Consider the following 111,551-nt stretch of genomic DNA (forward strand, 5'->3'; position numbering starts at 1 on the left):
TCTAACGAGCATCAGATTGCGGTGTGTGAAGACGAAAATGAACCGAAAGTTCGACGCTCACAAAACACCGAAAGCTGTCACATACCCAATTTGCTGAAGCGAGGCATAAGCCACGATTCAGTACCCGAATTTCTTGACGACCATAGAGCATTGGAACCACCTGATCCCATCCCGAACTCAGCAGTGAAACGATGCATCGCCGATGGTAGTGTGGGGTTTCCCCATGTGAGAGTAGGTCATCGTCAAGATTAAATTCCGAAACCCCATTTGCGAAAGCAGATGGGGTTTTGTTTTGGGCGGTCGAAAACGTTGGCACCGCAAATCCCCCGACAAATTTGCACAGTTATTTCTGAACCAGACCACTAGAATAGGCACCTAACCTTTTTTAGAGTCCGAGCCCTACTTATGCCCGATCCGGTTGATGCCCTTGAGGTATCAGATTTACCACTGGACGACCTGGTGGCATGCCATGAGTGCGACTTGCTGATGCGCAAACCAGTGCTCGCCCTCGGCGAAAAAGCCCAATGCCCGCGTTGCGGTTACGAGCTGTACGCTCACCGCCACAACGTCGTTGAGCGAAGCCTCGCCTTGGTGCTGGCGGCGTTGCTGTTGTACATTCCCGCGAACTTTTTGCCGATCATGCAGCTCAATCTACTTGGGCAGTCCTCTGAAGACACCGTGTGGAGTGGCGTCGTCGCTCTGTTTGATACCGGCATGCAAGGCGTCGCCGCTGTCGTCTTCTTGTGCAGCATGGGCATTCCCTTGCTCAAGCTACTTTGCCAATTGGCAGTCTTGCTTAGTATTCGCTGGAACATCGGCCGCAGTTATGGACTGTTGTTGTACCGCATTTACCATCACATGAAAGACTGGGGGATGTTGGAGGTCTATCTGATGGGCGTACTGGTGGCTATCGTTAAACTCGCCGACATGGCTGCCATCACGGTGGGCCTCGGTCTTGCCTGTTTTGTAAGCTTATTAATGGTTCAGGTGCTGCTTGAGGTGGTGATGTCGCCCCACCAGATCTGGCAGGCGTTGTCAGGGGAGGATGACCATGCGGGCGATTGATGCAGGCATTCTGATTTGTACCGAATGCCACGAGTTGAACAAACAAGACGCTGATAGCGACGAGCAACTCTGCACGCGCTGCGGTGCACTGATCCATGCGCGCCGCCCCAATAGCCTCACACGCACTTGGGCGTTGCTGATCACTGCGGCGATTTTGTACATCCCCGCTAATCTGCTTCCCATCATGACGATCAATTCCTTGGGGCAGGGGGATCCGAGTACCATCATGGCCGGCGTGATCCAACTGGTGCAGCACGGCATGTTCCCTATCGCTGCCGTGGTGTTTATCGCCAGTATCCTGGTGCCCACGTTCAAGCTGGTCGGCATAGGTCTGCTACTGTTCTCGGTGCAGCGTCACCAACCGCTCTCCGCGCGACAACGTATTGTGATGTACCGTTTTATCGAATTCATTGGCCGTTGGTCCATGCTGGATATCTTCGTGATCGCCATCCTGGTGGCGGTTGTAAACTTTGGGCGGCTTGCCAGTGTCGAGGCCAATCTCGGTGCTGCAGCGTTCGCCAGTGTGGTGATCTTGACGATGCTTGCCGCAGTAACTTTTGATCCCCGACTGATTTGGGATAACACGGAGTCGGACGACGACCATGAGTGATTTGCCTAAAGCTAAAACCCGCCCCGCCTCCAATTGGTCGGCTATTTGGGTACTGCCCCTGATTGCCCTCATCATCGGTGGATGGCTGGGATGGCGTGCCTATTCCCAACAGGGCATCGATATTCAGGTGCGCTTTGAAAGCGGCGAAGGCATCCAGGTCAACAAGACCGAAGTGGTCTACAAAGGCATGCCGGTGGGTAAGGTCAAGGCCCTGGCCTTGGACGACGAAGGCAACAATCGCGGGGTGATCGCCACCATCGAGATGAACAAGGACGTCGAACAATACCTCAAGACCAACACGCGCTTCTGGCTGGTCAAGCCGAGTGTCAGCCTTGCCGGTATCACCGGCCTGGAAACCCTGGTGTCAGGTAACTACATCGCCGCCAGCCCAGGCGACGGTGAACCGACGCGCAAATTCAAGGCGCTCTCCGAAGAGCCGCCTTTGTCCGACGCCAAACCGGGCCTGCATCTGACCGTCAAAGCCGACCGCCTTGGCTCGCTCAACCGTGGCAGTCCGGTGTTCTACAAACAGATCCAAGTTGGCCAAGTCAAAAGCTACCTGCTCTCTGAAGACCAGAGCACGGTCGAGATCAAGGTCTACATCGAACCGACCTATGCCAGCTTGGTGCGCAAACACACACGTTTCTGGAACGCCAGTGGCATCAGCATCGACGCCAACCTTTCCGGTGTAAAGGTGCGCAGCGAATCACTTTCCAGCATCGTTGCTGGGGGCATCGCTTTCGCCACGCCGGAGAACCGCAAGGACAGCCCGCCGACTGATCCGAGCCTGCCCTTCCGTTTGTACGAAGATTTCGACGCCGCCGCAGCCGGCATCAGGGTCAAGGTCAAGCTCACCGACTTCGAAGGCCTTCAGGCGGGGCGCACCCCTGTCATGTACAAAGGCATCCAGGTCGGCAGCCTGAAAACCCTGAAGATCAACCCAGACCTTTCCAGTGCCAACGCGGAACTGACACTAGATCCCCTGGCCGAAGATTATCTGGTACAGGACACGCAATTCTGGGTCGTCAAGCCGTCTATTTCCCTGGCAGGAATCACTGGGCTTGAAGCCTTGGTCAAGGGTAACTACATCGCCATTCGCCCAGGAGATAAAGGGACCCCACCACAACGCGAGTACGTTGCCCGCGCCAAGGCACCGCCTTTGGACCTGCGTTCCCCTGGCCTGCACATGGTGCTGTTCACCGATAACCTCGGCTCCCTGGATGTCGGCAGCCCCATCCTCTACAAACAGGTCAAGGTCGGCTCGGTACAGAGCTACCAGTTCTCACGCAAGAACAAGCAATTGGTGATCGGCGTCCACATCGAGAAGGAATACGAAAATCTGGTCAACGGCTCGACGCGCTTTTGGAATGCCAGCGGCGTCACCCTGACCGGTGGCCTCACCGGTGGAATCCAGGTCAAGAGTGAATCCCTGGCTAGCCTGATGGCCGGTGGTATCGCCTTCGAAACCCCAGAGCAGAACGTGCCGCTGAAAAAACGCATCCCGCGTTTCCGTCTGTTTGCCGACCGTGAGGCCGCCAACCAGCACGGCACCCTGGTGACCATCAAGGTCGACCGCGCCGACGGTATGCGCCCTGGCACGCCTGTGCGTTTCAAGGGCCTGGACGTGGGCAAGATTGAAAGTGTCGATCTCAGCGCCGACATGCAGTCAGTACTGCTCAGCGCCCGTATCACCCAGGTGGCAGACCGCATTGCACGCGTTGGTAGCCAATTCTGGGTAGTCAAGCCTGAGCTGGGCCTGATGAAAACGTCCAACCTGGAAACCCTGGTCACCGGGCAATACATTGAAGTCCAACCCGCGACGAAAAATGCCGGCCCACAAAAGAGTTTCGTCGCGCTGGATCAACCGCCAGAAGCAGTGCATCAGGAAGCTGGCTTGAGCCTGACCCTCAGCGCCGCGCGCCGTGGTTCGCTGAAAGAAGGTGTACCGGTCACTTACCGTGAAGTCACCGTTGGCAAGGTGACCGGCTACGAATTGGGTCAGACCGCAGACCGCGTATTGATCCATATCCTGATCGAGCCTAAATATGCACCACTGGTGCGAGGCGGTAGCCGCTTCTGGAATACCAGTGGGTTTGGCCTCGACTTCGGTCTATTCAAAGGCGCTACTGTGCGTACTGAATCCTTGGAGACGTTGGTTGCCGGTGGCATCGCCTTCGCGACACCGGACGGCGAGCGCATGGGTAATGCCGCTAGGCCACAACAAACCTTCCCGCTGTTCGACAAGTTTGAAGATGAATGGCTGACCTGGGCGCCTAAAATCCCACTCGGCAAATAAACTGAGTTGCGGTTATCGCGGGCAAGCCCGGTTCCCACATTGGAATGCCTATCTCTGTGGGAGCCGGGCTTGCCCGCGATAGGGGCCTTAAAATCACTACACATTTCATGCGCAAAAAAAGGCCGCGATCTGGAAGATCGCGGCCTTTTGCATTTCAGCGAAACAAATCAGACCTCATCCAACTCCGGCTCATCCGCCTGCACATTCATCGTCGCTTTCACCACATCGTGGCGACGGATGTACTTCCAGTCCGCCTCATCGATATAGATCCCGTTCGGTCCGCTGCCACCTTCCAGGTCGATCGCCACCTGGGCTGACACCTGCGGCTTAACACTGGCCAGGATCGGCACAAAACCCAGCTGCAAGCTGGTCTCCAGCAAGGCTGCCTGGTTCTTCTCATCAATGTCCGCCGCCTCGTCGAGGTAGTACGGCAAGCGCACGCGTCCGGCCTGGTCGCGGTCCATCAAGTGCAGCAACAAGTACATGTTGGTCAGCGCCTTGATGGTCATGGTGGTGCCGTTGGACGCGGCACCATCGATGTCGGTATGGATCACCGGCTGGCCATGCACCTTGGTGATCTCGAACGCCAGTTCGAACAAGTCCTTAAGGCCCAACTGGTTATGGTTGGCAGCTACCAGGCGAGCCAGGTATTCCTTGGCTTCTTCGTTCTTGTTGTCCTGCTCGGCACTTTGGCTCAGATCGAACACCGACAGTGTCTCGCCTTCTTCATACTGGCCCGCACTGTGGATGATCTGGTCGATGTGCTTGAGCGCTTCCTTGTTCGGCGCCAGCACGATGCGGAAGCTTTGCAGGTTGGAGACCTGGCGTTTGTTGATCTCACGGTTGAACAACGCCAGTTGGTGTTCAAGGCTGTCATAGTCGCTACGGATATTGCGCAGGGTCCGCGCAATGTCGGTGACCGCCGCACGACGAGCCTTGCCCAGCGTCAGTGCTTCGTCGGTACGGTGCGCATAGGCGTTGATCAGCAGCTGCAGGCGACGCTCAACGTCATCCTCGCTGTCGAACTTGGCCACGCCCTTGAGGCGTACCTGGGCGTACAGCGCCTCGATCTGGCCATCGGCGCGCAACAGACCTTGCCAGCTGTCCTGATAGTCATTGAGCAGTGGCAGCAGATTGTCCATGGAGTCATCGACCGGGTCCATGAACGGCGTGCCGAACGGCAAGTCTGCCGGCAGCAACTGGCGACGGCGCAGCGCGTCATCCAGTGTGCGTTGCTTGGCTTCCATATCGCCGATCTGACGGCCCACCAGTTGCAGCTTGGCCGACAGTTGCTGAACGCGCTCGGTGAACGCATCGCTGGAGCGCTTCAGTTCATCCTGCGCCGCTTCCATCTGCGCCAGGTTTTCCAGCTTCTCGCCTTCTTCTGCGCTCAGGGTTTGCGCGCGGCGGAAATCTTCCAGGGCTTTTTGCGCATCCAGTACCTGCTGGTACAACGCTTCGGTCTGGGTTTTGCTCGCGGCGCGGTCAGAGGCTACGGCTTGTTGGGTTTTCAGTTGCTTGAGTTCTTTCTCCAGGCGTTCTTTCTGGTCGCGCAACGCCGCGCGGTCTGCCAAGGCTTGCAACGCCGGCGGTTCAATATGAGAGATGTCGATGGACAGCCCTGGCACTTCAAAGCGCTCGCCCTTGAAGCCATCGAGGATCTGCTCCAGGGATTTGACCCACTGGCCATCCTCGTCCAGGGTGATTCCGTGCTCGCCCAACGGCAGGCTGAACAACGAACTGTTGAACAGGCGCATCAGACGCTCGACGTCCTGCTGTGAGAATTCCTCCCGCAGCTTGGCGTAGCTGTTGTTGTCGGCGTGATCGAGCTGCTGCTTGACCGACTTCAGGCGCTTTTCCAGGTCGCGCAGACGCTCGTCCAGATCTTCTGCGCTGAACTGTCGGGACTGCGCAAGGGCGCCCGCCAATTCATCGTGGGCATCCTTGGCCGCCAGCAACTGCTGCTCCAGCACTTTCACGTCATCCACCAGAGCAAAGCGATGCTTGAGCACCGACAGCTCGCCCAACCAACGCTGAATACCACTGATCTCACGCTCCAGGCGCATCAACTCCTGGGTGCCGCCGCGCTGGTCGTTCTGCAGCGCGTCCTGCTCATTACGGTAGTGCTCGGCCTGAATGGTCAGCTCTTCCTTGCGCGCACTGGCGTAGTCCGACCAGGTGCCAAGCAACGAATCGAGCAATGGCGACAGACGATGCAGTTTGCCGCGCAACACATCGCGCTGGCGAACGCCATTGGACAGGGCCTCGACTAATGGCCCTGCGGCCACCAGCGAGTTGTAATCCTGCTCCATGCGTCTTACATCGCGGAACGCTTCTTCGCACGCGGCGATGTAATCCACGCTGCCGGACCGCAGGCTATGTTCAAACGCATCGAGGAACAGCTGCTTGAGCTTGGCCGCGGTGATTTCGCGCATATGCAGCAGGTTGATAAACAGCGCTCGGAAGGTCTTCAGGCTCTGCTCACTGGTAGAGCGCAGGGGAATCAGCGTGAGGTCCAGCGGGATCGACGTGTGGCCGCCCACCAGCAAACGACGCAGTTCATCCGGCTTGAGTTCGTAGGCTTTCAGGCCTTCGCGCTCAAGGTTGGTGAACAGCTCTTTCTGACGCAGGCACGTGTCGTTCTTCTGGTAGTGAGCCAAATCCAGCTTGCCTGCATAGGCAAAGAACTGGTGACCGAAACCACCGCCCGGGCCGCGTCCGACCACGCCGATCACGTGCGGGCCGTGGGGCAGCGAGACTTCCACCAGGATGTAGCTGGTGTCGGTGGCAAAGTAGAAGCGCCGCGATTGTTCCAGGGTGTACTTGCCGAAACTCATGTCCGACATGCGCGCCAGGATTGGGAACTGCAAGGCGTTGATCGACGCGGATTTACCCAGGTTGTTCGCGCCATACACCGACAGCGGTTCTTCCAGCGGGAACAAACCCAGGCTGTAACCGGCAGTGTTCAATAGGGCGAAGCGGCGGATGCCGTAGCGTTCCTTACTCATGCGTCGGTCTCCTGTTCTTCGGCAATGGCGCGGGCCAGGGCGTCTTCTTCGCTTTCGTCCGCAAAGTCACTCAAGTCCAGCGGGTCATCGGTTTTCAGCAATTTCTCATCACTGTCTTCGTCGATGATCACCGGTGCCGGCAGCGGCAACACGCTGTGCACGCTGGCCGCGAGATCACGGTCTTGCTGCACCGACAGGCACACATCAAGGAAACGGTGCATGGGCGGCAGGAAGCGATAGATACCGTTGTCTTCGCTGGCAAAACCCAGCTGGGTCATGCGGCGCATGATTTTTTCTTCGAGTTCTTCCTGGGTTTGCACTTCGGCCTGGATAAACAGGTCGCGGTACTTCTCCAGCAGCGACGGCAGTTCATCACGGCCCAGGCTGCCACCATCGAGCACGGCAATCGGGTCGCGGCCCTGGTCGGCCAGGTGCTCGACGATGATGAAGGTAAACAAAGCCAGGCGCTGGGCGGTCTTGTTCACCTGCGCGGCGGCCACGGCGGTGTCCGGCACGAAGTAGTAGAAGCCACGGGTATCGCACACCAGTTCAAAGCCCAGGGCCTTGAACAGCGTGCGGTACTGGTCCTGGAAGTTCGACAGTTGCGCGTACAGCTCCGGGTCGCGGCGGCTGACGTGATAACCCTTGAACAGCTCGCGAAAGATCGGCGCCAGTTGGGACAGTTCGGATAGATCAAGATGCATGGGGTGTACTCGCAGAGTGCTCGGCGGCGTCGGATCCGGCCGGGAGCAGGGCGAAGGAGCGCAGGCTGACCTGGTGCTCGGTTGTGTGGTACTCGCGGCGTTCCAGGCGTTCGCGCTTGAAGCGTTTTTCGCGGGACAGGCGTGAGAACCAGTACAGCAATTCGTCGGTGGCGCCGTCCGGTTCCTGCTCCAGCAGCCAGGTCATCAGGTCCGGCATCGGCAGCGCGTCTTCGCAGCGCTCGAGCATCTCCTTGACCGTGCGCGGCGCGCGCTGGGCGTCGCCCTTGTGGGACTTGTGCGCCTTGGGGAACCGTGCCGGTTTCGGCTCGAAATTCGCCAGGGCATACACATACGCCTCGACCTGGCTGGCACTGCCGAGAAAGGTACTTTGCGGTCGGGTAAACATCGGCATCGCCGCTTGCGGCACCGCGTCCAGGCCCTTGCGGCGAATCGCCGACAACGCCAGCGCCGCGCCACGGGTCACGGCGTTGTGCCGGCGCGCTTCTTCACGCAGCGGCAGCAGCAGTTCCCTCGCATGACGTAGAGTCAGTTGGGCGCTGGTCTGCATTTCGAGGATGCGTGCGTGGGTACGCAGCAACATGTCATCGTCCACCAGGTGGCCGAGTCGTTGCTGCTCGGTGAGCATGCGCAGCAGCACATTTTCCACCTTGCGCACGCCTTGTTCGAAGGCGCCATCGGCGTTCACCAGTTGGATCATCGGTTCGACGTATTCGTCCCAGGTCGCCAGGACTTCGGCGTAACGCTGGCGCAACGGGATCTGCCGGTCGCTGGTCTTGGCCCGGTCGGCCACGGCGGCGAGGGCCTGTTCGTCATTGGCGAGCTTTTTCAGCACGTCCCGCACGCGCATGTCGAGCAGGCGCAGTTGGCGGGCGAGGTCGTGGCCATCACGGATGTCGAAGGCGTCCTGGATATAACCGGCCAGGCGCTCGAGGTGGCGCAGGTAGGCTTCGATTTCCAGGCACAGGCCAAGCCGGTGCTCCTTGCGAAGATAAGCCAGGAAGTCATGGATCTGTGCGTTGAGCTCGAAACGGTTCGGGCTCTTGGCGACAGGCACCAGGATGTCCAGGCGAATCCACACGTCCAACAGGCTGGTAATGTCCTGTGGCGTGCTGTCCAGTTGTTGGGCCGCCAATTGCGCGCGCAACTCGCCAAGGCTCAAGGTGCCTTGGTCGAAGTGTTCGCACAGTGGCTCAAGCAGGGCCCAGTGTTCGGCGAGGGCGCGCAAGACGCGCTTGGGTTCGATCATCGGAATGGCCGGCTGGTTGGCGATTAAAAGTCGCGATTGTACTGCATCGGACGCGGGATTTATCCACAGCCGGTCAGTGCGCAGTGGGCGATTGTTGCCGAACAGCGGTAGAATCCCCGCTCTTTAGTTATCCACAAGTGGCCGAGCTGTGCTTATCGAGTCCCGACGTCGCGCTTACTTGACCGCCATGCAGGTGGTCAACTGGCTGCCCCGCACCGAACTGCCGTTTGCCGCGCCCTCGCGGCCGGAGCTGTTGCAGGCGCTTGAGCCCTATGAGGCGTTCGAGTCGTCGGGCGAGGAGGCGGCCGCGCCGGTGGCGGTGGTCAAGCCTGCACCTGAAACGCGCCCGGTCGTTGAGCGGGCGAAGGTCGAAGTACCGCGGCCGTCACCGGTGACCAAGGCAGCCAAGGTCGTGGAAGAGGTAGCCCCGGTGGTCAAGGCCCCGGTGGTGCCACCACCGCGTTTCGCCCTGCAATTGCTGCGGGCCGGACGCTGCCTGCTGCTGGTCGAGTTGCCTACCGGCGAACGCTTCCAGACCCGCGACCCCGCCTACATGCTGCTCAAGGACATGCTGCGCGCCGCCGGCTTGCCCGACAGCCCGCAAATCGTCGGGGACCCGGTGCGCTGGCCGCTGCTGGTGCGCGGCAACATGGACCAGGGTCCGGAAGCGGCTCGGGATTTTGTGCAAGGTTTTGTGTCGGCACGCCTGGAAGACGAACCCTGCGTGTGCCTGTGGCTGATCGGCCTGCCTGCGGTGCGCTTTGCCGGCGAAGCCAATGCCGAAGCCTGGTACCGCGAACTGCAGGTCGAAGGCCTGGGCTCGGTGTGGGCCCTGCCGGGCCTGGAATTATTAATGGAAGAGCCACAGCGTAAGGCTGATGTCTGGCAAGCCATGCGCCGGCTGATGGCGCGCTGGAAAACAACCGATGAGTGAGGCTTTATCCTTTCGCCCGATGACCGAGGCTGACCTCGACGCCGTGCTGAAAATCGAATACGCGGCGTTCAGCCACCCCTGGACCCGTGGGATCTTTCTCGACGGGCTGGGCAAATACCAGATCTGGTTGATGTTTGAAGGTGAACAGCAAGTAGGACATGGGGTGGTGCAGATCATCCTTGATGAGGCGCACCTGCTGAACATCACCGTCAAGCCGGAAAACCAGGGCCGAGGCCTTGGCCTGGCGCTGTTGGAACACCTGATGTCCCGCGCCTACGCCGCCAGTGCGCGTGAGTGCTTCCTGGAAGTGCGCGACAGCAATACCGGCGCGTTCCGCCTGTATGAGCGTTATGGCTTCAACGAAATCGGCCGTCGGCGGGATTACTACCCCGCCGTGGGTGGCCGCGAAGATGCGGTCGTCATGGCTTGCACGCTGGTCGACTAAACGACACGCCCTTGTAGGAGCCCGGCTTGCCGGCGATGGCGATCTTGAGAGCGCTATCGCCGGCACGCCGGGCTCCTACAGGTCGGGGTTAATAGTCTGGGCGAAGGTGAATCAGGGTTTACCGTCTATCGGGTCGATATCCGCCAGTTCGGCCTCATCCAACCCAGTACCCCCGCCAATTTCATCTTCATCGACGATGCTCAGGTCGTAATCCGCCGGGTTATCCTCGCCTTCTTCCCGGGCATCGCGCGCACCATCCTCACGGATCAACGTTTCCGGGCTTAAATCATCATCCGTCGGCTCGTGATCATCTGTGGACGCGCCGGTTAGACCTGCTTCACGCACCCGTTCGTCGGGCATTCGGTGTTCACGTTCGCGACGAGGGATCTCATCGCCGATCTCCGCCGTCGGTTCCTCTTCGTCAAAATCCAGTTCGCGCATCGAGCCCATGCGGTCCTCATTGTCATCTATGGGTTCAGGCTGCGTAGCGCCGTAGGGACGTCGTGATTCAGTCATGGCTAATCCTCATACTGTGGGGCTTATAGTGTGTGGACAGGCTGCGCGGCCCAAAGATTCAAGCTAATTCACGCTTGTTATTCACCGGCAGGGCGTGACCTGGACGTGGGGTTGTCAGTCACAAAACTGCGCATCATTCCTGAGGCTTTCCCTGATGAACGAACTACAAGACCTGCTTGATAACAACGAACGCTGGGCGGACGCGATCAAACAGGAAGATCCCGAATTCTTCGCCAAGCTCGCCCGCCAGCAAACCCCGGAATACCTGTGGATCGGCTGTTCCGACGCCCGCGTGCCGGCAAACGAGATCGTGGGCATGCTGCCGGGTGACCTGTTTGTGCACCGCAACGTGGCCAACGTGGTGCTGCACACCGACCTCAATTGCCTGTCGGTGATCCAGTACGCAGTGGACGTGCTCAAGGTCAAACACATCCTCGTTACCGGCCACTATGGCTGCGGTGGCGTGCGCGCCTCGATGCAGGACCGCCAATTCGGCCTGATCGACGGCTGGCTGCGCACCATTCGCGACCTCTATTACGAAAACCGTGACGTGCTGGCCCAGTTGCCGACCGAAGAAGAGCGCGTCGACCGTATGTGCGAGCTGAACGTGATCCAGCAAGTGGCCAACGTCGGCCACACCAGCATTGTGCAAAATGCCTGGCACCGTGGGCAGAGCCTGTCGATCCATGGCTGCATCTACGGCATCAAGGATGGGCGCTGGAAGAGCTTGAACACCACGATCAGTGGTTTCGAGCAGTTGCCGCCGCAGTATCGCCTGCGTCCGTTGGGTGACGCCTAAGGGCGTTTGCGCTCACGCCACTGGGCCATGAACGCCTGGCCCTCGGCGTTCAGCAGCTCGTCGTGACCGGTAATCCAGCCTCGGCAGTTCAGCTCTCCGCATTGGCATGCGAACTGCCGGAACAGCACGTCTTCGGTCATGGCGTAATCCATGGTCAGCAGCTCGCCTGGGTGGATTTCACACAGGGCCCAGACCTCCAGATAGTGCAGGTCGAGAAACACATTCGGTTTGCATGAATGTGAAAACAGGCCACTGAACCAACAGTCGTAGAGGTGGGTACGCGACGATAGCTGCAACGTGTGCAGGCGTCGCTCGCTCAGGGCGTAGCCGGAGACTTTGGCGATGCACACACGGCTGTCAAAGGCCGTGCGTGCCCTGATTCCGACCCCCACGCCTTCAATGTTCAGCACCACTTCGAATTTCTCGCTCGAAGGGTAGCCCTTACCGAGCGTGGGCTTGAACGGGTAGAGACAGTCGCTCACAGCAGTTTCAGCCTTATCCTTGGCCTGAGTTTTCATGACTCTCCTGGTTTAGGCTGCATCGACTTGCGGGTGGTGTCTGACTACCAGTCTTGCAGCTGATGGGCGCCGCCCCAGACTCGCTGAAGATGGGGCCGATTTCTACTGTCAATGTTGACAGTAGAAATCGGTCTTTTTGTACGAACTACAGCGCCGGGGCCGCAATGGTTGGGGTGGGGGCGGCATTCTTGAGTTGTTTCAACTGCGTCTTGATGGCGGGCGTGGCGCATTTCGCGTTCGCATCCTCCGGGGACAAGTTGCGCACCGAGGTGTAGAACAATTCACAGGTCTGCTCCTTGCGTGTGACCTGCCACGTATTCATGCACGCCTTGAGCAACACGTTCGGATCACTCGCGGGTTTCTGACCCATTCCGGCCTGCCAGCAGGCGGCGCTCAGGTCTTGCCCCATCACCTTCAAGCCGGCCTCGTCGGCTTTCTGTTCATTACCGTCGTAGGTGTCGGGGCTTGCGGCATACCAGATGTAGCTTGGATGGTTGGCGCCCAGCACTGACACGCTCTTGCCTGCCGTCGGGCTGATCTGCGCCAGGCCCAGCACTCCCACGGTCTGGCCGTACTGCTGCTTGATCCAGTTTCGCACCGGTGCGCCAAACGCCACCATCGGCAATGCGCCTTTGGAGGGCAGGCTCAGTTCCTGGACCATGCGTGTCTGGTAGTCGGTGAAGTAGCTGTAGACGGTTTCCAGGTCCTTGCCCGCGTTGGAGGGCGCGGCGATGGGGGCGATATCGATGATGGTCTGGTAAGCCGGCGTTTCGGTGGCCGGGATGCCATTGTCCGTGAGCAGGGTGGCCCAGCGGTCGGTGGTGGCGGATTCCAGATAGTCCTGGGCCTGGGTCAGCGAGTAATCCGGCGGGAAGTGCAGCAGTTCGATGCTCTTGCGGTTTTCCAGGGCCATGCCTAATGGCAGGAACAAGTACCAGTTGTAGGCCCATTTGCCGTCAGTGTTGAGTTTGTTGGCGCCTTGGTAGGCCAGGTCGGCGGTATTGAGCAGCGTGGTCAGGGGGTGACCGTAACTGTCAGGCACACCGCTGAAGGTCGCTGAGACCTGCCCGTCATGGGTCTTGACGCTGACTTTAGCGCGGCTGTAGCCATCCCGTTGCAGGCTCTGGTTCAAATAATGTTCAGCCGTCTGCTCCAGCGTCCATGGCCGAAAGCAGATCACATTGCAATTGTTGGGGAAGGCGAACAGTTGGGTCACGCGTTGCGTACTCCCCAATGGCACCTCGATGTCGGCCTGTACGACCGCACTCGCCATCAGTGCGGCCAGGGTGAAGGACAACCTGGTCGGTTTAAACATTGTTGTTTCCTTGTCAGCGAAAGCCCGTCTGCGCGGGGTGAAAGCCCACCTCCACACAGTAGCGGTTGACCAGGAAAACCGCGTGTTAAATCGCCAGGCGTGTCGCTATTGGATAAGAAAACCTACAGGCTGAACTGTAACGCGTTGCTCAAGTCGCCCATGGGTTTCTGGCCACGGGCGGTCATCGCGTCGTCCCGCTGTTTGAGGCCGTCCAATGTCTCCAACTGGAATACGCGGGTGATCAAGCGCAGGATCGACGCCGTGTCGTACACCGTATGGTCCACCGTGCCTTTGCGCGCGAATGGCGACACCACAATCGCCGGAACCCGCGTGCCAGGGCCCCAGCGGTCGCCCTTGGGCGGTGCCACGTGGTCCCACCAACCACCGTTTTCATCGACGGTGACCACCACCACCATGTTTTTCCACTGTGGGCTCTCTTGCAGCACCTTCAAGGCACGGGCGATATGGCGGTCGCCCGAGGCCACGTCGGCGTAGCCAGCATGCATATTCAGGTTGCCCTGAGGCTTGTAGAAGGTCACAGCGGGCAGTTTGCCGGCTTGGGCGTCGGCGAAGAACTTGTTGGTGCTGGACTCATCACCCAAACCGCCATCGCGCAGGCGCTTGTCACGCTCGGCGCGATTCTCCGGGCCTTGCTGCTTGAAGTAATTGAATGGCTGGTGGTGATACTGGAAGTTAGGAATCTTCGGGATACCGCCCGAATCCTTGAACTGCTCCAAGGTGGCTTGCCAAGCACCGGCATACCAGGCCCAGTCGACATTCTTTTTCGAGAGTTTGTCGCCGATGTGTTCGTGGGTTTGCGGAACCAGCACGTTGGGCAGGTCGGGTTTGGAGTAATCTGGGTTTTCCGGGTCGCGGATCCAGGTCGGCCAGTAAGGCGGCGCCAGGGTGTTCACGCCGTAACCGTCCGGGGTCAACGCACTAGGGCCGAACTGTGGCGGGCCGGTCATCGCGCTGGCCGGGGACTTGTCCAACGGCTTGAGGCGCGGGTCGGTTGGGTCATCGCTTTGCAGCGTGGCGATCTGCGCCTTAGCCACCGATTGCGCGGCATTCGGGTAAAACGGCGCGGTGGCGCTGATCAGGTACTGATGGTTGAGGAACGAGCCACCAAATGCCCCCTGGAAGAAGTTGTCGCAGAGTACAAACTCCTTGGCCACGTCCCACAGGCGCAGGGAATAACGGCTCTGGGCGTAATGACCCATCACCAGGCCGCCCGAGTCGGCCCAGGCGACGAAGTTGTCGTTCTTGCCGCCGTTGATCTGCATCTGGTTCTGGTAGAACACGTGCCACAAGTCCCGGGTGACCAGGCTCAGGGGCAGGTCTTCCGCGTTCGGGCCCTTAAGCGCGAACGGTGCGTTAGGCAGGTTTTCCTGGAATTGCACTTCGCTGGGGTAGGTCACCCCGTCCACCGTTTGCGGCCCGACTTGCAGCACGCCACCCCAGGCCGGTGGCAGGGTGGTCAGCGGGCTGCCGTCGCGATCGCGTTGCTGTGTGTCGGCGGCGGACAGTGCTGACAGCGGTTTCTCCACCCCCGGGAAATCTGCAAACAGATTGTTGAAGCTGCGGTTCTCGGCATAGATCACCACCACGGTTTTCACCTGATCGTGCAGTGCCTTGTCTAACTCTTGCGACGTGAGCGGACGTGCAACCGGTTTGCCCGGCGCTTCGCTGGTGTTGCCGCAGGCACTTAACGTCGCGCCGACCCCCAACACCGCTGCGCCTCCCAGGAAGCGCCGGCGGCTGGTGTCGACCGGCGGCTGGGCTGCGGAATCGGGGGAAGGGCGGTCTTCGTGCTCGTCACTCATTGCGGGGGAGTCCTTGGCGAAATGTTGCAAGATATTTCGCAGGACGGTAGCAATGCAATGTGACGGAACGAAGACAGTGATTTCACAGCAGACGCAGTGCCAGTTGGCTGCCGGCGCGCAAGTACTCCACTTGGGCCGTCACCGCATCCTTGACGATGGCCTCGCCCGTGTCGGTCAGCTTGGCCTTCTTTGCATCGATGACACTGGTCTGCAACAACTGCATCGCCACGTCGATCGATTTCTGGAACGCGGTGATGTTGTTATGCAGGCCGAACTCCTTGATCACGGCGGCCATGCGGCGGTCGGCGTCGTCGCGCAATGTTCGGTATTCAGGAACCGAAACCTTGTCGTCCTTGTAGATATCAGTGATCAGTTCTTCCAGCGATTTGGAGAGGGGCGTCATCGGATTTTCCTTGGTGTCAGGTGAGGAGAAAGCCGAGACAGGTTAATCAAAGGCATTGGCGGGAGGAGTCAGGAAGGGCCATCCATCTGAGTGAGATAAGACCACGCGTTTGGTCAGAGAGTTGGCTTTTATCTTGTCGATTGTATTCAGGGCCAGGTGTTTTATATGCATGTGTCTACCGGCGACCTGCACTGCTAGACGGGTTAGATACTGGCTGCCATTGAGGTGAACCGTGAAACCTTCAACCGCCCTTGACCTACAGCGAGCCGCCGTCAGAGAGGTGGTAGGACGCTTTCGCATCTCAAACCCAAGAGTATTCGGGTCTGTGTTGCTCGGGACCGACCAAGAGGGCAGTGATCTGGATTTGTTGGTCGATGCTCCGCCGGGAACGACCCTTTTTGATCTTGGCGGGCTGCAGGTCGAGCTTGAGGATCTACTTGGGGTCAATGTGGACTTGCTGACGCCTGCTGATTTGCCGTTGAAGTTTCGCTCGAAAGTGTTGGCAGAGGCGCGGCCAGTACCCGGATTTTGCGGCAGCTCACTCACAAGTGCCATGGCGTAGCATGCGCGGAATGCGCAACCGAATCGCCCACGGTTACTTCGATATTAACCTTGATGTGGTTTGGAACACGATCCAGAGCGCTTTACCTGATTTATTGGAGCGTCTTCCCGTCGCAGCTGTATGAAGCACCCGTTGCAACAACAGGTGCTTCATCCGTTGATCAAGGCATGACCGGCGGCAAATACTTCAACGTCGTTCCCAGCGCCCACAGCAAGAACAACACCAGCGGTGTGTGCACCAGCAACTGCACGAACGAAAACCCGATCAAATCCCGCGCCTTCAACCCCAGCACTCCCAGCAACGGCAGCATATAGAACGGGTTGATCAGGTTCGGCAGCGCTTCGGCGGCGTTGTAGATCTGCACCGCCCAGCCCAGGTGGTACTGCAGGTCATTGGCGACTTGCATCACGTAGGGCGCTTCGATAATCCACTTGCCGCCGCCCGACGGAATGAAGAAACCGAGCACCGCCGAGTAAACGCCCATCAGCAGCGCGTAGGTGTCGTGGGAGGCGATGGACGTGAAGAAGGTCGAGATGTGATGTGCCAGAGTCTGGCCGTCACCGCCTTTGACGACGGTCATCAGCGCGGCAATCGAGCCGTACAGCGGGAACTGGATCAGCACGCCGGTGGTGGTCGGCACTGCACGGGCCACCGCATCGAGGAAGCTGCGCGGGCGCCAGTGCAGCAGGGCGCCGGCCATGATGAACAGGAAGTTGTAGGTGTTCAGCCCCGAGATTGCACTGATCGCCGGCTTGGTCGAAAACTCATGGAACAGCCAACCCGCCGCCAGCAATGCCAGGAGAATGGTCAGCAACGGGCTGTGCTCCAGCCACTCTCCGGGGCGAGTCGGTGCTTGTATCTTGGGCAAGTTGAACGCCGGGTCGACGCCGCAGGCCTTGGCATCACGCGCGCTGTTCGGGCCGGGGGCGGTGGCGTAGGCGATGATCAGCGAGACCACGATCAATGCCAGCAGCAGCACGCCGGATTGCCACAGGAAGATGGTGTCGGTGAACGGGATCACACCGGTGATCGACAGGATCGACGGCGGCAGGCTGGCCGGGTTGGCCTGCAACTGCGCGGCCGACGACGACAACCCCAACGCCCACACGGCGCCCAGCCCCAGATACGCCGCCGCACCGGCTGCGCGGTAATCCATCTTCAAATCCGTACGACGCGCCAGCGCCCGTACCAGCAAGCCGCCGAATACCAGGGACAGGCCCCAGTTCAGCAAGGAGGCGACCATCGAGATCAACGCCACCCAGGCCACGGCGGAGCGGCCGTTCTTGGGGATACGCGCCAGGCGGTCGATCAGTTTCACCGCGGGCGGCGAGCTGGCCACCACATACCCCCCGATCACCACAAAGGCCATCTGCATGGTGAAGGGGATCAGGCTCCAGAACCCGTCACCGAACGCTTTGGCGGCTTCGCTTGGCGCGGCGCCCATGCCCAGGGTCGCCACGGCGACGATGATCACGGCAAGTGCCGCAAACACCCAGGAGTCGGGAAACCAGCGTTCGGCGAAGTTGGAGCAACGCAGGGCAAATCGGGCATAGCGGCTTTCTTCGATAGCGTCGGCCACGAGTCTTTCCTCTTATAGTTATTAGGGTGCAGGCAATTTTCCGGCATGTTCCGCTACAGCCATTGATATGGGAATGCAGTTATCTTCATCGATCAATGAGGAAAACAAATATATCTGCCGCGATTGCCATCATTGGGCTCAGCTCATAACCTGCACGCCATTTTGTTTGTCTGCCGAGCCTCTACATGACTGCCACCTTTCCTACACAGGCGCAGCGTTTTTCCCGCTCCGACTACAAAACCCTGAGCCTGGCCGCCTTGGGCGGTGCCCTGGAAATCTACGACTTCATCATCTTCGTGTTTTTCGCGCTGACCTTGAGCCAACTGTTCTTCCCGCCGGAAATGCCCGAGTGGCTGCGCCTGCTGCAAAGTTTCGGCATTTTCGTCACCGGATACCTGGCGCGCCCGCTGGGCGGCATCCTGATGGCGCACTTCGCCGATCACCTTGGACGCAAGCGCGTGTTCAGCCTGAGCATCCTGATGATGGCGCTGCCCTGCCTGCTGATCGGGATCATGCCAACCTACGCGCAAATCGGTTATTTCGCGCCCCTGATCCTGCTGGCGCTGCGCGTGCTGCAAGGCGCCGCCGTGGGCGGTGAAGTACCCAGCGCCTGGACCTTTGTCGCTGAACACGCGCCGACCCACCATCGTGGTTACGCCCTGGGCTTCCTGCAAGCTGGCCTGACCTTCGGCTACCTGCTCGGTGCACTGACGGCGACCCTGCTGGCGCAAGTCTTCACCCCGGCCGAAATCCTCGACTACGCCTGGCGCTTTCCCTTCCTGCTCGGTGGTGTGTTCGGCGTGATTGGCGTGTGGTTGCGTCGCTGGCTCAGCGAGACCCCGGTGTTCCTCGAAATGCAGGCCCGCCGCCAGGCCGCCGCCGAACTCCCCCTGCGCACCGTGTTGCGTGACCACCGCGCCGTGTTGTTACCGGCAATGATCCTCACCTGCGTGCTCACCTCCGCCGTGGTGGTGCTGGTGGTCATCACCCCGACCATGATGCAGAAAACCTTCGGCATGAGCCCTAGCCACACGTTCGCCTTGAGCGCCCTAGGTATCGTGTTCCTCAATATCGGTTGTGTGCTGGCGGGCTTGCTGGTCGACCGTATCGGCGCCTGGCGCGCGGTGCTGGTCTACAGCCTGTTGCTGCCGGTGGGGATTGCGGTCCTGTACGCCAGCCTGATCAGCGGCGGTATCTGGCTGGGTGCGGCGTATGCCGTTGCGGGCCTGAGTTGTGGCGTGGTGGGCGCGGTGCCGTCGGTGATGGTCGGCCTGTTTCCAGCGCAGGTGCGGGTGTCGGGGATTTCCTTCACCTACAACATTGCCTACGCGCTATGGGCGAGTACCACGCCGTTGTTGCTGATTGCGCTGATGCCGACCAGCCCGTGGATTTGCGTGGGGTATTGCGTGGTGATGGGGGCGGTAGGGGTGGGGAGTGTGGCGCTGTTTGGTAAGCGCCACAGCTTGGCTGCCTAGGCTTTAAGTCAAGAAGTGCCAGAGCAGTAGCGTTCCGACTAGACCAACGACTGAAACAATGGTCTGCAACACCGACCACACCCAGATCGTCTGTTTCAACTGCAAGCCAAAGTACTCACGCACCATCCAGAACCCGGCGTCGTTGACGTGGCAGAAGAACACCGAACCGGCGCCGATTGCCAGGGCTACCAGCGAACTCTGTGTCGCCGCCAGCCCCGCCATCATCGGTGCGAGGATGCCGGCGGTCGTCGTCGTGGCGACGGTGGCCGACCCGGTTGCCTGGCGCAAGGCCACGGCGATCAACCAGGCCAGCAGCAGGTAGGGCATGTGCGCGCCTTCGGCGACCTTGCTGATGGTCTGGCTCACGCCAGCATCCAACAGGGTTTGCTTGAGACCACCACCGGCGCCGATGGTCAGCAGCAACACGGCGATGGGCGCGAGCGCCTTGCGCAGGGTGTTGCCGACCTCGGCGCGCGGCATGCCGGCGGCCCAGCCCAGGCAGATCACGGCGGCGATCACGGCCAGGCCGAGGGCGATCAGCGGTTCGCCAAGGAATTTCAAGGTCAGGCCGACGGTGCTTTCAGCCGGCAGCGCGACCTTGGCCAAGGTGCTGCCCAGCATCAGAATCACCGGCAGCAGAATGATCAACAACGACACACCAAAGCTCGGCTGGCGCGGCGCCTTGGGCGGTGCGCTGAACAGTGCGCCGATGTCGGCAGGCTCATCTACATGCAGGCGCTTGGATAGCCAGTTGCCGTAGATCGGGCCCGCCAGGATCACTGCTGGCACCGCCAGGCAGAAGCCCAGCAACATGGTCAGGCCCAGGTCGGCGTGCAACGCGCCCACCGCAATCAGTGGCCCCGGATGCGGTGGCATCAGGGCGTGCAACGTGGTCATACCCGCCAGTGCCGGGATGGCGATTTTCAGCAACGGCTGGTTCGAACGTTTAGCCATCACAAAGATGATCGGTACCATCATCACCAGGCCCACTTCGAAAAACAGCGGCAGGCCGATCACCATGGCGACCAACGCCATCACCCAGGGCAATGACTTGCCCTTGCCCAACCCGAGCAAGGTAGTGGCGATGCGGTCGGCTGCACCGGATTCCGCCATCAGCGCGCCGAGCATCGAGCCCAGGGCGATGATGATCCCGGCTTCACCGAGGATGGCTCCGGCGCCTTTACTGAATGCCTTGGCCACTTCTTCCGGCGGCAGGCCGGCGCCGACACCGGCGATAAACGTGCCGATCAGGATCGACAGGAACGGCGGTAATTTGGTCGCACTGATCAGCACGATGATGCTGGCGATGGCCAGCAGTACACAGAGCATAAGGCGGGTGTCGTGGACCATCCACGCGGCAGTCGATAACTCCAAAACAGGACTCCTTATCGAACAGGTTGGAAAAATTGTTTCTTTTTGTTTCCTGTTCGAAAAGCATACCTGATAGAACCGTTGCAGAGCGCTCGTGTACGATTTTGGTGCTCTAAAAATAACGGTGGGCTGGCGTGCAGATGACAACTTTGCAAGGCATGCCAATGTTTTTGCGCCAGGGCTCTATCTTTGTAGGCGCCGGCTTGCCGGCGATGGCGTCCGTAAGCTCGACGCCTACCGTCAACATCACTATCGCCGGCAAGCCGGCTCCTACAACAGATCAGGAGCACTCCGCATGAGCGCAGGACACGACCACGCCCAAGTACGCGCCGGCCACGAACGCAAGCTATGGATCGCCTTGGGCCTGACCGGCAGCTTCATGATTGCCGAAGTGATCGGGGCCTTCGTCACCGGCAGCCTGGCGCTGTTATCCGATGCCGCGCACATGATGACCGACGCCCTGGCCCTGGCGATTTCCCTGGTGGCCATCCAGATTGCCAAGCGCCCGGCCGACCGCAAGCGCACCTTCGGCTATGCGCGGTTCGAGATCCTGGCCGCAGCGTTCAATGCATTGCTGTTGTTCGCCGTGGCGTTCTACATCCTGTATGAGGCGTACCAACGGTTACAGGCGCCCGCTGAAATCCAGTCCACCGGCATGCTGTTGATTGCTGTGCTGGGGCTGATCGTCAACCTGATCTCCATGCGCCTGCTCAGCGCGGCCAGCGGCGAGAGCCTCAACGTCAAGGGCGCTTACCTGGAAGTGTGGAGTGACATGCTCGGTTCCATCGGCGTGATTATTGCGGCGGTGTTGATCATGTTCACCGGCTGGGGCTGGGTCGACTCGTTGGTCGCGGCGGCCATCGGTTTCTGGGTGTTGCCACGCACCTGGACGTTGCTCAAGGAGAGCATGAACGTGCTGCTGCAAGGCGTGCCGGACGGCGTGGATATCGACCAGATCGAACAGAGCATTCGCAGCGTGCCGGGGGTCAAGGACGTGCATGACCTGCACATCTGGGCCCTGACCAGCGGCAAAAATGTGTTGAGTACTCACTTGGTCGCCGATGCGGCCCAGGGCTCCGAGCAACAGATTCTGCGACGAGTGACGGCATTACTGCATGAACAATTCGATATTTCCCACGCCACTATTCAGGTCGAAGGGGAGGGCTTCCAGCATGACGAGCATGACGAAGTGCATGCCTGATCCTGGCTAACGGATTTGTAATGTTCTGCCCACCGCCCTGATAAGTACCGAACGCTACATTGCCCCCGCTGGGAAACCTCAGCGACTTCATGGGCGTGGAACTTTCGTTATGGCACTTTCGGTTAGAACACTGTTGGGGGCGGCGGCATTGTGGGCTGCCGCATGCGCTGCCCAGGCACAAACCCTCACCCTCGACTCGGCCCTGCAAACTGCCTTCGCCAACAACCCGGACCTGGCGGCCGCGCAATGGGAGATCGACATTGCCCAGGGTGGTCGTCAGCAAGCGGGGTTGATCCCCAATCCGGTGGCCTCATGGGATGTGGAGGACACTCGCCGTGACTCCCGCACCACCAGCATCAAGATCAGCCAGGCCCTGGAGCTGGGCGGCAAACGGGGGGCGCGCATCGATGTGGCGTCCCGCGTCCAGGACGCCGCCGCGTTGACCTTGGAACAGCGTCGCAACACCCTGCGCGCCGAAGTCATCGACAACTACTACGGCGCTCTGCGTGCCCAGGAACGCCTCGACCTGGCGCAGCGTTCCATGGCCGTGGCCGAACGGGGCTTGGTCGTCGCCAACGGTCGGGTGACAGCAGGCAAAGCCTCGCCGGTGGAAGTCACAAGAGCCCAAGTGCAAGTTTCGGAGATTCGCCTGGAACTTGACCGCGCGCAAATTGGCCTTGCCGATGCCTACCGTCGCCTGGCCGCCAGCACGGGCAGCGCCGCGCCGAACTTCCAGGCTGTCGCCACACAAAACCTGTCCGCACCGACCGTGCCGTCAGCCACCCAGTTGCTGGCGCGCCTTGAGCAGACCGCCGAGTTGCGCCTGGCCGAACTGAGCATCCTGCAAAACGAAGCCAGCGTTGGCCTGGAAAAAGCCCAGCGCATTCCCGATCTCGACGTGTCCATCGGCAGCCAGTACGACGCCAGCGTGCGTGAGCGGGTGAACCTGGTGGGGGTGTCGATGCCAATCCCGTTGTTCAACCGCAATCAGGGCAACGTTCTCGCCGCCACTCGTCGTGCCGACCAGGCTCGCGATCTGCGTAACGCCACCGAGTTGCGCCTGCGTACCGAAACCCGCCAGGCCCTCGACCTGTGGCAGTCCGCGAATACCGAAGTGCGCGCGTTCAATCAGCAGATCCTGCCCGCCGCCCAAAGCGCGGTGGACAGCGCCACCCGCGGTTTTGAAATGGGCAAGTTCGGCTTTCTCGACGTGCTGGATGCCCAGCGCACCCTGATCGCGGCGCGCACGCAGTACCTCACCGCCACCGCCCAGGCCACTGACGCCTGGGTGCGTATCGAACGGATTTACGGCGACCTCGCCCGCTTTTGATTTCCTTTGGAGTCCTCTATGAACAACAGACACGGCGTGGCACTCGCCGTCGCCTTGAGCCTGATGCTGTCCGGTTTTGCGAAGGCCGATGAAGAAGGCGAACTCGAACTCACCGAACAGCAGATCCAGGCCGCCGGCATTCAAATCGCTGAGGCTCAACCGCGTTCGGTCAGCACCTTGCTGGTGCTGCCGGGCGAGGTACGTTTCGACGAGGACCGTACCTCCCACATCGTCCCGCGCACGGCGGGTGTGGTGGAGTCGGTGAAGGTCAACCTCGGTCAGTCGGTGAAGAAGGGCGAGCTGTTGGCGGTGATCGCCAGCCAGCAGATTTCCGATCAGCGCAGCGAGTTGGCGGCCAGCGAGCGGCGGGTCGAGCTGGCGCGCACCACCTTGCAGCGCGAACGCCAATTGTGGCAGGACAAAATCTCCGCCGAGCAGGATTACCTGCTGGCGCGCCAAACCCTGCAAGAAGCCGAAATCGCCCTGAACAATGCGCGACAAAAGATGACCGCTCTCAGTGGCAGTGCTGTGCTGGTCGGTGGCAATCGTTATGAATTGCGTGCGCCGTTCGCCGGCGTGGTGGTGGAAAAACACCTGGGTGTCGGTGAAGTCGTGAGTGAGACGACTAACGCCTTCATCCTCTCGGACCTGTCCCAGGTGTGGGTCACGTTCGGTGTGTTTCCCAAGGACTTGAACAAGGTCCGGGTCGGCAAACCGGTCAAGGTCAGCTCCACCGAAATGGGCACTGAAGTCCAGGGGACGGTGGCGTATGTAGGCAATTTGCTCGGTGAGCAAACCCGCACCGCGACGGTGCGCATCAGTGTGCCCAACCCTGACGACGCCTGGCGTCCTGGTCTGTTTGTCAGCGTGCAACTGGCCGCCGACACGTTCCAGGCCAAGGTCACCGTCCCTCAGGAGGCGATCCAGACCGTCGAGGACAAGCCCTCGGTGTTCGTGCGCACCGAGCACGGTTTTGTCACCCGTCACCTGGAGCTTGGCGCGAGTGAAAACGGCTACGTCGAAGTACGCCAGGGCCTCGACGCTGGCGCACAGGTGGCCACCGTTGGCAGCTTCATTCTCAAGTCCGAACTGGGCAAAGGCTCGGCCGAACACGCCCATTGATTCCGCGAGTGATTTCCCATGTTTGAGCGCCTTATCCAATTTGCCATCGAGCAGCGCATCATCGTGCTGTTGGCGGTGCTGTTGATGGCCGGTGTCGGCATCGCCAGCTATCAGAAACTGCCCATCGACGCGGTGCCCGACATCACCAACGTGCAGGTGCAGATCAACTCGGCGGCGGCCGGGTATTCACCGTTGGAGACCGAGCAGCGCATCACCTTTCCCATTGAAACCGCCATGGCGGGCTTGCCCGGTTTGCAGCAGACCCGTTCGCTGTCGCGGTCCGGTTTGTCCCAGGTCACGGTAATCTTCAAGGATGGCACGGACCTGTTCTTCGCCCGTCAATTGGTCAATGAGCGCCTGCAAGTCGCCCGTGAGCAATTGCCTCTAGGCATCGAGACGGCAATGGGGCCGATTTCCACCGGGTTGGGGGAAATATTCCTATGGACTGTCGAGTCCAAGGACGGCGCGCTCAAGGACGACGGCACGCCTTACACCCCAACGGATTTGCGGGTGATCCAGGACTGGATCATCAAACCGCAACTGCGCAACGTGCCCGGCGTGGCCGAGATCAACACCATCGGCGGCTTCGCCAAGGAATACCAGATTGCGCCCGATCCCAAGCGCCTGGCCGCCTACAACCTGACCTTGAATGACCTGGTCACGGCGCTGGAACGCAATAACGCCAACGTCGGCGCCGGCTATATCGAGCGCAGCGGCGAGCAACTGCTGATCCGTGCGCCGGGGCAATTGGCGTCCATCGACGACATCGCCAATATCGTCATCACCAGCTCGGACGGCACGCCGATTCGCGTGCGCAACGTGGCCCAGGTCGAGATCGGCCGTGAGCTGCGTACCGGCGCCGCCACCGAAAATGGCCGCGAAGTGGTGCTGGGCACGGTGTTTATGTTGATCGGCGAAAACAGCCGCAGCGTGTCCCAGGCCGTGGCGAAGAAACTCGAAGAGATCAACCGTTCGCTGCCCGAAGGCGTGGTCGCCGTCACCGTCTACGACCGCACCAACCTCGTCGAAAAGGCCATCGCCACCGTAAAGAAAAACCTCTTCGAAGGTGCGCTGCTGGTGGTGGCAGTGCTGTTCCTGTTCCTCGGTAACATCCGTGCCGCGCTGATCACCGCGATGGTGATTCCCCTGGCGATGCTGTTCACCTTCACCGGCATGTTCACCAACAAAGTCAGCGCCAACCTGATGAGTCTCGGCGCGCTGGACTTCGGCATCATCGTCGACGGTGCGGTGGTGATCGTCGAGAACGCCATTCGCCGCTTGGCTCACGCACAGCAGCGTCACGGGCGACTGTTGACGCGCAGCGAGCGCCTGCACGAAGTGTTCGCCGCCGCCAAGGAAGCAAGGCGAGCGCTGATCTTCGGGCAACTGATCATCATGGTGGTGTACCTGCCGATCTTCGCCCTCACCGGCGTGGCCGGGAAGATGTTCCACCCCATGGCGTTTACCGTGGTGATTGCCTTGTTGGGTGCGATGATTCTGTCGGTGACCTTTGTACCGGCGGCGATTGCGCTGTTCGTCACCGGCAAGGTCAAGGAAGAAGAAAATATCGTCATGCGCAGCGCGCGTCGGATCTATGCGCCAGTGCTGGATTGGGTGATGGCGCGTCGGCCGCTGGTGTTCGGCTTGGCCGTGCTGACCATCGTCGCTTCGGGTGTAGTCGCTAGCCGCATGGGCAGCGAATTTATCCCCAGCCTCAGCGAAGGCGACTTTGCCCAGCAGGCCCTGCGCGTGCCCGGCACCAGCCTGACGCAATCGGTGCAGATGCAGCAGCAGTTGGAAAAAATCTTGATGGCCCAGGTGCCGGAAATCGAGCGGGTATTCGCGCGCACCGGCACTGCGGAAATTGCTTCGGATCCGATGCCACCGAACATTTCCGACAGCTACGTGATGCTCAAACCCAAGGACGAATGGCCGGATCCCAAGAAGTCCCGCGAAACCCTGATCGCTGATATCCAGCGCGCCAGTGCGATTGTGCCGGGCAGTGCGTACGAGTTGTCGCAGCCGATCCAGTTGCGTTTCAACGAGCTGATTTCCGGCGTGCGCAGCGATGTGGCGGTGAAGGTGTTTGGCGATGACATGGACGTGCTCAACAAGACCGCCGGGGAAATTGCCGAGACGCTGAAAAAGCTCAATGGCGCCTCGGAAGTCAAGGTTGAGCAAACCTCCGGCCTGCCGGTGCTGACCATCAATATCGACCGCGACAAGGCCGCGCGATTTGGCCTGAACGTGGGGGATGTGCAGGACACCATCGCCGTCGCCGTCGGAGGGCGTCAGGCCGGTACGTTGTACGAAGGCGACCGGCGTTTCGACATGGTCGTGCGTTTGTCCGACGCGCTGCGTACCGATATCGATGGGCTGTCGCGGCTGTTGATTCCGGTGCCGGGTAATGCGTCTGGCCAGTTGGGTTTCATTGCGTTATCTCAGGTGGCGAGCCTGGACCTGGTGCTCGGCCCGAACCAGATCAGCCGAGAGAACGGCAAGCGCCTGGTGATCGTCAGCGCCAACGTGCGTGGGCGGGATATCGGCTCGTTCGTGGAAGAGGCTGAGGCGGCGATTCTCGCCCAGGTGAAGGTCCCGGCGGGTTACTGGACCACCTGGGGCGGCCAGTTCGAACAGTTGAAGGAAGCGTCCGAGCGCTTGCGCATCGTGGTACCTGTGGCGCTGCTGCTGGTGTTCGGGCTGTTGTTCATGATGTTCAACAACCTCAAGGACGGCCTGCTGGTGTTCACCGGCATTCCGTTCGCCTTGACCGGTGGGATCATGGCGATATGGCTGCGGGATATTCCGCTGTCGATCTCGGCGGGTGTGGGTTTTATTGCCTTGTCCGGCGTGGCGGTGTTGAACGGCCTGGTGATGATCGCGTTCATCCGCAACCTGCGCGAGGAAGGGCGCTCGCTGTCAATGGCGATCAATGAGGGCGCGCTGACCCGGCTGCGCCCGGTGTTGATGACGGCGTTGGTGGCGTCCCTCGGGTTTATCCCCATGGCGCTCGCCACCGGCACCGGCGCCGAAGTGCAGCGGCCCCTGGCGACGGTGGTGATCGGCGGGATTATTTCCTCTACGTTGCTGACCTTGCTGGTGCTGCCGGCGTTGTATCAGTGGGCGCATCGCAAGGAAGAGGAAACACCAGGCTGAACCGTGTAAACCGGCCCGGCTGGCTGCTGACGTCGGCGTGCCCCTGATGCAGGCGCATGATCGACTGCACAATTGCCAGCCCAAGGCCGGTGCCGCCTTCAGCACGGGCGCGGCTGTTGTCGGCGCGGTAGAAACGTTCGAACAGGTGCGGCAGGTGATGAGCTTCGATACCCCGCCCCGGGTTGCCCACCGACAGCGACACGCTCTGGTCGTAGCTTTCCACCAGCAGCAAAACACTGGAAGCCTCGGGGGTATGGCGAATGGCATTGGACAGCAGGTTGGAAATGGCGCGCTGGATCATCAGGCGATCCCCCATCACCCAGGCGTCGCCGCGCAGGCTCAGGGTAATGTGTTTGTCCTCGGCGCTAAGGGCGAACAGCTCCATCACCCGCTGTGCTTCCTGTGCCAGTGACACCGGGGCAAACCCGGCGCGCGCGGCGGGGTGGCTGACCTGGGCGAGGAACAGCATGTCCGAGACAATCCGCGACAGGCGCTCCATTTCCTCGGTGCAGGATTCTAGGCCGGCTTTGTATTCCTCCGAAGGCCGCTCGCGGGACAAGGTCACCTGGGCCTTGCCCATCAGGTTGGTCAAGGGCGCGCGCAGTTCGTGGGCCAGGTCGTCGGAGAACTGCGACAGTTGCTGCACCCCGGCGTCGAGGCGATGCAGCATAACGTTGATGCCCTCGGCCAACTCGCCTAGCTCCTTGGGCAGGTTGTCCAGGGACAGGCGATGGGTCAGGTCCTGGGTCGTGACCTTGGCCGCCACGCGGCTGAACTGTTGCAACGGCGCGAGCCCGCGCTGCACCAGCCACCAGGCGCCCATGCCGATCAGGATCAGCAACATCGGCAGGGCGATCACCGTGGAGCGCAGGTAGGCACTGAGCAACGCCTCATCATCGGAACGGTCCAGCGACAGCAGCACGCGTACATATTCGCCGCCTTGCAAGGGCATCAGGCGCGTCGCACTGAGGATGCGATTGCCCTGGCCGTCGACCCAGTTCAAGTAGGCCAGGTTTTTGCCGGTGGGCACGTCGAGCAGCAGCGGTTGCTGGGGCTTGGCGCCGACGCTGAGCAGTACTGGCGCATCGGGCCGTGCGCCGAGGATGGTCAGGTAGATGTTGTCGTGGCCCATCACCAGGTCCAGCAGTGAATGAGGGCGGTTAGTGATGCGGTGTTCATCGAGGCCCTGGTTGAGGGTATGGGCCAGTTGTTCCATTTTGTTTTCCAGGCCCTTGCGTGCCAGCTTGTCCAGTTCATGGGTCAGGGCCAGGTACGCCAGGCTCGCCAGCAGCACCACCAACCCCGCGCCCATCAGGCTCACCGTCAGCCCCAGGCGCATCGACAGGCTGCTGGTCTTCATGGGCGCGCCTCCAGCACATAGCCCACGCCGCGAATGGTATGGATCAACTTCACCTCGCTCTGGTCATCGACCTTGCCGCGCAGACGGCTGATGGAGACTTCCACCACATTGGTGTCGCAGTCGAAGTTCATGTCCCAGACCAGCGAGATGATCTGCGTGCGGGTCATCACCTCACCGGCCTGGCGCATCAGTACGTGCAGCAGGGCGAATTCCTTGGTGGTCAGGTCAATCCGACGATTGCCGCGATAGGCGCGGTGTCGGCGGGGGTCCAGTTCCAGATCCGAGACGCGCAGCACGTCTGGCAACGGGATGTGCTCGCTGCGCCGCAACAAAGTGCGCACGCGGGCCAGCAGTTCGGGAAATTCGAAGGGCTTGACCAGGTAATCATCGGCGCCCATGTCCAGGCCCTTGATCTTGTCGGCCAGCCGCCCGCGCGCGGTGAGCATCATCACGCGCTGGTTGCCGTCGCGGCGCAGTTGCTCAAGCACTTCCCAACCGTCGGTGTTGGGCAAGTTGACATCGAGGATCACCAATTCATAACTGTGTTGCCTGGCCAGGTGCAGGCCATCAATGCCGCTGGCGGCGCAATCGACGACATAGCCACTTTCGGTCAGGCCTTGCTGCAGGTAGTCAGCGGTTTTCTGTTCGTCCTCAACCACAAGGATACGCATGGGGGGTTACCTTCAAAGAAAACGAAAAGGGGCATGGCCTCATGGCGAGGCTGAGTAATCTGTAGGAAAACTCTGAAGCGTGAAGTAGCTTTAGGGTCAAGCCGCGTCAGACGAGTGCGACGATTCGTCACTGACTCTGCGCACAAAAAAAACGCCCCAAGCGGGGCGCAAAAAGTTCATCTCTGTTCCAAAGGAGCTACACAAAAGCCGCAGAGATGAGTTGTGTTCGATGTGCAGTGTAAAAAGTGCAACTTAACGAGAAGGTGAGGCCAATATTACAGTTCTGACAGACTTCAACTTGTAAACAGATGTAGGCCATCGGCAAGTGAATGTAATGGACATCCCTTAAAGCACTGCAATGGGATACTCGACAATCAACCGAACTTCTTCCAGGTCCGACTCAAATGCACTAGAGCGCACTGTCGCCTGGCGCAGTCGCAGCGATAAGTCTTTCAAGCTGCCTTCCTGCACCACGTATTTGGCTTCGATGTCCCGCTCCCAGCGGCGTTGGTCGGTGAGCGGGTTGCCAGCCGCATCGCGACGCATGTACACCGCGTTGGCGTTGCTGTAGTCAGCGCCGCTGCCTTTGCCGTAGCGGGTCATGAACGACAGGCCGGGAATGCCGAACGCCTGCATGTCCAGGTCGTAGCGCACCATCCACGAACGCTCCTTGGGCGAGTTGAAGTCGCTGTACTGGATCGAGTTGTTGAGGAAGATCGAGTCCGACTGGCGCAGGTAGTCGAAGTCGTCATCGCCATTGTTGCGTTGGTGCGAGACGGCCAGGCTGTGGGCGCCGACCTTCACCCCGAGCCTGGCGCTCCAGATGTCGTTGTCGAACTCGCCCAGCAGCTTCTTACCTTCGTCCACTGCCTTGTAGTAGTTGAAGTCACCGAACAGCGAGACGTCATCATTGAGTGGATAACTGGCGGTGCTGCCGACGTAGTACTGGTTCCAGGCGTCTTTCAGGCGGCTGCTGTAGAGGCTGAAACCAAGGTTTTTGTTGACGGTGTAGTCGCCGCCGAAATAGCCGATCCAGGGCGAGTCGACCGGGCCCGCGTAGAAGGTGGCAAACCCCTTGTCCATGCCGCTTTGCGTCGGCTGGCTCATGCCGCTCAAGTGTCCGCCCTGCAAGCTAAGGCCCTCAAGACTGGTGTTTTGTGCGGTGACGCCGCGAAAGCTTTCCGGCAAAACGCGTGAGTCACCGTATGCCACGACCGGGGTCAGCGGGAATACATCGCCGGCTTTAATAACGGTGTCCAGCACACGCAATTTCGCGGCGCCACCGACTTTGCTGTAGTTGTCTTCCGGACGGTTGTTACTGTCCACCGGTAACACGCCGAACGAGCCTTTGCCACCGCTGCGGCCGGTGCCCGAGTCCAGCTTCACGCCGACCATGGCGAATGCGTCCAGGCCAAACCCCACGGTGCCTTGGGTAAAACCGGACTCGAAGCGCCCAATCAATCCCTGCGCCCAGGCTTCTGAGTAGCCGTTGCCGGTGGGGCTGGACTGGCCCTTGCGATCATCGCGGTTGAAGTAAAAATTACGTGCCAGCACGTTAAGGCTGCTGCCTTCGATAAACCCCTCGGGTTTTTCTTGCGCAGCCACGGCGGCCAAGGGCAAGGCGGCGCATAGTGAAAGGGGAAGGCTGTAGTGACGGATACGCATGGTTCGCTCCTGGGTACTGGCAGTGTTCAGCTTCTTATGGGAGTGGGCGTTCTTATTGATCTGGCCCGGGCTGATAGTTGCAAACTGTGGATAACGAAGAAGTGGCGTGAACATTACAATTCTGGAAGCTCACCGTTATCTAACAAATAAGTAATGTTCTGGTGAAGATTGCGTCAGGGTCAGTTGGTTAGTCTCGGCACTGAACATTTCAACCGAGGAACTAACCATGAACTTTTATACCGTCGCGCTGGGCGTGTTAACTGCAGTTTTGTCTTTCGGTGTATTGGCCGAGGGCGGGGGCGATCGTACGTTCGCGCTGATGATGGAGCGCAATGAGAAAGCCATGGCCGACTATGCCGCCAAAAAGGGTAAGCCGGCGCCCGAGGTCCAGGTGTATCGCTATGGCCTGGAGCTGGATATTGCCAAGGTGGTCAACGTCACGCCGCCGATCCGTTCGTGCAACGCGGTGCCGTCGCGCATGACCTATGAAGACTCCAGCGGCAAGCTCAATACCCTTGAATATAAAGTGATGGGCGTGTGCCGAAACAACGGCAGCTAATGGATCCAAAAATATTGTTGGACCTGAGGCTAAAGCTCTCTTCAGAAAACGCAGGCAGCGCCGATGCAGGTCAGATCACTCTCCCCACTTGACCATCGGTGCCCCATGTTCAACACCCGTTTGAAGCAGGAGCTGTCGGCTCTTCGCGAAGAATTGTCCAGCTTGAATCAGGTCAAGGAGAGCCTGGAAAGCGAAATGCTGTGCCTGACGCTGGACGCCGAAGGTCGGGTGGAATGGGCCAACGCCAACTTCCTGCAGGAGTTGGCCTATCAGAGCGGCCAACTGCTGGGACGGAAGATCGAAGACCTGGAGCCCGTCCATGTGCGTCGGGATGAGTTCCAGCAGCGCTTCAAGAACGCGCTGGTGCGCGGTGAACACTTCGCCGGCACCGTGCGCCTGATGCGTGGCAATGGCCAGGAAGCCTGGCTGCGCTCGATTGTGCAGCCGGTGCGCAGTTCCGATGGGCGCATCAAGCATTTTTCGATTTATTCCAGCGATCTAACCCGCACGATCGAGGCCTCCCGCGAGCATGAAAACCTCATGAACGCCCTGGTGCGCTCGACGGCCGTGATCGAGTTCGATCTCGGTGGACACGTGCTCACCGCCAATGATCGGTTCCTCGGCGGCATGGGTTACAGTCTGGCGCAGATCCAGGGCAAGCATCACCGGATGTTCTGCGAGCCGGAGGAATACAACAGCACCGAATACCAGGACTTCTGGAAGCGTTTGAACGCCGGTGAGTTTGTCGCGGCGCGCTTCAAGCGGGTCGACAGCCATGGCCGTGTGGTGTGGCTGGAAGCGACCTACAACCCGGTGCTGGACGCCAATGACCGGCTGTACAAAGTGGTCAAGTTCGCCACAGTGATCACCGACCAGGTCAACCAGGAACAGGCGGTCGCCGAAGCAGCGAACATTGCCTACAGCACCTCGCTGCAAACTGACAACAGCGCCCAGCGCGGTACCACCGTGGTGACCCAGGCTGTGGATGTGATGCGCGACCTGGCCAAGCACATGCAGCAGGCCGGCGACGGCATCGAGGCGCTGAACGCTCAGTCCCAGGTCATCGGCACCATCGTCAAGACCATCAGCGGTATTGCCGAGCAGACCAATCTGCTGGCGCTCAACGCTGCCATCGAAGCGGCGCGCGCGGGTGAGCAGGGCCGTGGTTTTGCCGTAGTGGCCGATGAAGTTCGGCAGTTGGCATCACGGACCAGCAAGGCGACCGAAGAGATCGTCGGCGTGGTGCGCCAGAACCAGGACATGGCGCGCGATGCTGTGAGCCTGATGACTGAAGGTCGCCTGCAAGCCGAGCAAGGCCTGGCCCTGGCGGCCGAAGCGGGCACGGTGATCGTGGAGATCCAGGACGGCGCGCAGAAGGTCGTCAGCGCGGTGGGGCAGTTCGCCAACCAACTGTCGAGTTGAGCCTGGGGCTTCAGGTATCGTAGGCGCTTTCTTGCATGAAGAGCCGACCGTCCATGAGCCCTACCCACCGTCGCCCCGTTCCGCTGTCCAAGGCCTACCGTTTGCTCAACCACGGGCCGACCGTACTGGTGAGTGCCGCGCACAATGGCCAGCGCAATATCATGGCCGCTGCCTGGGCCATGCCGCTGGATTTCGAACCGCCGAAAGTCGCCGTGGTGCTGGACAAGGCAACATGGACCCGCCAACTGCTCGAGGGCGCCGGCACCTTTGTGCTCCAGGTGCCTTGCGCGGCCCAGGCCGACCTTGTGCAAACCGTGGGTAACATCACCGGCGCCGACACTGACAAATTTGCCGCCTTCGGCTTGCAGACGTTCAAGGGTGAACACACCGAAGCGCCGTTGCTGGAAGGTTGCGTTGCCTGGCTGGAGTGCCGTCTGTTGCCCGAGCCCTATAACCAGCAGACCTATGATCTGTTCCTCGGTGAAGTGGTGGCGGCTTATGCCGATGAGCGCGTATTCAGCGACGGTCGTTGGCACTTCGAAGGCCATGATGAACTGCGCACCTTGCACCATGTGGCGGGCGGGCATTTCTTGACCATCGGCCAGCCGATCACCGGCAAGACCCTGGCCTGACGCCCCCTGTAGGAGCCGGCTTGCCGGCGATAACCGTCTTGAGGAGTACGTCTATTCCACAGGCCGCATCGCCGGCAAGCCGGCTCCTACAGGGTTACCATTTTGCCTGGCTGAGGGCTTCGGCGAACGCCATCAGCTTCGGTGAGTACTGCCGGGACGGCGGGTAGACCAGCGAGATCGCCCGACGGCGCCCGGCGACGTGTTCCAGTACCGGAACCAGGCGCCCGGCCGCGAGGTCGTCGCGCACGGCAAAATCCATCACCTGGGCGATGCCAAAACCGCCCACGGCGCCGTCAACCAGGGCATCGCCGATGTCAAAGATCAGCCGCCCTTCGACGCTTACATCCTGCACCTTGCCGTCGATCATGAACTGCCAGTCCACCAGACGGCCGCTGCGCAAGTTACGTACGGTGAGGCAGTTGTGGTGCTTGAGGTCATCGACGCAGTGCGGGGTGCCGAAACGTGCGAGATAACCGGGTGCGGCCACCGTGACCCAACGCAGTGGCGGCAGTGCGCGGGCGATCAGGCGTTGGTCCTGGATCTCGCCGGTACGCAGCAACGCATCGAAGCCTTCATCGACGATATCCACCAGGCGGTCGGTCATCACCGCCTCGATGCGCAACTCGGGGTAACGCAAGGTCAATTCGCCTATCACTGGCATCACCACTTTGCGCCCGAACAGCGACGGCGTGCTGATCTTCAACAGACCGGACGGGTTGCTGCGCCGGTCGAGCAGCAGTTTTTCGGCTTCGGCCAATTCCGCCAGCAACGGTGCACTGCGCTCGTACAACATCTGCCCATCGGGGGTGAGGCTGACGCTGCGCGTGTTGCGTTGCAGCAGGCGAACCCCCAGCTCGCTTTCCAGGCGCGAAATGGCGCGGGACAGACCGGACTGGGTCAGCCCCAGGTCACCGGCGGCACGGGTGAAACTGCGGGTTTCAGCCACGCGGACCAGCAGGCGAACAGCGTTCAGATCCATGATTAAAGTCATTACTGAAAGAGTGATAGCGCTATTTATCATCGATCAGGCATGAAAGAAACTGATGCCCTCTCATTTTCGGACAGGACGCTGTGATGTCTCCTTCTCGACCCTCAGGCTGGATGTTGACGTTGCTGGCCACCGCGCAATTGATCATCGCGCTGGATGCCACCATCGTGTTTGTCGCCTTGCCGCAGATCGGTGCTCACCTGGATTTTTCTGCCCAGCAATTGCAGTGGGTGGTCAGCGCCTACAGCGTGGCATTTGGCGGGTTCCTGCTGCTGGGTGGCAGGGCCACGGATTTGCTCGGCAAGCGCCGTTTGTACCGGGTGGGGCAGTCGCTCTACGCCCTGGCCTCCCTGGCGGCGGTGCTGGGTGGCAGCGCGATATTGCTGGTACTGGCGCGGGCGGTGCAGGGCGTGGGCGGTGCGATGCTGTTCCCGGCCACGCTCGCGCTGATCAACACTCACTACGCCGAAGGGCCGGCGCGCAACCGTGCGTTTGCCGTGTGGAGTGCGGCGTCGGCGGCGGGGCTGGCGTTGGGCGCGTTGCTTGGCGGCGTGCTGACCCAGGTGTGGGGTTGGGAAGCGGTATTTCTGGTGAACGTGCCTCTGGCGGGCGGCTGTGCGTGGGCGGCGCGGTACTGGATCCCCGCTGACCCTGCGCCCGCGCGCGGGCGTAGCTTTGATATCAGTGGCGCGCTGACCGTGACCGTCGGCGGTACCTTGCTGGTGTTCTCGTTGGTACAAGGCCCGGAATGGGGCTGGACGGCCCCGTCCACCCTCGGCTGCCTGGGCATGGCATTGGTACTGCTCGGGCTGTTCGCCTGGATCGAACACCGAGGCCGCGACCCGCTGATGCCGCTGCGCCTGTTTGCCTACCGTGAGCTGCGCATGGCCATGGTGCTGACGGCAGTGTTCATGAGCAGCTTTGGCGTGCAGTACTACTTCCTTGCGCTGTATTACCAGCAAGTTTACGGCTACAGCGTATTGCAGGCGGGGTTGGCGTTCTTGCCGGCGACCTTGGTGTGCACGTTCGGCATCTGGCTGGCGGAGCGCTCGCTGGTGCGGCTGGGGTTGCGCAACACCCTTGTCAGTGGGCAACTGGCTGGCGCGCTGGGCATTGCGCTGGTGGTATGGGCGTTGCCGACCGGCGTGGGGTTCTGGTCGCTGCTGCCGGGGATTTTCATCCTGAGCATCGGCCAGGGCATGACCTGGACCGCGATGTGGGTGGCGGCGGGCCTGGGCATTCGTCCGGGCGAGCAGGGCGTGGCGGCTGGGATGGCCTCCACCAGCCAGCAGATCGGCGGGGCCCTGGGGCTGGCGGTGCTGGTGTCGGTGGCGAGCGCGGGGGGCATCGAACGGGCGTTGTGGTGGAGCGCAGCGATTGCCCTGGCTGGCGCGATATTGGCGCTGCGTCTCAAGCAACCGGCGGGGTTATCTGCCTTGGAAGCGGTCTGACATTTTTACCCAGCGCGACGGCGGCATGCCGTAGGTGCTGCGAAATTGCCGGGTCATGTGACTCTGGTCGGTAAACCCTGCGGTCATTGCCGCGTCGACCAGCGATTGGCCCTGGGCCAGCAGGCTGCGCACCAGGTCCAGCCGGCGCATGGTCAGGTAGCGGTAGGGGCTGGTGCCGAACAGCAAGCGAAAATCCCGCGACAAGGCCCAACGGTCACGGCCGGCATGGTCGGCCATTTCATCCAGGGTGATGCTGCGGCCCAAGGCGCTGTGGATAAATTCCCGCGCGCGCTCTGCGGCTACATAGTCGAAGGTCTTGCGGCTGACGATCCCGCCCGAGACGTTGCTCAAGGCGTGGGCCAGGTCAAACAGGGCGTCCTGTTCCTGCAACGGGTCGATGGGGTTATCCAGATTCTGCAGCAGTACTTCGCTGGCGCGAAACAGCCGTGGGTCGGTGGATAAACCGTTGGGGATAAACGGCAACGGTTTGCCGCCGAGGATCTGCTGGATCAGCGATGGTTCGACGTAAATCATCCGGTACTTGAAGCCTTCATCGCTGCCGGCGTGACCGTCGTGGGTCTCGTCGGGGTGAAGCACCATGGTGGTGCCGGGCAGGCTGTGCACCATGTCGCCGCGATAGTGAAAACTCTGCACGCCCGTCAACGTCCGCCCGATGGCGTAGGTGTCATGGCGATGAGGGTCGAAGGCGAAGCCGGCAAAATACGCCTCGATACGGTCCAGGCCACTGGCATGCGGGGCGCGGTGCAGCCAGTCGAGGGTGGCGGTGGGTTTGCCCATGATGGCGCGTCACAAAGAAGGAAAGATAAGTACGTTAACCCAGTCTGGCTCGGGTTGTCTGCCGGGGTCTTGTACGATTGTGCAGGGCGTGGGCGAGGCCTATGATCGCTGTTCGTGCCTTGCGCTGATGGAGCTGCCTCCCATGGATTTTTTCAACCCCGCCTACCTGGCGCCCCTGGTTTCGCTGGCCCTGCTGTGGACAGTGGCAGTGGTGACGCCCGGCCCCAACTTTTTCAATACGGCGCAATTGGCCGCCAGTTGTTCGCGTCGCCATGGCGTGGTGGCATCGGCCGGTGTGGCGACGGGGACCATCCTGTGGGGACTGGCCGGCGGCCTGGGCATCAAGTCGTTGTTTACCGCCGCGCCGATGCTTTACCTGGCGTTCAAGGTCTTGGGTGGCTGCTACTTGATCTACCTCGGCTTGAAGTTGTTCAAGCGCTCGGCACCGGCCATGAGCCAGAGCATGCTGCCGGACGAGGCTCGGCGCTCGCTGTTTTCCGCCTGGCGGCTGGGGTTGCTGGGTAACTTGTCGAACCCCAAGGCGGCGCTGTTTGTGGCCACCATCTTCGCGTCCACCATGCCGCCGTCTCCCTCACCGCTGCTGCTGACTCTGGCGGTCATCACCATGGCCACCTTGTCGTTCAGCTGGTATTCCTGCGTGGCCTTGGTGTTTTCCAGCGAGCGCATGGCCGATCTCTACAGTCGCTCGCGCAAGTGGCTCGACCGCTTTGCCGGGGGCTGCTACCTGCTGTTCGGTGCACATCTGGTAGCGAATCGCTGACCGCCCGTGGTAAGAAGCCTTACTTTCAACAGTGAGGCCGGGTCATGAGCAAGGTGCGGGTAGGTATTATTTTTGGTGGCAGGTCGGCCGAGCACGAAGTCTCGTTGCAATCGGCGCGTAACATTGTTGACGCGCTGGACCGCTCCCGTTTCGAGCCGGTGTTGATCGGTATCGACAAGGCTGGCCACTGGCACCTCAACGACACATCGAACTTCCTGCTCAACCAGGAAAACCCGTCCCTGATCGCACTCAACCAGTCCAACCGCGAACTGGCGGTGGTGCCCGGCAAGGCCAACCAGCAGCTGGTGGAGACCTCGGGCACGGGCTTGCTGGAACATGTCGATGTGATTTTCCCCATCGTCCACGGCACTCTCGGCGAAGACGGTTGCCTGCAAGGTCTGTTGCGCATGGCGGACCTGCCTTTTGTCGGTTCCGACGTACTCGGCTCGGCGGTGTGCATGGACAAGGACATCAGCAAACGCCTGCTGCGCGATGCTGGTATCGCCGTTACCCCGTTCATCACCCTGACCCGCGGCAACGCGGCGCGTACTTCGTTTGAGGCTGCGGTGAACAAACTCGGCGTGCCGATGTTCGTCAAACCTGCCAACCAAGGTTCCTCCGTGGGCGTGAGTAAAGTCGGCGACAAAGCCGAATACCACGCGGCTGTCGAATTGGCCCTGGGTTTTGATGAAAAGGTGTTGGTTGAATCCGCCGTAAAAGGCCGTGAAATCGAGTGTGCCGTGCTCGGCAACGAAAACCCCATCGCCAGTGGTTGTGGCGAAATCGTGGTGAGCAGCGGTTTCTACTCCTACGACAGCAAATACATCGACGACCAGGCCGCCCAGGTGGTGGTGCCGGCCGACATCAGCCAGGAAGCCAGCGAGCGTATTCGCGGGCTGGCCATCGAGGCGTTCGAGGTGCTGGGTTGTTCCGGTCTTGCACGGGTCGACGTGTTCCTCACCGACGACGGTGAAGTGCTGATCAACGAAATCAACTCACTGCCCGGCTTCACCCGCATCAGCATGTACCCCAAGCTGTGGCAGGCGGCGGGGATGAGCTACAGCGAACTGGTGAGCCGGCTGATCGAGCTGGCGTTGGAGCGGCACGCGGGGCGCAAGGGGTTGAAGATCAGTCGGTGATGCGAGCAATCCACGAATAAATCAGCGTCTTCACTTCCTCTGGATGATGCGTCCTTCGGCGGTAGCTGGCAAAGGTGCGGGAGGTGCAGTAAGTGCACACCTCACTCACCTCGATCTGCTCCCGCCGGATGCCGGCGGCTTGCAGCAACATCACCCCATAACCACTCAAATCAAACCACGCACTTCCCTCTTGCCGGGCGTAGGGTGGTGTGATCTCAGGCGGCAGCAACGGCGCTGGTTGAGCGGTGCTCCACGGCGCCTGCCCGGTTGACCACACGTGCCCTTGGTCAGCCTGAAACTGCGCCACAAACCCTTCGCTTACCTCATAGCAGCACGGTTTGATCGACGGCCCGATCGCCACCCGCAACTGGTCGACCGCAATCCCTTCATCGGTAAAGCGCTTGATGGCATTGGCGATGATCCCGCTTTGCAGGCCCTTCCATCCTCCATGCACCGCAGCGACCTTTTCGCCGCCCTGCGAGGCAATGAGAAGGGGCAGGCAGTCGGCGGTAATCACCGCAATGGGATGATGCTCACCCGTGCACACCCCGTCCGCTTCAACGGTATTGGGCACCTGGTCGGCTTGCCACTCGATCACCGAAGGGCTATGCACCTGCTTGCAGATGAACACCTCTGCCGGGCGCAGCGGATCATTGATCGAACAAAAACCGTGGTCGACGCCAGGGATGGCGCCGAGATTATCTGCCTGCTGCACGAGCGCGTTCTCCGTTGATTGAATAGTCAGTCGCCAACCGCTACGCCTTCGCGCCGAGGGTCGGCGCCGCCGCTCAGCGACACTTTGCCCTGGGCATCCCGCGTGCGGACGATGGCCTGGATGCCGCTGGTCATATCGATCTCGCTCAGCGCATGGCCCTTGTCCTTGAGGACCTGTTTCAGCGCGGGGCTGAACAGACCGGTTTCCAGCTCGGTTGCGCCATTGCGGCTGCCAAAGTTAGGTAGGCTGATGGCGGCTTGCGGGTCGAGTTTCCAGTCGAGCATGGCCACCAGGGACTTGCTCACGTACTCGATGATTTGCGAGCCACCGGGTGAACCCACCGTGGCCAGTAATTCGCCGCTTTTGCGGTCGAACACTAGGGTCGGCGCCATGGCCGAACGCGGGCGTTTGCCGGACTCGACGCGGTTGGCGACTGGCTGGCCGTTTTCCTCGGGAATAAACGAGAAGTCGGTCATCTGGTTGTTGAGCAAGAAGCCCTGCACCATCACATGTGAGCCGAATGCCGCTTCCACCGTGGTGGTCATCGACACAGCGCCGCCCTGGTCATCCACCGCCACCACTTGTGATGTGGAAATGCGCAGCGGCGAGCGATCCGGCGCGTAGGCCACCTGGATACCTGCAGGTACACCCGGCTTGGCGATGCCCATACTGCGTTCGCCGATCAAGGCCGCACGCTTGGCCAGGTAGTTCGGTGCGACCAGACCCGCCACGGGCACTGGAACGAAGTCCGCGTCGGCGACATAGAGCGCGCGATCGGCAAACGCCAGGCGCCCGGCTTCGGCCAGCAGGTGCACGGCTTCGGGCGCGGGCTCAAGGCCAGCAGGCGACGAGCTTTTCACCGGTTGCATGGCTGCGATGGTCAGGGCGGGATCGCGTGCTTCCAGCGCCTGCAAGGTGCCGAGGATTTGTGCGATGGCGACTCCGCCCGATGACGGCGGTGGCATACCGCAGACTTTCCACTGTTTGTAATCGGTGCACAGCGGCTTGCGCTCTTTGGCGGCGTAGCCCTTGAGGTCCGCCAGGGACAGGCTGCCTGCGTTGCGATGGCCCTGCACCTTGCGTGCGATCTCATCGGCAATCGGCCCTTGGTACAGTGCATCCGGCCCTTCCTTGGCGATGCGTTTGAATACGTTGGCCAGTGCGGGGTTTTTCAACAGCGTACCGGTGGCTTTTGGTGAGCCATCGGCGTTCAGGAAGTACGCTGCCATGTCCGGCGATTGCGCGATGTAGCGGTCGGCTGCGATCAGGCTGTGCAGGCGTGGAGAAATGGCGAAGCCCTGTTCCGCCAACCGGATCGCCGGCTCGAACAGCTCGGCCCATTGCAGGTGACCGGTCTTCTTGTGTGCCATCTCAAGAGCACGCAATACCCCAGGCGTGCCGACCGACCGTCCGCCAATCTGCGCGTCTGGAAACGCCATCGGCTTACCATCGGTCTTCAGGAATAACCGCTCCGTCGCCCCGGCTGGCGCTGTTTCGCGGCCGTCATAGGCGTGCACGGTGTTTGCGTCCCACAGCATGATGAACGCGCCACCGCCGATGCCGGATGACTGCGGCTCCACCAGGGTCAACACCGCCTGCATCGCAATCGCCGCATCGATAGCCGAACCGCCTTTGCGCAGCATCTCTCGCCCGGCCTCGGCCGCGAGCGGGTTGGCGGCGGCCGCCATATGACGCTCAGCCTGTTGGGTGGTGAGGTCGGTGCGATAGCCTGAGCCCAGCTCTGGCGCCGGTGGCTGTTCGTTGACAGAGGTATTGCATGCAGCCAGTGCAAGGGCTGCGGCAATCACTGACAGTTGGCGGCGGGAAATCGAAAACACGCGCTGAACTCCGTTCATTTTGAGAATGATCTGTTGTCCTTGGGGTACTGCTTCTTACAGATAAATCGTGCCTTCCAGGTAGAGCACGGCATGCGTGCAAGGGTGGAGCCGGACACTAACAGTGGGGCGGGCGAGCGTCAAAATACAGATGGGCGGTTTTTCCTGCGAATGCAGTCGCCGTTGTGAAAAAGCTTGATGGCCAGCAGTTTCGCCTAGCTGGCCAGCGACTGTTTCGCTTTGAACCTCTCTCACTTTCCTGGGGGCCCGATGCGGATAATCGAGCCTTTAGCCGCCTAGGCCTGAGCCATGAAGGGCAACTGTTGAAGACACCTTCGAGTTTCGAAGACAGAGACGCACGCCAGCAATTGCACAGTGTGCCCTTGAGTGACGCAAACGACCTTCGCCCGCAGTGGAACCTCAGCGACGTATTGGTCAAGGGCATTGAACCTTGAATATGGGCTTGACCCCGATAAGCCATTGCGGATGAACCTGAACGACACACTGGGTAGTCTGCCGAGCCCTGATCTGACGATTGACCTGGGAGACCTGCGCGTGAGGATGCAAGGCCGTTCAGCGAGTTGAAGTTGTTGCTGCTCGTCCCGGGATGGGTCAGCGCTGCTTTGACATCAGCATATCGGCTGGCCTCTCGGAGTGTACTCCACCATTCGACGGTGTCTGAGTGCTCGTAGGGGGGGGCGAGCGTTTCGACCGCATCGATGAGATCAAAGAAGAACAGTGCCCCGAACGAATCCCGTCGCAACGGCAGATACTCGGCCAGCGTGATTGCCGTTCCTGTGTCCCGCATTTTTACCAGCGGGCTGGGGCGTTCAGGCAGCGCGGCTGTATTCCTGCGATGCGGATCATGCTCGGAAGTAAATGTTCTTGGGTGTCAGGTATTTCGGAGGGGGGCATGGGAAACCCCGCACAACTGAAGGGGAAACGGTGTTTCAGCGCTCGCGGTTAACCCCATTGCAGCCGGGTCATGAGCGTATGTGGGTTGATGTTTGGGGGAGGGCATTCAGGAGGCAGCGCTGTCAGCGCTAGGGTCTTTTGAAACGGTAGAAAACAAGAAAGCCCGCACTAGGCGGGCTTCTTGAGGTGATTCATAGACTGCTGTAGACATCTATGGATCGGTACTTGGTTACACAGACATTTGAACTGGTTACTTAACCATCTGTAATAATTGATTTTTTATCTTGATTGTTGCGTGAGGGATACATGTGGGGATACATGGCGCTCGCTGCTAGGTGGTTTTCGGCCTTTTTTCTTTTCGCCAGAAGGTGCTCGAAAGCGACCATTTGGTAAGTCGGATTGATCCGACGAGCGGGACCTCACGTCAGCGCGAAAGCGTGGTCACAGTGCCACGCAGTGGCATTCCTGCCACTCTGATTGTAGGTGTCGGCCACATTTTCCGGATGACTCGCCCTATCCCCGCGTCTCGTGAAAGGCAGATTTACCTTGACGCTTTTCTCAAGGAGCTTACATTTCTCGGCAGGACAAAATCCATCCAGCCAAGGACCGTCGACTCCGATGCAACGCAACTCAAGCCAATCCACATTGTTACTGCTGGTGCTCCGAGAAATCCGTTTGGATAACAGCATCCATCCTGGTCAGCTCGCATATTTCACAGGTAAAACTCCTAGGGAGTGGGAGAGCATTGAGTCGGGAAAGTCTCCCCTTACCTTGCAGCTACTAACCAACGCGTCTTACGGGCTTTCCCTGCCGCCCTCTCATGTGATGTCTGTAGCTGAGCAACTGACGCAAGTGTTTAATCGCCATGGGTGGTTCTTTCAGACGACTCCTTTGGGTAAGGATGACGAGCTTATGCCACTTATCGACAGCTACTTTGACAGCAAAGGATATGAAGCTCTAAGAGCACGCCCAATTGATAGGATAAGTGTGAATTTTCTGAACATGGGCATGGGCATGGGTGGTTACCATTCCGAACCAACAATTGTCCGGTATTGCTGTGATCCGGACTTCAAGAGTTGGATAGACGCCGGCGCTCAGCCCGGAATGACGACACCAACAGTCGACGTAACTTCAAGCCTTTAGGCTCGTTCGACCTAGGCAAGTGATCGAGATACCACTGCAAACCCTGGAAACAACAGCGGAAACCTGACGCTTGGCAACCGACCAATCTGGTAACTTTTCGTGTTAACCGCGCTGGTAACCGTCAGCAGGGTTCGCATTGGCGGGTGCGAACCTCAAGCGCGAACTTGAGCGGCACTCGCATCAGAGTGCGTACTTATAGCTAGCGCGTACCAGCCTGCGTACTTTGTGGCTTTTCACTCCGCTCGGGTGCGCGAAATCTGCGCGTGAGCGCTACATGAAACAGCGTGTTTTACTGTATCGGGAGCTGTAACACCCTGCCTAGTTACACGTCGTCGGTATGGGCGCCTGTTTCCTTTTTTATGGCTCCCAATAACTCTCCACTTGGTCGCTGGCGGGAGTTAATCAGGCGGGCCACCGGCTGGAGCTGGTTGCGTAGCGAGTTGTTCTCCGATGAGTCTGGACAACAGTTCATGCAGTGGGCTTAGATCCCGCGCTCCTTGGGCGACAGACTCATCCACGAGGCGCAATGCATCAACGTATTCAGCCCGGTCGCGCCGAATCAGCTCTGGAAGTATCGTGGCACCAGGTAACCAGCCCCCTGATTTCACACACAACACGAAATAGCAGGCCGCCCTTGCTGTACGACCGTTGCCGTTGATGAATGGATGAATGTAGTTCAGCCGCCAGAGCACGAGTGCTGCCAGCGCCACTGGGTCGGATAGCTCCCAGTCTCTGTTCACCATATTCACAAAGTCGTCCATTAGCGCCTCGACACGGTAGTGCTCTGGAGGCGTATGGTTACCTACGAAGACTTGGCAAGGTCGATACTCGCCAGCATTCGTATGCAGGCAAGTGATAGCATGAAAATTCAATGCTTTAATGATGTGGTTTGACAGGAATGCGCGGTCTACAGCTAATGCAGCACCCACTATAGACCGCAGAAAATCGTACTGCCGATTGCCATTAGAAACTTCCAGCTCTCGGTAAACTAGATTTTGCTCAGTGTTACCGCATAGCTCGAAGAGGATCAACGTTTTTCCCCTTCGGCTCCTTCCTGCTCAAGTATTAGCTTACGAACTTGGTCACGCGTTACTCCGTTCTTCGAGCTCACAGACCCGTAGACAAACGAGATGCGCTGTTCCAGCATCTCTGCGGCAGTTTGCTTGCGTTGCGAGGCCCCTTGGAGCGCAGACAACAGGCCTGGATCTGTCTTCAAATCCAAAAAATTCTTAGCCATGCTTACCTCCCTAGAATTGGTTGGCCTATAACTTCGACAACGGCGCAGGCCATGTGTCTTGTTTATTTATCGATCCTGCTGACGAAAGTCGCAAGTGAATTTACGCTTCCTGCCTAAGACACCACCACGGTTAGCGGATCAGCTGGTGCTCGTGATTGTAGCCTGTTCCTGCATTTTCTCACTTTTCCTTTAGTACCGGCCGTCGAATCTGTTGTCCTGACAGGGAGCTACGAGGGGTGATGTTCGGCGGGCGTGGGCACGCTTCAGGTCTTGGCCCTTTAATGTCTGAGACAGTGGATACCAGAGTGGATGCCCCCCCCCCCCGATCCGGTTAGCACCGACGATCAACAAAGCCTAAACTTTTTTCAGGTCGAGAACCTGTCATCACGCCGCATCGGAATATGACAAAAACCGACATTAAAACGACTGCTGCTGATCATTCATGGGGTGTTTCCGCAACGGGATATTCAACCCCGATCAGCCTCATTCATGGGGTTGGTTTTTCAAACGGCGCTAGTGGTCAGGGGAGGGGTGTTCTTACCCATTGTTTAAGCAGTCGGGTAGGGGGTGTTCTTACCCGGTTTTGACGGTGCCGAAACTGATCGTCGTCTGTAATTGGTTGTGGTGCCACGACGACGCTGGACACCCTGATGATGCGGCGCGATACCTGGTGTCACAGCTCATTGATGGGGCGAATCGCCGGAAGGCGCTCGAGAGTAGCCATTTGGTCTGCACATCCGCACCGACAGACGGTATCAAACCAGCGGCTTTGGACTTCCACGCTCCGGCCCTAGGCTCATTACCGGTTTTGGGCTATTAACTGACCGAAATCTACCTCCTCGGTGAGATCTTGATGGTTTGCCCATTTCGATCCAGGCTTCGTAACCCTCAACATCGATCAGCACCCGGCCATCTGGTGCTTTTCGCCAAACGTAGTCTTTTTCCCATGTGCCGTCAGCGATCTTTGCTCGAATCGCGGCCTCGGTGTATCCCGACTCGCTGGAGAACTTTTTTACGGTCAAATAGCGCATTTATTTCACGCTCTCAGTGTTGGCGGTGCATGTCGCGGTCTACCGACCTTCGGCGCCTTGTTCTCGCCGTCGCGACACGCACGCAGAAACTCCCGAACACCCTCCTTCAACCAGCAATGCCTGATGCCCATCTTGAAACCCATGGGCAGCCACGGTACGCCCCGGCGAATTCCCTCCCTGACAGATGCTTCAGTCCGGCCGAGCATCTTGCCCAGGGCGGCGACAAATACCACTTCGCAATCATCGTCCATATATGGTCCTGGGTTAACCCTCGCTTGGCGGCTTTTGGTTCTCATGCTTTCCCCGCCTACGATCTTTTTTGTCCGCTGACCTCCCCAGGATCTCATCCACCAATTTGTAGAAGTTCTCTGACGCGGGTGTTTGATAGGGAGCTTTGCCAGTGACCGAGGCTGCCATAACCAGACCGCGCTTTTTACGGCCTAATTGTGGAGTTGCGATCGGAACCGACGATGACTCCAACTTCGCTTTTTTTTCAATCGAGTGCGCTGCTATGTACAAATCCGCCCACTGGTCGAGCTCCAAGCGGTCGAAGCCAACGCCTCGCTGACCGATCGCGAACTCGAGCACGTATGGCCGCACCGCCTTATCGAAGACGCTCCGGCACATCCCAAGATAGCCAGGTGCCTGATAGGCTCTAAGAATTCGAGGCAGAACGGGATTTTTTTCATGCGCATTTTCTATTGGGTGAAGTGCGACCCCCTTTAGCTACGCAGCGAGCGCCCGCTTGAGTAAGTGGGTGGAGGTCACACCAGCTTGAAATCGTAGCACTGTCTCGAAAGACTGTATGACTAGCTGCCCAGCGGTTGAGTTAGCCCCAACGAGCCACCTACAGCCGCAATTCCCTGATGACTCGCCTAGGCTCTGCATCTTGCAGCAGTAGGTCGAAACTACTTGGCATGGTATGCCCACCAGTCGCTGATCGAGACCATCGGTGCTTCTGACCTATCGTGACCAGTTACGCTGGTCCAAAAAGTTAGCAGACGATCGCCCTCCGAGTGGCGAGGTTCAGCGCCCTGTTTCCAGCCCAGCAGCGTTGTACGTGCCACGCCAATGGTTTGAGCAATTACCTGCATTGAGAGCCCATAGCGCGATATTTCCATGATCACTTGGAACCAATCTATTGTCGGCGTCGGCGCTGTACGACGGGTCATTTGGGGCCTGCAAACGCGCGCGCGCGCGAGGGCAGACCTGTTATGTAGGTCAATAGCCGCAATTCCATTGATCACTCATAAGCCCCCAGCAATCGAGTTTTGGTAGTGGGTCTTGGTCGGTCCAATGATTTAAAGCGTCGGCGGCATTGGCAAACAACGGTCGTTCAACGGCCGTTGATGCCATTCACCGCGGTGGCCGCCTGGCCCGATCATAAGCCCGTTGTGGCGTTAACTGTTTTTGACCCAGGCCGGATTGGTATTCAACGCCTGGGCTTGGCCTTGCATGTTTTGTCCGGAAGCCGTTGCCTTCCATCCACCGGCGATTTTTGCCCCGCTTGAAAGCACGGTGCCGACAGATTCAGCATTCGCATTAGAGCGAGCTTGGCTCCCAGCCAGCTTGTAGTTGCTGGAGTCGGCGTAACCCCGTACCTTTTGGTTTTGCCCATTGAAGATGGTCAGCGCTGCGTCTTCCTCGGCATTGCCGATGATCTGCTCGTTGATGTTGATCGCGGTACCGGCACCGGTCTCAACCCCGGATGCAGCCAATGCGGCATTTGCTTCGCTGGCCTGGTAGCGTGCCAGGCGGCGGATACGGTCGGCCTGCACCACGGCGGCACTCGCAGCGGTGTCAGCATCGCTCTTTGCCTGGTCCGACTGGGCATCAGAGTTCAACTGTGCCTGCTTGCCCGATTGTTGAGTGGCGTACACCGAGTACACGGTGGCGGCGGCGGCGGTGGATAAAGCAACAGCTGTTGTGTATCCAGACATAGTTATTCTCCAGTGGTGATGATCAGATCGTTGCTTTGCTGGCGCGACATGAGCGCTGTGGGTTGATCGGTGAATTCTGATTCGGCTTCTTCAACCGTCTTAGCCTGGGTGGCAAAGGTCATGGTTAGATCAGTGTCGGCATGCGCCAGAAACACCTGTTTGCGTCCGGCCTGTCCTGGGACGATGTGGTATCCATGCAGCTCAATTGACTTGCCTCCGATGAAGACTGTGACGTGCCCTGAGACAATCAGCAGGGTGGGGATCTTGATCAGGGCGCCGGTGATCATCACGCCGGCAGGGATGCGGATGGTTCGGGCGTACAGTCCGGCATGAAAGTGGTGACGGGTCTGGATGGCCACCTGTTCGATACCGAGTAGGTGCGCCTCCAATCCTTGAACTTTCTCTACGTCGCGGCTGGTCATCGTGGGAAGTGAAGGCGTTGCTGAAGTGATGTCGTTCATGCGAGCCCCTTCAGGAATACCTGATTGGTTTCCCGGTAGCCGGAGCGAGGCAGGACCGTCGCCAGTCTGCTGCCAACTGGCGCGCTGACCATCAGAGCAGACGCGCCCAGTTCAAGGGCAAGTGCCTCAGTAGCACGCAGTAGCTTTATGCCCGTACCGTGACTACGCGCAGCAGGCTCCACAAAGAACGACTCCATTGCGCAAATGCGGCGGCCTGCGTAGTGCGGCAACCCATACACCAGCAGTGACGCAAGCCCGACCAGGTCAGGGCCGAACACGCCGAGAATGTGCAGTGCACCACTCGCCTCCATTGCCCGATACGTCGCAAAGCAGGCATCTACCTCGCCGAGCTCAGGGATTCTCGATTCATCGCTATAGGCAGCCAGTAGCTCAGGCAATGCGCCGGCCTGCTCTACTTCTGCCACGGTGCAGGCCCGAATAATGGTTTCAATGGCCATGACCTGGCTCCTGTGCATGATCTTGTGGATGCATGACTTCAGCGCTAGGCCAGCGGTGCCGGACTTCTTCCAAGGCCTGAGCCTCTGTCATTGGCTCGCCAATCATGCTGCAGACCGCTTTCCCGTTGAGCATCACCCGCCAGTGGGCATGTCGTGCCTGTGTGTCGAGTATTTCTACCTGGCGTGCAGTTTCCGCAGGCTGAGCCGATAGGCTTTGTGGCTGATTCTGCGACTGCATATCGGCCGGTGTTGATAGCGGTGCTGGTCTTTGGCTTAGCAAGCCGGATAGGAGGCTCATATAGTCACCTCGGCCTGATCGCTGCTAATCCAATGTTCCTGTGATTTCAAAAACACCGGCAACAGCGGCAACAATGGCAACAGCCCGGTAAACCGTGGCCTCCAGGCGTTGCCGAGGCTGCCAAACTGTTGCCACAGGTTTTTTACCGGCAACAGTGATAACCAAATGAAAGGAGAGATCGGATCTCTTATGTTGAAAATGAGGTGTGCGTTGCCAGTTGTTGCCACTTTTTTTATAGGGTGGCAACGGCTGTAAGCCACACCCCATATGGCCGTTGCCGGTGTTGCCACTGTTGCCAGTGATTCTAGGTTCCTGTGAACTCGGGCAATCTGAATTGGTGGTCTTTGAGTGACGTTCATACGCCACCGCCTTCACGATCCATGATGTCTGGGTCGATCACATAGAGACGTGCCTGGCCACCACCAGGGAGTCGGTAGTTTTTGGTTTTACGCTCGTTGTCACGGCGTGCGAGGACGTTGGCGACCTCCAGCGCTTTGATTATGCGAGACAGGCCATAGCCGTGCGCTGCCTCGATGAGCGCCGGCTTGTTGAACAGATACAGGCGATTAGTGCCCACCAGCTCCCAGTAACCGGCCCGGTTGAACACCTTGGTGTCAGGCGTTTGATCGTCGACATCTGAAAAGCGACTGCTGCCGTGGCGGTCGATAAAGTCCAGGATGCCGGCCAGGATCTGCCGATCCTCTGCATTGCCACTACCAACCCGGCTAAGCCATTCGCCGTACAGCAAGCGGCAGTCGGCGAGGGCGGTACCCGGCACCCAAGGTAGCAGGCCATACGCGATTGCCATTTCACCGGCTAGTGCGATCACGGCGAACCGATCAGCCACTCGGCCGGCCTGGGCATTGTCTTCCACAAAGCTGGCGCGTACCCCGGCGAAATCTTCCAGTAGGCCGGCCCGGTCGTCGCTCTCGAGCAGCTTCTCGACAAAGGCTGGCCCAAGGTGGCCGTGGTGGGCGCCGACCGCTACGGTGAGCTGCCGGTGAAAATCCGCTCCCTCAAGCCCATGCAATTCGTCGAAGGCTCGGTGCGTACGGGTACCGGCGTTCACGTCGACCATGCGCAACTCGGCGCCAGCGTGGGCGGCATTGCCGGATATGGCTGCGTGTTCGGAGAGGGAGCGCTCGCCGCTGGAGAGTGTCAGTAGGCGCCAGCTCAGCTTGGCGCGGCCTTCGCGCTCGCGGGTCATGGTGCCTTTACCCTGGCCGTTGGCGAGGGAGTACGCCATTTCCTGTACGCGCTTGGGATCGGCGCGCTTGATCTCATCCAAGGGCAGGATGGTGTCATTACGGCTCGATGCTTCAATCTCCAGGCCGCCCTTGGTCATGTCCCAACTGGCGGCGAACACGCCCGGGTCGCCCCATACCGACGAGCCGATCAGCTGCGCCAGCGACTTGCCGCTGGAGCTGTCGCCCACCAGGTGAACACCACCACCCAGCACGCCGACCAAACTCAGCAGCGGGCCAGCCAGCGAGCACCCGATCGCCAGAGTAAGCACCGGGTTGCCCGCGCACTTGGTAGCCACCTCGGATTGCCAGAGCGCCAGCTCGCCGCGCCGGCTGAAAAGTACCTGGGCCTTGTTGCTGGCCTGGTACCGCACATTGGCACTACCGATGGTTCTCCCAGGTAGCACGAACGCGCCCGACTCATGCCAGCCTGGCCGGCTGGTGGTGGCAAACACTTCTGCCGGATGCTGGTCGAGCAGGTACTCCATGAACGTGCCGCGCTTCTTGAGGGCAATGATGACGCCCATCCCGAACAAGGCGCGCCGGGCGTCCTCGCCGCTGCCGCCGAAGACTTCCATGGCGATGATCCATTCCTTGATGCCGCCCTCTGTGACCAGGCGCAGCAACCGGCCCTCGCTGCCGTCGTCGCTGTTGGTGGTGCGGGCCACGACCGTGACAGGGCTTGAGATCCACTCATCGGTGATAGGTCGGTCGCCGGTATCGCCTTCGGCGTCGTCCTGGTCAGCGGCGGCGCGCTTGAAGCTATGCCAGTAAACGCCCGGGCGCAGTTTGCGGCCCTTCTCATTGATCACCCAATGCTCATACACCGCCCAGCAGGGGCGATCTGGCGCAATGGTCGCGGCGTCCGGCCGAAGGTTGATCACGTTGGTGTCAGGCTTGGACATGGGCGAGTTTCCAGTTGGCGAGATCGTTGAAGTCGGTAAGGTCATCGGGGGCGCCTTCTGGCCAGTCAGGGAAAGCCACCTGGCCACCCACTGCCGCCGCCGCGGCGTTTGCCGCTACGCGCCCCGGGTTGCCATCGGTGAGCCGGTCGTCGTCGCCGGCGATGACGATTGCCTGGCCCGGGTAGCGAGCGCGCAAGCTCATCGCCGCCGGGATCAAGTTGCCCGCGTTCATGGCCGCGGCAACGACATAGCCGCCGTGCTGGTGGAGGCTGGCTGCCGTCGCCCACCCTTCGCAGATGCAAAGCACAGAACCTGGCTCGATGATGCCCAGCGGCGAATAGGTGCCCTTGATCCGGCCGCCGAACAGGAAGCGCTTGTCGCCGTCCGGAGCAATTCGTTGCAGGTTGACCAAGCGCCCATCTAGGTACAGCGGGATCAGCAGGTCAGCGCCACGCTGGCGCAGGCCGTAGGAGCGAACTGCCTTGGCGACCAGGTACGGATGGTCGGGTGAAGCGCGGCGCGCATTGCGCCACCAGTGAATGGCTTTCTCGGCGGCTTCCTGCTGGCGCCGGTGTTGCTCGGCTTCGCGCTGACGCCGGGCTTGGTCAACACGTTCGCGGATCTGCGCGGCTTCGCGAGCGTCCACCGGTTCGCGGCTGCACCAGGTGCTGGCGCCGCCAGCCTTCCAACTGCCGAACGCGCCCGACGCTATACCGTCCAGGTAAAGCACGTACCAGCCGTTAAGTGAGCCTGGCTTGTCCTCAGGGACGCGGAACCGGTGGATTACCCCATCTGGTTCAGGCAGCCAGTCGAGCTGCCCATAGACCGCCTGGAGCGCGTCACGGAACAGAATAGTTGCATCATCCATGGCTGGCTCTCCCAGCAAAGGCGCGGCAGACCCGGCCATTATTCACGCCATGACCGCGTGTGAACTCATCAATTGCATCGACCAGGCGCACCGTTATCTGCGCGGCAGCATTACGCATAACAACGCGCCCGCACTCGGCGTCAGCTTCGGTCAAGAAGGGCCCTAGCAGCGCCTTGGGCGCCTTTGGATGCGTTACGTAAAACAGTTCGGTGACTTTCTTCGGGCAAGCCGATCCCGTCGACGTCGGTGCGTCGTTTTGAATGTTCATGGGTTAAGCCTCTTTCTGGGGGCTACGCAGTTCGATGCGGGAATTGGCTCTTGTTTTGATGCCGTCCAATCCTGAGCTGAGCGTGCCTAGGCTTTGCAGAAGCCAGCCAAGATCGGCCACGGCGTCAGTGTTCAAGCCTGCGTCCTCGTTCATCGCGGCACTCGCCAGGATTGCTCCGATAGCAGCTATACCGTGGCTAATGGTTCCACCCATGTCATCGGCGGCAGAGCCTATGCTTTTGAGCCTGTCGGTCGTGATGTTCCCGAAGCTTTCAGGGTCGATTAGCAATTGCTTGAAATCAGTCATTTGGCGGCCCCCTTGGTGAGGTCCGTCAGAACTTCGGCGAGGCCGCCTCGAGCTTGGCAATAGAGCCTGTCCAGATCCTCAGCATCGTGATCGTCAATGTATTGGGACAAGCCGATGCTTGAGCCGGTGCCTGGATACCGACTGTTCAGCAGCTCTACTGCCTTGGTCGCATCAGCCTCCGTTGCGAACGGGGCGATGATTTTGGCGATGAGGATGCCATTGCCTTGCTTCGCCGGCGTCATGACCATGAAGTAGCTGTCACCTCGTACTACCCCAGGATTAGTGATTGCGATGATCGACATTTGCCACCTCCTTGGCTTCTGCAAAGCGATCGGCTTCGCGCCAGTGCTGCGCAAGGAAGCCAGCCGATTGAATATGAATCTCGCCTAGCAGTGTCGTCAGGCGGACGCTCACGGGATGGCGGGCGCCGCCGATAGCTGGCAGAACAGCATCGGAAAGGAGCGACCTTAATTCGTCGAACATCGCGCGGGCATTACGCAGACCGATCAACTCGGACGCAGAGAGCGAGACCGGGCCAATGACGGAGCCGCTAACGTTCGTGGGTGCGCGAAGTTCGCCATGCTTGATGACGATAGAGTCGACAGTCTTCATTGGACAGCCTCCTGCGTGATGCTATGCAGTAGGGGCAAGGCTCTGCGGCTGTGAACACATGCATGAATTGCGGACGGATGTAGAGTGGTCATCGGTGTAGCTCCTAACGTTGAGGAGCTGCCACTTTTCGCGGCCAAGCGAGGAGGGGTGGCAGCTGTGCGCGGGTTGGCCGACCGGGACGTTAGGAACCCGGCACACCCGAAGGTGTCCCACGCACAGCCGCCATAACACGAATGTGCGGACGCAAAAAAAGCGCCAGCAATCGGATGGTGGGCGCTTGTGCGCCTAACGATACTCGACCGGCCAAGGTCGGTCACGGGATTTACCGTGACCCTTGAACCATAGCGCCGACACCACATTGCCGCAAGCGGAGTTTTCGACCGACTATCGCTTGGCATGATCGTAGTCATCATACCGATACCCCCTCAGGCGGGTTGGTGCTGAGGTAGTAGAGCGCCATGCCCTGGTGAGTGCGCCCTTGATCGTCGGTCAACGTGAGGCGGTGGGTCAGGATCTTGTGGCCCAGGCTGCGTAGTTCATTGATGCGGGCACCAGGACGGACGATATTCAGTTCGCGGATGGCGGTGAAGGTATCGATTGGGCCAGCTTGCAGTCGTTCCAAAAGGCGAGCGCGCTGGGCTGTTCCGCTGGTATTCTCGACGTGAGTATTTTTGTGGCTGGCCTGTTGGTCGGCCCTTTTTTTGTCTTTCATGCGGCGTCCCTCTCTTCAATTTTGGCTTTGAGCCACGATTGAATTTCCTCAACGACATAGAACGCAGCGGCTTGCCGCGTATCGCCGTTCTTTAGAGGTCGCGGAAATGTAGAGTCTTTTTTGCGGAGCTTATCTAACCCGGAGCGTGATAGATCTAGCCATGCACAAAGCGCCGGCTGGCGGATAAGGGCCTTTACTGCGGTCGATGAAGGGTGCATTTGTGCGCCTCCGTATGGGTACGAGACGCATATTGCTGTGTACGATAATCGGGGTTTCCGAATTAGGATTTCGCGCTCCCGAATTAGGTGTTTTTATTTTGCGCGGCTTTCTATGGCATCTGGAATTGCAGAAAGGACTTTCCTGATGGTCTCGTCGTCGACTGGTGCCCCGATCTGCTCCGTCATCTCTTTTATCCGCTGAGACGCGCCCCGAGCTCGGATGTCTAATCCCTGACTACTGCATAGAGACGCGACAATTGTCAGCAATGTCCGTCGAGACCGTAGCGGCATATCGTTGCCTTCGGTCAAATGTGGATGCTTTAGTATGGGGCCTTTCTCATCAATGAACTCAAGAATGGCCCACGAACCGTCCGGATGTTTCAAGTCGGCGGACGGTTTATCGGTTATGGTTTTGGGCAGTGGCGGAGCTTCAGACGAGTTCGCAAACTGAGCCAATGTGATGAGTTCTGATGCAAGGTAATGAAGGTTTTCCTGGTCGTCGGCGTTGATACCAGTAATCTCATCCATGGTAAGAAGGGTCGGTATATTCCAACCGCCACCAATGTCCTCAGGCATCACGAAAACTAAATACTTTTTCCCTGCCTTGTCTTGGATCTGGGCGGCAAAACTTGCGTCGATAGTTTTTGTTCCGAAGGGGTGCGCGACCATGCTTCCAAGACGGATTCCTTCGAATGACATGAAAGCGCGCTCTGCGCCATTACCCATCATGGCCTCAACGAGCGCCGCTGTTCCACCATCTTCAGGTATCTCGAAACCTACGAGCAGCTGATTGTAGGCAAGCAATTTACTCAAATACCCTTGATCTCCTAAAACTGAGAGTGATTCAGGCGATACGGGTTCGTCGATCAATCTCTCCAGAAGCTCACAAGCTTCTTTGGCGCACAGAGCGCGCTTAAACTTCAATAACTTGCTCATCCTTCTGCATCCCTATGCTAATCGTCGATTACATTGCAAAGCCGAGGGCGACCGTTAAGCGCGTTTCATCTCCACGACATTGCCATTGGCCAATGTGTCTTGATGGTCGGCGTACCATTGCATCATGGTCGCGCGCTGAGCCAGGTACTGGGCTTTGTTGTATATCCCGGCCACACCTTCTTTGATATGCGATAGCTGAGCCTCGATGTGGTTTTCGTCGAAGCCGTGTTCGTTAAGGATTGTTGAAGCGATGTGGCGGAAACCGTGGCCCGTCTGGCGACCTTCGTAGCCCAGGCGGCGCAAGGCCATCAGAAACACTGTGTTGCTACGGGGCTTGGTGGTGTCGCTGCGTCCAGGGAACAGCAGCGGATAACATCCAGTTAGATTGCGCAGGCCGTTCAATAACTCCACGGCCTGGCGGGGGAGTGGCACCAGATGCTCACGGCGGCGCTTCATCCGTTCGGCAGGTATAGTCCAAAGCGCGCTGTCTAGGTCGAACTCAGACCACCTGGCCTCGCGTAACTCCGACGGGCGACAGGCGAGCATCGAGAGCAAGTGTAGGCCGATCCGAACATCTATGGCGCTAGGGTAGGCGCGAATAGCGCGTAGTAATGGTGGCAACTCATCCACCGGCACATGGGCATAGTTCTCTGACGGTTTGGTCTGGAGAAACCTGTGAAGCCCTTCAAGAGGGTTATGGGTGGCGCGGCCAGTGACGCGGGCCAGGTCGTAGATCTCTTGGCACCGGGCACGAACTCGGCTGGTTTGCTCGATGATGCCCTTCTGTTCCATACCGCGCAGGAACTCCATCCATTCCATGGGCAGAATCTCGGTATAGATACGCTTACCAAATACCGGAAACACATGGAGCTCCAGCGCGCCGATGGTTCGTGTAGCCGTTCCATCCGTCCAGCTTTTGCGCTTGATGTTGTACCACTCTCGCGCCAAGTGCTCGAAAGTGTTGTTCGTCGCTTCGATCTCTGCAGCCTTTCGGGCTCGCTTGGTGGCGAGTGGGTTCCCACCTTTTGCAGCATCCTCTCTCAGCAGGGCGGCTTTTTGCCTGGCTTGTGATCCTGATAGCTGGTGATCGCCACTGCCGTAGCCGCCCAGGCCAAGCCATGACCACTTGCCGTCTGGCTTCTTGTAACGCAGTTGCCACGACTTGCTTCCGTCCGGGCGCACGCGCAGATACAAGGCGTTGCCGTCCAACTCCCGGTACTCCTTTGTCTCGGGTTCCAGGGTAGCCAGTACGGTATCGGCCAGGGGGCGACGCTTTATCTGACTGCGCTTCATTTTTCTTGTATCCCCCAGGTTCAATTTTTTGCCAAGGTACATGAGCGGATACAAGGAGGGCAAGAATGTATGGAATCATTAGGGGATGTTCAGAAACAAGAAAGCCCGCACTAGGCGGGCTTCTTGTGTTGTTTCTAAGTCGTATGGAAGCACTAGGAAACAGGTACTTGGTGGCTACACAGGGACTTGAACCCCGGACCCCAGCATTATGAATGCTATGCTCTAACCAACTGAGCTATGTAGCCAAGTGGCGCGCATTATTCGCGTAGAACGGGAATGCGTCAAGTATTTATTTTGAATTTTTATCTACGCTTTCAACTGTTTAAGCGAAATCAGCGGATCTGGCGACGAGTGGATCACTCTTCGCCCTGCCGAATGCCCCGCAAAACTTGATCGCGTTGAGCAGATATCCCTGCCGCTCAACGCGTGCAATGACGCTAGGGATGTTTCGGGTTGTGCGTGGCCCGCTTAAGCTGTTCGCGTGCTCGTGACAGGCGTGAACGCACGGTGCCGATAGGAATGTCCAGCGCGTCGGCTGTGTCCTGATAGCTGCCGTCGGTTTCCAGTGAGGCGTACAGCGTCTTGCGCATTTCCATTGGCAGATGGTCGATAGCGCTCAGGGTTTTTTCCAGGCGACGGTTTACCTCGAACTCCCAATCCAGATTGTGGTTGTCTTCCTGGCCATGCCAGAGCGACTCATCAAACTCGCAATGCACGGGCTTGGCGTACAAGCGCCTGAAGTGATTGCGGATCAGGTTTTGCGCGATACCACACATCCACGTGCTGAGCGTGGCATTGCCGCTGAAACGCTCTCGGTTGCGCCAGGCTTCCAGATACGTCAACTGCAGAAGATCATCTGCATCCTCCGGGTTGAGTACGCGCTTGTGAATGAAGCGCCGAAGTTTTTTTTGCTGGTCGTCTGTCAGGTGAAGCATGAATTGAGGCGAGCTGCCCACGAGGTGCGCTAAAGCTTCAATAGGGATATTCATGATTGTTTCCTTGGTGTAGACGCAGTCGAAAAGGTGTCGACGGGAACCCCTTTTGCACTGGCTATGCCAAGACAGTTTTTTATGTAACAAGCTGATTTATAAAGATAAATATCTTGAAATGGTGTGATTTTGCGCAGGACCTTGCATAGAGCCGTTGAGGTGCGTGCAAGTCTTTTCAAATTTTTCGTGACATTCGACTTGATGGAACCGTTTGAGCTGGCCTTGCCACACAGGGAAACACTCTTCCTGTTCAGGTCTGTCCATGAAAGTCGAATCTTCCCCGGATGTGCAAACGGTCCAGCAGTTGGATAAACCTGCTGTCAGCCAGACATCCACGTCGGCGCCAGTTCCTGGCTTGGATGAGCTCGCTCACCTGTTCAGCCTGGAAGTACAGAACAACAGCCAGCCCTTGAGTCAGCGGAAGATGAGCGTGCGCGTGCCTCCGGCCGAACAGCTTGCGCAGATTTATGATCAGTTGGGGCACCCTGCCCAGGCGACCCTTGCGAGCCTTTCGCGCCGCATCCGCTTGCAATTGCTGCAGCATCCCCATGTCGACAAATTGCTGGAGCTGGCTGGCGGGGACCCCGCGCGTGCATTCGTGGTACTCAAATATGTGGCAACCCAGGCAGACGCTGAAGTGCGCCCATCGGAAGCAGCGTTGGCCCGTGATGCCATCGCCAAGTTGGAGGTCCGCTTCAAAGGGCAGATCCAGGCAGGCCTGAACATTGCCTTGGCGCTGCAGGCGGGCAGTGCCGACCCACAGGAGCGCCAGGCGTTGCGTGCGCTCTACTACGCCAGTGTGGTCACACGCCAATCGTTGGCGACGATGATGCAGGCGCTGTTGGGGGTGTATGGCGGCGAACGGCTTGCCGACGGGCTCAATATGATGCGCAAGGCTCTGGTGGATGACATCGCGGCCAAGGTGTCCTCACTCCCTACGCCGCTGTTGCGTTCCCTCTTGCAAGGCCTGCAAAGCTGCGGACAGTTGAGCGGCGTGTTGTCCGGTTGCAATGCCCTGCTCCAACGCCTGGGTATCGATCATGATGCAGTGAGCCTGTTGCAACGCCTGCTGGGTTACGCAGGCGCAGGTATCGCTGCTGCTGAAATCTTGCGGCTTGGAAGCGACTTGTCAGGTAGTTCGAACGTTCAGCAATTGCTGGCCCTCAATGCGCTTTATCCCCTGGTCCAGCAATTGCCTCTGGCGATATGGCTCGACGGTCGAGTACGCGAAGAAACCCTGCGTGGCTTCCTGACGGTGATGGGGGAGCTGGATCGGATGACGCGTGGCCCTGCGCGTTCTCCGGGTAAGCTGGGGATCATGGCGTGACTGCACTTTCGGCCATCAACGGCTTTTTGCTTAAGGTCGCGCAACGCGCAGAAGTACTGGGCGCCGTGGTGGTGATGGCCATCGTCTTCATCTTTATCGTGCCGCTGCCCACCTGGCTGGTGGACATCCTGATCGCGCTCAACATCTGCATCTCATGCCTGTTGATCGTGCTGGCGCTATACCTTCCGGGCCCCCTGGCGTTTTCATCGTTTCCGTCAATTCTTCTGCTGACCACCATGTTCCGCCTGTCTCTGTCGATTGCCACGACGCGCTTGATTTTGCTGGAGCAGGACGCCGGTCATATCGTCGAGGCCTTTGGTAATTTTGTGGTTGGCGGTAACCTCGCCGTGGGGATGGTGATCTTCCTGATCCTGACCCTGGTCAACTTTCTGGTGATCACCAAGGGTTCGGAGCGGGTGGCCGAAGTGGCGGCGCGTTTCAGCCTGGACGCGATGCCCGGCAAGCAGATGTCCATCGACAGCGACTTGCGGGCCGGCTTGATTGACGGCATGCAAGCGCGGGACAAACGGGAGCAGTTGTCCCGTGAGAGCCAGTTGTTCGGCGCCATGGATGGCGCGATGAAGTTCGTCAAAGGTGATGCGGTCGCGGGCTTGATCATTGTTGTGGTGAACTTGCTAGGTGGTTTTTCCACCGGCATGTTTCAGCACGGCTTGAGCGCTTCCGAGTCCATTACGTTGTACTCGGTATTGACCATCGGCGACGGCCTGATCGCACAGATCCCGGCGCTGCTGATCTCCCTCACCGCCGGCATGATCATCACCCGTGTGGCGCCGGACGGACGCAAGGGCGCCAGCAACATGGGCGCCGAAATTGCCCGGCAAATGACCAGCGAACCCAAGAGTTGGATGATCGCCTCGGTGGGAATGCTCGCCTTTGCGGCGGTGCCCGGCATGCCCACGTTGGTGTTTATCCTGATCGCACTGGTAACCGGCAGCCTGGGGTACTACCTGATGCGCCAGCGTCAACGGCTGGAGCAACCCGAAGCTGAAACCGCTGAAGCGGTGCGCCCCGAAGAGAACGGCCGTGAGGACTTGCGTGGGTTTGATCCGTCGAGACCCTACCTGTTGCAATTCTCCCCGGTGTTACGGGGCACGCCTGAGGTGGCTGATCTTGTTCACTCGATTCGCCAGGCCCGAAATGCAATGGTCGCCAATATCGGCCTGACGCTGCCTCCTTTCGAAGTGGAACTCGATGATTCGCTCGCCGACGACGAAATGCGCTTCTGTGTCCACGAAGTACCGATGGTCAAGGCATCGGTTGTCAGCCATGTGGCGGTTGAGCGTAAAGCGCTGACGGTCGAGCCTGCGCACGCCATTCCGGGGCTGGCAGAGCGCGATGAACAGGATTGGCTCTGGTTGGCGCCGGATGATCCGCTGCTGGATGATCCGCAGTTGGAGCGCTTCACCTCAGCGAGCCTGATCGTCGAGCGGATGAAGCAGGCAATGATGCTCAGCGGGCCGCAGTTCCTGGGGATCCAGGAGAGCAAGTCGATCCTCAGTTGGCTGGAGCACAACCAACCGGAACTGGTCCAGGAGCTGCAGCGGATCATGCCGCTGTCGCGGTTTTCGGCGGTACTGCAACGCCTGGCCAGCGAGGGGGTGCCGTTGCGCGCCGTACGGCTGATCGTCGAGTCGCTGATCGAGTACGGCCAGCATGAACGTGAGCCAGACGCGCTGGCCGACTACGCGCGCATTGCGCTCAAGGCGCAGATTTACCACCAGTGCAGCGAAGCCGACGGCCTGCATGCCTGGCTGCTGTCGCCTCAGACTGAAAACATCCTGCGTGAGGCGCTGCGCCAGACCCAGACCGGGGTGTTCTTCGCCCTTGATGACGAACACAGCGCAGCGTTGGTTAGCCTGCTCAATCAAGCCTTTCCCGTACGGCCCAAACTCAAGAGCGTGATGCTGGTCGCACAGGACTTGCGCAGCCCGCTGCGCGCGCTGTTGCTGGAAGAATTCAACCACGTGCCGGTGCTGTCTTTCGCTGAGCTGGGTAGCGCCTCAAAGGTCAAGGTGCTGGGGCGCTTCGACTTGGGCCAGGACGAATTGATGCGCGGTACGGCGGCATGAAGACTTGGCTATGTCCATCCCGGAGGGCTCGCTGATGTTCGAATTGCGAGTGCTTGATGGGCGACATCAGGGGGCTGCGCTGCCCTTGTTCGGGGAGCAGTGGAGCATCGGTGCCCACGCCGATGCTGACTTGGTGCTGAACGATCCTGGCATCGCTGAACAGCATGCCCGGCTGCGGCTCATGGACTCGAACTGGTCGGTGCAGGCTGAGGCCGGGTTATTGCAGGATGCTGATGGTCAGGTGCTGGCACAGATTGCGCACCTGGCGCTGAACGTCACGTTTTCGGTGGCGAACGTGCGGCTGTGCGTCACCTTGGCCGATGAACCTTGGCCCCAGTCTCCAGCCCCCGCACCGGCCGTGTCGACACGGGCCAGTGAGCCGGTGTCGGTGCCGGTGCCCGTGCTCAAGCTATCGGCGATCTCGCACGCTCAGCAGAAGCGTCTGATCACGCTGGTGCTGGTGGTGACGATGATCTTCATTGTGGTGGGCATGGCGTCCACCGGGAAGCCTGAAGCCCAGGCATCCCTGATGCTGCCTGTGGTGAAAAAGCACGAGTTGGCCTCGCCGTTCGAGGTCCGCCAGCAGCTGTTGAAGATGCTCGGCGAACGTGAATTGAGCCAGCGCGTCAGTTTGCAGGTGATCAATGGGCAGGTCGCGCTCAGTGGGGATGTCTCGCAGGATGAGGTTGAATTGGTCGCGCGCATGCTCAGCCGTTTTGGCGAGCAGTTCGACAGCGCGGTACCGGTAATCAGCCGCGTGCGTGCGCGCGATGGAGTGTTGCCATTCAAGATCGTGCAGATCGTGGGCGGGCCCAATGGCCACGTGGTCCTGGAGGAGGGCAGCCGACTGTTTATCGGGGATGAAGTGGATGGCCTGCGCCTGGTGCTGATTGATAACAGCAAGGTGGTATTCGATGGCGTACAGCGCTATGAGGTGCGCTGGTGAGTGAGCAATTGCAAGCACGCCTGGAGGCCTGGCAGCAGCGTCAAGTCCAGTCGCTGGCCACCTTCGCGCCGGTGACGATGCGGGGGCGCATCCAGCGCGTCAATGGCATGTTACTGCAGTGTCGGCTGCCCCAAGCGCGTATCGGTGACTTGTGCCGGGTCGAGAAAAAGCCGGGCGACTACATGCTGGCCGAGATCATCGGTTTTGATCAGCAGGACGCGGTGCTAAGCGCCTTGGGCAACCTGGAAGGTGTGCAGGTGGGCGCGGGCGTCGAGCGCCTTGGCGTCTCGCATCGGGTGCAGGTCAGCGAGGCATTATTGGGTCAAGTGCTGGATGGTTTTGGGCGGCCGATCACGGGAGAAGGCCCCGGTGCGTTTGTCGAGGCTGATTTGTCGGACACCAGTGCGGTGTTGTGCGAGGCACCGCTGCCCACTGAGCGCCCGCGCATCAACCGTGCGCTGGCCACCGGCGTGCGGTCGATCGACGGCCTGCTGACGCTGGGTGAAGGTCAGCGCGTGGGCCTGTTCGCCGGAGCAGGTTGCGGCAAGACCACCCTGTTGGCCGAGATCGCCCGTAACGTGGAGTGCGATGTCATCGTGTTCGGCCTGATCGGCGAGCGGGGCAGGGAATTGCGCGAGTTCCTTGATCATGAGCTCGATGAGCAACTGCGTTCCAAGGCCGTACTGGTGTGCGCCACATCCGACCGATCCAGCATGGAGCGAGCTCGAGCGGCCTTCACGGCGACGGCGCTGGCTGAAGGTTATCGGCGCAAGGGGCTGCGCGTGTTGCTGCTGATTGACTCCCTGACTCGGTTCGCCAGGGCCCAGCGCGAAATCGGCCTTGCCGCCGGCGAACCCCTTGGCCGCGGCGGTCTGCCGCCTTCGGTATATAGCCTGCTACCGCGTCTTGTGGAGCGCGCCGGGTTGACCCGTGAAGGTGTGATCACGGCGATCTACACCGTGCTGATCGAGCAGGACTCCATGAACGATCCGGTGGCTGATGAAGTCCGCTCGCTACTCGACGGTCACATCGTACTGTCTCGTAAGTTGGCTGAGCGTGGTCACTATCCCGCAGTGGATGTGTTGGCGAGTCTGTCGCGGATTTTGAGCAACGTCGCCGAGCCTGCGGACATCCGGGCGGGTACGGCGTTGCGACGCTTGTTGTCGGCGTATCAGCAGATCGAACTGATGCTCAAGCTGGGGGAGTACCAGCCCGGTAGCGATGCCTTGACCGATCTGGCCGTGGACAGTCGCCAGGCTGTGGACAATTTCTTGCGCCAGGACTTGCGTGAGCCTGCGCCGATGGCTGTGACGCTGGAACAACTCAAGGAGCTGACCGCCTATGTCCCATTCTGAAGGGCTGCTTGGCGAAGTCGAGACGCTGCGACGCCTGCGACGGCACCGGGCAGACCGGGCCGAGCGTGCCTTGCGTGAGGCTAAGCGGGCCCAGCAGGCCCTGCTTGCCAATATCCGTCAGGCTGAGGATGCGCTTGAGCAGACCCGACGCGAGGAAGCCGAGCGAAGCGCCCAGTTGCTCAGCCAACACCAGGGGCAGGTATTGAACATGCAGGCGCTGAAGTCCTGGAGCGCACAGGAGCGCTCGTTGTCTGCCACGACTCGCCGGGGCATGGGGCAATTGGAAGCCTTGCAGGGCCAGCAAGAAGAAAAACAGATCAGCGTCGGCAGAGCCCAGAAGCAGGTCACCGCCTGCCTGCGTCAGGTGGAAAAACTTCAGGAGTTATCTCTTTTACTGGCGCAGGAGCCGACATGACCCAGGTTTCAGATAAACCCGCCGAGCGTCCCCGACCGCGTGACGCGCGAGAAGAGCGAGAACCGGGAATGGCAGGTGTTGTACCCACGGAGCTGACGCGATTGTTTTCCCAGTTGTGGGCTGATGACGGTTCTGGTGCCGGGACTCGGCTGTCGGGAACCAAGGCGTTGGGCGGTGCTGCGATGATCGAGGCGCTGGCCGAGCAATTGGCACCTCGTATGCAGGCCGCTTTGCAGTGGCCGCTTCAGGCGGTGCTGTACCTGCCTCGCCTGGGGCGCATCAACGCCAGTGTGCGCCGTGAACAGAGCGCCTGGAGCATCGAGCTTGAAGCGCAAGAGGATGAGACGGCGCGCTGGCTCAATGGCGTGAGGCAACAGGTTGAGGGTCGATTAACGCAAACGTTGGGGCAGACGGTCAGCCTGCGGCTTCCCACTGTCGGGTCGGGGTGATGATTCCAGCGGTGCCGTTACCTCGGGTCAGTGGCGATGTGGTTGCTGCGCGTCGTCGTCTCGGACGCGGCTTGCGCCTGCCGTTCGACGTCGCGGGGCAGCGTGGAGAGCTGTCGCTCGAACCGGGTCGTGCACCTACCGGGGGCCAATCATTGAGCTTCGAAACGGCACGCGGAGTGCTGGCATTGGCCGAGGCGGGCCCCCTGCTCAGTCTGCTGGGCGAATGTCCGGTGACCTTGGCCAAGGCGGGCAACGATCCTGACTCCTGGTTCTGGGCGTTGTTCCAGCACCACCTAAGCCCGCAGGTACAAGCGCTGCTGGGTTATGTGCGACTGCTGGAGGTCGATCGCCCCAAGGGGTTTGGTTGCCGACTCAGCGTGACGCTGGGGGCATCCCGGGCGATGGGCTACCTGTGGCTGACGGCAGTGAACTTCCTCGCGTTGTGTGACGCCGGAGCGTGGCGCAGCAATGCCGCGCCGTTGCCAGCGTCGTTTCAACTGGCAATTGCCGTGATCCTTGGGCACCTGCAATTGCCGATTGCACAAGCGCGCAGCCTGCGCGTTGGTGATGTGCTGATATTGGAACAAAGTTTTTTCCAGGCCCAAGGCGCTGGCCATGTACAGGTTGGCAGGCAGCGGCTGCATGGGCGCATTGACGATGACACAGGCGTGTTGCGTCTGACACTGACTTCAATTGAGGGCACATCCGTGGATGAAGAATTTACCCCTCCCCACTACTCGGGGTATGACGAAGATGAGCCGGTATTGGACGTATTCGGCAATGAGCCCTTTGATGAGTTGAGCATGGCACTGAACATACGCTGCGGAACGCTGAACCTCACTCTGGGCGAGTTGCGCAGCCTCGCGCCCGGCGCCGTATTGGGCGTCTCCGGTTACGCTCCCGGTATGGCTGGCCTCTATTACGGTGACCGGCCGATCGGCCTGGGGCAGTTGGTAGAGATCGACGGGCGCCTGGGCTTGCAGCTGTCCCGTGTGATGTTCGGCGGATGATACTTCAAGGGCTGGACCCCTTAGTTCTCGCGGTGTTTCTTGCGGCATTGTCATTGATGCCCATGCTGTTGATCGTCTGCACAGCGTTCTTGAAAATTGTGATTGTGTTGATGATCACCCGTAACGCCATAGGCGTGCAGCAGGTGCCGCCCAGCATGGCCATCAATGGCATCGCGTTGGCTGCCACGCTGTTTATCATGGCGCCGGTAGGATATGAAATCGCGGAGAGTATCAAGGTTTCACCCCTTGACTTGAGCAGCGTGCAAACGCTTCTGCAGACGGGAAATGAGGCCATCAAACCCCTACGTGCCTTCATGCTCCGCAACATTGACCCGGATGTACTGACACACCTGTTGGAGAATTCCAAGCGCTTATGGCCTGCGCAGATGGCTCAGGAGGTACAGCGCGAAGACCTCATCCTGCTGATTCCGGCGTTCGTTTTATCGCAGTTGCAGGCGGGGTTTGAGATCGGCTTTCTGATTTACATTCCCTTCATCGTCATCGACTTGATTGTCTCCAACTTGTTGTTGGCGCTGGGCATGCAAATGGTTTCGCCGATGACCATTTCCCTGCCGCTCAAGCTGTTGTTGTTCGTGATGGTGTCTGGTTGGTCGCGGTTGCTCGACAGTCTTTTCCTCTCCTATCTCTGAGTGCCCTATGGAACCTATCGTGCTGTTCAAGCAGGGCATGCTGCTGGTGGTGCTGCTGACGGCGCCGCCGTTGATCGTGGCTGTAGTGGTGGGGGTGCTGACGTCCCTGGTGCAGGCGTTGATGCAGATACAGGACCAGACACTGCCCTTTGGTATCAAGTTGGTGGCGGTGGGCGTCACGCTGATCATGACGGGCCGTTGGATTGGTGTGGAGTTGATCCAATTGATCAACCTGACCTTTGAAATGATCGGCCGCTCGGCCCTGAACTGAGGTCCTGCTCATGTTGGTCTATCTCGAATACCTACCCAGCCTGGTGATCGGCATGGCACGCATCTACCCCTGCGGCATCTTGGTGGCGGCGTTCTGCTTTCAACACATACGCGGTATGCCGCGGCACACGCTGGTGATGGTCATGGCGTTGATGCCCGCGCCGGGTATTCATGCCGCATTGGCGGGCTTGGATTACTCCGCGCTAATGCTGGCTGCGTTGGTACTCAAGGAGGTGGCACTGGGTATCTTGCTGGGGGTGCTTCTGGCAATGCCGTTCTGGATGTTCGAGTCAGTGGGGGCACTGTTGGACAACCAGCGCGGTGCCTTGGCGGGCGGGCAACTCAACCCTTCACTGGGGCCGGATGCGACACCAATCGGGCACTTGTTCAAGCAATTGGCGATTTTCCTGCTGATAACCAGTCTCGGGTTGGGCACGTTGACCCAAGTGATCTGGGACAGTTACCTGATCTGGCCGCCCACCCTGTGGTTTCCGCTCCCTGCGGCGAATGGCAGCGGTGTGTTCGTCGACCTGCTTGGCGATACCTTCACCCACATGCTGCTCTATGCCGCGCCCTTTATTGCGGTGTTGCTGTTGCTGGAGTTCGGCATCGCACTGTTGGGGGTCTACAGCCAGCAGTTACAAGTGAGTACCCTGGCGCCACCGGTCAAGAGCCTGGCGGGCATTGGCATTCTGCTGTTGTACTTTGCGCTGTTGGAGGATCTGATCGTTGGGCGCATGAGCCTGCTGGGCGATCTTAAACATTCATTGGGCGTTTTGTTTAAGGTCGCGGTGCCATGAGTGATTCCGGCGAAAAAAAACACCCGGCGTCCGCCAAGAAACTGCGGGACCAACGCAAGAAAGGCCAGGTCGCCCAGAGCCAGGATGTCGCAAAACTGCTGGCGTTGACGGCGATCAGTGAAATCGCCTTGTTCACCGCCGAAACCAGTCTGCAACGCTTTCAGCAATTGATGCTGTTGCCGATGTCACGTCTGAATCAGCCTTTCACGCGCGCACTGGAAGAGGTGCTGTTCGACGGGCTGGGGGTGTTCTTCTCCTTCGCCCTGTTGATGGTCGGGGTTGCGATTACTACCAAGCTGATCAGCAGTTGGATGCAGTTCGGGCTGCTGTTTGCGCCGGAAGCCCTGAAGATGGATTTCAATCGTCTCAACCCCGTGAGCCAGGTCAAGCAGATGTTTTCTGCGCAGCAGTTGATGAACCTGTTGATGAGCGTGGCGAAAGCATTCCTTATCGGTTTGATTCTGTATGTGGTGATTTGGCCCTCGATCAGCACGCTGATCAACCTGGCCACCAGTGACCTGCAAAGCTACATCGTGGCGTTGATCGCGCTGTTCCGTCATCTGTTGCATGTGTGCCTTGGCGTGCTGCTAGTGCTTGCGCTTGTCGACTTGATCCTGTCCAGGCACTTTTTTGCCAAGCGCATGCGCATGACTCAAGTGGAGGTCGTCAAAGAGTACAAGGACATGGAGGGTGACCCTCATGTGAAGGGGCAGCGCCGTTCGTTGGCGTACCAGTTGGCCCAGGAGGAACCGAAGGTCAAGCTGCCCAAGCTGGAGGAGTCCGACATGTTGGTGGTCAATCCAACGCACTTTGCTGTCGCGCTGTATTACCGACCGGGTAAGACACCGCTGCCGATGTTAGTGAGCAAAGGCACGGACGATGAAGCCCGCACATTGATCCGCCGTGCCAAGGCGGCCGACGTACCGGTGATCCAGTGTGTATGGCTGGCGCGCACGCTTTACACGAAAAAACTGGGCGCCAGCATCCCTCGTGAAACCTTGCAGGCCGTGGCGCTGATTTACCGGACCTTGCGCGAGCTCGACGATGAGGCCAAGCGCGAAACCCTGGAACTGCCCGAGCTTGAGCGGCGTTGATCACCTGTCCAAGGCTTGCAGCGTGGCCAGCGACAGCATTCGGCTGAGGATCCTGTCGAGCGTGCTGGCGGCTGCCGGCAGTGCATGCCAGATCACCAGCGCGTTCTGGGCGTCGAGGTAAATAAAGCAGCCATCGAACGCCAACGCTTGCTCAATGCGTCGCTCCAGCACGCGCTGCAATTGCCCGGCCTGCAACGCTTCGCGAGCGACGTGCAGGGCAAGTCCCGGGCAATTTCCAGCGTTCAATGCGCCTACCTTGATACCGGGCGCGAGGGACAGCTGAGCGGCAGTGCCGCTCACCAGGTCGTCCAGGAATGCCTGGCGTCGATCGTCGGGCATACCTGGAAGCTTCACCGTTCCAGCGACACTGTCTGGTAATCCGCCCGCTCGCCGGCGGGCCCAGGTTCGACGCGCATCTGCGGCGGCCACCAGATCACCATCTTGTCCTGGGTCGATTGTGGGCGTGAGCATGAATCACCTTTGCAGGTGGGTGTACAACCGGCGAGGTGCAGGGCTGCGAAAATCAGGGTGACGTACAACAAGCTGTGTTTCATGGCGTGGCCTTCCGGGCTGGAGTGATCAAGGAGGGGCGGGGCACACTGAGGTGTTCGTCCTTTACCACCGGACGCATGGCGATAAACACCTCGGCTTCTTCGCCTGGCTTGAGCCAGGCGCGCGGCCACACGGTGACCGCCAGGGTCTGCGAGTTGCTGCACTCTTTTTCGTCGATACGTACGTTGCGCTTGAACTGGTTGCGCAACACCACGACCGCCACGTTGTAATGCGGGCCTGCGTACCACTGGCTGCGGTCGGTATTGAGCGCCAGCAAGTCACGGGCGCTGCACAAGCTGTTCAGTCCCAGAGGCATCGGCGCCGAGTTGAACGCTTTGGGCACTTCCCCGCTGACCATACGTGCCAGGGTGCTGATGATGTCACTGCGCTTGATCACCGGTTCGTGCGGTGAAATCCGCCTGGCCAGCGGTGTGAGGGCGGCTTGCAACTCGGCCTGGTCGGCCTGCGGCAAATAGCGAGACGGGTCGTCCTGGTCGCCGATAACGCGGGGTGTGAGGATAAACAGGCGTTCACGTCGATTGTTCTGGCGCTCCGTCGAGGAAAACAGCGCCTTGCCCAGCAGCGGAATATCTCCCAGCAGGGGAATCTTTCTTTGTTTGTCTGTGCTTTCGGTGACATGGAAACCGCCGACCACCAGCGAGCGCTTTTCCGCCATCACGGCTTGTGTACTGACCTTGCCCCGGCGTACATCAAGGTGGTTGGGGTCAGGGTTGGTCGCGTCGAAATTGCCATCTTCAATGTCCACTGCCAAATGGATCTGGTGATCGCCGCGGCTGGTGGTGACCCTGGGCACGACTTGAAAACTGGTGCCCACGGTGACGGGTAAAATGGTTGCGTTTTCGCTGCCGGGAGTGAGGTATTGGGTGCGGTTGAAATCGATCACCGCCGGTTGGTTTTCCAGGGTGAGCACCGATGGGTTCGACACCATGGTTGCCAGTCCCTTCTCTTCCAGCGCGCGGATATCGGCGTAGAAACGATCGCGGTTTTCAATCGACAACTGCGACGATGTGCCGGGTGCCATGTTGACGCCGCCCCGGAAGCGGCTGTTCTGGAAACCCCAGTTCACCCCGAATTCGCGCAATTGCGTACGCTCTATATCGAGAATGATCGCGTCGATTTCGATCAACTTTCGCGCAACGTCGAGTTGGGTGATCAGTTCGCGGTACATCGCCTGGCGTTCCGGCAGGTCATAGATGAGCACGGCGTTATTGCGTACATCGGCTTCGACGCGGATCCGGCTGGCGGGTACCGGTGCTCGCGGCGTCAATGCGGGTGTTGCGTCCACTGGCCCGGTGTTGCCCTGTGTACCGAGCATTTGGCCCAGCAGCGGGTTGCCCAGTCGCGGCACATTGGGCGTGAGAGGCGCGGGTTGGGATGATGGGCGTGGGGTCAGCCCCGCGAGCGTAGAGGCAGAGCGTGGTTCCAGCAGCCCGCGTAAAATGCTGGCGACACCGGGAATGTTGAGTTTTTCTCCGCGGTAATCCACCTGGCGGTCCGTTGCATTGGCAAACTTCAACGGGTAACTCAACACGCTCTGTTTTTCATCCGGTGAGCGGCGCTGGCTGCTGAACTGCTTGATCTGTTCGATATAGCGCTTGGGGCCGGAGACGAGTACGACCCCGTCTTCGGGCAACTCTCCCCAACCGAAACGGCTATCGAGCAGTCCGATATCGGTCAACGCCTGCTTGAGGTCGGAAATCGTCTCTGATGAGACCTCCAGGCGTGCTGACTCCTGCTGATCCAGCGTGCTGATGTAGAGCGTGTTGTTGTAGAGGTACCACTGGAAACGGTGTTCGACACCTAGTCTGTCCAGTAGTGACTGTGGGGTGTTCGCGCGGATCTTGCCGTTGACGTCCCCCTCCAGCAGGCCCTCGATGTGCAATTGCGTGCCGAAGGTCTGGGCGAAGTCTTCGAGGACTTCCCGTAGTGGTTTGTGTTCGGCCTCATAGGCGTAGGCGGTGTTTTTCCATTCCGGGGGAATGGCGGCCAGGACGCTTTGCGCAGGTATCAGCAACCAGGGGAGTGTGAGCAGGCAACGCCAGGTGGCAAGCCTTGACGATGTTCCGGGCAAGGCAGTAGGCATGCGGTTATAGCTCTGGGTCTTGTTGTACATAGAGTTCTCTGGTTAATACGACAGCGAACGTAACGAAGTAGGTTTGGATTGATGAGCCGGCAGGGCAAGGCGCGCGACCGTCGAGCGCCACGTGTCGCGTTGGTTGAGCAGGGCTTCGAGGCTGTTGAGCAACGATGTCTCGTGCGGGTCGGTGCGCAGGCATTGGACCAACCAGAGCGCGCCACTGTCAGGCGCTTGGGCAAGCGAGCCTTGAAAGTGATTCAGGCTGACCGCACCCAGTCGCAGCCAACAGTGCAACGGTGCGTGATCCGGCCGACAGGACGTCAGTTGAACGCAGATCAACACGGCGTCGCCGTGACGTTTCAGGATGATTTCATCGTTGTTCTCGAGGACGAGCATCTGTTCTGAGTCGCTGTCCAACCAGTCAATAAGTTGATCTTCCAACTTATGGCACACCGTCCAGTGCGGTTTTGAACAGCATGTGGTTGACCCGGCTGTGCTCGTTGAACGCCCAATCGGAGTGATGCCTTTTAAACATGCTCTCGTAAAACATCAGCATGTCCTCTGAGGTCTCCGCAGGGGACTGTTCGATGGTTTTATAACGCAGGGTGTCAGCCTTAACTTGGCCCAGAAGCTCACGTTTGAAGCCGTTATAGAAGTCCATGATTCTCTCCTGATAGACCTCACCTCTGTGGTCAGTGCTGGCTATTCAGTTCCAAGTTGATTGCGCCAGGCCAGCCAGTGGAGCCCGATCACCTTCTTTGGAAAACGGGGCAAGCATGGAGGCCCAATTGATGTGAAAGTCGCCTTCGTCGGTTTTCAGAACGAGGGTTTGAGTGCTGATGGTGTCGTCTGGCTGAAGTCTCCAACGCGCGGCGTCATGGCGGCTGAGGCAATGTTTGAGTGCCTCGATTTCCCGTGGATGACACAACAGGAGCGCATTCACCTCCGGTACCTGGCTTGCCAGCAATTGCTTGAGCAGCGCTGCCAGGCGTTGTGGCTGCGGCGTCTCGTCAAGCAGGTGCCTGATCGCCTGGTTGACGACCCCTGTGATGTACCGCTCCAGGTTGTCGCACAATGCTTTTTGCTCGTTTTCCCATCGATGCAGCTGTGCGTTGGCGCGTTGCCAGAACGCCTGGCCCGCCTGCTCCAAAAGCGCCTCGCGGCTGAGTTGTGCGCGGTTGAGCAACGCGTCAGCCTGAGCCTTGGCGCGGGTTAACAGGTGTTCGGCTTGGGTGCAGTCAGCGAGCACCTCTCTGGGAATCAGCCCGTGCGACAGGCTATGGGCGTCGGGCGGCAGTGTGATTTTGCGTCGGCAGAGCATCGTCAGTTGTCCATTGCGTGGGGCGCAGGCACCACGCGAGTGCTGGTGCGTGTTGTCATGCGCCACACCACGGCTTGCCACAGGGTATCCAGGCGACTCGCATCGCCGACGTATGGGCGGTGGCTTCTTTCCAGTTCGAGCACACGCGCAAAGCAAAAGCGCAATCGGAGGCGTTGCCAGACGGGAGGCTCAACCCATGCACGCAGCAGTTGCAAAGGATCGTCTGCAGGTAACAGTGTTTGCGGGGGCAAGGCCTTGGCAATTCGCTTGCACCATAGGTGATGATCCTCCTGCAAGGCGGTGGTGGTTTGCGGCCTACAAATGCTGTCAATCAGGTCGAGCACGAAATCGAGTTCCGAGACCGACGCCAAGGCCAGCTTGAGCAGCGTGGGGTGAGGAGCAGGGGGCAGGCCTGGGGTAATCCCTTCGACGGTACAGTTCACTGGGGCGTCGATAAGGCGCAGCGCGTTGATTACTGGGTCGCCGAGGGTATGCCAGTCATCGTGCGCCGACCTCCAAGGACGCGCCCACCATTGCGCCCAGCTCAGGTGTTCACTCACGGGTGGGTCGCTTGCGAATTATTGGAGTAGCCGGCCGCAGCTTGGATTGCCCGCTGTCGCCGGTTGCGCAGGAAGAGTAACGCGGCCGTCGTCATCACGATGGCAACCAACGTAAGGGTCATGCTGGCGCGCCAAAAACCGAGGTCATCTGCGGGTATCAAGAACGGCCCGAAATACGTCAGCTGCCGTTGCTCTTGATAGACGATTGAAGGCACGAAGACCACCGTGAGCTTTTGCGGGTTATCCACCGCCGTGGACATTCCCGGGATGCTGCTGGCAACCATTCGGCGAACCCGAGAACGGATATTATCGGGGTCTAGCCGCGGATCATGCTTGATGAAAACCGAAGCAGAGGCCGGTTGCACCGGTTCTCCCGGCGCGATGCGCTCTGGAAGCACCACATGCACCCGGGCGACGATGACACCGTCAATGTTCGACAAGGTCGCCTCAAGTTCCTGGGACAGGGCATAGATGTACCGAGCCCGCTCCTCCAGTGGTGTTGAAATGACGCCGTCCTTGCGAAACGTATCACCCAATGTGGTACGTGCGACCTTGGGCAATCCGACCGCCTCCAACGTACGCACGGCACGACCGATGTCGATGGCATTGACGACCACGACAACACCGTCTTTAGCAGGCACTTTTTGTGCGCGGATATGTTTGTCAGCCAATTCGGCAATGACCTCGTTGGCTTCCTGTTCGGATAATTGGCGGTGGAGTTCGACGCGCTCACTGCAACCGTTCAGCATGAAGGCGAGCCATAAAAGCAGCAGAGCGGGGAGGAGGGACTTCATGCCCAGCTACTGCAAATTGCTGATTTTATCGAGGCCTTGGGCGGTTTTCCCGACACTCTTGACCAGGATGTGAGTCAGCAGCAAGGTGTTGGAAAGGTGGCTAGGGTAGTCCCGCATTGCACGCTCGTTATTTTTTTTACTGAGGGCGCGCAAACTTTTGCCCATGCGTTCTGTTGAGTGGGCGAGCGCGTCTGACGCGTCTGCCAGCAGGCTGCTCCGTTCAGCCCGATGCGTGGTGGCAGCCAGGGGGGTTGGCTGTGCCAGGGCTGAGGTGAAGAGATGGATATCGGCAGGCGGTGCGGGTGAATATTCAACTGATCTGTGTGCGCTGCCAGTGTCGTCATGCTCTGCGGAAAAAACGGTTTTGATTTGCATGCCAGACCTTTTGCATCAAGGGCTCAGGAGGGCGAAGCTGGGTCAGCGTCGCCGTTGTAGAAAACTTCCCCGACTGATTGCCTCGGGGAAGCTGGCCATTCTTAACGGTAGGTATCAGCAACACTCTTCAAGCCGGTTTGCCACCTAGCTTCTCGAGCCAACTCTGCGATCTTTTTGTTGTCTTCTTTAGACCCTTCGGTGGTTTGTTCCAAACTCGGTGCGCCTGAGCCATAACCATTGCCAACCGGATAAGGGTTATAGCCAGTGTTGGAGGGTATCGTCATTGGGTGTTCTCCAGAGATGCCTGCAATAAAGATAGTGGGTTTACCAGTTTGATTCATAATATTTGAATCGCTGCTGGCACTAACTATGTGGCCGTTGATGTGGATGGCGTTCCTGAAGTTTTTCGTGCAAATGTTTCGAATTATTAGTTGATTGCCTGGGGGTTAATCCAACGAAATATGAAGTTGTTTCATTCGGTAGTAAAGCGTGCGTTTGGCCACGCCTAACTCGACTGCCACACGGTCCACATTGTGTTCGTGCCGCTGCAGAGACTCTTCAATCAGCGTCTTTTCAATCTGTTGAAGGCGGCCCTTGAGGCCTATCTCAACCCCTTCATCCGGCATGGCCGGCCCACACAGCGGTGGCAGTCCCAGTACGCAGCGCTTGGCGGCCGAGCGCAATTCACGCACGTTACCCAGCCAGGAATAGCCAAGCAGCTGCAGCAGCAGCGTGCAGGGTGGTGAAGGTGGTGGGCGTTTGAATCGCTCGGCCTCCTGCCTGAGCATGCTCAAGAATAAAGGGATAATGCGTTCACGGCGCTCACGCAGTGGCGCGAGCTGGATGGTGACCACATTCAGGCGGAAATAAAGATCGCGCCTGAACGCTCCTCGCTCAACCATTTTATGCAGCAGCTGCTGGGCAGACGCTATAACGCGCATATCCACCGGAATGAAGCGGGTTGAACCCAAGCGCTCAACGCCACGAGCCTCCAGTACTCGCAGCAGCTTGGCCTGGAGCGAGAGCGGCAAGCTGTCGATTTCATCCAGGTACAAGGTGCCCAGGTGCGCGGCTTCGATAAAGCCTGCCCGTGATTGCACGGCGCCGGTGTACGCGCCGCTGTTGACTCCAAACAGTTGACTCTCCGCCAGGGTCTCCGGAATGGCTGCGCAATTGACCGCGACCAGGTTGCCCCGTCGCCCTGATAGCCGATGAATGCGTTGTGCCAAGGTATCTTTGCCGGTGCCGGTTTCTCCCAGCAGCAGGATGTCAACGTTGAGGGGGGCAGTGCTGCTCAAGACATGTTCAATGTCAGCGTCTTCAATGAGTGAAGTGCTTGTTTCGTTTTCCATGTGGTCAAGCGCCGACATCGGATGATTACTCCATACTCGCTCTTGCTTCACGGTCGAAAAGACAACGTGCAGGCTCTGCACAATAGAGCGAATTTTATAACAGTTATCACCGGTCCTTAGGGTGATTAGTTGCCGAAGTCATGTGGGATAAGTTTGATAGTTTTCGGGCGCTGAACGTATTAAGTAGAGCGGTGCAGGGGAGAGTAGGCAGAGTCTGAAAACTGTTGATATTTAGACTGATCTGTTGTGTCAGAGTATTCGTAAAGTCGTCGCCCACAAAAAAGCCGATGCAGTGCATCGGCTTTTTATATTCGGCGTAAACCGCGAGTAGCGATTACACGTTGAAACGGAAGTGCATCACATCGCCATCTTTAACGATGTATTCCTTACCTTCCAAACGCCACTTACCTGCTTCCTTGGCACCGGCTTCACCCTTGAACTGGATGAAGTCGTTGTAGGCGATCACTTCGGCGCGGATAAAGCCTTTTTCGAAGTCAGTGTGGATCACACCGGCGGCCTGTGGTGCGGTGGCACCGACCTTGACGGTCCAGGCGCGGACTTCTTCAACACCGGCGGTGAAGTAGGTCTGCAGGTTGAGCATCTCGTAGCCGGCGCGGATTACGCGGTTCAGGCCCGGTTCTTCCAGACCCAGGGCCTCAAGGAACATGTCCTTTTCTTCGCCGTCATCGAGCTCGGCGATTTCCGCTTCGATCTTGTTGCACACCGGAACAACGATGGCGCCTTCTTCGTCGGCGATGGCCTTGACCACATCCAGCAGTGGGTTGTTCTCGAAGCCGTCTTCAGCGACGTTTGCGATGTACATCACAGGCTTGGTGGTCAGCAGGTGGAAGCCCTTGATCACAGCCTTCTCATCGACACCCATGTTCTTCATCAGGCTGCGTGCCGGCTTGCCTTCGGTGAAGTGAGCGATCAACTGCTCCAGCAGGCCTTTCTGGACCACGGCGTCCTTGTCGCCACCCTTGGCGTTGCGCGCGACTTTCTGAAGTTGCTTCTCGCAGCTGTCGAGGTCGGCGAAGATCAGTTCCAGGTCGATGATCTCGATGTCGCGTTTCGGGTCGACACTGTTGGAGACGTGAATCACGTTCTCGTCTTCAAAGCAGCGGACCACGTGGGCGATGGCATCGGTTTCACGGATGTTGGCCAGGAACTTGTTGCCCAGGCCTTCACCTTTCGACGCGCCGGCAACCAGGCCAGCGATGTCGACGAATTCCATGGTGGTCGGCAGGATGCGTTTTGGATTGACGATGGCCGCCAGGGCGTCCAGGCGTGGATCCGGCATCGGCACGATACCGCTGTTGGGCTCGATGGTGCAGAAGGGGAAGTTCTCCGCCGCAATACCGGACTTGGTCAGGGCGTTGAACAGGGTGGATTTGCCGACGTTGGGCAGGCCGACGATGCCGCAATTGAATCCCATGGTGTTTCCCCTCGGTAAGAGTCAGGCCTTCTGGCTGTGCAGGTTTTTCATCGCGCGGTTCCATTCACCGGCGAAGATATCCGGCAGCACGCCGAGGGCAAAGTCGATGCTGGCATCGAGTTTTTCCTGTTCGGCGCGTGGCGCACGACCCAGGACGAAATTTGAAACCATACTGGCAACGCCTGGGTGGCCAATGCCGAGCCGCAGGCGGTAGAAGTTATTCTGATTGCCCAACTGCGCAATGATGTCGCGCAGGCCGTTGTGCCCGCCATGCCCGCCGCCCAGCTTGAGCTTGGCAACACCGGGTGGCAGGTCCAGTTCGTCATGGGCCACCAGGATTTCCTCGGGTTTGATCCGGAAGAAGCCCGCAAGCGCCGCGACAGCCTGGCCGCTGCGGTTCATGTAGGTGGTGGGAATCAGTAGACGAACATCCTGACCCAGGTGCGAAAAGCGCCCGGTCAGGCCAAAATATTTGCGATCAGCCACTAGGTTCACACCTTGGGCGTGGGCGATGCGCTCAACAAAAAGGGCCCCCGCGTTATGCCGGGTCTGTTCGTATTCGGCGCCTGGATTTCCCAGGCCAACGATCAGTTTAATGGCAGTCACGACAGGGGCCCTTCCTTTGGAGTTGTGGATAACATCGCCGCAACCGGTGTGCGGCGAAAGTGGACGACAGAAGCTATTTACTCAAGAGTAAACGCCGCGTTATCGCCCGCTTTCTCGCTACGTTCCGGTCCGCGATGTTTCCTCAAGCTCCGGCAATACAGAGTGAATTACTCTGCAGCGCCTTCTTCAGCTTCTGGAGCAACGCGTGGAGCGTGAACGTTGGCAACAGCTTTGTCATCACCGTGAGCCAGTGCGACAAACTCAACGCCTTTAGGGGCTTTGAGGTCGGACAGGTGAACGATAGCGCCGATTTCCAGAGCCGACAGGTCGACTTCGATGAACTCAGGCAGGTCTTTCGGCAGGCAGGTCACTTCGATTTCGTTCAGGACGTGCGAGATCTCGCCGCCTTTCTTGACCGGAGCGTCTTCACCAACAAAGTGCACAGGCACGATGGCGGTCAGTTTCTGGCCAGCTACAACGCGAACGAAGTCAGCGTGCATGATGAACTGCTTGGACGGGTGACGCTGCATCGCTTTAACGATGACGTTCTGCTTGGTGCCGTCGACGTTCAGCTCGATAACGTGGCTGTAGGCAGCTTCGTTTTCGAACAGCTTGGCGATTTCCTTGGCCAGGATGGTCACGGATTCAGCAGGCTTGTTACCACCGTATACAACGGCTGGGATGTTGGCGGCGTGACGCAGGCGGCGGCTCGCACCTTTCCCCAGGTCAGTACGCGCTTGAGCGTTCAGAGTAAAGTCAGTCATTTTGTATCTCCAAAATAGCCATCATCGAGGGGCGTTTGCGACCAGCGCCGTACTCGACATGGGCAAAAAAGCCCCGCCCCAACAGAATGTCGGGGCGGGGCGCTTTTCGTCAGTGAGATGTGCCGAAGGTTTGACCCTTAGCGGAACATCGCGCTGATCGATTCTTCATTGCTGATGCGGCGGACCGCCTCGGCAACGACCGGTGCGATATCCAGTTGACGGATACGCGCACAGGCTTGAGCGGCGGCGGACAACGGGATGGTGTTTGTCACCACCAGTTCGTCCAACACGGAATTCTCGATGTTCTCGATCGCTCGGCCCGACAGCACAGGGTGTGTGCAGTAGGCGAAGACTTTAGCCGCACCGTGCTCTTTCAAGGCTTTCGCCGCGTGGCACAGGGTGCCGGCAGTGTCGACCATGTCATCAACCAGAATACAGGTACGCCCTTCGACATCACCGATGATATGCATCACTTCAGAGTGATTGGCTTTCTCACGGCGTTTGTCGATGATCCCGAGGTCCACGCCCAAGGATTTGGCAACAGCCCGTGCACGCACGACGCCACCAATGTCCGGGGACACGATCATCAGGTTTTCAAAGCGCTGGTCTTCGATGTCATCCACCAATACGGGGGAGCCGTAGATGTTATCTACCGGAATATCGAAGAACCCCTGGATTTGGTCAGCGTGCAGGTCAACCGTGAGAACACGGTCGATACCTACCACGGTCAGCATGTCAGCGACGACTTTCGCGCTGATAGCCACACGTGCGGAACGCGGACGGCGATCCTGACGGGCATAACCAAAGTAAGGGATTACAGCTGTGATTCGAGTCGCTGAGGAGCGGCGGAAGGCATCAGCCATCACGACGAGTTCCATCAGGTTATCGTTGGTCGGAGCGCAAGTCGGCTGAATAATGAAGACGTCTTTACCGCGAACGTTTTCATTGATCTCGGCTGTGATTTCGCCGTCGGAGAACTTACCGACAGAGATGTCACCGAGAGGGATATGCAGCTGACGTACAACACGCCGAGCCAGATCGGGGTTAGCATTCCCCGTAAAGACCATCATCTTGGACACGCGCAGTACCTAGAGGCTGAGGGTAACCTGGATGAGTATAGAAAATGGCAGGGGCGGCTGGATTCGAACCAACGCATGGCAGGATCAAAACCTGCTGCCTTACCGCTTGGCGACGCCCCTGTATCTGTTGCAACGAGTGCCTAACACTCGGTTCCTTTAGAGCAGACTTTGCAGCTTGCGATGCAACATCGAAACGTTGCTTCCTTTTGCTACAAACCCTGTAAGGGTCTCTGTAAGAAGGGCCGAGACTTTATCAGCTTCAGCTTTGCTTGGGAAGCCCCCAAACACACAACTTCCAGTTCCGGTTAATTTTGCTTCGGTAAATTTACCTAGCAAATTCAAAGCGTTACGTACCTCTGGATAACGCCTTGCTACAACCGGTAAGCAGTCATTTCGACTGTTTCCCTTGGGAACGGGGCGCACTTTAATGGGAGAAGAGTTACGTGTCAACAACGGATCTGAAAAAATTTCTGCTGTACTTACAGATACTTGCGGCACAAGCACGACATACCAAGGCTCTTCGGGGTATTCCGGGCTGAGTTTCTCCCCCACGCCCTCGGCGAAAGCCGCGTGCCCACGCACGAAAACCGGGACGTCGGCGCCCAGTGTCAGGCCCAGCGCGGCCAGGCGATCATCGTCCCAACCCAGTTGCCACAAGTGATTGAGACCCAGCAAGGTGGTCGCGGCATTCGAGCTGCCGCCGCCGATACCACCGCCCATGGGCAAAATTTTATCGATCCAGATATCGATGCCTAGCCCGCATCCGGATTGTTCCTGAAGTTTTTTCGCCGCCTTCACGATGAGGTTGCTGTCGTGAGGCACGCCTTCGAATTCGGTATGCAGCTTGATCACGCCATCGTCGCGCACGGCGAAGGTCAGTTCATCTCCGTAGTCGAGGAATTGAAACAGCGTCTGCAGCTCGTGGTAACCGTCTTCACGGCGACCGAGGATGTGCAGCATCAGATTGAGTTTTGCCGGGGAGGGCAGGGTCAGTGTTTGTACAGTCACGTTATTGCCCCAGTTTGCGCGGTTGCCAGTCCTTGATCACCAGCGTGACGTCAAGGTCGGGACCGTGCAGCTTGATGCGTTCAGGCAGCGAATAACCGCTTTGCTCTACGTAGCTCAAATACTCCACCTGCCAGCCGTCCTGTTCCAACGTGGCCAGGCGGCTGTCACCGTTGAGGCTCAGGCGACTCTTGCTGTCAGGCGCGGGCAGGCCGCGTACCCACCAGACCAGATGAGACACCGGCAGCTTCCAGCCAATCTGTTGTTCCAGCAACGTTTCCGGCGAAGTCGCTTCATAACGGCCCTGATTGGCCACTTCAAGACTGACTTGCCCCGGGCGACCGGTCAGGCGTGCCGCGCCACGGCCCAGCGGGCCGGACAGGCGAATATCGTAGTAGTCCTGGCGTTGCAGCCAGAACAAGGTGCCGCTGCCGGAATCCTTCGGCGCGCGAACCCCCACTTTGCCTTCGATTTGCCAGCCGTCGATGCTGCTGAGCTGATCCTTGTGCTGCTTCCATTGCGCCGGGTTGCCCTGGCCTTCAACGGATTCGCGGCTGCCTATGCCCGCGCAACCGGCGAGCAGGGCGATGAAGCTGAAAATAACTACGTGGCGCAAGAACATAAGCTTAAAGGGTCTCGGATCCGGTCAGGCGCTTGATGGTGCCGCGCAGGATGGGGCTTTCGGGTTGTTCCTTGAGGAATTTTTCCCAGACTTGTCGTGCTTCACGCTGTTTGCCGTTGGCCCATAGCACTTCGCCCAGGTGAGCAGCGACTTCCTGGTCGGGGAAGCGCTCCAGCGCCTGGCGCAGCAAGCGTTCGGCTTCGTCCAGGTTGCCCAGGCGGTAATTCACCCAGCCCAGGCTGTCGAGTACGGCCGGGTCTTCCGGGTTGAGCTTGTGGGCTTGTTCGATCAACACCTTGGCTTCGGCGTAACGCGTGGTGCGGTCGGACAGCGTGTAACCCAAGGCGTTGAGGGCCATGGCGTTGTCTGGGTCGCGCTTGATGATCAGGCGCAGGTCTTTTTCCATCTGGGCCAGGTCATTGCGTTTTTCCGCCTGCATAGCACGGGTATACAGCAGGTTCAAATCGTCGGGGAATTGCAACAAGGCTTGTTGCAGCAGTTTCCAGGCACGTTCCCCCTGATTGTTGGCCGACAAGGTCTCAGCCTGGATCAGGTACAGCTGGATCGCATAGTCCGGCTCGGCATCGCGCGCCGCAGCCAGGCGTTTTTCCGCCTCATCGGTGCGACCGTTGCTCATCAGGATATCGGCCTGGCGCAACTGGGCGGGCAGGTAGTCATTGCCTGGACCGACCTGGGCGTATTCGAGCAGGGCGGCCTGCGGGTCGTTGCGCTCCTCGGCGATACGGCCAAGGTTCAGGTGCGCCGAATCCACATGGCTTTCGCGTTGGATCAGCTCTTCCAGGTAACCCTTGGCCTCGTCCCAGGCCTTGGCTTCCAGGCACACCAGCGCCAGGGAGTAGCGCAATTCGTCATCGTCCGGGTATTGCTGGACCAGGCTGGCGAACTGCACTTTGGCGTCCTCCATGCGGTCCTGCTCCACCAACATGCGCGCGTAGGTCAGACGCAGGCGCTTGTCTTCCGGATACTTCTTGATGCTTTTTTCCAGCAGCGGAATCGCTTCCTTGCCGCGATTGAGATTCTGCAGCAGGCGCGCGCGCAGCAGGATAGGCGCGATTTCGCCTTCTTCCGGCGGATTCTGCTCGAGCAGCTTCAGCGCTGCGTCAGCTTCGTCATCCTGTTGCAGCAGCAAGGCCTTGCCAAAAATCAGCTGGCTGTTCTTCGGGTGTTTTTGCAGCAGGCGGTCGAAGCTCTTCATCAAACCGTTGCGCGTGTCCTGGTCAGTGTCGGCCGCCGACAACGCGAGAAAGTCGAAATGGGTGTCGCCCTTGCCCTGCAGGACCTTCTCCATATAGACCATGGAGTCGTCATAGCGCCCGGCGCGTGCCAGTTGAACGGCCGCCGCGCGTTGTGCTTCCAGGTCGTCCGGTGCGTTCTTCGCCCAGATCAGCGAGGTGTCCAGCGCAGCCTGGTCGGCGCCCAGGTACTCGGCGATGCGGAACGCGCGCTCGGAAATCCCCGGATCCTGGGTGTTGATGGCCTGGGTCACGTAGTTGTCCAGCGCAATGTCGAAACGATTGCGCTGGCCGGCGAGTTCCGCGGTCAGCAGGCTGTACACCGTTTCTTCACTGAACGAGGAATAAACCTTGGGCTTTTCAGGGGCGGGGGTGCTGTCTTCCACCGGCGGCGTACCGTCCGGCGACACGGGTGCCATGGCCTGGCAGCCGCTGAGGAAGACAAAAGCAAGGAGCAACGCGGAAGATCTATTCATATAGGAAGAGGACGACTAACCTGCGGTCGGATCATCATGACACAAGCCTTCGGCCAAACATAACCGAGTCTCAACGGGTGCCTTTATAGACACAAGGCATTAGGACAATAGCTTACGGTGGTTGTTCTGAATCTTTCGAAGTAGGACAATTGTCGGCTTCCCGACATCATCAGCGATATTGAATGGCCTTCCTCGCACTCGGTATTAACCACAAGACTGCCTCCGTAGACGTGCGCGAGCGCGTGGCGTTTACGCCAGAGCAGTTGGTTGAGGCCCTGCAGCAGCTCTGCCGGCTCACCGACAGTCGCGAAGCTGCGATCCTTTCGACCTGCAATCGCAGCGAGCTTTATATAGAGCAGGAACATCTTTCAGCGGATGTGGTACTGCGCTGGCTGGCCGATTACCACCATTTAAGCCTCGACGACCTGCGCGCGAGCGCTTATGTGCACGAAGAGGATGCGGCAGTTCGTCACATGATGCGTGTGGCATCCGGTCTCGATTCGCTAGTGTTGGGCGAGCCGCAGATCCTCGGCCAGATGAAATCCGCCTACGCCGTGGCGCGTGAGGCTGGTACCGTCGGCCCGCTGCTGGGCCGGCTGTTCCAGGCGACGTTCAATTCCGCCAAGCAAGTGCGCACCGATACGGCCATCGGTGAAAACCCGGTGTCCGTGGCGTTTGCTGCCGTCAGCCTGGCCAAACAGATTTTCAGTGACTTGCAGCGCAGCCAGGCCCTGCTGATCGGCGCCGGTGAGACCATCACCCTGGTCGCCCGTCACCTGCACGATCTGGGCGTGAAGCGCATTGTTGTCGCCAACCGCACCCTGGAGCGTGCGAGCATCCTTGCCGAGCAGTTCGGCGCGCATGCCGTGTTGCTGGCGGATATCCCGGCCGAACTGGTGCGCAGCGATATCGTCATCAGCTCCACCGCCAGCCAGTTGCCGATTCTTGGCAAGGGCGCGGTCGAGAGCGCGTTGAAGCTGCGCAAGCACAAACCGATCTTTATGGTGGATATCGCCGTTCCTCGGGATATCGAACCCGAAGTCGGCGAGTTGGACGACGTTTACCTCTATAGCGTCGACGATCTGCACGAAGTGGTCGCCGAAAACCTCAAGAGCCGTCAAGGCGCCGCCCAGGCGGCTGAAGAGATGGTCAGCACGGGCGCCGAAGATTTCATGGTGCGCCTGCGTGAATTGGCGGCGGTGGATGTGCTCAAGGCGTATCGTCAGCAGGGCGAACGCCTGCGCGACGAGGAGTTGATCAAGGCCCAGCGTTTGCTGGCCAACGGCAGCAGCGCCGAAGAAGTGCTGATGCAACTGGCGCGCGGTCTCACCAACAAGCTGCTCCACGCGCCCAGCGTACAATTAAAAAAGCTTACCGCCGAAGGCCGCCTCGATGCGCTGGCCATGGCCCAGGAACTCTTTGCCCTCGGTGAGGGCGCGTCAGATAGCTCTTCGGATAAAAAACCGCAATGAAAGCGTCACTGCTCAATAAACTGGACGTGCTCCAGGACCGTTTCGAAGAACTGACCGCCTTGCTCGGCGATGGCGAAGTCATCTCTGATCAGACCAAATTCCGCACGTATTCCAAGGAGTACGCGGAAGTTGAGCCGATTGTGACCACCTATGGGCAGTGGCTTAAAACCCAGGCCGACCTCGAAGGCGCCCAGGCGCTGCTCAAGGATAGCGATCCGGACATGCGTGAAATGGCCGTGGAAGAAGTCCGCGAAGCCAAGGAAAAGCTGGCTGCGCTGGAAGGCGACCTGCAACGCATGCTGCTGCCGAAGGACCCGAACGACGGGCGCAACGTATTCCTCGAAATCCGTGCCGGCACTGGCGGCGACGAAGCAGCGATCTTCTCCGGCGACCTGTTCCGTATGTATTCGCGGTATGCCGAGCGCCGCGGCTGGCGGGTAGAAATCCTGTCCGAGAACGAAGGCGAGCACGGCGGCTATAAAGAAGTCATCGCGCGGGTTGAAGGCGATAACGTCTACGGCAAGCTCAAGTTCGAGTCCGGCGCACACCGCGTACAACGCGTGCCGGCGACCGAGTCCCAGGGCCGAATCCACACGTCCGCTTGCACCGTGGCCGTGCTGCCCGAGCCGGACGAGCAGGAAGCCATCGAGATCAACCCGGCCGACTTGCGCGTCGACACCTACCGCTCGTCGGGCGCTGGCGGTCAGCACGTCAACAAGACCGACTCCGCCATCCGCATCACTCACTTGCCGTCGGGCATCGTGGTGGAGTGCCAGGAAGAGCGTTCCCAGCACAAGAACCGTGCGCGGGCCATGTCCTGGCTGTCGGCCAAGCTCAACGACCAGCAGACCAGCGCCGCCGCCAACGCGATTGCCAGCGAGCGCAAGCTGTTGGTGGGCTCGGGCGACCGCTCCGAGCGCATCCGCACCTACAACTTTGCCCAGGGCCGGGTCACCGACCACCGGGTCAACCTCACGCTTTACTCCCTGGACGAGATTCTCGCCGGTGGCGTAGACGCCGTAATCGAGCCATTGCTCGCCGAATACCAGGCGGATCAACTCGCGGCGATAGGTGAATAAATGACCATCATCGCCAGCCTGCTGCGCGCCGCTGACCTTCCGGATTCGCCCACTGCGCGTCTGGATGCCGAATTGTTGTTGGCGGCGGCTCTGGGCAAGTCGCGCAGCTACTTGCACACTTGGCCCGAGAAAATCGTCACCAGTGAAGACGCGCTGACTTTTGCCAGCTACCTGCAACGTCGTCGTGGCGGTGAGCCGGTGGCGTATATCCTCGGCCAGCAAGGTTTCTGGAAGCTGGACCTAGAGGTCGCGCCCCACACGCTGATTCCGCGTCCGGACACTGAATTGCTGGTGGAAGCTGCCCTGGAATTGTTACCGGCCACCCCCGCCAAGGTCCTCGACCTGGGCACCGGCAGCGGTGCCATCGCCTTGGCCCTGGCCAGCGAGCGCCCTGCCTGGCAAGTCACCGCCGTCGACCGAGTGTTGGAAGCGGTGGCACTGGCCGAGCGCAATCGCCAGCGCCTGCACCTTAACAACGCAATGGTGCTGAACAGCCATTGGTTCAGCGCGCTGCAAGGTCATACCTATGATCTGATCATTAGCAACCCGCCTTACATTGCCGCCAATGATCCGCACCTGGCGGCGGGCGATGTGCGTTTTGAGCCGGCTAGCGCATTGGTGGCCGGTCATGATGGTTTGGACGACTTGCGCTTGATCATCAAACAAGCCCCCGCCCACCTTAATGCCGGTGGCCGGCTGTTGCTGGAGCATGGTTACGACCAGGCGCCGGCCGTGCGCGACCTGCTGTTGAGTGAAGGCTTTGAAGAGGTTCACAGCCGCATCGACCTCGGCGGCCACGAGCGCATCACCCTAGGGCGCCGGCCGTGCTGACCGATCAGGAGCTGTTGCGCTATAGCCGACAGATTCTGTTGCAACATGTCGACATTGACGGCCAATTGCGCCTGAAAAACGGCCGTGCCTTGATCGTCGGTCTCGGTGGCCTGGGCGCGCCCGTTGCGCTGTACCTGGCGGCGGCGGGCGTGGGCGAACTGCATCTGGCGGACTTCGACACCGTCGACCTGACCAACCTGCAACGCCAGATCATCCATGACACCGACAGCGTCGGGCAGACCAAAGTCGATTCGGCCCTGCGCCGCCTGACGGCCATCAACCCCGAAATCACGTTGATTGCCCACCGCACCGCGCTGGATGCCGATTCACTGGCGGCAGCGGTCGAAGCGGTGGACGTGGTGCTCGATTGCAGCGACAACTTCTCCACCCGCGAAGCGGTCAACGCGGCTTGCGTCGCGGCGGGCAAACCCTTGATCAGCGGTGCCGCCATTCGCCTTGAAGGGCAACTGTCGGTGTTCGACCCGCGCCGCGAAGAGAGCCCGTGTTACCACTGTTTATACGGGCACGGCAGCGATATCGAACTCACCTGCAGCGAAGCTGGCGTAATCGGCCCGTTGGTGGGGATGGTCGGTAGCCTGCAAGCTTTGGAAGCCTTGAAACTGCTGGCCGGTTTCGGCGAGCCGCTGGTGGGTCGCCTGTTGCTTATCGATGCCTTGACCACGCGCTTTCGCGAGTTGCGCGTCAAACGTGACCCCGGCTGCAGCGTGTGCGGGACGCAACATGGGTAAGGGGGCGCCGATCGGTGTGTTCGACTCCGGTATCGGCGGATTGACCGTGCTGGAGGAAATCCATCAACTGCTGCCCCACGAATCACTGCTGTACGTGGCCGATTGCGGGCACATCCCCTATGGCGAGAAAAGCCCGGCGTTTATCCTCGAGCGTTCTCGGCGGGTGGCAGCGTTTTTCCGGGAGCAGGGCGCCAAGGCGTTCGTGATTGCCTGTAATACCGCCACCGTCGCCGCTGTCGCCGACCTGCGCCTGGATTTTCCTGACTGGCCACTGGTAGGCATGGAGCCGGCAGTAAAACCTGCAGCCGCGGCCACTCGCAGTGGCGTCGTCGGGGTGCTTGCCACCACCGGCACGCTGCAAAGCGCCAAGTTCGCTGCGTTGCTCGACCGTTTCGCCACCGATGTGAAGGTCATCACCCAGCCGTGCCCGGGCTTGGTCGAGCTGATTGAAAGCGGTGACCTGACCAGCCCAGCCCTGCGCCAGATGTTGCAGGGTTACGTCGAACCACTGCTCAGCGCCGGATGCGACACCATCATCCTCGGTTGCACCCACTATCCCTTCCTCAAGCCACTCCTGGCGCAGATGCTGCCCCCCAGCATTATTCTCATCGACACCGGTGCCGCCGTGGCCCGCCAGCTCAAGCGCTTGCTGGGCGAGCGCGAGTTGCTGGCCGACGGCAATCCAGAACCTGCGCAGTTCTGGACCAGCGGCGATGTGTATCACTTAAGAAATATCCTACCGACACTATGGAAATATCCGGGCGATGTGCGAAGCTTCGCTTCGTGAAAAATTCGTGAAATATCGGCGTTATAAGCTGGAACTTCTGACTACACGCCAGCTTCTATAGCCAGATTGCCTGTAAAAAATTCTATAACTTCGTTTGGAAAGGATGTTTCTTATGAAGCGCTTGTTCTGTTTGGCCGCGATTGCGGCCGCTGTAGTGGGGCACTCTGTTTCGGCACAGGCTGCTGGCCTGGAATTTGGTGTGGGGGGCACCAGCGATTCGACCATGACCTATCGGCTGGGACTGACATCGGACTGGGACAAAAGCTGGTGGCAGAGCGATACCGGTCGACTGACCGGTTACTGGAGCGGTGCCTACACTTATTGGGATGGCGACAAGCGCGCCAGCGCCAGCAGCCTGTCGTTCTCGCCAGTTTTTGTGTATGAGTTTGCCGGCGAATCGGTGAAGCCTTACATCGAGGCTGGGATCGGGGTGGCGGTGTTCTCGCGCACCAAGCTGGAAGACAACAACATCGGCCAGGCCTTCCAGTTCGAAGACCGCCTGGGCTTTGGCCTGCGCTTCGCGGGTGGGCATGAGGTGGGCATTCGTGCCACGCATTATTCCAATGCGGGCATCAGCAGCAATAACGATGGGGTAGAGAGCTACTCGTTGCACTACACCTTGCCGCTGTAACACCGGAGAACCCTTGTGGGAGCGGGCTTGCTCGCGAAAGCGGTGTAACAGTCGCTACATGTTTGACTGACACACCGCGTTCGCGAGCAAGCCCGCTCCCACATTTAGAGCTCCACTCACCAGACGATCAGCGGTAGGCCGTTGCGATCCCTTCGCGTTCGGTCAGGCACTCCGGTGCCCCCATCTCGAACTCCCGGCAGATCAGCGGGCGTCGCTCGTAGATCGTGCACATCATCGTGTCCCGATCCAGCGCCGCGCACCAGCCGTCGTCCAGGCGCAGCATCACTTCGCCGCCCCAGTCATCAGTGTCGATATAGCGCTCCGGCACGCCGGTGTCGGTGATCAGCATGACTTCCAGCTGGCAGCAGCAAGCCGCGCAGGTCGAGCAGGTGACCGCGGATTCGGTGATTTGGGTGTGAGGGATGTTGGTCATAGGCGCGCAGTGTAAGGCAAGCGGGTGACGCAGGTGTGAAACGACTGACAGACGTCAGCGCGCCAACCGATGCAACCCCACAAATACCAAGGCCCACAGCAGCGCCAGCGTCGCCATCGTGGGGGCGAGGCCATAACCAAACTGCACCCCCGCCAATTGGCTGCCGGCGTAGTAGGAAAGCGGGCCGCCGAATGCCCCTAGTACCGCCGCACGCCACCAGGGGCGGGCGCTCCAGGCCAGGCAATGGCGCAACGTCGTCGCCAGCAACGCCCACAACAGGATCAACCAGAAGGGAATCAGCGGGCCCGGCTCGGTGAACTGAAACACGCCCAGCGTGCGCAACGCAGTGTCCAATAGCGTACCCACGACAGTAACAATGAGGATCAGCCTGGCGTCTGCGGCCCACGAACTTATCCACAACAGATGAACGGCCAGCACCGCCAGCCCAACGAATAACCATGCACTGTCACCGCCGATTACGCAGGCAAACCAGCCGCACTGAAAGAGCGCGGCGTTGGCCAGGGTCTTAAGCACTGAAGCGACCGAGCAGCGGCGGGTTGATCGCCGAAGGTTTGGCCAGCAGCAATTGCGCCGTGCCGATGGTGCGCTCCATGAAGCCACCCTCGCAGTAACACAGGTAAAACTCCCACAGGCGCAGGAAATACTCGTCGTAGCCCAGTTCGGCGAGGCGACCGTGGGCGCGGCGAAAATTCTCATGCCACAGGCGCAGGGTTCGCGCGTAATGCAGGCCAAAATCCTCCATGTGCAGCAGGTTCATATCGGTATCGCGGCTGACGATGTGCAGCATGTTCTGCACGCAGGGCAGGGCGCCGCCGGGGAAAATGTAGCGCTGGATAAAATCCACGCTGCGCTTGGCCTGTTCAAAGCGTTGCTCACGAATGGTGATGGCTTGCAGCAACATCAGGCCGTCGCTCTTGAGCAAGTGCGCGCACTGTTTGAAGTAGGTCGGCAGAAAGCGATGGCCCACCGCCTCGATCATCTCAATCGACACCAACTTGTCGTACTGGCCAGTAAGGTCGCGGTAATCCTGCAACAGCAGCGTGACCTGCTCTTGCAAGCCCAGGGCTGCGATGCGTTTTTCGGTGTAGGCGAACTGTTCCTTGGACAACGTCGTGGTGGTGACCTTGCAGCCATAATGCTGCGCCGCGTACAGCGCCATGCTGCCCCAGCCGGTGCCGATCTCCAGCAGGTGGTCGCCGGGCTTGAGGGCGAGTTTCTGACAGATGCGCTCCAGCTTGTTCAATTGCGCCTGTTCCAGAGTGTCGTCGGCGGTCAGGAATTGAGCCGCCGAGTACATCATGGTCGGGTCGAGGAATTCCTCGAACAGGTCATTGCCCAGGTCGTAGTGGGCGGCGATGTTCTTCTGCGAGCCCTTGCGCGTATTGCGGTTGAGCCAGTGCAGGCCCTGAGTGAAGGGACGTGCCAGGCGTGCCAGGCCGCCTTCCATCGCGTCGAGTACGTCGAGGTTGCTGACCATCACGCGAACCACTGCGGTGAGGTCCGGGCTGCTCCAGTAACCGTGGATAAATGCCTCGCCGGCACCGATGGAACCGTTGGCCGCCACCAGGCCCCACACGGCTGAATCAAGGATCTGGATTTCGCCCAGCAGGTGCGCTTCGCGTGCGCCGAAGACTTGCCGCTCGCCGTCTTCGATCACCACCAACTGACCATGGCGCAATTGGCTGAGTTGACGCAGCACGGCTTTGCGCAGCAGCGCGGCAGTCATGCCGTTGACGTTCAGGCGATGGGTCTTGACCGATAAACTAGGGGATTTCATGGCGGCGATCCTTGGTGTACCCGACTGCAGTGCGAGAGGCGCCATCGGCGGCCCGGTGGGAAAAAATCGGTGTGCGTTTGAGCAACAGGCGCAGGGCCTGCCAATAGATCGCGAGACACGTCTTGGCGGTCATCCACGGAAAGCGCCATAGGTAGCGGTGCAGGCTGGCACGGTTGAGCGTCTCTTTTTGCAGGCTCAAGGTGGCGTCGAAGACTTTCAATTCGCCTTGCCAGTCAGCCATGTGCACGCCGAGTTTGGCGGCGGGCGGGCTGAAGCTCATGCGGTATTCCAAGTCGCGCGGCAAGAACGGCGACACATGGAAGGCCTTGGCCACGGCGAAATGCTGGTGCTCATCCGTGCCCAGGGCCAGGGCCGGCAGCACGTAGTGATATCGCTCACGCCACGGGGTGTTGGTCACTTCACACAGGATCGCGGCCAGACGTCCGTCGGCCTCGAAGCAGTAGAAGAAACTCACGGGGTTAAAAGCCAGGCCCCAACTGCGGGCCTGGGTCAGTAGGCAGATAACGCCCTGGGGTGTACGCCCCAGTGCCTTGCCGACTTCCTGGCGCACGGCATCGCTCAAGCTGATGCCGGTGCGCGTCAATTCACGCAGATAGTCCTGCTGGCGAAAACCGAAGGGCGCCAGGCGGCTACGCCCGGCCAGGGGCGAAAGGCCAAGCACTTCGTGTTCTTCGCTCAAATCCAGGTACAGCAAGCCGATGCGGTAGCGAAAGGCATGGGCCTTGGGCGCAAACCGGCGATGGGCAATCCAGCCGCTGTACAGTGCGCTGTTCACAGGGTTTCCCCAAAGGCTTGGGCCACGTGCAGCGCGCTGACCACGCCGTCTTCGTGAAAACCGTTGGCCCAGTAGGCGCCGCAATAAAAGGTATTGCGCACGCCGGATATTTCTTCCCGACGCCCTTGAGCGGCCACCGCCGCCAGGCTGTATTGCGGGTGGGCGTAGGTGTAGCGGGCAAGCACTTTCAGCGGGTTGATCATCGTCGTCTGGTTGAGGCTGACGCAAAAGGTGGTGGCGCTGTCGATGCCTTGCAGGATGTTCATGTCATAGGTCACTGCCGCCTGCTTCTGCGCAGTGCCGCTGAGCCGGTAGTTCCAGCTGGCCCAGGCCAGTTTGCGATCGGGCAGCAGGCGAGTGTCGGTGTGCAGCACCACGTCGTTGTCGGCGTAGGGCAGGGCACCCAGGATGTCTTGTTCGGCCTGGCTCGGGTCGGCCAATAACGCCAGGGCCTGGTCGCTGTGGCAGGCGAAGACCACGCGATCAAATGCCTCGCTGCCGGCCGGGCTGTGGATAACCACGCCATCGTCGGTGCGCTCGACGTTATGCACAGGGCAATTGAGGCGGATCTGTTCACGAAAGCTGCGGGTCAGCGGTTCGATGTAGCGGCTGGACCCCCCCTCGATCACGCACCATTGTGGGCGGTTGCTCACCGACAGCAAACCGTGGTTCTTGAAGAAACGCACGAAGAACTGCAGGGGGAAACCTAGCATGTCGGCCAGCGACATCGACCAGATCGCCGCGCCCATCGGTACGATGTAATGGCGGATAAACCGCTCGCCGTAACCGTTGGCGTCGAGGTAGTCGCCCAGGGTCATCTCGGCGCTGATGCGCTGTTCCTGCAGGTCGAGCGGCGCCTGGCGATTGAAGCGCAAGATGTCACGCAGCATGCCCCAGAACCTCGGCGACAAAATATTGCGGCGCTGGGCAAACAAGCTGTTGAGGTTATTACCGTTGTATTCGAACCGAGTGTGCTCGTCGCACACCGAAAAGCTCATCTCGGTAGGCTTGTACGTTACCCCGATCTGCCCCAACAGGCGGATGAAGTTGGGGTACGTCCAGTCGTTGAATACGATGAAGCCCGTGTCCACCGCATAGCTTTGGCCCTCGACGGTCACGTTGACCGTGTGGGTATGCCCGCCGATGCGGTCGCCCGCTTCGAACAGCGTGATCTCATGCCGGCGGCTGAGCAGGTAGGCGCTGGTCAGCCCTGCAATGCCGCTGCCGATGATGGCGATCTTCACAGGTCGTCCTTCTTCGGCGGCTGGCTGCGCAACATGCGCTTGCCAATGACCAATTGTGCGCGGTTGGGCAGTTTCGACAGTGGCCAGAGAGCGGCGATGAACAACGCGGGGAAGGCAATTTCCAGCGGACGCTTTTCCAATTTATTGAAGATGTGTTTGGCGGCTTTGTCCGCCGGCCAACTGAGTGGCATCGGGAAATCATTGCGTTCGGTCAACGGCGTGTCGACGAAACCCGGACTGATCACCGTGACGTCGATGTTTTCCGGCGACAGGCTGATGCGCAATGATTCGAACAGGTAGCGCAGGCCGGCCTTCGACGCGCCGTAGGCTTCGGCGCGTGGCATCGGCAGGTAGGTCACGGCGCTGGCGACACCCACCAAGTGCGGCGTTTGCCCGGCGCGTAACAGCGCAAGGGCGGCTTCGATGCAATAACTGCTGGCCAGCAGGTTGGTGCGCACGACGTGCTCGATGATGGACGAATCAAACTGCCGCGCGTCCACGTACTCACAGGTGCCGGCATTGAGGATCACGGTGTCCAGCGAACCCCAGGCCCCCCCGATATGTTCGCCGATCTCACGCACGGTCTGGCTGTTGGTCAGATCGCCCGCCACCACCAGCACCTGGCCGGGATAACGTTGCGCGAGCGCTTCCAAAGGCCCTTTGGTGCGCGAGCTGAGCGCCACGTGGGCGCCGCTGTTGAGCAGCTCCACGGCCAATGCGGCCCCGATGCCACTGCTGGCGCCGGTCAGCCAATAACGGCGGGGCGATGTACTGCTCATCCCATTCTCCTTTTCAGCCAACTGATGACGCGGCCCAGTACGGGCAAGTGTTCGTACAGCAGGGCACCGGCATCGAAGTAATCGCGATGGCGGTACACCTTGTCACGCCACATCAGGTGCGAGCAGCCTTCCACGCGGATGACGTTGCCGTCCGCCAGGCGCGGGTGGCAGAAACTCATTTCCCAGCGCAGGTAACCTTCGCCTTCGGCCACCTGGTCGAAGCCGTGGAAGTCGAAGCGCAGTTGGCTGACGTTGCTGTACAGCTCTGCGAAGTAACGGTGCATGGCGGGCAGACCGTGTACTTCGTGCAGCGGGTCGGCAAAGGCGATGTCCTGGCTGTACAGGTTGTCGAGCAAATGCAGATTGTGCTTGTCCAGCGTGGCGAAGGCCTGGGCGAAGCGGCGCAGGAAGTCACTCATGTTCGCCTCCGACAGCTTGGCGCGAAGGCAGGCTGCGGAAGGCGGCCAGGGCGCGTTCGCGGGACTTTTTCAAGTCGACAATCGAACGCGGGTAGTCGGCCACGCCGAACAAGCCGCCGACGGCTTCGGGGTTGTGCACTTCTTTTTTATTCAGTGCGGCCAATTCCGGCAGCCAGTGCTTGATGAAAATGCCCTCGCTATCGAATTTCTCCGACTGGCTCAATGGGCTGAAAATCCGGAAGTACGGTGCCGAGTCGGTGCCGGTGGATGAGCTCCACTGCCAGCCGCCGTTATTGGCGGCGAGGTCGCCATCGATCAGGTGGCGCATGAAGAAACGCTCACCTTCGCGCCAGTCGATCAGCAGGTTCTTGGTCAGAAACATCGCCACCACCATGCGCAGGCGGTTGTGCATCCAGCCGGTTTCCAGCAGTTGGCGCATGGCCGCGTCGATGATTGGCAAGCCGGTGCGCGCTTCCTGCCAGGCGGCGAGGTCCTTGGGCGCATTGCGCCAGGCCACGGCTTCGGTTTCGGGGCGGAAAGCGCGGTGACGAGAAACCCGTGGGTAACCCACCAGGATGTGCTTGTAGAACTCACGCCAGAGCAACTCGTTGATCCAGGTGATGGCGCCCATGTCGCCACTTTCAAACTCGCCGCCATTAGTTTGCAGTGCGGCATGCAGGCACTGACGCGGCGAAACTACACCCGCCGCAAGGTAGGCGGACAACTGGCTGGTGCCGGGCTTGGCGGGGAAGTCGCGCTCGTCTTTGTAGTAGCTGATTTGTTGATCGGCAAAGGCGTCGAGGCGGCGCCGGGCTTCGTCTTCACCGGCCGGCCAGAGGGCGCGCAGGCTATCGCTGGGTGGTTCGAAACCTTCGACCGTCTTTGGGATCGGGTCGTTGTTCAGCTTGATCGGTGCCTGGGCCTTTGGCGCTGCGACGATACGCGGCAGGGCGCTGTGCAGACGGGTGTAGCAGACCTTGCGGAATTGGCTGAACACCTGGAAATACGTGCCGGTCTTGGTCAACACGCTGCCGGGCTGGAAGAACAGTTGGTCGAGGTAGCTGTGGAAGGTCACGCCATCAGCTTCCAAGGCCTTGGACACGGCCGCGTCTCGGCGACTTTCGTGGATGCCGTATTCCTCGTTGACGTGGACTGACTCCACCGATAGCTCGCGGCACAACCTGCTCAATACGTCGGGTGCCTGATCCCAAGTGGCCGCAGTGCGAATCAACAGGGGGATGTTCAGTGCGCCCAGCGTCTTGCTCAGGTCTTGCAAGTTGCGCAGCCAAAAGTCCACTTTGCACGGCGCATCGTCATGGTCCAGCCATTGCTGCGGCGTGATCAGGTACACGGCCGCCAGCGGGCCCCGCTGGCTCGCGGCGGCCAGGGCGGTGTTGTCGTGTAGGCGCAGGTCGGTGCGCAGCCAGATCAAATGCATTTAAACAAGTCCACGCTGGATCAGTAGCTGGTGGGCCGACAACAGGTCTTCGGCGACGAACAAATCAGGAATGTCTTGGGTTAATACGGTCAACTCGGCTTGGTGGATGCATACCGTTGGTCCGACCATCAATTTTGGGCAACTGACGCCACCCAAAAGTTTTGCGAAAGCCGACAGATGGAGCGCCTTGCTCGAATACAGCAGCACCGCGCGCGGTTGCAGGTGTTCTACCGCCAGGGCCAGCTCACCGGCAGGCAGCGGCCAGTCGAATACTTCTACCGGGCAGTCGGCACTGCTGGCGAGCCAGGCGCTGAGCCACAGGTGCGGCTCCAGGGGAACGTCGGACTGGTTCACCAACAGCAACGGCGCGCCATGCAACTGACGATTGTTGTGATAAATACGCGCGCCGAACTTGCTGCGCAGCCAGGACAAGAAAAACACCCGCTCCATCTGCGCGCCGAACTGGCCTTGCCAGCGTTTTTCCAGCTCCTGCAACAGTGGCAATAACAGCTGCTCGCACAGGGTGCGCGGCGGGTATAGCGCCATGGCTTGGTTGAAAGCGTCATCCACACGGCGTTCGGCCAATTCGCTGATGGCTTGCACAAGGCTCTGGCGCAGGGTGTGCCATTCGTTTTCAACGATATCGGGAACAGTGAACGCTGAGTCGATCAGGCCTTTGACTTGACTCACCGGCACGCCGCGATTGAGCCAGGTGAGGATGGTGTGGATGCGTTGGACATGTTCGGCGTTGAACAACCGATGACCTTTAGGCGTGCGCTGGGGCACGATCAGGCCATAGCGGCGCTCCCACGCGCGCAGGGTCACGGCGTTGACGCCGGTCTGGCGCGCCACTTCGCGGATCGGCAGCCAGCCGTCTTCGAGGGCTTGGGTGATGTCTTCGCCGGGGTCGTCTTGCAGGACAGCTTTCATGGTCTAGATCGCATTTCGCAGGCTGAGGTTTTCCGGGTGCGGCTGCAGGTAGGCCTGCTGCGCGATGTAGCGGTCCGGGTGTTGGCGAAAGTGGTGCTTGAGCAGAGTCAGTGGCACCACCAGCGGCACGATGCCTTGGCGGTACTGGCCGATGAGGGTTTGCATTTCCTGCTTGTCGTCGGTACTGATGACTTGTTTGAGGTAACCACTGATGTGTTGCAGCACGTTGGTATGGGTGCCACGGGTGGCGCATTGGCTCAGGCCGGTCATCAAGTCGCTGAAGTAACAGGTGGCCAGTTCATCGAGGTGGGTCTCTTTGGTCATGCTGCCCAGCAGGTGCCCGAGGCTTTTGTAGTGCGCCGGGCTATGGGCCATCAACAGGTATTTGTAGCGTGAATGAAAGGCCAGCAGCCGGTGGCGGGTCAGGCCTTCGGCCAGCAGCTGTTGCCAATCGGCGTAGACGAAAACGCGGGTCAGGAAGTTTTCTCGCAGCACCGGGTCATTCAATCGACCGTCTTCTTCCACTGGCAGATTGGGGTGACGCGCACAAAACGCTTGGGCGTAGATACCACGCCCGCCGCCGTCGACCGGGGTGCCGTTGTCGCGGTACACCTTGACCCGCTCCAGTCCGCACGACGGCGACTTCTGCATGAAGATGTAGCCGCACAGGTCGGTGTGCTCCGACGCCATCTGCCGGCCGTAATCGTCCAGTGGCTGAGTGACGTTCAGTTCGCGGTGTACCGTGCCGACGGCTTGCGGGTGGGCCGGGTCGCCCACCAGGCGGATCGGTTCGCGTGGAATGCCCAGGCCGATGGCGACCTCCGGGCACAGCGGCACGAAGTCGAAATAGTCGGCGAGAGTCTGGCTGCACAGCAGGGATTGTTTATGGCCGCCGTTGAAGCGCACGTTCTCGCCCAATAGGCAGGCACTGATGCCGATCTTCGGTTTGGTGGTGCTGGACATAAGCGAACCCCTGCACGATTCCTGTACAAAATTAAAGTCTTGTACAACTAAATCTCATCATAGGTTCGATGCTGTACAAGTCAAATTATTTGTACAAGTTTTTTGCAGGTCAGCTATTTCCAGCCGATTTTCCAGGCGTCATCGTTTTGCAGGGTTTGCCAGGCGCAGCGTTCGGTGCGACGGGTCATGACGGCTTGCAGTTCGATTTCCAGCACGACGCCTTCTTCATCCCGAAACAGTTCGGTGACCAAGAAGTGTTTTTCTTTGTTGCGAGGCTGAGCTGCTGTCCATTTCGACAGCAGCAGTTTTGCAGGATTGATGCGGTTCATTGCAGGTGTTCGATCAAGCGTCTCGCGGCTTCCTGGCCACTGAGCCAAGCCCCTTCGACCCGGCCCGAAAGGCACCAGTCGCCACATACATAAAGGCCCAGGTCGGCATCGGCCAGCACGCCGAATTCATGGCTATTGGACGGTCGAGCATAGAGCCAGCGGTGCGCCAAGCTGAAAGAGGGCGCGGGCATGGCGCTGTGCAGCAGTTCGGCGAAGGCGCCATGCAGATGCTCGATCACCGCTTCCTTGGGCAGGTCCAGGTGGGCCTTGCTCCATGTGCTGGTGGCGTGCAGTACCCACGTGTCGAGGTGGGTGTCACGCCCCGGTTTGCTGCGGTTGCGCGCCAGCCAATCGAGGGGGCTGTCTTGCACGAAACAGCCTTCCATCGGCGTATCCAGAGGCTTTTCGAAGGCCAGGGCGATGGCCCAGGTTGGGTCCATCTTCACGCCGGCGGCGGCACTGGCCAACTTGGGCGCTGCAGCCAGCAGGGCGGTTGCCTGGGGCGCTGGGGTGGCGATGATCACGTGGCTGAACGGGCCGTGGTTTTCGCCGTCGGCGTCCAGCAGGTTCCAGTGTTGTTTGCCTTGAAACACCTCGGTGATGCGGCACCCGAACTCCACCGGCAGGTCGTCGAGCAGGGCGCGGGTGATGGCGCTCATGCGCGGCGTGCCGACCCAGCGGATCTGTTCATCGGGGGAGGGGGTGAGTTGGCCGGACTTGAAGTTGTACAGCTGGGGTTTCCATTGCTCGGCCCAGCCATTGCTTTGCCAGCGTTGCACTTCGTTGACGAAGCGCCGGTCGCGGGCGGTGAAATATTGTGCGCCCATGTCCAGGGAGCCGGCATCGCTACGCTTGCTGGACATGCGGCCACCGCTGCCACGGCTTTTATCGAAGAGTTGTACAACGTGCCCCGCGTCTCGTAACGCTCGGGCGGCGGAAAGACCGGCGATGCCGGTGCCGATGATCGCGATGGGAACAGTCATAGGGGGCCTCGTTTTACCGTTGGGTACAGACTACGCCGACACCAATAGCTGTACAATATTGTTTTTTGGTATAAGTTTTGGCTTACCTGTTCTTACGGCGTGACCTATGGTTAAAGCAGAGGCTTAATCCAATGTTACGCCCGTTCAAATTGATCCCTGCTTATAAAATAGACTAGCGATGGGCGGCGAACGTTACATGAGGAACATCCCATGCACATTTTGCTGACCGGCGGTACTGGCCTGATCGGCCGCCAACTCTGCCAGCACTGGCTCGCGCAGGGTCATAGGCTGACGGTGTGGAGCCGTCATCCGGAACAGGTTGCCATGCGATGCGGTGCTCAAGTCGCGGGCGTCGAACACCTGCAACAGGTTGTCGGTCCGGTGGATGCGGTCATTAACCTGGCGGGTGCGCCGATCGCTGACCGCCCGTGGACTCACAAGCGCAAGGCGCTGTTGTGGAGCAGCCGCATCAGCCTTACAGAAACTTTGCTGGCGTGGCTTGAAGGCCTGGAACAAAAACCAGCGGTGTTGATTTCCGGTTCGGCGGTGGGCTGGTACGGCGACGGCGGCGAACGCGAAATGACCGAAGCCAGCGGCCCGGTGCAGGACGATTTCCCCAGCCAGTTGTGCATCGCCTGGGAAGAAACCGCCCTACGCGCTGAAGCGTTAGGGATTCGCGTGGTGTTGGTGCGGACCGGTTTGGTGTTGTCAGCCGAGGGCGGCTTTTTGTCGCGGCTGTTGCTGCCTTTCAAACTGGCGCTGGGCGGGCCTATCGGCAATGGTCGGCAGTGGATGCCGTGGGTGCATATCAAGGATCAAATCGCCCTGATTGATTTTCTTCTGCACAAGCCTGATGCCAGTGGTCCTTATAATGCTTGCGCGCCACACCCGGTGCGCAATCGCGAGTTTGCGAAAACCCTCGGCCAGGTGTTGCACCGCCCGGCGTTCATGCCGATGCCGGCCTTTGCATTGAAGGTGGGCCTGGGCGAATTGTCCGGCCTGCTGTTGGGCGGGCAGAAGGCGGTGCCCGAGCGCTTGTTGGCCGCCGGTTACACTTTCCAGTTCACTGAGTTGCGCGCGGCTCTGGATGACTTGTCCAGCCGCCTCTAGAGATAGGATGTTGCATGACGGATCACGCGTTGTTACTGGTCAACCTGGGCTCGCCAAAGTCCACTTCGGTGGCCGATGTGCGCAGCTACCTTAATCAGTTCCTGATGGACCCTTATGTGATCGACCTGCCGTGGCCGGTGCGGCGCTTGCTGGTGTCGCTGATCCTGATCAAGCGTCCCGAGCAGTCGGCCCACGCCTACGCCTCCATCTGGTGGGATGAGGGTTCGCCGTTGGTGGTGCTCAGTCGCCGCCTGCAACAGCAGATGACTGCGCAGTGGACCCAAGGCCCGGTGGAATTGGCGATGCGCTACGGCGAACCGTCCATTGAAAGCGTGCTGACGCGCCTCGCCGCCCAGGGCATCCGCAAAGTCACCCTGGCGCCGCTGTACCCGCAGTTCGCCGACAGCACTGTGACCACGGTGATTGAAGAGGCCAAGCGGGTTGTACGTGATAAGAAGCTGAGCGTGCAGTTCTCGATCTTGCCGCCGTTCTACGACCAGCCGGAATACCTCGACGCGCTCGCGGCGAGTGTCCGCTCCTATGTGGAGCAGGATTACGATCACCTGCTGCTGAGTTTCCACGGCCTGCCAGAGCGTCATCTGACCAAACTCGACCCGACAGGCCAGCATTGCTTCAAGGAAGCCGACTGCTGCAAGAACGCCTCGCCTGAGGTGTTGAAAACCTGCTACCGCGCGCAATGTTTCAGCGTCGCCCGCGATTTTGCTGAACGACTGGGCTTGCCGGAAGATAAATGGTCGGTGGCGTTCCAGTCACGCCTGGGCCGCGCCAAATGGATCGAACCCTACACCGAAGCGCGCCTGGAAGCCCTGGCTAAGCAAGGCGTGAAAAAGCTGCTGGTGATGTGCCCGGCGTTTGTCGCCGACTGCATCGAGACTCTGGAGGAAATCGGCGATCGTGGGCTCGAGCAGTTCCGCGAGGCTGGGGGGGAAGAGTTGGTATTGGTGCCGTGCCTGAATGATGACCCGCAGTGGGCGAAGGCACTGACCACCCTTTGCGAACGGGCACCGCAATCATTGTAGGAGCGAGCTTGCTCGCGAAGGACGTCAACGATAACGCAGCGCTTCTGAGTTAACGTCGCGCTCTCAGGGTCTTCGCGAGCAAGCTCGCTCCTACAGGGAGGCGTTTAGAGCTTTAGGGTCAAGCTGAGGGTGAGATTGCGCGGCTCTCCGGGATTGATCCAATAACTGCTGTACGACCGCTCGTAGTACTTCTCATCGAACAGGTTGTTGAGGTTCAGCCCCACGGTGACGTTGTCCGTAGCCTTGTAATGGGCCAGCAGATCAACGGTGTGATAGGCCGGCAACTCAAAGTTCGTGCCGGCCTCCCCTGAACGATCGCCCACATACGTGAACGCCGCGCCCAGGTCCGAGCCGCGCAACGCGCCATCCTGGAACTCATACACCCCCAACAGACTGCCGCTGCGCTTGGCCACGCCAAGGATGCGGCTGCCGGCCGGAATGGCTTTATCGCCTTTGGTCACTTCAGCGTCGATGTAGGCAAATGCACCAATCACCCGTACGGCATCGGTCACTTGCCCGGTCAGTTGCAGGTCAAAACCCTGGCTGCGCGCCTTGCCCACGGCACGGTTGAGATTGGTGGCCGGGTCCAGGGTCAGTACGTTTTCCTTTTCGATATGGAAGGCGGCGAGGGTGGCGCTGAGGCGGTCGTCGAACAGCTCGCTCTTGATTCCCACTTCATAGCCCACGCCTTCTTCGGGCTTGAAGGATTTGTTGTTGGCGTCCAGGCCGCTGTTGGGCTTGAACGACGTTGAGGCATTGGCGAACACCCCGACTTGCGGTGTGAGCTGATAGAGCAGGCCGGCGCGTTGGGTAAAGGCGTCGTGGGTCTGCTTGCTCTTGGCGTGGTTGCGCGTGAAGTCGTCGATGCTCTGCTCGAAATGTTCGAAGCGCGCACCGGCCATACCGCGCAGGCGGTCGGTGAAGATGATTTGGTCTTGCAGGTTCAGCGCGTGGCTTTTGGTCTGTTCGAAGAAGTCAGTACCGGAGCGCGCGCCGTTGGGTTTGGGCTTGCCGTAGACCGGATTGTAGATGTCGATGGGGTAGCGGCTACCGCCAATCGCAGTGACGCGTTCTTTCTTGCGGTAGTCCTCGTATTCGGTGCCGATCAGCAACTCGTGCTGCCAACTGCCGATATCGAACATTCCCCGCAGTTCAAGCTGGGTGATGCTGTCGTGCCAACCCGTGGAGCGTTCGCGGTAGCGGCGGTCGATGGTGTGGCCGTCGGCATTCAGCGCGCGGTTTTCCGAGGCGTCGCCCCACAGGCTGCCTTGCTTGTAGTGGCTGGCCAGACGCAGTTTCCATGCGTCATTGAGGTGGTGTTCCAGGGTCGCCTGAATGCGGTTGTTGTGGTTGTCGATATCGCCATCGTTGGGTTCGCCGAGGAAGGTGGAGCGGGATACGCCGGGGGCGTCGACAATGCCACGGTCGAAGGTGGAGCTGTGGCGTACGAATTCGCTTTCCACCAGCAGGCTGGTGTCCGGGTCCAATTGCCAACTGAACGAAGGCGCGACGAATACCCGCTTGCTTTGCACGTGGTCGCGGAAGCTGTGGTTGTCTTCTACCGCCAAGTTGACCCGAGTCAGCACCTTGCCTTCGCTGTCCAGCGGGGTGTTGACGTCAATGGCCGTGCGATAACGGTCCCAACTGCCGGCGCTGGTTTGCAGGGTGGTGAAGGCTTCAGGCTGGGGCTTCTTGGTGACGATATTCACCGTGCCGCCAGGATCGCCACGGCCATACAGGCTGGCGGCGGGTCCTTTGAGCACTTCGATGCGCTCGATGTTCGCCGCGTCCGGTGTGCTCGGGTAGCCACGGTTAGCGCTGAAGCCGTCCTGATAGAACTCCGACGTGGTAAAGCCGCGCACGCTGTATTCGTAGAGTGTCAGGCCACCGAAGTTGTTCTGCTTGGACACGCCGCCGGCAAACTCCAGGGCGCGCTCCACGTTGCTGCTGCCCAGGTCTTTGAGCACCGTGGCGGGAATTACGCTGATGGACTGTGGGATGTCGCGAATGGCGGTGTCGGTCTTTGTCGCGCTGGCCGAACGGGTGGCGCGGTAGCCTTTGACGGGCCCGGTTGTGGACTCATAGGCCTCGGTGGTGACGCTGATGGCGTCGAGTTCCAGGGTGTTTTCTTCGGCGTAGGCGGGGTCGAGCAGCAAACCCAGGGCCAGGCCAGCCAAGGGGGCAATTCTTCGAGACGGCATGATAGAGTGTTCCAATAGCGATATTGAAACAATATAACATGACCGATGAGAATGAATTGCTTTGAAATATAAGCTTACAGGTGCCCGCGTACGAGCACCTGTGAGTGACGGGTTATTCCTCTTCCTTGACCGGCGCAGGCGGCGGACGCAGCCCGATTTCCGCCAGCAACTTGATCTCTTTGCCGTTGCGCATCACCTGGATCGCCACCTTGTCGGTCGGCTTGATCCGCGCCACCTGGTTCATCGACTTACGGCCATCGCCGGCCGGTTCGCCATTGATGCTGAGGATCACATCGCCCAGTTGCAGGCCGGCTTTCTGCGCCGGGCCGTCGCGGAAGATCCCAGCGACCACGATGCCTGGGCGTCCGGTCAAGCCAAACGACTCGGCCAGCTCCTTGGTCAACGGTTGCACTTCAATCCCCAGCCAGCCGCGGATTACCTGGCCGTGCTCGATGATCGACTTCATCACTTCCATCGCCAGTTTCACCGGGATCGCAAAGCCGATGCCCTGTGAGCCGCCGGACTTGGAGAAAATCGCCGTGTTGATACCGGTCAGGTTGCCATTGGCATCCACCAGCGCACCGCCGGAATTACCTGGGTTGATCGCCGCGTCGGTCTGAATGAAGTCTTCGTAGCTGTTGAGGCCCAACTGATTACGCCCGGTGGCGCTGATGATGCCCATGGTCACGGTCTGGCCCACGCCGAACGGGTTGCCGATGGCCAGTGCCACATCACCGACGCGCAAACCATCGGAACGACCGAGGGTGATGGACGGCAGGCTTTTCAGGTCGATCTTCAGTACCGCGAGGTCGGTTTCCGGGTCGCTGCCCACCACGCGGGCCAGGGTTTCGCGGCCGTCACGCAGGGCCACCACAATCTGGTCGGCGCCTGTGGTCACGTGGTTGTTGGTGAGGATGTAGCCTTCGGGGCTCATGATCACGCCCGAACCCAAGCTGGATTCCATGCGCCGCTGCTTGGGCCCGTTGTCGCCGAAGTAGCGGCGGAACTGCGGGTCTTCAAACAGCGGGTGCGCCGGTTTGTTGATGACCTTGGTCGTGTACAGGTTGACCACCGCCGGGGCGGCGATGGTGACCGCGTCGGCATAAGTCACCGGGCCTTGCACCACCGCGCTGGTCTGCGGTGCCTGTTGCAGGTTCACATCCAGGCTGGGCAGGCCCACCAACTCGGGGTAACGCTGAATAATCAGCATCGCGATCAGCACGCCAGCCAACAATGGCCATCCAAAAAAACGCAGCGCCTTGAGCATCAAGTAAGTCCTGACAGGTTGCAGGGGGCGAGAGAGCGCCCATAATGTCGCGCATTATACGAGGCTGCGACGCCTGCGAACGGGATATTTAGGAGTCTTTTATGGCCGTCCCCCTTACCACCCTCGTCGAGGAAGCGGACCGCTACCTTGGCAGCGCTAAAATTGCCGACTATTGCCCCAATGGCCTGCAGGTCGAGGGCCGCCCTCAAGTGATGCGCATCGTCAGCGGCGTGACCGCAAGCCAGGCCTTGCTGGATGCTGCCGTCGAAGCCCAGGCCGATTTGATCCTGGTGCACCACGGCTATTTCTGGAAAGGCGAGAACCCCTGCATCACAGGGATGAAGCAGCGTCGCCTCAAGACGCTGCTCAAGCACGACATCAGCCTGTTGGCCTACCATCTGCCGTTGGACTTGCATCCCGACGTCGGTAATAACGTGCAACTTGCCCGTCAGTTGGATATCACGGTCGAAGGCCCGCTGGACCCGAGCAACCCCAAGATCGTCGGACTGGTTGGCTCCCTCGCCGAGCCCCTGTCGCCCCGTGATTTCGCCCGCCGTGTGCAGGAGGTCATGGGCCGTGAACCGCTGCTGATCGAAGGCAGCGAAATGATCCGCCGTGTCGGCTGGTGCACCGGCGGTGGTCAGGGCTATATCGACGACGCGATTGCGGCCGGTGTCGACCTGTACCTGAGCGGTGAAGCCTCCGAGCAAACTTTTCACAGCGCCCGCGAAAACGACATCAGCTTCATCGCCGCCGGCCACCACGCCACCGAGCGCTACGGCGTACAGGCCCTGGGCGATTACCTGGCGCGGCGCTTTGCCCTGGAGCATCTGTTCATCGATTGCCCCAACCCGATTTGAGGGCCAAACCTGGAGGTATATTCATATACCGTTTCGATCTAGATGGCTCCCTGAATAGAAGCAGGTGCTGTGCTAGCATGCCCCGCTCGAACACGGCCCGCTGGCCGTCCATAAGATCGTTTTTCCGTGAGTAACCATGGTCGACAAACTGACGCATCTGAAACAGCTGGAGGCGGAAAGCATCCACATCATCCGCGAGGTCGCCGCCGAGTTCGACAACCCGGTGATGCTCTACTCGATCGGTAAAGACTCCGCCGTGATGCTGCACCTGGCACGCAAGGCCTTCTTCCCGGGCAAACTGCCGTTCCCGGTGATGCACGTCGACACCCGCTGGAAATTCCAGGAGATGTACAAGTTCCGCGACAAGATGGTCAAGGAGCTGGGCCTGGACTTGATCACCCACGTGAACCCGGACGGCGTGGCGCAGGGCATCAACCCCTTCACCCACGGCAGCGCCAAGCACACCGACATCATGAAGACCGAAGGCCTCAAACAGGCCCTGGACAAGCATGGTTTCGACGCGGCCTTTGGCGGCGCCCGTCGCGATGAAGAGAAATCCCGCGCCAAAGAGCGCGTGTACTCATTCCGCGACAGCAAACACCGCTGGGACCCGAAAAACCAGCGCCCCGAGCTGTGGAACGTCTACAACGGCAACGTCAACAAGGGTGAGTCCATCCGCGTGTTCCCGCTGTCCAACTGGACCGAGCTGGACATCTGGCAGTACATCTACCTCGAAGGCATCCCGATCGTGCCGCTGTACTTCGCCGCCGAGCGTGAAGTGATCGAGAAGAACGGCACGTTGATCATGATCGACGACGACCGCATCCTCGAGCACCTGTCCGACGAAGACAAAGCCCGAATCGTCAAAAAGAAAGTACGTTTCCGTACCCTTGGCTGCTACCCGTTGACGGGCGCGGTGGAGTCCGAAGCCGAGACGCTGACGGACATCATTCAGGAAATGCTCCTGACGCGAACTTCCGAGCGCCAGGGCCGTGTCATCGACCACGATGGTGCAGGCTCGATGGAAGATAAAAAACGTCAAGGCTATTTCTAAGGGGCTGTCATGTCGCATCAATCTGATTTGATCAGCGAGGACATCCTCGCCTACCTGGGCCAGCACGAGCGCAAGGAAATGTTGCGCTTCCTGACCTGCGGCAACGTCGACGACGGCAAGAGCACCCTGATCGGGCGCCTGCTGCACGACTCCAAGATGATCTACGAAGATCACCTGGAAGCCATCACCCGCGATTCGAAGAAGTCCGGCACCACCGGCGATGATATCGACCTGGCACTGCTGGTCGACGGCCTGCAGGCCGAGCGTGAGCAAGGCATCACCATCGACGTTGCCTACCGCTACTTCTCCACCGCCAAACGCAAATTCATCATCGCCGACACCCCCGGCCATGAGCAGTACACCCGCAACATGGCCACCGGTGCCTCCACCTGTGACCTGGCGATCATCCTGATTGACGCGCGTTATGGCGTGCAGACCCAGACCCGTCGCCACAGCTTTATCGCCTCGTTGCTGGGCATCAAGCATATCGTGGTGGCCGTCAACAAGATGGACATCAATGGCTTCGACCAGAGCGTATTCGAGCAGATCAAGGCCGATTACCTGAAGTTCGCCGACGGTATCGCTTTCAAGCCGAGCACGCTGGCGTTCGTGCCGATGTCGGCGCTCAAGGGCGACAACGTGGTCAACAAGAGTGAGCGTTCGCCTTGGTACACCGGGCAGTCGCTGATGGAGATCCTCGAAACCGTCGAGATCGCCAACGACCGCAACTACACCGACCTGCGTTTCCCGGTGCAGTACGTCAACCGTCCGAACCTGAACTTCCGTGGTTTTGCCGGCACCTTGGCCAGCGGCATCGTGCACAAGGGCGACGAAGTCGTGGTGCTGCCGTCGGGCAAGAGCAGCCGCGTCAAATCCATCGTCACCTTTGAAGGTGAGCTGGAACACGCTGGCCCAGGCCAGGCCGTGACCCTGACCATGGAAGACGAGATCGACATCTCCCGTGGCGACCTGCTGGTACACGCCGACAACGTGCCGCAAGTGACCGATGCCTTCGACGCCATGCTGGTGTGGATGGCGGAAGAGCCGATGCTGCCGGGCAAAAAATACGACATCAAGCGCGCCACCAGCTACGTGCCGGGTTCCATCACCAGCATCGTGCACCGCGTGGATGTGAACACCCTGGCCGAAGGCCCGGCGAGTTCGCTGCAGTTGAACGAGATCGGCCGGGTCAAGGTCAGTCTCGACGCCGCCATCGCCCTGGACGGTTACGACAGCAACCGCACCACTGGCGCGTTCATTGTCATCGACCGTTTGACCAACGGCACCGTGGCGGCGGGCATGATCATCGCGCCGCCGGTCACCCACGGCAGCTCGGCGCATCATGGCAAGCTGGCTCACGTCGCCACCGAAGAGCGCGCACTGCGCTTTGGTCAGCAACCGGCTACCGTGCTATTCAGCGGCCTGTCGGGCGCTGGCAAGAGCACCTTGGCCTACGCGGTTGAGCGCAAGCTCTTCGACATGGGCCGTGCAGTGTTCGTGCTGGATGGCCAGAACCTGCGTCACGACCTGAACAAGGGCTTGCCGCAGGACCGGGCCGGTCGTACCGAGAACTGGCGTCGTGCCGCCCATGTGGCGCGTCAGTTCAACGAAGCGGGCCTGCTGACCCTGGCTGCCTTTGTGGCACCGGACGCCGAAGGCCGTGAACAGGCCAAAGCGCTGATCGGCGCTGATCGTCTGCTGACGGTGTACGTGCAAGCGTCGCCGCTGGTGTGCGCCGAGCGTGATCCGCAGGGGCTGTACGCTGCTGGTGGGGATAACATCCCTGGCGAGTCCTTCCCGTATGACGTGCCGTTGAATGCCGATCTGGTCATCGACACCCAGGCCTTGTCGTTGGAAGAAAGCGTCAAGCAAGTGCTGGAGCTGTTGCGTCAGCGCGGCGCGATCTAACCCTCGCGGCCACAAAAAGCCCGCCACCGAGTGATCGGTGGCGGGCTTTTGCATTGTGGGTGTTGCGTCGGACGCTATCGCCGGCAAGGCTTGCGCGGATATTCCTGATGCAGCGTGTCCAGCAGCGCATCTTTCTCTTCCCACAACCGGTTGATCCAGCCCTGGAACGCCGTCCGATACTCCCCATCCTGCTCATAATTCTTGCCAATGAACGCGGCCGGGATCTGCACTTCTTCGAACTGCACCACCACGTCCTTCACATTCCCACACAGCAAATCCCAATACCCAGGACGCCCGGCCGGGTAGTGAATGGTCACGTTTACCAGTGACTTCAACTGCTCGCCCATGGCATCCAGCACAAACGCAATGCCGCCAGCCTTGGGCTTGAGCAAGTAGCGAAACGGCGAGTTCTGCTGGGCATGTTTGCCCGGCGTAAAGCGTGTGCCCTCGGCAAAGTTGAAAATACCCACCGGGTTGTCGCGAAACTTCGCACAGGTCTTGCGGGTGGTTTCCAGGTCCTTGCCTTTCTTTTCCGGGTGTTTTGCCAGGTAGGCCTTGGTGTAGCGCTTCATGAACGGAAAGCCGAGCGCCCACCACGCCAGGCCAATCACCGGCACCCAGATCAGTTCCTGCTTGAGGAAGAATTTCAGCGGGCGAATCCGGCGGTTCAGCACGTATTGCAACACCATGATGTCGACCCAGCTCTGGTGGTTGCTGGTCACCAGGTACGAGTGCTGGTAATCAAGGCCTTCAAGTCCGCTCAGGTGCCAGCGGGTGCGGCCTACCAGGTTCATCCAGCCCTTGTTGTTGGTCACCCACGCCTCATGGGTGTGGTTCATCAGCCATTCGCTGAAACGCTTGGCAAATGGCAGCGCCTTGAACAGCGCCACGATAAACAGGAACGAACACAGCAGGATCGTGTTCAGCGCCAGCAACAGCGAAGCGATCACCCCGCGCACGGTGGCAGGTAGAAAATCCAGCATTTAGATATCCATAGGTCGGTTGGCGGCTTGGATCGCGGTGAGCGCGATGGTGTACACGATGTCGTCTACCTGGGCGCCGCGCGGCAGGTCGTTGACCGGTTTGCGCAGGCCTTGCAGCATCGGCCCCAGGCTCACGCAATCAGCGCTGCGCTGCACGGCCTTGTGGGTGGTGTTGCCGGTGTTGAGGTCGGGAAACACAAATACCGTGGCCTTGCCGGCGACCTGGCTGTGGGGCGCCAACTGCCGGGCTACGTTTTCGTTGGCAGCGGCGTCGTATTGCAACGGGCCGTCGATCAGTAGCGAACTTTGCTGCTCGTGGGCAAGCAGGGTGGCTTCGCGGACTTTTTCCACTTCTTCGCCGCTGGCCGAATCGCCACTGGAATAGCTGATCATCGCCACGCGCGGGGTGATGCCGAACGCTGCGGCCGAGTCGGCGCTTTGCAGCGCAATCTCCGCCAACTCCGCCGCGCTCGGGTGCGGGTTCATCACGCAGTCGCCGTACACCAGCACCTGCTCAGGGAACAGCATGAAGAACACCGACGACACCAGCGTGCAGCCCGGCGCCGTTTTAATCAGCTGCAGGGCAGGGCGGATGGTGTTGGCGGTGGAGTGAATCACCCCGGATACCAGGCCGTCCACTTCGTCCAGCGCGAGCATCATGGTGGCGATCACCACCGTGTCTTCCAGTTGCTGCTCGGCCATCGGCGCGTTGAGGCTTTTGCTCTTGCGCAGTGCCACCATTGGCTCGACATAGCGTTGGCGAATCAGGTCCGGGTCGAGGATCTCCAGGCCTTCGGGCAGTTCGATGCCCTGTGCGCGGGCGACCGCTTCCACGTCCGCCGGTTTGGCCAGCAACACGCACCGGGCAATGCCTCGCGCCTGGCAGATGGCGGCGGCTTGCACGGTCAGTGGCTCGCTACCTTCGGGCAATACGATGCGTTTGTTGGCGGCCTGGGCACGCTGTATCAACTGGTAGCGGAACACCGCCGGCGACAGGCGCATTTCCCGTGGTGTACCGCAACGTTGGTGCAGCCAGCGCGCATCCAGATGGCTGGCGACGAAATCGGTGATGATCTCCGCGCGTTCGCGGTCATCAATCGGGATTTCCTTGTTGAGGCTGTTGAGCTGGTTCGCCGTGTCGTAGGAACCGGTGCTCACCGACAACACCGGCAGCCCGGCCTGGAATGCGCCACGGCACAATTCCATGATGCGCGGGTCGGGCAGTGTGTCGCTGGTCAGCAACAGGCCGGCCAGGGGGACGCCGTTGATCGCGGCGAGGCTGACGGCGAGGATGATGTCGTCGCGGTCGCCGGGTGTCACCACCAGTACGCCGGGCTTGAGCAGCTCCACGGTGTTGCGCATGGTACGGGCGCAGATGATGATTTTGGTCATGCGCCGGGTTTCGTAGTCGCCGGCGTTGAGGATCTGCGCGCCCATCAGGTCGGCCACGTCGCGGGTGCGCGGGGCGTTGAGTTCCGGTTGATAGGGGATGCAGCCGAGCAGGCGGAAATCGCCGCTGCGCAACAGGGGCGAATGCTCTTTGAGGCGCGCCGCAAAGGCTTCCATGCTTTCGTCGGTGCGCACCTTGTTGAGGATCACGCCGAGTACTTTCGGGTCTTTCGGGCCGCCGAACAGTTGGGCCTGCAATTCCACGCGTCCGGAGAGTTCGGTGAGCACTTCGTTTTCCGGGGCCGAGACCAGGATCACTTCCGCATCCAGGCTCTTGGCCAGGTGCAGGTTGACCCGCGCCGCATAGCTGGCGCTGCGGGTTGGCACCATGCCTTCGACGATCAGCACGTCCTTGCCCACGGCGGCTTGCTGGTACAGCGTGATGATTTCTTCGAGCAGTTCGTCGAGCTGGCCGTCGCCGAGCATGCGTTCTACGTGGGCCAGGCCCAGGGGCTGTGGCGGCTTGAGGCCGTGGGTGCGCGCTACCAGCTCGGTGGAGCGCTCGGGGCCGGTATCGCCGGGGTGCGGCTGGGCAATCGGCTTGAAGAAGCCGACTTTCAGTCCGGCCCGCTCAAGGGTGCGCACCAGCCCAAGGCTGATGGAGGTCAGACCTACACCAAAATCGGTGGGCGCGATAAAAAAAGTCTGCATGCGAATTCTCTGAAGGTGCATGGCTTCGGTGAGGTTCTATGGTTGAACGTCTACCGGGAATCAGGCGCCAAGGTTATCGTTATTCGTGTGCTCGCGCACACCAGCCGCAGGCAAAGGGCTGGCCTATTTTTTCAAGGCGTTGCGCGGGGTCGAGTACCCAGGCGCGGGATTGCCAGGGTGGCTGGTGGCGCAGGTGCTGGGTGTGGCCGCAAGAGAGCTCGGCGACCCAGTGTTGATCGTCGTCCTGGTGGAACCCGATGATGAAGGATGCCGTTGATCGGTCCCGTCTGTCCGGGTTCTGTTCGCTTTCGGGCAAATCCTTGTTTAGACTTGTCCGTTCTTCATTCTTATGCAAAAGGTCTCGCCCCATGACGATCGCCGCTAACAAGGCTGTCTCCATCGACTATACCCTGACCAACGACGCTGGTGAGGTCATCGACAGCTCCGCCGGCGGCGCGCCGCTGGTCTACCTGCAAGGCGCAGGTAACATCATCCCAGGCCTGGAGAAGGCACTGGAAGGCAAGAACGTCGGTGATGAGCTGACCGTTGCCGTAGAACCTGAAGATGCCTACGGCGAGTACTCGGCCGAACTGGTCAGCACCCTGAGCCGCAGCATGTTCGAAGGCGTTGACGAGCTGGAAGTGGGCATGCAGTTCCACGCTTCCGCGCCGGACGGCCAAATGCAGATCGTGACTATCCGTGATCTGGACGGCGACGACGTGACCGTCGACGGCAACCACCCTCTGGCTGGCCAGCGCCTGAACTTCCAAGTGAAGATCGTTGCCATCCGCGACGCCTCCCAGGAAGAAGTGGCTCATGGTCACGTCCACGGTGAAGGCGGTCATCACCATTGATCGTGGTTTGATCAATAGGTAGCAAAACGCCCCGACTGGTTCGGGGCGTTTTTTTGCCTGCATTTTTTGGTTGACCGGTTTCCAGTGGTGAGCGGGCTTTTTGTGGTGAGCGGGCTTGCCCCGCGCCGGGGCGCGAAGCGGCCCTAAAACCTGAGATTGGGTTCTGTCTGGAGGAACGCGTTGAATGTATTGGGGCTGCTGCGCAGCCCAGCGCGGGGCAAGCCCGCTCACCACAAAAAAGCCGCACATCCCGCAGGGGGGGATTTTCAGGCCCCAACAAAAATGCCCCGGACCTTTCGGTACGGGGCATTTCTTAACTGTTACGCAACCTGGGTTGCGATGCAGTTGTTACCACTTAGGCTGCAGCAGCGACGCTCAGAGCCTTGATGTGGCCATTCAGACGGCTCTTATGACGAGCGGCCTTGTTCTTGTGGATGATGCCTTTATCGGCCATGCGGTCGATAAC

The 111,551-nt window shown here is 59.8% G+C and carries 113 protein-coding genes, 2 tRNA genes, 1 rRNA gene and 2 pseudogenes (1 of these 118 running past the window's edge); 47 read left to right on the forward strand and 71 right to left on the reverse strand.

Going from position 1 to position 111,551, the window contains the following annotated elements:
* The first annotated feature begins 132 nt into the window (after positions 1-132).
* The 4 genes from rrf to U367_RS0122675 all read left to right on the forward strand — a co-directional run bounded on the left by rrf (position 133) and on the right by U367_RS0122675 (position 3,971).
* Positions 133-248 (forward strand): 5S ribosomal RNA (rrf, locus tag U367_RS0122660).
* 157 nt (positions 249-405) lie between these two features.
* On the forward strand, positions 406-1,065 hold the full coding sequence (locus U367_RS0122665; protein ID WP_028618679.1) for a paraquat-inducible protein A: 660 nt from the start codon (positions 406-408) through the stop codon (positions 1,063-1,065).
* Positions 1,052-1,675, forward strand: a complete 624-nt coding sequence (locus tag U367_RS0122670) for a paraquat-inducible protein A (RefSeq protein ID WP_028618680.1) — start codon at positions 1,052-1,054, stop codon at positions 1,673-1,675. The genes U367_RS0122665 and U367_RS0122670 overlap by 14 nt, the downstream gene beginning before the upstream one ends.
* Positions 1,668-3,971, forward strand: a complete 2,304-nt coding sequence (locus U367_RS0122675) for a PqiB family protein (protein ID WP_028618681.1) — start codon at positions 1,668-1,670, stop codon at positions 3,969-3,971. Before U367_RS0122670 ends, U367_RS0122675 begins: the two co-directional genes overlap by 8 nt.
* Positions 3,972-4,138: 167 nt before the next feature.
* Here U367_RS0122675 and mksF read toward each other — a convergent pair whose 3' ends face one another.
* The 3 genes from mksF to mksB are packed head-to-tail and all read right to left on the reverse strand — an operon-like array spanning position 4,139 to position 8,950.
* Positions 4,139-6,979, reverse strand: a complete 2,841-nt coding sequence (gene mksF / locus U367_RS0122680; protein WP_028618682.1) for an Mks condensin complex protein MksF — start codon at positions 6,977-6,979, stop codon at positions 4,139-4,141.
* The gene (mksE, locus tag U367_RS0122685; RefSeq protein WP_016974932.1) at positions 6,976-7,683 is read right to left on the reverse strand and encodes an Mks condensin complex protein MksE; all 708 of its coding nucleotides are present in this window, start codon (positions 7,681-7,683) and stop codon (positions 6,976-6,978) included. The genes mksF and mksE overlap by 4 nt, the downstream gene beginning before the upstream one ends.
* Positions 7,673-8,950, reverse strand: a complete 1,278-nt coding sequence (gene mksB / locus U367_RS0122690; RefSeq protein ID WP_028618683.1) for an Mks condensin complex protein MksB — start codon at positions 8,948-8,950, stop codon at positions 7,673-7,675. The genes mksE and mksB overlap by 11 nt, the downstream gene beginning before the upstream one ends.
* Positions 8,951-9,137: 187 nt before the next feature.
* Here mksB and U367_RS0122695 point away from each other — a divergent pair, with 187 nt between their 5' ends.
* Entirely contained in the window at positions 9,138-9,884 is a 747-nt protein-coding gene (locus U367_RS0122695) for a hypothetical protein (protein WP_050587915.1), read from the forward strand.
* Entirely contained in the window at positions 9,877-10,329 is a 453-nt protein-coding gene (rimI, locus tag U367_RS0122700; RefSeq protein WP_005784514.1) for a ribosomal protein S18-alanine N-acetyltransferase, read from the forward strand. Before U367_RS0122695 ends, rimI begins: the two co-directional genes overlap by 8 nt.
* Before the next feature lie 111 nt (positions 10,330-10,440).
* Here the strand turns inward: rimI and U367_RS0122705 are convergent, their stop codons facing one another.
* Positions 10,441-10,845 (reverse strand): hypothetical protein, encoded by a 405-nt coding sequence (locus U367_RS0122705; RefSeq protein ID WP_028618685.1) that lies wholly within the window; start codon positions 10,843-10,845, stop codon positions 10,441-10,443.
* 154 nt (positions 10,846-10,999) lie between these two features.
* Here U367_RS0122705 and can point away from each other — a divergent pair, with 154 nt between their 5' ends.
* Positions 11,000-11,644 carry a carbonate dehydratase gene (gene can, locus U367_RS0122710; protein ID WP_028618686.1) on the forward strand — a complete coding sequence of 215 codons (645 nt, stop codon included), beginning with the start codon at positions 11,000-11,002 and terminating at the stop codon, positions 11,642-11,644.
* On the opposite strand, the gene U367_RS0122715 is transcribed toward can, so the two are convergent.
* The 4 genes from U367_RS0122715 to U367_RS0122730 all read right to left on the reverse strand — a co-directional run bounded on the left by U367_RS0122715 (position 11,641) and on the right by U367_RS0122730 (position 15,703).
* On the reverse strand, positions 11,641-12,162 hold the full coding sequence (locus tag U367_RS0122715) for an SET domain-containing protein-lysine N-methyltransferase (protein ID WP_028618687.1): 522 nt from the start codon (positions 12,160-12,162) through the stop codon (positions 11,641-11,643). The genes can and U367_RS0122715 overlap by 4 nt on opposite strands.
* 145 nt (positions 12,163-12,307) lie before the next feature.
* Positions 12,308-13,477: a hypothetical protein gene (locus U367_RS0122720; RefSeq protein ID WP_028618688.1), complete on the reverse strand. Its 1,170-nt coding sequence runs from the start codon at positions 13,475-13,477 to the stop codon at positions 12,308-12,310.
* Positions 13,478-13,599: 122 nt separating this feature from the next.
* Positions 13,600-15,300 (reverse strand): acid phosphatase, encoded by a 1,701-nt coding sequence (acpA, locus tag U367_RS0122725; protein ID WP_028618689.1) that lies wholly within the window; start codon positions 15,298-15,300, stop codon positions 13,600-13,602.
* Between the two features lie 82 nt (positions 15,301-15,382).
* Positions 15,383-15,703, reverse strand: a complete 321-nt coding sequence (locus tag U367_RS0122730; RefSeq protein WP_028618690.1) for a hypothetical protein — start codon at positions 15,701-15,703, stop codon at positions 15,383-15,385.
* Positions 15,704-15,935: 232 nt separating this feature from the next.
* Between U367_RS0122730 and U367_RS01000000130245 the strand changes: the two genes are divergently transcribed.
* Together U367_RS01000000130245 and U367_RS1000000131120 are read left to right on the forward strand one after the other, a co-directional pair.
* On the forward strand, positions 15,936-16,265 hold the full coding sequence (locus U367_RS01000000130245; protein ID WP_050587916.1) for a nucleotidyltransferase family protein: 330 nt from the start codon (positions 15,936-15,938) through the stop codon (positions 16,263-16,265).
* 10 nt (positions 16,266-16,275) lie between these two features.
* Positions 16,276-16,389, forward strand: a complete 114-nt coding sequence (locus U367_RS1000000131120) for a HepT-like ribonuclease domain-containing protein (RefSeq protein ID WP_439653659.1) — start codon at positions 16,276-16,278, stop codon at positions 16,387-16,389.
* Between the two features lie 36 nt (positions 16,390-16,425).
* Here U367_RS1000000131120 and U367_RS0122740 read toward each other — a convergent pair whose 3' ends face one another.
* Positions 16,426-17,844 carry a short-chain fatty acid transporter gene (locus U367_RS0122740; protein ID WP_028618691.1) on the reverse strand — a complete coding sequence of 473 codons (1,419 nt, stop codon included), beginning with the start codon at positions 17,842-17,844 and terminating at the stop codon, positions 16,426-16,428.
* Between the two features lie 185 nt (positions 17,845-18,029).
* Here U367_RS0122740 and U367_RS0122745 point away from each other — a divergent pair, with 185 nt between their 5' ends.
* Positions 18,030-19,319 carry an MFS transporter gene (locus U367_RS0122745; RefSeq protein WP_028618692.1) on the forward strand — a complete coding sequence of 430 codons (1,290 nt, stop codon included), beginning with the start codon at positions 18,030-18,032 and terminating at the stop codon, positions 19,317-19,319.
* A 3-nt stretch (positions 19,320-19,322) separates the two neighbouring features.
* Here U367_RS0122745 and U367_RS0122750 read toward each other — a convergent pair whose 3' ends face one another.
* Complete coding sequence (locus U367_RS0122750; RefSeq protein ID WP_028618693.1) at positions 19,323-20,693, reverse strand: GntT/GntP/DsdX family permease; 1,371 nt, start codon at positions 20,691-20,693, stop codon at positions 19,323-19,325.
* 292 nt (positions 20,694-20,985) lie between these two features.
* Here U367_RS0122750 and U367_RS0122755 point away from each other — a divergent pair, with 292 nt between their 5' ends.
* The 4 genes from U367_RS0122755 to U367_RS0122770 all read left to right on the forward strand — a co-directional run bounded on the left by U367_RS0122755 (position 20,986) and on the right by U367_RS0122770 (position 27,499).
* Complete coding sequence (locus tag U367_RS0122755) at positions 20,986-21,891, forward strand: cation diffusion facilitator family transporter (protein WP_028618694.1); 906 nt, start codon at positions 20,986-20,988, stop codon at positions 21,889-21,891.
* A 109-nt stretch (positions 21,892-22,000) separates the two neighbouring features.
* Positions 22,001-23,221 carry a TolC family protein gene (locus U367_RS0122760; RefSeq protein ID WP_028618695.1) on the forward strand — a complete coding sequence of 407 codons (1,221 nt, stop codon included), beginning with the start codon at positions 22,001-22,003 and terminating at the stop codon, positions 23,219-23,221.
* Between the two features lie 18 nt (positions 23,222-23,239).
* Positions 23,240-24,343: an efflux RND transporter periplasmic adaptor subunit gene (locus U367_RS0122765; RefSeq protein WP_028618696.1), complete on the forward strand. Its 1,104-nt coding sequence runs from the start codon at positions 23,240-23,242 to the stop codon at positions 24,341-24,343.
* An 18-nt stretch (positions 24,344-24,361) separates the two neighbouring features.
* Positions 24,362-27,499, forward strand: a complete 3,138-nt coding sequence (locus U367_RS0122770) for a CusA/CzcA family heavy metal efflux RND transporter (protein ID WP_028618697.1) — start codon at positions 24,362-24,364, stop codon at positions 27,497-27,499.
* Here the strand turns inward: U367_RS0122770 and U367_RS0122775 are convergent.
* The 3 genes from U367_RS0122775 to U367_RS0122785 form a co-directional block, all read right to left on the reverse strand.
* A complete protein-coding gene (locus tag U367_RS0122775) occupies positions 27,423-28,859 on the reverse strand; it encodes a heavy metal sensor histidine kinase (protein WP_028618698.1) in 1,437 nt (478 codons plus the stop codon). The genes U367_RS0122770 and U367_RS0122775 overlap by 77 nt on opposite strands.
* A complete protein-coding gene (locus tag U367_RS0122780; protein WP_028618699.1) occupies positions 28,856-29,530 on the reverse strand; it encodes a heavy metal response regulator transcription factor in 675 nt (224 codons plus the stop codon). The genes U367_RS0122775 and U367_RS0122780 overlap by 4 nt, the downstream gene beginning before the upstream one ends.
* 345 nt (positions 29,531-29,875) lie before the next feature.
* On the reverse strand, positions 29,876-31,195 hold the full coding sequence (locus tag U367_RS0122785) for an OprD family porin (protein WP_028618700.1): 1,320 nt from the start codon (positions 31,193-31,195) through the stop codon (positions 29,876-29,878).
* Between the two features lie 226 nt (positions 31,196-31,421).
* Between U367_RS0122785 and U367_RS0122790 the strand changes: the two genes are divergently transcribed.
* From U367_RS0122790 to U367_RS0122800, 4 genes and pseudogenes are all read left to right on the forward strand, one after another.
* Positions 31,422-31,754 carry a DUF2790 domain-containing protein gene (locus tag U367_RS0122790; RefSeq protein WP_028618701.1) on the forward strand — a complete coding sequence of 111 codons (333 nt, stop codon included), beginning with the start codon at positions 31,422-31,424 and terminating at the stop codon, positions 31,752-31,754.
* A gap of 195 nt (positions 31,755-31,949) precedes the next feature.
* Positions 31,950-32,588: pseudogene (locus tag U367_RS1000000132800) on the forward strand (PAS domain-containing protein); the annotation flags it as partial.
* Positions 32,589-32,744: 156 nt separating this feature from the next.
* Positions 32,745-33,176: pseudogene (locus U367_RS1000000132805) on the forward strand (methyl-accepting chemotaxis protein); the annotation flags it as partial.
* Between the two features lie 53 nt (positions 33,177-33,229).
* Positions 33,230-33,808: a flavin reductase family protein gene (locus U367_RS0122800; RefSeq protein WP_028618703.1), complete on the forward strand. Its 579-nt coding sequence runs from the start codon at positions 33,230-33,232 to the stop codon at positions 33,806-33,808.
* 94 nt (positions 33,809-33,902) lie between these two features.
* Here U367_RS0122800 and U367_RS0122805 read toward each other — a convergent pair whose 3' ends face one another.
* Positions 33,903-34,787 (reverse strand): LysR family transcriptional regulator, encoded by an 885-nt coding sequence (locus tag U367_RS0122805; protein WP_028618704.1) that lies wholly within the window; start codon positions 34,785-34,787, stop codon positions 33,903-33,905.
* 122 nt (positions 34,788-34,909) lie between these two features.
* On the opposite strand from U367_RS0122805, the gene U367_RS0122810 reads away from it, so the two are divergent.
* Positions 34,910-36,247 (forward strand): MFS transporter, encoded by a 1,338-nt coding sequence (locus U367_RS0122810; RefSeq protein WP_152537939.1) that lies wholly within the window; start codon positions 34,910-34,912, stop codon positions 36,245-36,247.
* Here U367_RS0122810 and U367_RS0122815 read toward each other — a convergent pair.
* Entirely contained in the window at positions 36,224-37,045 is an 822-nt protein-coding gene (locus U367_RS0122815) for an AraC family transcriptional regulator (RefSeq protein ID WP_028618706.1), read from the reverse strand. The two genes, U367_RS0122810 and U367_RS0122815, sit on opposite strands and share 24 nt — an antisense overlap.
* A 142-nt stretch (positions 37,046-37,187) precedes the next feature.
* Between U367_RS0122815 and U367_RS0122820 the strand changes: the two genes are divergently transcribed.
* Together U367_RS0122820 and ddlA are read left to right on the forward strand one after the other, a co-directional pair.
* Positions 37,188-37,826, forward strand: a complete 639-nt coding sequence (locus U367_RS0122820; RefSeq protein WP_028618707.1) for a LysE family translocator — start codon at positions 37,188-37,190, stop codon at positions 37,824-37,826.
* Between the two features lie 44 nt (positions 37,827-37,870).
* Positions 37,871-38,965, forward strand: a complete 1,095-nt coding sequence (gene ddlA / locus U367_RS0122825) for a D-alanine--D-alanine ligase (protein ID WP_028618708.1) — start codon at positions 37,871-37,873, stop codon at positions 38,963-38,965.
* Here ddlA and pgeF read toward each other — a convergent pair.
* Both pgeF and ggt read right to left on the reverse strand, forming a co-directional pair.
* On the reverse strand, positions 38,955-39,680 hold the full coding sequence (gene pgeF, locus U367_RS0122830; protein WP_028618709.1) for a peptidoglycan editing factor PgeF: 726 nt from the start codon (positions 39,678-39,680) through the stop codon (positions 38,955-38,957). The genes ddlA and pgeF overlap by 11 nt on opposite strands.
* 26 nt (positions 39,681-39,706) lie before the next feature.
* A complete protein-coding gene (ggt, locus tag U367_RS0122835; protein WP_050587917.1) occupies positions 39,707-41,536 on the reverse strand; it encodes a gamma-glutamyltransferase in 1,830 nt (609 codons plus the stop codon).
* 302 nt (positions 41,537-41,838) lie between these two features.
* On the opposite strand from ggt, the gene U367_RS1000000132540 reads away from it, so the two are divergent.
* Both U367_RS1000000132540 and U367_RS01000000130250 read left to right on the forward strand, forming a co-directional pair.
* Entirely contained in the window at positions 41,839-41,970 is a 132-nt protein-coding gene (locus tag U367_RS1000000132540; protein ID WP_269078568.1) for a hypothetical protein, read from the forward strand.
* Between the two features lie 1,078 nt (positions 41,971-43,048).
* Positions 43,049-43,573: a hypothetical protein gene (locus tag U367_RS01000000130250; RefSeq protein ID WP_050587918.1), complete on the forward strand. Its 525-nt coding sequence runs from the start codon at positions 43,049-43,051 to the stop codon at positions 43,571-43,573.
* Between the two features lie 398 nt (positions 43,574-43,971).
* On the opposite strand, the gene U367_RS01000000130255 is transcribed toward U367_RS01000000130250, so the two are convergent.
* The 5 genes from U367_RS01000000130255 to U367_RS0122875 form a co-directional block, all read right to left on the reverse strand.
* Positions 43,972-44,604 carry a Fic family protein gene (locus U367_RS01000000130255; protein WP_050587919.1) on the reverse strand — a complete coding sequence of 211 codons (633 nt, stop codon included), beginning with the start codon at positions 44,602-44,604 and terminating at the stop codon, positions 43,972-43,974.
* Entirely contained in the window at positions 44,601-44,810 is a 210-nt protein-coding gene (locus tag U367_RS0122850) for a hypothetical protein (protein ID WP_028618711.1), read from the reverse strand. Before U367_RS0122850 ends, U367_RS01000000130255 begins: the two co-directional genes overlap by 4 nt.
* Positions 44,811-47,241: 2,431 nt before the next feature.
* Entirely contained in the window at positions 47,242-47,781 is a 540-nt protein-coding gene (locus U367_RS0122865; protein WP_028618713.1) for a hypothetical protein, read from the reverse strand.
* A gap of 2 nt (positions 47,782-47,783) precedes the next feature.
* A complete protein-coding gene (locus U367_RS0122870; RefSeq protein ID WP_028618714.1) occupies positions 47,784-48,242 on the reverse strand; it encodes a hypothetical protein in 459 nt (152 codons plus the stop codon).
* Positions 48,239-48,700, reverse strand: coding sequence for a GNAT family N-acetyltransferase (locus tag U367_RS0122875; protein WP_050587921.1), 462 nt, complete (start codon positions 48,698-48,700; stop codon positions 48,239-48,241). Before U367_RS0122875 ends, U367_RS0122870 begins: the two co-directional genes overlap by 4 nt.
* On the opposite strand from U367_RS0122875, the gene U367_RS1000000130530 reads away from it, so the two are divergent.
* Positions 48,699-48,911 carry a hypothetical protein gene (locus U367_RS1000000130530; RefSeq protein WP_161634131.1) on the forward strand — a complete coding sequence of 71 codons (213 nt, stop codon included), beginning with the start codon at positions 48,699-48,701 and terminating at the stop codon, positions 48,909-48,911. The genes U367_RS0122875 and U367_RS1000000130530 overlap by 2 nt on opposite strands.
* 83 nt (positions 48,912-48,994) lie before the next feature.
* Here U367_RS1000000130530 and U367_RS1000000131820 read toward each other — a convergent pair whose 3' ends face one another.
* The 12 genes from U367_RS1000000131820 to U367_RS0122940 all read right to left on the reverse strand — a co-directional run bounded on the left by U367_RS1000000131820 (position 48,995) and on the right by U367_RS0122940 (position 57,349).
* Positions 48,995-49,357 (reverse strand): hypothetical protein, encoded by a 363-nt coding sequence (locus tag U367_RS1000000131820; RefSeq protein WP_152537930.1) that lies wholly within the window; start codon positions 49,355-49,357, stop codon positions 48,995-48,997.
* Entirely contained in the window at positions 49,354-51,147 is a 1,794-nt protein-coding gene (locus tag U367_RS0122885; RefSeq protein WP_028618716.1) for a DUF927 domain-containing protein, read from the reverse strand. Before U367_RS0122885 ends, U367_RS1000000131820 begins: the two co-directional genes overlap by 4 nt.
* Positions 51,134-52,015, reverse strand: a complete 882-nt coding sequence (locus tag U367_RS0122890; protein WP_028618717.1) for a toprim domain-containing protein — start codon at positions 52,013-52,015, stop codon at positions 51,134-51,136. The genes U367_RS0122885 and U367_RS0122890 overlap by 14 nt, the downstream gene beginning before the upstream one ends.
* Positions 52,008-52,283, reverse strand: coding sequence for a hypothetical protein (locus U367_RS1000000131140; RefSeq protein WP_073860063.1), 276 nt, complete (start codon positions 52,281-52,283; stop codon positions 52,008-52,010). Before U367_RS1000000131140 ends, U367_RS0122890 begins: the two co-directional genes overlap by 8 nt.
* A gap of 3 nt (positions 52,284-52,286) precedes the next feature.
* A complete protein-coding gene (locus tag U367_RS01000000130265; protein WP_050587923.1) occupies positions 52,287-52,589 on the reverse strand; it encodes a hypothetical protein in 303 nt (100 codons plus the stop codon).
* Positions 52,586-52,891 (reverse strand): hypothetical protein, encoded by a 306-nt coding sequence (locus U367_RS0122905; RefSeq protein WP_050587924.1) that lies wholly within the window; start codon positions 52,889-52,891, stop codon positions 52,586-52,588. Before U367_RS0122905 ends, U367_RS01000000130265 begins: the two co-directional genes overlap by 4 nt.
* Positions 52,869-53,201 carry a hypothetical protein gene (locus tag U367_RS0122910; RefSeq protein ID WP_028618719.1) on the reverse strand — a complete coding sequence of 111 codons (333 nt, stop codon included), beginning with the start codon at positions 53,199-53,201 and terminating at the stop codon, positions 52,869-52,871. Before U367_RS0122910 ends, U367_RS0122905 begins: the two co-directional genes overlap by 23 nt.
* A 409-nt stretch (positions 53,202-53,610) precedes the next feature.
* On the reverse strand, positions 53,611-53,913 hold the full coding sequence (locus U367_RS0122915; protein WP_028618720.1) for a helix-turn-helix domain-containing protein: 303 nt from the start codon (positions 53,911-53,913) through the stop codon (positions 53,611-53,613).
* A 311-nt stretch (positions 53,914-54,224) separates the two neighbouring features.
* Positions 54,225-55,067 carry a hypothetical protein gene (locus U367_RS0122925; protein ID WP_028618722.1) on the reverse strand — a complete coding sequence of 281 codons (843 nt, stop codon included), beginning with the start codon at positions 55,065-55,067 and terminating at the stop codon, positions 54,225-54,227.
* Between the two features lie 54 nt (positions 55,068-55,121).
* Complete coding sequence (locus U367_RS0122930; RefSeq protein ID WP_028618723.1) at positions 55,122-56,360, reverse strand: tyrosine-type recombinase/integrase; 1,239 nt, start codon at positions 56,358-56,360, stop codon at positions 55,122-55,124.
* 168 nt (positions 56,361-56,528) lie between these two features.
* Positions 56,529-56,605, reverse strand: a tRNA-Met gene (locus U367_RS0122935).
* Between the two features lie 192 nt (positions 56,606-56,797).
* Complete coding sequence (locus tag U367_RS0122940; protein WP_028618724.1) at positions 56,798-57,349, reverse strand: RNA polymerase sigma factor; 552 nt, start codon at positions 57,347-57,349, stop codon at positions 56,798-56,800.
* A 262-nt stretch (positions 57,350-57,611) separates the two neighbouring features.
* Between U367_RS0122940 and sctW the strand changes: the two genes are divergently transcribed.
* The 11 genes from sctW to sctU are packed head-to-tail and all read left to right on the forward strand — an operon-like array spanning position 57,612 to position 67,755.
* Entirely contained in the window at positions 57,612-58,676 is a 1,065-nt protein-coding gene (gene sctW / locus U367_RS0122945) for a type III secretion system gatekeeper subunit SctW (RefSeq protein ID WP_028618725.1), read from the forward strand.
* Complete coding sequence (gene sctV, locus U367_RS0122950; RefSeq protein WP_028618726.1) at positions 58,673-60,766, forward strand: type III secretion system export apparatus subunit SctV; 2,094 nt, start codon at positions 58,673-58,675, stop codon at positions 60,764-60,766. Before sctW ends, sctV begins: the two co-directional genes overlap by 4 nt.
* 34 nt (positions 60,767-60,800) lie before the next feature.
* The gene (locus U367_RS0122955) at positions 60,801-61,712 is read left to right on the forward strand and encodes an FHA domain-containing protein (protein WP_028618727.1); all 912 of its coding nucleotides are present in this window, start codon (positions 60,801-60,803) and stop codon (positions 61,710-61,712) included.
* The gene (locus U367_RS0122960) at positions 61,709-63,067 is read left to right on the forward strand and encodes a FliI/YscN family ATPase (protein WP_028618728.1); all 1,359 of its coding nucleotides are present in this window, start codon (positions 61,709-61,711) and stop codon (positions 63,065-63,067) included. Before U367_RS0122955 ends, U367_RS0122960 begins: the two co-directional genes overlap by 4 nt.
* Positions 63,054-63,482 carry a type III secretion system stalk subunit SctO gene (sctO, locus tag U367_RS0122965; RefSeq protein ID WP_028618729.1) on the forward strand — a complete coding sequence of 143 codons (429 nt, stop codon included), beginning with the start codon at positions 63,054-63,056 and terminating at the stop codon, positions 63,480-63,482. The genes U367_RS0122960 and sctO overlap by 14 nt, the downstream gene beginning before the upstream one ends.
* Positions 63,479-63,931, forward strand: coding sequence for a type III secretion system HrpP C-terminal domain-containing protein (locus U367_RS0122970; RefSeq protein WP_028618730.1), 453 nt, complete (start codon positions 63,479-63,481; stop codon positions 63,929-63,931). Before sctO ends, U367_RS0122970 begins: the two co-directional genes overlap by 4 nt.
* The gene (locus tag U367_RS0122975) at positions 63,931-64,941 is read left to right on the forward strand and encodes a FliM/FliN family flagellar motor switch protein (protein WP_372514753.1); all 1,011 of its coding nucleotides are present in this window, start codon (positions 63,931-63,933) and stop codon (positions 64,939-64,941) included. The genes U367_RS0122970 and U367_RS0122975 overlap by 1 nt, the downstream gene beginning before the upstream one ends.
* Entirely contained in the window at positions 64,938-65,591 is a 654-nt protein-coding gene (gene sctR / locus U367_RS0122980) for a type III secretion system export apparatus subunit SctR (protein ID WP_028618732.1), read from the forward strand. The genes U367_RS0122975 and sctR overlap by 4 nt, the downstream gene beginning before the upstream one ends.
* A 7-nt stretch (positions 65,592-65,598) precedes the next feature.
* Positions 65,599-65,862 carry a type III secretion system export apparatus subunit SctS gene (gene sctS / locus U367_RS0122985; protein WP_028618733.1) on the forward strand — a complete coding sequence of 88 codons (264 nt, stop codon included), beginning with the start codon at positions 65,599-65,601 and terminating at the stop codon, positions 65,860-65,862.
* Positions 65,863-65,872: 10 nt separating this feature from the next.
* Positions 65,873-66,661 (forward strand): type III secretion system export apparatus subunit SctT, encoded by a 789-nt coding sequence (sctT, locus tag U367_RS0122990; RefSeq protein WP_028618734.1) that lies wholly within the window; start codon positions 65,873-65,875, stop codon positions 66,659-66,661.
* On the forward strand, positions 66,658-67,755 hold the full coding sequence (gene sctU, locus U367_RS0122995) for a type III secretion system export apparatus subunit SctU (RefSeq protein WP_028618735.1): 1,098 nt from the start codon (positions 66,658-66,660) through the stop codon (positions 67,753-67,755). The genes sctT and sctU overlap by 4 nt, the downstream gene beginning before the upstream one ends.
* Here the strand turns inward: sctU and U367_RS0123000 are convergent, their stop codons facing one another.
* The 19 genes from U367_RS0123000 to U367_RS0123085 all read right to left on the reverse strand — a co-directional run bounded on the left by U367_RS0123000 (position 67,756) and on the right by U367_RS0123085 (position 82,047).
* Positions 67,756-68,094 (reverse strand): hypothetical protein, encoded by a 339-nt coding sequence (locus tag U367_RS0123000; RefSeq protein WP_028618736.1) that lies wholly within the window; start codon positions 68,092-68,094, stop codon positions 67,756-67,758.
* A gap of 11 nt (positions 68,095-68,105) precedes the next feature.
* Positions 68,106-68,309 (reverse strand): HrpT family type III secretion system protein, encoded by a 204-nt coding sequence (gene hrpT / locus U367_RS0123005; protein ID WP_028618737.1) that lies wholly within the window; start codon positions 68,307-68,309, stop codon positions 68,106-68,108.
* Positions 68,306-70,411, reverse strand: a complete 2,106-nt coding sequence (sctC, locus tag U367_RS0123010) for a type III secretion system outer membrane ring subunit SctC (protein ID WP_394365197.1) — start codon at positions 70,409-70,411, stop codon at positions 68,306-68,308. Before sctC ends, hrpT begins: the two co-directional genes overlap by 4 nt.
* 42 nt (positions 70,412-70,453) lie before the next feature.
* Complete coding sequence (locus U367_RS0123015) at positions 70,454-70,801, reverse strand: type III secretion protein (protein WP_122554856.1); 348 nt, start codon at positions 70,799-70,801, stop codon at positions 70,454-70,456.
* Positions 70,802-70,847: 46 nt separating this feature from the next.
* Complete coding sequence (locus U367_RS0123020) at positions 70,848-71,066, reverse strand: hypothetical protein (RefSeq protein WP_028618740.1); 219 nt, start codon at positions 71,064-71,066, stop codon at positions 70,848-70,850.
* Between the two features lie 45 nt (positions 71,067-71,111).
* Entirely contained in the window at positions 71,112-71,726 is a 615-nt protein-coding gene (sctL, locus tag U367_RS0123025; RefSeq protein WP_028618741.1) for a type III secretion system stator protein SctL, read from the reverse strand.
* 2 nt (positions 71,727-71,728) lie between these two features.
* On the reverse strand, positions 71,729-72,286 hold the full coding sequence (locus U367_RS0123030) for a hypothetical protein (protein WP_028618742.1): 558 nt from the start codon (positions 72,284-72,286) through the stop codon (positions 71,729-71,731).
* Complete coding sequence (gene sctJ / locus U367_RS0123035; protein WP_028618743.1) at positions 72,283-73,080, reverse strand: type III secretion system inner membrane ring lipoprotein SctJ; 798 nt, start codon at positions 73,078-73,080, stop codon at positions 72,283-72,285. Before sctJ ends, U367_RS0123030 begins: the two co-directional genes overlap by 4 nt.
* Positions 73,081-73,086: 6 nt before the next feature.
* A complete protein-coding gene (locus U367_RS1000000132435) occupies positions 73,087-73,455 on the reverse strand; it encodes a hypothetical protein (protein ID WP_231980874.1) in 369 nt (122 codons plus the stop codon).
* Between the two features lie 101 nt (positions 73,456-73,556).
* Complete coding sequence (locus U367_RS1000000131830; RefSeq protein WP_134743006.1) at positions 73,557-73,796, reverse strand: hypothetical protein; 240 nt, start codon at positions 73,794-73,796, stop codon at positions 73,557-73,559.
* A 105-nt stretch (positions 73,797-73,901) separates the two neighbouring features.
* Positions 73,902-74,825, reverse strand: a complete 924-nt coding sequence (locus U367_RS0123045; RefSeq protein WP_028618745.1) for a sigma-54-dependent Fis family transcriptional regulator — start codon at positions 74,823-74,825, stop codon at positions 73,902-73,904.
* 316 nt (positions 74,826-75,141) lie between these two features.
* A complete protein-coding gene (ychF, locus tag U367_RS0123050; protein WP_017529916.1) occupies positions 75,142-76,242 on the reverse strand; it encodes a redox-regulated ATPase YchF in 1,101 nt (366 codons plus the stop codon).
* A 21-nt stretch (positions 76,243-76,263) separates the two neighbouring features.
* Positions 76,264-76,848: an aminoacyl-tRNA hydrolase gene (gene pth, locus U367_RS0123055; RefSeq protein ID WP_028618746.1), complete on the reverse strand. Its 585-nt coding sequence runs from the start codon at positions 76,846-76,848 to the stop codon at positions 76,264-76,266.
* Positions 76,849-77,015: 167 nt separating this feature from the next.
* Entirely contained in the window at positions 77,016-77,612 is a 597-nt protein-coding gene (locus U367_RS0123060) for a 50S ribosomal protein L25/general stress protein Ctc (protein WP_028618747.1), read from the reverse strand.
* A 137-nt stretch (positions 77,613-77,749) separates the two neighbouring features.
* Positions 77,750-78,691 carry a ribose-phosphate pyrophosphokinase gene (locus U367_RS0123065; RefSeq protein WP_003171603.1) on the reverse strand — a complete coding sequence of 314 codons (942 nt, stop codon included), beginning with the start codon at positions 78,689-78,691 and terminating at the stop codon, positions 77,750-77,752.
* A gap of 45 nt (positions 78,692-78,736) precedes the next feature.
* A tRNA-Gln gene (locus U367_RS0123070) sits at positions 78,737-78,811 on the reverse strand.
* 36 nt (positions 78,812-78,847) lie between these two features.
* Positions 78,848-79,651: a 4-(cytidine 5'-diphospho)-2-C-methyl-D-erythritol kinase gene (gene ispE / locus U367_RS0123075; RefSeq protein ID WP_218169695.1), complete on the reverse strand. Its 804-nt coding sequence runs from the start codon at positions 79,649-79,651 to the stop codon at positions 78,848-78,850.
* A gap of 49 nt (positions 79,652-79,700) precedes the next feature.
* The gene (gene lolB / locus U367_RS0123080; RefSeq protein ID WP_028618749.1) at positions 79,701-80,318 is read right to left on the reverse strand and encodes a lipoprotein insertase outer membrane protein LolB; all 618 of its coding nucleotides are present in this window, start codon (positions 80,316-80,318) and stop codon (positions 79,701-79,703) included.
* Positions 80,319-80,322: 4 nt separating this feature from the next.
* Complete coding sequence (locus U367_RS0123085; RefSeq protein ID WP_028618750.1) at positions 80,323-82,047, reverse strand: tetratricopeptide repeat protein; 1,725 nt, start codon at positions 82,045-82,047, stop codon at positions 80,323-80,325.
* A gap of 182 nt (positions 82,048-82,229) precedes the next feature.
* Between U367_RS0123085 and hemA the strand changes: the two genes are divergently transcribed.
* The 6 genes from hemA to U367_RS0123115 all read left to right on the forward strand — a co-directional run bounded on the left by hemA (position 82,230) and on the right by U367_RS0123115 (position 87,596).
* A complete protein-coding gene (gene hemA / locus U367_RS0123090; protein ID WP_016977075.1) occupies positions 82,230-83,519 on the forward strand; it encodes a glutamyl-tRNA reductase in 1,290 nt (429 codons plus the stop codon).
* Positions 83,516-84,598, forward strand: coding sequence for a peptide chain release factor 1 (prfA, locus tag U367_RS0123095; protein WP_028618751.1), 1,083 nt, complete (start codon positions 83,516-83,518; stop codon positions 84,596-84,598). The genes hemA and prfA overlap by 4 nt, the downstream gene beginning before the upstream one ends.
* Positions 84,599-85,429 carry a peptide chain release factor N(5)-glutamine methyltransferase gene (prmC, locus tag U367_RS0123100; RefSeq protein ID WP_028618752.1) on the forward strand — a complete coding sequence of 277 codons (831 nt, stop codon included), beginning with the start codon at positions 84,599-84,601 and terminating at the stop codon, positions 85,427-85,429.
* Positions 85,423-86,178 (forward strand): molybdopterin-synthase adenylyltransferase MoeB, encoded by a 756-nt coding sequence (locus U367_RS0123105; RefSeq protein ID WP_028618753.1) that lies wholly within the window; start codon positions 85,423-85,425, stop codon positions 86,176-86,178. The genes prmC and U367_RS0123105 overlap by 7 nt, the downstream gene beginning before the upstream one ends.
* Positions 86,171-86,965, forward strand: a complete 795-nt coding sequence (gene murI / locus U367_RS0123110) for a glutamate racemase (protein WP_028618754.1) — start codon at positions 86,171-86,173, stop codon at positions 86,963-86,965. Before U367_RS0123105 ends, murI begins: the two co-directional genes overlap by 8 nt.
* Positions 86,966-87,077: 112 nt before the next feature.
* Positions 87,078-87,596, forward strand: coding sequence for an acyloxyacyl hydrolase (locus U367_RS0123115; RefSeq protein ID WP_028618755.1), 519 nt, complete (start codon positions 87,078-87,080; stop codon positions 87,594-87,596).
* A gap of 127 nt (positions 87,597-87,723) precedes the next feature.
* Here the strand turns inward: U367_RS0123115 and U367_RS0123120 are convergent, their stop codons facing one another.
* From U367_RS0123120 to U367_RS0123175, 12 genes are all read right to left on the reverse strand, one after another.
* Positions 87,724-88,029, reverse strand: coding sequence for a YkgJ family cysteine cluster protein (locus U367_RS0123120; protein WP_028618756.1), 306 nt, complete (start codon positions 88,027-88,029; stop codon positions 87,724-87,726).
* 54 nt (positions 88,030-88,083) lie between these two features.
* Positions 88,084-88,563 (reverse strand): DUF2878 domain-containing protein, encoded by a 480-nt coding sequence (locus U367_RS0123125; RefSeq protein WP_028618757.1) that lies wholly within the window; start codon positions 88,561-88,563, stop codon positions 88,084-88,086.
* Positions 88,556-89,827 carry an SAM-dependent methyltransferase gene (locus U367_RS0123130; RefSeq protein WP_028618758.1) on the reverse strand — a complete coding sequence of 424 codons (1,272 nt, stop codon included), beginning with the start codon at positions 89,825-89,827 and terminating at the stop codon, positions 88,556-88,558. The genes U367_RS0123125 and U367_RS0123130 overlap by 8 nt, the downstream gene beginning before the upstream one ends.
* Positions 89,814-90,623, reverse strand: a complete 810-nt coding sequence (locus tag U367_RS0123135; RefSeq protein WP_028618759.1) for a DUF1365 domain-containing protein — start codon at positions 90,621-90,623, stop codon at positions 89,814-89,816. The genes U367_RS0123130 and U367_RS0123135 overlap by 14 nt, the downstream gene beginning before the upstream one ends.
* Positions 90,620-91,867 (reverse strand): NAD(P)/FAD-dependent oxidoreductase, encoded by a 1,248-nt coding sequence (locus U367_RS0123140; protein WP_028618760.1) that lies wholly within the window; start codon positions 91,865-91,867, stop codon positions 90,620-90,622. The genes U367_RS0123135 and U367_RS0123140 overlap by 4 nt, the downstream gene beginning before the upstream one ends.
* Positions 91,864-92,646, reverse strand: a complete 783-nt coding sequence (locus tag U367_RS0123145) for an SDR family NAD(P)-dependent oxidoreductase (protein ID WP_028618761.1) — start codon at positions 92,644-92,646, stop codon at positions 91,864-91,866. The genes U367_RS0123140 and U367_RS0123145 overlap by 4 nt, the downstream gene beginning before the upstream one ends.
* A complete protein-coding gene (locus U367_RS0123150; protein WP_028618762.1) occupies positions 92,643-93,065 on the reverse strand; it encodes a nuclear transport factor 2 family protein in 423 nt (140 codons plus the stop codon). The genes U367_RS0123145 and U367_RS0123150 overlap by 4 nt, the downstream gene beginning before the upstream one ends.
* Positions 93,058-94,503: a deoxyribodipyrimidine photo-lyase gene (phrB, locus tag U367_RS0123155; RefSeq protein ID WP_028618763.1), complete on the reverse strand. Its 1,446-nt coding sequence runs from the start codon at positions 94,501-94,503 to the stop codon at positions 93,058-93,060. The genes U367_RS0123150 and phrB overlap by 8 nt, the downstream gene beginning before the upstream one ends.
* The gene (locus U367_RS0123160) at positions 94,504-95,433 is read right to left on the reverse strand and encodes a MerR family transcriptional regulator (RefSeq protein WP_028618764.1); all 930 of its coding nucleotides are present in this window, start codon (positions 95,431-95,433) and stop codon (positions 94,504-94,506) included.
* Positions 95,434-95,436: 3 nt separating this feature from the next.
* Positions 95,437-96,396, reverse strand: coding sequence for a YbgA family protein (locus U367_RS0123165; protein ID WP_028618765.1), 960 nt, complete (start codon positions 96,394-96,396; stop codon positions 95,437-95,439).
* Positions 96,397-96,509: 113 nt separating this feature from the next.
* Entirely contained in the window at positions 96,510-96,725 is a 216-nt protein-coding gene (locus tag U367_RS0123170; protein WP_028618766.1) for a TIGR02450 family Trp-rich protein, read from the reverse strand.
* The gene (locus U367_RS0123175; protein WP_028618767.1) at positions 96,722-97,708 is read right to left on the reverse strand and encodes an NAD(P)/FAD-dependent oxidoreductase; all 987 of its coding nucleotides are present in this window, start codon (positions 97,706-97,708) and stop codon (positions 96,722-96,724) included. The genes U367_RS0123170 and U367_RS0123175 overlap by 4 nt, the downstream gene beginning before the upstream one ends.
* Positions 97,709-97,918: 210 nt before the next feature.
* Between U367_RS0123175 and U367_RS0123180 the strand changes: the two genes are divergently transcribed.
* Together U367_RS0123180 and hemH are read left to right on the forward strand one after the other, a co-directional pair.
* The gene (locus tag U367_RS0123180) at positions 97,919-98,818 is read left to right on the forward strand and encodes a TIGR01777 family oxidoreductase (RefSeq protein ID WP_028618768.1); all 900 of its coding nucleotides are present in this window, start codon (positions 97,919-97,921) and stop codon (positions 98,816-98,818) included.
* Positions 98,819-98,832: 14 nt separating this feature from the next.
* A complete protein-coding gene (gene hemH / locus U367_RS0123185) occupies positions 98,833-99,858 on the forward strand; it encodes a ferrochelatase (protein WP_028618769.1) in 1,026 nt (341 codons plus the stop codon).
* 104 nt (positions 99,859-99,962) lie between these two features.
* On the opposite strand, the gene U367_RS0123190 is transcribed toward hemH, so the two are convergent.
* Both U367_RS0123190 and algW read right to left on the reverse strand, forming a co-directional pair.
* The gene (locus tag U367_RS0123190) at positions 99,963-102,059 is read right to left on the reverse strand and encodes a TonB-dependent siderophore receptor (protein WP_028618770.1); all 2,097 of its coding nucleotides are present in this window, start codon (positions 102,057-102,059) and stop codon (positions 99,963-99,965) included.
* Between the two features lie 112 nt (positions 102,060-102,171).
* Entirely contained in the window at positions 102,172-103,326 is a 1,155-nt protein-coding gene (gene algW, locus U367_RS0123195) for a Do family serine endopeptidase AlgW (RefSeq protein ID WP_028618771.1), read from the reverse strand.
* A 101-nt stretch (positions 103,327-103,427) separates the two neighbouring features.
* Here algW and U367_RS0123200 point away from each other — a divergent pair, with 101 nt between their 5' ends.
* The 3 genes from U367_RS0123200 to cysN all read left to right on the forward strand — a co-directional run bounded on the left by U367_RS0123200 (position 103,428) and on the right by cysN (position 107,148).
* Complete coding sequence (locus tag U367_RS0123200; protein WP_016977054.1) at positions 103,428-104,186, forward strand: Nif3-like dinuclear metal center hexameric protein; 759 nt, start codon at positions 103,428-103,430, stop codon at positions 104,184-104,186.
* A gap of 136 nt (positions 104,187-104,322) precedes the next feature.
* Positions 104,323-105,240, forward strand: a complete 918-nt coding sequence (gene cysD / locus U367_RS0123205; RefSeq protein WP_028618772.1) for a sulfate adenylyltransferase subunit CysD — start codon at positions 104,323-104,325, stop codon at positions 105,238-105,240.
* A gap of 9 nt (positions 105,241-105,249) precedes the next feature.
* Positions 105,250-107,148 (forward strand): sulfate adenylyltransferase subunit CysN, encoded by a 1,899-nt coding sequence (cysN, locus tag U367_RS0123210; RefSeq protein WP_028618773.1) that lies wholly within the window; start codon positions 105,250-105,252, stop codon positions 107,146-107,148.
* A gap of 74 nt (positions 107,149-107,222) precedes the next feature.
* Here cysN and U367_RS0123215 read toward each other — a convergent pair whose 3' ends face one another.
* The 3 genes from U367_RS0123215 to U367_RS0123225 all read right to left on the reverse strand — a co-directional run bounded on the left by U367_RS0123215 (position 107,223) and on the right by U367_RS0123225 (position 110,601).
* A complete protein-coding gene (locus U367_RS0123215) occupies positions 107,223-108,131 on the reverse strand; it encodes an acyltransferase (protein ID WP_028618774.1) in 909 nt (302 codons plus the stop codon).
* A complete protein-coding gene (gene pta, locus U367_RS0123220) occupies positions 108,132-110,231 on the reverse strand; it encodes a phosphate acetyltransferase (RefSeq protein WP_028618775.1) in 2,100 nt (699 codons plus the stop codon).
* 79 nt (positions 110,232-110,310) lie between these two features.
* On the reverse strand, positions 110,311-110,601 hold the full coding sequence (locus tag U367_RS0123225; RefSeq protein ID WP_032864469.1) for a DUF3565 domain-containing protein: 291 nt from the start codon (positions 110,599-110,601) through the stop codon (positions 110,311-110,313).
* On the opposite strand from U367_RS0123225, the gene U367_RS0123230 reads away from it, so the two are divergent.
* Positions 110,600-111,085, forward strand: coding sequence for an FKBP-type peptidyl-prolyl cis-trans isomerase (locus U367_RS0123230; RefSeq protein ID WP_003188398.1), 486 nt, complete (start codon positions 110,600-110,602; stop codon positions 111,083-111,085). The two genes, U367_RS0123225 and U367_RS0123230, sit on opposite strands and share 2 nt — an antisense overlap.
* A gap of 355 nt (positions 111,086-111,440) precedes the next feature.
* Here U367_RS0123230 and rpsT read toward each other — a convergent pair whose 3' ends face one another.
* Positions 111,441-111,551: the 3' end of a 30S ribosomal protein S20 gene (rpsT, locus tag U367_RS0123235; RefSeq protein ID WP_016976313.1), read on the reverse strand. It continues 168 nt past the right edge of the window; 111 of the gene's 279 nt are visible here — the last part of the coding sequence; its start codon lies beyond the right edge, outside the window — the gene reads right to left on this strand; its stop codon occupies positions 111,441-111,443.

It is taken from the genome of Pseudomonas canadensis (assembly GCF_000503215.1).
GTDB lineage: Bacteria > Pseudomonadota > Gammaproteobacteria > Pseudomonadales > Pseudomonadaceae > Aquipseudomonas > Aquipseudomonas canadensis.

What these genes read in the sequence shown, in the direction of transcription:
- U367_RS0122665 (WP_028618679.1), top strand. Translation starts at nt 406, where the DNA reads ATGCCCGATCCGGTTGATGCCCTTGAGGTATCAGATTTACCACTGGAC.
- U367_RS0122670 (WP_028618680.1), top strand. Translation starts at nt 1,052, where the DNA reads ATGCGGGCGATTGATGCAGGCATTCTGATTTGTACCGAATGCCACGAG.
- U367_RS0122675 (WP_028618681.1), top strand. Translation starts at nt 1,668, where the DNA reads ATGAGTGATTTGCCTAAAGCTAAAACCCGCCCCGCCTCCAATTGGTCG.
- mksF (WP_028618682.1), bottom strand. Translation starts at nt 6,979, where the DNA reads ATGAGTAAGGAACGCTACGGCATCCGCCGCTTCGCCCTATTGAACACT.
- mksE (WP_016974932.1), bottom strand. Translation starts at nt 7,683, where the DNA reads ATGCATCTTGATCTATCCGAACTGTCCCAACTGGCGCCGATCTTTCGC.
- mksB (WP_028618683.1), bottom strand. Translation starts at nt 8,950, where the DNA reads ATGATCGAACCCAAGCGCGTCTTGCGCGCCCTCGCCGAACACTGGGCC.
- U367_RS0122695 (WP_050587915.1), top strand. Translation starts at nt 9,138, where the DNA reads ATGCAGGTGGTCAACTGGCTGCCCCGCACCGAACTGCCGTTTGCCGCG.
- rimI (WP_005784514.1), top strand. Translation starts at nt 9,877, where the DNA reads ATGAGTGAGGCTTTATCCTTTCGCCCGATGACCGAGGCTGACCTCGAC.
- U367_RS0122705 (WP_028618685.1), bottom strand. Translation starts at nt 10,845, where the DNA reads ATGACTGAATCACGACGTCCCTACGGCGCTACGCAGCCTGAACCCATA.
- can (WP_028618686.1), top strand. Translation starts at nt 11,000, where the DNA reads ATGAACGAACTACAAGACCTGCTTGATAACAACGAACGCTGGGCGGAC.
- U367_RS0122715 (WP_028618687.1), bottom strand. Translation starts at nt 12,162, where the DNA reads ATGAAAACTCAGGCCAAGGATAAGGCTGAAACTGCTGTGAGCGACTGT.
- U367_RS0122720 (WP_028618688.1), bottom strand. Translation starts at nt 13,477, where the DNA reads ATGTTTAAACCGACCAGGTTGTCCTTCACCCTGGCCGCACTGATGGCG.
- acpA (WP_028618689.1), bottom strand. Translation starts at nt 15,300, where the DNA reads ATGAGTGACGAGCACGAAGACCGCCCTTCCCCCGATTCCGCAGCCCAG.
- U367_RS0122730 (WP_028618690.1), bottom strand. Translation starts at nt 15,703, where the DNA reads ATGACGCCCCTCTCCAAATCGCTGGAAGAACTGATCACTGATATCTAC.
- U367_RS1000000131120 (WP_439653659.1), top strand. Translation starts at nt 16,276, where the DNA reads ATGCGCAACCGAATCGCCCACGGTTACTTCGATATTAACCTTGATGTG.
- U367_RS0122745 (WP_028618692.1), top strand. Translation starts at nt 18,030, where the DNA reads ATGACTGCCACCTTTCCTACACAGGCGCAGCGTTTTTCCCGCTCCGAC.
- U367_RS0122755 (WP_028618694.1), top strand. Translation starts at nt 20,986, where the DNA reads ATGAGCGCAGGACACGACCACGCCCAAGTACGCGCCGGCCACGAACGC.
- U367_RS0122760 (WP_028618695.1), top strand. Translation starts at nt 22,001, where the DNA reads ATGGCACTTTCGGTTAGAACACTGTTGGGGGCGGCGGCATTGTGGGCT.
- U367_RS0122765 (WP_028618696.1), top strand. Translation starts at nt 23,240, where the DNA reads ATGAACAACAGACACGGCGTGGCACTCGCCGTCGCCTTGAGCCTGATG.
- U367_RS0122770 (WP_028618697.1), top strand. Translation starts at nt 24,362, where the DNA reads ATGTTTGAGCGCCTTATCCAATTTGCCATCGAGCAGCGCATCATCGTG.
- U367_RS0122775 (WP_028618698.1), bottom strand. Translation starts at nt 28,859, where the DNA reads ATGAAGACCAGCAGCCTGTCGATGCGCCTGGGGCTGACGGTGAGCCTG.
- U367_RS0122780 (WP_028618699.1), bottom strand. Translation starts at nt 29,530, where the DNA reads ATGCGTATCCTTGTGGTTGAGGACGAACAGAAAACCGCTGACTACCTG.
- U367_RS0122785 (WP_028618700.1), bottom strand. Translation starts at nt 31,195, where the DNA reads ATGCGTATCCGTCACTACAGCCTTCCCCTTTCACTATGCGCCGCCTTG.
- U367_RS0122790 (WP_028618701.1), top strand. Translation starts at nt 31,422, where the DNA reads ATGAACTTTTATACCGTCGCGCTGGGCGTGTTAACTGCAGTTTTGTCT.
- U367_RS0122800 (WP_028618703.1), top strand. Translation starts at nt 33,230, where the DNA reads ATGAGCCCTACCCACCGTCGCCCCGTTCCGCTGTCCAAGGCCTACCGT.
- U367_RS0122805 (WP_028618704.1), bottom strand. Translation starts at nt 34,787, where the DNA reads ATGGATCTGAACGCTGTTCGCCTGCTGGTCCGCGTGGCTGAAACCCGC.
- U367_RS0122810 (WP_152537939.1), top strand. Translation starts at nt 34,910, where the DNA reads ATGTTGACGTTGCTGGCCACCGCGCAATTGATCATCGCGCTGGATGCC.
- U367_RS0122815 (WP_028618706.1), bottom strand. Translation starts at nt 37,045, where the DNA reads ATGGGCAAACCCACCGCCACCCTCGACTGGCTGCACCGCGCCCCGCAT.
- U367_RS0122820 (WP_028618707.1), top strand. Translation starts at nt 37,188, where the DNA reads ATGGATTTTTTCAACCCCGCCTACCTGGCGCCCCTGGTTTCGCTGGCC.
- ddlA (WP_028618708.1), top strand. Translation starts at nt 37,871, where the DNA reads ATGAGCAAGGTGCGGGTAGGTATTATTTTTGGTGGCAGGTCGGCCGAG.
- ggt (WP_050587917.1), bottom strand. Translation starts at nt 41,536, where the DNA reads ATGAACGGAGTTCAGCGCGTGTTTTCGATTTCCCGCCGCCAACTGTCA.
- U367_RS01000000130250 (WP_050587918.1), top strand. Translation starts at nt 43,049, where the DNA reads ATGCAACGCAACTCAAGCCAATCCACATTGTTACTGCTGGTGCTCCGA.
- U367_RS0122850 (WP_028618711.1), bottom strand. Translation starts at nt 44,810, where the DNA reads ATGGCTAAGAATTTTTTGGATTTGAAGACAGATCCAGGCCTGTTGTCT.
- U367_RS0122865 (WP_028618713.1), bottom strand. Translation starts at nt 47,781, where the DNA reads ATGTCTGGATACACAACAGCTGTTGCTTTATCCACCGCCGCCGCCGCC.
- U367_RS0122870 (WP_028618714.1), bottom strand. Translation starts at nt 48,242, where the DNA reads ATGAACGACATCACTTCAGCAACGCCTTCACTTCCCACGATGACCAGC.
- U367_RS1000000130530 (WP_161634131.1), top strand. Translation starts at nt 48,699, where the DNA reads ATGACCTGGCTCCTGTGCATGATCTTGTGGATGCATGACTTCAGCGCT.
- U367_RS0122875 (WP_050587921.1), bottom strand. Translation starts at nt 48,700, where the DNA reads ATGGCCATTGAAACCATTATTCGGGCCTGCACCGTGGCAGAAGTAGAG.
- U367_RS1000000131820 (WP_152537930.1), bottom strand. Translation starts at nt 49,357, where the DNA reads ATGAACGTCACTCAAAGACCACCAATTCAGATTGCCCGAGTTCACAGG.
- U367_RS0122885 (WP_028618716.1), bottom strand. Translation starts at nt 51,147, where the DNA reads ATGTCCAAGCCTGACACCAACGTGATCAACCTTCGGCCGGACGCCGCG.
- U367_RS0122890 (WP_028618717.1), bottom strand. Translation starts at nt 52,015, where the DNA reads ATGGATGATGCAACTATTCTGTTCCGTGACGCGCTCCAGGCGGTCTAT.
- U367_RS1000000131140 (WP_073860063.1), bottom strand. Translation starts at nt 52,283, where the DNA reads ATGAACATTCAAAACGACGCACCGACGTCGACGGGATCGGCTTGCCCG.
- U367_RS01000000130265 (WP_050587923.1), bottom strand. Translation starts at nt 52,589, where the DNA reads ATGACTGATTTCAAGCAATTGCTAATCGACCCTGAAAGCTTCGGGAAC.
- U367_RS0122905 (WP_050587924.1), bottom strand. Translation starts at nt 52,891, where the DNA reads ATGTCGATCATCGCAATCACTAATCCTGGGGTAGTACGAGGTGACAGC.
- U367_RS0122910 (WP_028618719.1), bottom strand. Translation starts at nt 53,201, where the DNA reads ATGAAGACTGTCGACTCTATCGTCATCAAGCATGGCGAACTTCGCGCA.
- U367_RS0122915 (WP_028618720.1), bottom strand. Translation starts at nt 53,913, where the DNA reads ATGAAAGACAAAAAAAGGGCCGACCAACAGGCCAGCCACAAAAATACT.
- U367_RS0122925 (WP_028618722.1), bottom strand. Translation starts at nt 55,067, where the DNA reads ATGAGCAAGTTATTGAAGTTTAAGCGCGCTCTGTGCGCCAAAGAAGCT.
- U367_RS0122930 (WP_028618723.1), bottom strand. Translation starts at nt 56,360, where the DNA reads ATGAAGCGCAGTCAGATAAAGCGTCGCCCCCTGGCCGATACCGTACTG.
- U367_RS0122940 (WP_028618724.1), bottom strand. Translation starts at nt 57,349, where the DNA reads ATGAATATCCCTATTGAAGCTTTAGCGCACCTCGTGGGCAGCTCGCCT.
- sctW (WP_028618725.1), top strand. Translation starts at nt 57,612, where the DNA reads ATGAAAGTCGAATCTTCCCCGGATGTGCAAACGGTCCAGCAGTTGGAT.
- U367_RS0122955 (WP_028618727.1), top strand. Translation starts at nt 60,801, where the DNA reads ATGTTCGAATTGCGAGTGCTTGATGGGCGACATCAGGGGGCTGCGCTG.
- sctO (WP_028618729.1), top strand. Translation starts at nt 63,054, where the DNA reads ATGTCCCATTCTGAAGGGCTGCTTGGCGAAGTCGAGACGCTGCGACGC.
- U367_RS0122970 (WP_028618730.1), top strand. Translation starts at nt 63,479, where the DNA reads ATGACCCAGGTTTCAGATAAACCCGCCGAGCGTCCCCGACCGCGTGAC.
- U367_RS0122975 (WP_372514753.1), top strand. Translation starts at nt 63,931, where the DNA reads ATGATTCCAGCGGTGCCGTTACCTCGGGTCAGTGGCGATGTGGTTGCT.
- sctR (WP_028618732.1), top strand. Translation starts at nt 64,938, where the DNA reads ATGATACTTCAAGGGCTGGACCCCTTAGTTCTCGCGGTGTTTCTTGCG.
- sctS (WP_028618733.1), top strand. Translation starts at nt 65,599, where the DNA reads ATGGAACCTATCGTGCTGTTCAAGCAGGGCATGCTGCTGGTGGTGCTG.
- sctT (WP_028618734.1), top strand. Translation starts at nt 65,873, where the DNA reads ATGTTGGTCTATCTCGAATACCTACCCAGCCTGGTGATCGGCATGGCA.
- sctU (WP_028618735.1), top strand. Translation starts at nt 66,658, where the DNA reads ATGAGTGATTCCGGCGAAAAAAAACACCCGGCGTCCGCCAAGAAACTG.
- U367_RS0123000 (WP_028618736.1), bottom strand. Translation starts at nt 68,094, where the DNA reads ATGCCCGACGATCGACGCCAGGCATTCCTGGACGACCTGGTGAGCGGC.
- hrpT (WP_028618737.1), bottom strand. Translation starts at nt 68,309, where the DNA reads ATGAAACACAGCTTGTTGTACGTCACCCTGATTTTCGCAGCCCTGCAC.
- sctC (WP_394365197.1), bottom strand. Translation starts at nt 70,411, where the DNA reads ATGCCTACTGCCTTGCCCGGAACATCGTCAAGGCTTGCCACCTGGCGT.
- U367_RS0123015 (WP_122554856.1), bottom strand. Translation starts at nt 70,801, where the DNA reads ATGCTCGTCCTCGAGAACAACGATGAAATCATCCTGAAACGTCACGGC.
- U367_RS0123020 (WP_028618740.1), bottom strand. Translation starts at nt 71,066, where the DNA reads ATGGACTTCTATAACGGCTTCAAACGTGAGCTTCTGGGCCAAGTTAAG.
- sctL (WP_028618741.1), bottom strand. Translation starts at nt 71,726, where the DNA reads ATGCTCTGCCGACGCAAAATCACACTGCCGCCCGACGCCCATAGCCTG.
- sctJ (WP_028618743.1), bottom strand. Translation starts at nt 73,080, where the DNA reads ATGAAGTCCCTCCTCCCCGCTCTGCTGCTTTTATGGCTCGCCTTCATG.
- U367_RS1000000132435 (WP_231980874.1), bottom strand. Translation starts at nt 73,455, where the DNA reads ATGCAAATCAAAACCGTTTTTTCCGCAGAGCATGACGACACTGGCAGC.
- U367_RS1000000131830 (WP_134743006.1), bottom strand. Translation starts at nt 73,796, where the DNA reads ATGAATCAAACTGGTAAACCCACTATCTTTATTGCAGGCATCTCTGGA.
- U367_RS0123045 (WP_028618745.1), bottom strand. Translation starts at nt 74,825, where the DNA reads ATGTCGGCGCTTGACCACATGGAAAACGAAACAAGCACTTCACTCATT.
- ychF (WP_017529916.1), bottom strand. Translation starts at nt 76,242, where the DNA reads ATGGGATTCAATTGCGGCATCGTCGGCCTGCCCAACGTCGGCAAATCC.
- U367_RS0123060 (WP_028618747.1), bottom strand. Translation starts at nt 77,612, where the DNA reads ATGACTGACTTTACTCTGAACGCTCAAGCGCGTACTGACCTGGGGAAA.
- ispE (WP_218169695.1), bottom strand. Translation starts at nt 79,651, where the DNA reads ATGCTGCACATCCTCGGTCGCCGTGAAGACGGTTACCACGAGCTGCAG.
- lolB (WP_028618749.1), bottom strand. Translation starts at nt 80,318, where the DNA reads ATGTTCTTGCGCCACGTAGTTATTTTCAGCTTCATCGCCCTGCTCGCC.
- U367_RS0123085 (WP_028618750.1), bottom strand. Translation starts at nt 82,047, where the DNA reads ATGAATAGATCTTCCGCGTTGCTCCTTGCTTTTGTCTTCCTCAGCGGC.
- hemA (WP_016977075.1), top strand. Translation starts at nt 82,230, where the DNA reads ATGGCCTTCCTCGCACTCGGTATTAACCACAAGACTGCCTCCGTAGAC.
- prfA (WP_028618751.1), top strand. Translation starts at nt 83,516, where the DNA reads ATGAAAGCGTCACTGCTCAATAAACTGGACGTGCTCCAGGACCGTTTC.
- prmC (WP_028618752.1), top strand. Translation starts at nt 84,599, where the DNA reads ATGACCATCATCGCCAGCCTGCTGCGCGCCGCTGACCTTCCGGATTCG.
- murI (WP_028618754.1), top strand. Translation starts at nt 86,171, where the DNA reads ATGGGTAAGGGGGCGCCGATCGGTGTGTTCGACTCCGGTATCGGCGGA.
- U367_RS0123115 (WP_028618755.1), top strand. Translation starts at nt 87,078, where the DNA reads ATGAAGCGCTTGTTCTGTTTGGCCGCGATTGCGGCCGCTGTAGTGGGG.
- U367_RS0123120 (WP_028618756.1), bottom strand. Translation starts at nt 88,029, where the DNA reads ATGACCAACATCCCTCACACCCAAATCACCGAATCCGCGGTCACCTGC.
- U367_RS0123130 (WP_028618758.1), bottom strand. Translation starts at nt 89,827, where the DNA reads ATGAAATCCCCTAGTTTATCGGTCAAGACCCATCGCCTGAACGTCAAC.
- U367_RS0123145 (WP_028618761.1), bottom strand. Translation starts at nt 92,646, where the DNA reads ATGAGCAGTACATCGCCCCGCCGTTATTGGCTGACCGGCGCCAGCAGT.
- U367_RS0123150 (WP_028618762.1), bottom strand. Translation starts at nt 93,065, where the DNA reads ATGAGTGACTTCCTGCGCCGCTTCGCCCAGGCCTTCGCCACGCTGGAC.
- phrB (WP_028618763.1), bottom strand. Translation starts at nt 94,503, where the DNA reads ATGCATTTGATCTGGCTGCGCACCGACCTGCGCCTACACGACAACACC.
- U367_RS0123160 (WP_028618764.1), bottom strand. Translation starts at nt 95,433, where the DNA reads ATGAAAGCTGTCCTGCAAGACGACCCCGGCGAAGACATCACCCAAGCC.
- U367_RS0123165 (WP_028618765.1), bottom strand. Translation starts at nt 96,396, where the DNA reads ATGTCCAGCACCACCAAACCGAAGATCGGCATCAGTGCCTGCCTATTG.
- U367_RS0123170 (WP_028618766.1), bottom strand. Translation starts at nt 96,725, where the DNA reads ATGAACCGCATCAATCCTGCAAAACTGCTGCTGTCGAAATGGACAGCA.
- U367_RS0123175 (WP_028618767.1), bottom strand. Translation starts at nt 97,708, where the DNA reads ATGACTGTTCCCATCGCGATCATCGGCACCGGCATCGCCGGTCTTTCC.
- U367_RS0123180 (WP_028618768.1), top strand. Translation starts at nt 97,919, where the DNA reads ATGCACATTTTGCTGACCGGCGGTACTGGCCTGATCGGCCGCCAACTC.
- hemH (WP_028618769.1), top strand. Translation starts at nt 98,833, where the DNA reads ATGACGGATCACGCGTTGTTACTGGTCAACCTGGGCTCGCCAAAGTCC.
- U367_RS0123190 (WP_028618770.1), bottom strand. Translation starts at nt 102,059, where the DNA reads ATGCCGTCTCGAAGAATTGCCCCCTTGGCTGGCCTGGCCCTGGGTTTG.
- algW (WP_028618771.1), bottom strand. Translation starts at nt 103,326, where the DNA reads ATGCTCAAGGCGCTGCGTTTTTTTGGATGGCCATTGTTGGCTGGCGTG.
- U367_RS0123200 (WP_016977054.1), top strand. Translation starts at nt 103,428, where the DNA reads ATGGCCGTCCCCCTTACCACCCTCGTCGAGGAAGCGGACCGCTACCTT.
- cysD (WP_028618772.1), top strand. Translation starts at nt 104,323, where the DNA reads ATGGTCGACAAACTGACGCATCTGAAACAGCTGGAGGCGGAAAGCATC.
- cysN (WP_028618773.1), top strand. Translation starts at nt 105,250, where the DNA reads ATGTCGCATCAATCTGATTTGATCAGCGAGGACATCCTCGCCTACCTG.
- U367_RS0123215 (WP_028618774.1), bottom strand. Translation starts at nt 108,131, where the DNA reads ATGCTGGATTTTCTACCTGCCACCGTGCGCGGGGTGATCGCTTCGCTG.
- pta (WP_028618775.1), bottom strand. Translation starts at nt 110,231, where the DNA reads ATGCAGACTTTTTTTATCGCGCCCACCGATTTTGGTGTAGGTCTGACC.
- U367_RS0123230 (WP_003188398.1), top strand. Translation starts at nt 110,600, where the DNA reads ATGACGATCGCCGCTAACAAGGCTGTCTCCATCGACTATACCCTGACC.
- U367_RS0123225 (WP_032864469.1), bottom strand. Translation starts at nt 110,601, where the DNA reads ATGGGGCGAGACCTTTTGCATAAGAATGAAGAACGGACAAGTCTAAAC.